Here is an 88782-nt window from a genome sequence, read left to right as displayed (position 1 = left end):
GCAATATCTATGCTTATGTTGGAGAGGACAGGACGGTTGCTGGACGCGATGCGGAATGGGCTTCCAAGTCGCCAAACTGGGTTAAGATCAACGGAATCAACGGGCTTGACGGCAAGAATGGAATTGCGGGAGGCAACGGAGTTCCTGGAGCGCCTGGCACAGCGGGAATCGACGGCACAATTGAAATGTATATTGACTACCAGACGGGAATCGTTTATGTGCGAGACCCTAAAGATCACGATAAATGGATCCGCCTAAGCGGCAATGACGGAATTCCGGGAGTTCCTGGGGCGCCTGGCACAGGGGGTTCAATCACAACCCTAGACGCTATCGTTAAAGATCCGCAGGGCAATATCTATGCCTATGTTGGAGATGACAAAACGGTTGCGGGACGCGATGCCGAATGGGCATCAAGATCCGTGAACTGGGTTAAGATCAATGGGCTGAACGGAGCAGACGGAATTCAGGGTGCTGCTGGAGCGCCTGGAACCCCGGGCTCAATCACAACTCTAGATGCGATTGTAAGAGATCCGCAGGGCAATATCTATGCCTATGTGGGAACGGATAAAACAGTTGCGGGACGCGATGCCGAGTGGGCTGCGAAGTCCGTGAACTGGGTTAAGATCAACGGGCTTAACGGAGCGGACGGGCTTCCTGGAACAAAAGGAGAAATAGGAACCCCAGGCTCAATCACGACGCTGGATGCGATTGTTAAAGATCCGCAGGGCAATATCTATGCTTATGTTGGAGAGGACAGGACGGTTGCTGGACGCGATGCGGAATGGGCTTCCAAGTCGCCAAACTGGGTTAAGATCAATGGAATCAACGGACTTGACGGCAAGAACGGAGTAGCGGGAGGCAACGGTCTTCCGGAAGCTCAGGTGCCCGCTCTTGATCCGAGCATCGAGATCTATGTTGACTATCAGACGGGAAAAGTATACGTTAAGGATCCTAAAAATCCAGGCAAGTGGAAATCGACAAACGGTATCGACGGAATACCTGGAGCAGACGGAACAAAAGGTGCTGATGGGGTAGTCACTACTCTTGATGCTATTATAAAAGATGCTAAAGGCGATATCTATGCTTATATAGGAACAGCAGACAACACTGCTGACCGTACAAGAGAATGGAATAACGGTTCAACGAACTGGGTTAAGATTAGCGGTAATGTAGGAGCAACAGGTGCATCAGCATATGAGATCTGGAAAGAGCAGTCTGGCAACGAAAACAAAACGGTTGAAGAATTCCTAGCTGGGCTTCAGGGGCATTCTGGAGCGACAGGACTTGCTGGAGCAAAAGGAGATACCGGAGCATCGGCATACGAGATCTGGAAAGGTCTTCCTGGAAATGACGGCAAGTCTATCACTGAATTCTTAGAAGGGCTTAAAGGTCATACGGGAGCAACAGGTGCTACAGGTGCTACAGGAGCAACGGGTGCTACAGGTGCTACTGGTAATTCAGGTGCAACGGGAGCTACAGGAGCTACAGGAGCAACAGGTGCTACTGGTAATTCAGGTGCAACAGGTGCAACGGGTGCTACAGGTGCTACTGGTAATTCAGGTGCAACGGGAGCTACAGGAGCAACAGGTGCTACTGGTAATTCAGGAGCTACAGGAGCAACGGGAGCTACAGGAGCAACAGGTGCTACTGGTAATTCAGGAGCTACAGGAGCTACAGGAGCAACAGGTGCTACTGGTAATTCAGGAGCTACAGGAGCAACGGGAGCTACAGGTGCTACAGGAGCAACGGGTGCTACGGGAGCTACAGGAGCTACAGGAGCAACAGGTGCTACTGGTAATTCAGGAGCAACGGGAGCTACAGGTGCTACGGGAGCAACAGGAGCAACGGGTGCTACTGGTAATTCAGGTGCAACGGGAGCTACAGGTGCAACGGGTGGTACAGGTGCTACGGGAGCAACAGGAGCAACGGGTGCTACAGGTGCAACGGGAGCAACGGGTGCAACGGGAGCTACAGGTGCAACGGGAGCTACAGGAGCAACGGGTGCTACAGGAGCAACAGGAGCAACGGGTGCTACTGGTAATTCAGGTGCAACAGGAGCAACAGGAGCAACGGGAGCTACAGGTGCTACAGGAGCAACGGGTGCTACAGGTGCTACGGGAGCTACAGGTGCTACAGGTGCTACTGGTAATTCAGGAGCTACAGGAGCTACGGGTGCTACAGGAGCCACAGGTGCTACGGGAGCTACAGGTGCAACGGGAGCTACGGGCGCAACAGGAGCAACGGGAGCTACAGGAATTGGTGGTAAAGTAGATACTGTAGCAGGTTCTAATATTACTATTACTGGTACTGGAACAGCAACAGATGCTTATATCATTAAGGCGACTGTGCCTCAGCAGGTAATTGTGGAGTTTACATATGCAGGGCAACCAAATTTTGCGCTGGGAAGTACGCCATCTACATTGTCTACAGTAAAAATGTACATTAATGGTGTGCGTATAGACAAAGATGCCTATACAGTAAGCGGAAGTACGCTAACGTATATTCCTGCAAACAATGGCTCTTTCATTTTACAAGCCGGAGATAATATAATTATTGATTATTCAAAATAGTAGGTAGGAAAAGGCTGCCACTGCTTTCATTAAAGTAAGCAGCCTTTTTTAATGCTATTAGATTTAAAAAGACATAATTTTTTAAAACAATTTAGAAATGAAAAAAATAATTTGCATGCTGTTATTGCTTCAAGGTGGGTTTATAATAGCGCAGACAGAAACAGTACCAACCATAAATGGTAAAAAAATACAAATTGCCCCAAATGCAGGTACAGCAGACAACGGTTTAACAGCCACAAATGGAAAAATACAATTAGGAGGCAGTTTAACCCAACCAACAACCATAACAACAACTTCTGTAAATACTTTAACTATTGCAAATTTGCAGACGGGTGCGCTAACCGACCAATATTTAACAACAGATGCGAGTGGTGTGGTGCGTAAAATTGCCAATACAAACTGGAATACAACTGGAAATACTGGAACAACGCCTGGAACAAATTTTATTGGAACAAAAGATGATCAAGATTTGGTTTTTAAGAGAAATAATACTGAGAGTGGAAAAATTGCTGTTAATAATACTTCTTTTGGAATAAATGCTTTGGCGAGTAATACTGGAAATTATAGCGTAGCTTTTGGATCTAGGGCTCTTTTTAGGAATACAATAGGTGCAGGATTAGTTGCAATTGGTTCCGATGCGCTTTTATATAATACAACAGGAAGTAATAGTATAGCTATAGGATATAATTGTTTGCAAAGTAATACTACGGGGTCGAATAATGTATCGATTGGAATGCAAAGTATGCTTTTAAATACTACGGGTAATAGTAATGTTTCAATAGGTGTATCTACAATGTCGCAAAATTCTTCTGGAAGTTATAATGTTGCTATTGGGGATGCTGCTATGGGTAAAAATATTAGTGGGAAATTTAACACTGCTTTAGGAAGTAGTAGTTTAGATCTTTTGAATTCTGGTGACAGCAATATTGCTTTTGGAAATAATGCTGGTTCTTATTTTGGTGTTAATTCAGGCCTTGGTGATATTAAGTTTCTTGCTGCAGCAAATAACTCTATCTTCATAGGTGCCAACACCAGAGCACTTGCTAATAATTCTGTTAACGAAATTGTAATAGGTAGCAACGTAATTGGAAAAGGTTCAAATACTGTAACTGTAGGAGATGCTAATATGATTAGTATTGGAGGTTATACTGCTTGGTCAAACTATTCAGATCAGCGTTTAAAAAAAGATATTGTAAGCAGTACTTATGGTTTAAATTTCATCAATAAACTACGCCCAGTAACCTACCACATGAAAACAGGAACTACAGACTTGCAGACTGGTTTTATTGCGCAAGAGGTTGAGGCAGCCGCAAATGGTATAGGCTATAAATTTAGCGGGGTAGTAAAACCAACTAATGAAAATGACTACTATAGCCTTCGCTACTCAGAGTTTGTAGTGCCATTGGTAAAAGCAGTACAAGAACAGCAAACTCAAATTGAGAGCCTTCAAAAAGAGCTTAACGATTTAAAAGCTGTTGTGCAACAACTGGTAAACAAAAACTAAAACGCAATTTACCAACAAAAACCGATTGCGCAGGCAGTCGGTTTTTTTTACCCAATCACTGTTTTATCTGCATTAGAAAGTTTTACGGTCTGTAAAACATGCTGAGAGAACAACTGTACGCTTCAAAAATATAAAAATAGCTTAATATGTAAGTTTAAAAACTTCTACGGCTACTCTATACAGCTGCAGAGTAGGAACTTTGTATGGTTAAAAGTAAACAGTTTTTCAGTTAAAAAAAACAATAAAATAATTTGACCCTATTCTAATACAACAATAACTTTTTCGGGGTAGCCAGCTGTAAAGCCTAAATTAATTTTGCACAAGATTAATTCATGAACCACCGAAATAAATACAGACAAGAAATGAACAATAATTACTTGGATAATAGAAAAAGAAACTCAGTTTCTGTTTGGGAAACAGGAAGAACTCGAGTTGGTCTGGCAGGTTTTGCACTTTGCTTATTTGCAGGTCATACAATAAATGCTCAAATGGTAAATACGGGCGATGTAAAAATAGAGCCCAACACTATAGTTGGGGTTTACATGGATTATGAAAACACTCCATCGGGTAATTTTATAAACGATGGTAATCTTTACATTTTTCAAAACTGGAAAAATGACGGTACAGTAACCTATACAGACACCCAAAACGGATCTACCTATTTTATAGGAACAGAAGACCAGTTTTTGGAGGGAGCACAGGTTTCCAACCTAAAAAATGCCATTTTTAGAAATACCTCTTCTTTAGTGCCATTTCATTTATCAGGTAAGATAGCCGTAGGAGGTAATTCAGAATTTGATAAGGGAGTTATCCAAGCAGGAGAATACGGCGGAAAAGTAATTTTTAGAGAAAATGCCGCACACACCAAAACAAGCGACCTGAGTTTTGTTGACGGTCAGGTAGAAAAAGACGGTGTTGCAACTTTTGAATTTCCGGTAGGAGCAGGAAATTATTTCAGGCCTTCTTACCACGCAGCAGGAACAAAAAACGGCGGTATTTATACCACGCAATATTTTAATAAAAACTCAAATACACTCTACTCTCACAATAAAAAAGTAGAAGAAATTCTAAATATTAACAATAATGAATATTGGGAAGTAACGCAGGATCAGGGTGCAGATAAAATTGTCTTAAGCTTAACAATGGACAGCCGCACCACGCCAGCAGAATTCTTTAACCCTGGTAATGATTATGATGTGGTTATTACACGCTGGGATGCCGCTTCCAATAAATGGGTAAACGAAAAAGGAGCAATAAGTGATCCTTTGGCTGGAAAACCTTACGAAAAGCTAATAACCGCACAAGTAAGCGGCTACGGGATTTTTACCATGGCTTTAGTTAAAAAAGCACAGCCAGAACCGGATGATGTTGTAATATACAATGCAATTTCACCAAATGATGACGGTCTAAATGACAGCTTTATGATTAAAGGAATTGATAGATTCCCAGACAATCAAGTTGAGATATTTAATAGATGGGGAGTTAAAGTTTATGATGCTCAGTCTTATAATGAAAGTGACAACATGTTCAGAGGATATTCTGATGGACGTGCTACAATTAAGAGAGGTGATAAACTTCCAACAGGAACGTATTTCTATATTCTGAAATACAATACTGGTAAAAAAGTAGTAGAGAGAACGGGTTATTTGTATATCAATAATCAATAATTAAAAGGAATTAGAACTAATGAAAAAGATTTCATATTTATTAATCTTATTACTGGCAGGGATTTTTGAAATCTCGGCACAACAGCAGTCACAGTATACGCAATATATGTACAATACGATGACTATAAACCCAGCATACACGGGAACCCGCGGGATACCAAGTATATTTGGGATGTACAGAACACAATGGGTAGGGCTGGACGGAGCTCCAAAAACAGCCAATTTTTCTATAGAATCGCCAATTACTGAAAACGGGCAAGGTTTAGGTCTGTCAGTTGTAAGTGATAAAATTGGGCCTTCGCAAGAAACGACTGTAACAGCAAATTATGCCTACCCAATTCAGCTTTCAGCAGATACATTTTTGTCGCTAGGGATCAGTGCATCAGGAAATTTTATGCAGGTCGATTATAATAAACTAAATGTACTAAATCCTGAAGATCCGTTTATGACTGGTGTCATGACAAAAAACTCTCCAAATTTTGGAGCAGGAGTTTATTTTCATTCTTCAAAATGGTATGCAGGTTTATCTGTGCCAATGATTTTGGAAACTAAGTTTTATGATGATGTTAAAGTTTCTGTCGCTTCTCAAAAAATGCACTTTTATGCAATGGGGGGCTATGTATTTGATCTTAATGATAACTTAAAGTTTAAACCGGCAGCTATGGTAAAAATGGTTAGCGGTGCACCTTTGGCAGTAGATTTATCGGCAAACTTCCTGTTTAATGAGAAATTAACTCTAGGAGCCGCCTACAGATGGGATGCCGCTGTAAGTGCAATGGCAGGTTTTCAGGTTACACCAGGTTTAAACATTGGTTATGCTTATGATTACGATACGCAGAAAATCGGAAATTACAATTCAGGATCACATGAGATTTTCCTTCGATTCGATTTGTTCTCTTCAACTAAGTATAGACTGGTTACTCCAAGATTTTTCTAATAACCACAAACAAGGATAAAAAATGATATCTAGAAAGTTAAAAACAATATTCGTTTTACTTTGTATTTGTTTATTACAGATAGGAGGTATACATGCACAGGATAAAAAAACAGAAAAAGCAAACAAAAAATATAATGAATTTGCTTTTGTGGAGGCAGGAAAGTTATACAAAAACCTCGCAGATAATGGAAATACTTCATTGGAAGTTTTAACTAAGTTGGGTAATTGCTATTACTTTAACGGCCAGTATCCTGAAGCAGAAGAAGCTTATGCTAAAGTTTTCAAATCAGGACAGTCTGCAGATCCAGAATTTTATTTCAGATATGCGCAAGCCCTAAACAATGTAAAAAAATATAGCGAAGCCAATACTGTAATTAAAAAATATTATACCATTACAGGTAAGAAAGACTTAAGCGATGACTGGAAAGAACAAAAGCTATTGGCTGATATTCAAAAACAGTCAGGACGTTATAATTTTAAAGCAGTCAATCTTAATACGCCTGTTTCAGATTATGGGACTGCATTTTACGACAAAGACAAAGTAATCTATGCTTCTGCTAAAGATACTGGAGTGATCATTAAAAGAAAACACAGCTGGAATGAAAAATCGTTCATGAAAATGTACGAAGCTAAAATTACGACAGATGGAGGTTTAGAAGATCCTGTGCTTTTAAAAGGTGATGTAAATACAAAATACCATCAGAGTAGTGCGGCAGTAACAAAAGATGGTAAATACATGTATTTTACCAGAAATAATATTAAAGACGGAAAATTAGGTGCGGATAAAAATGGTACGAATTATTTAAAAATTTATGTCGCAGAAAATGTCAAAGGAGAATGGAAAAACGTAAAAGAATTGCCTTATCCTATAAACAGCGACGGGTTTTCATCGGCGCATCCGGCACTTAGTCCAGACGAATCACAACTTTATTTTGCTTCAGATCGCAATAATAGTTTTGGAAATTCAGATCTATATGTGGTAAGTGTCAAAAAAGGTGTTCTGGTAGGTAATGACGTTACTAAATTGAGTGATGAGATTAATACTCCGGGCCGTGAAACGTACCCTTATGTAGACGGTAGAGGTATTTTGTACTTTGCATCAGACGGACATCCAGGTCTTGGAGGACTTGATGTGTTTGCTGCCATGAAAGATAACGACGGAAAATATCATGTTGTAAATTTGGGTGATGGTGTCAACACAGCTTCAGATGATTTTGCTTATGCAATAAATGCAGAAAGCAAAAAAGGCTATTTTTCATCTAACAGAAGCGGAAATGATGATATTTATAGCTTTACAGAAACAAGACCAGTAGCTTTTGATTTTGATATCAGATCTATGATTTTTGGAACGATTACAGAAAATGGCAAACCTGTTTCAAACTTCAAAGTGCAATTGTTTAATCCAAACAATGAAAGCATAGGTACGACAGAAACAGATAATGATGGTAAGTATAAATTATATTTAGATCCTTATCAAAATGATAAAGCTGTTTATACAAAGGCGTCTTATGCAGACAAAACCGTTGATGTAGACCAATTGAAACCTCTTGAGAAAAAAGAAATCAGTTTTGATGTAACAAGAGAAATGGAAGTAGTGGTTGACGGAGAAAAAGTTAAAATTAAAAATGGTGACGATTTAACAGATAAGTTAAAACTAAGTCCTATCTATTTTGACTTAAATGGTTACAATATTAGGCAATCTTCTAAGAAAGAGCTTGATAAAGTTGTTGTTCTCATGAAAGACCGTCCAAACATTACTATCAAAGTAAACTCATATACAGATAGTAGAGGAAGAGATGAGTTTAATATGAAACTTTCTCAAAACAGGGCAAAATCTACAGTAGATTATATAGTAAAAGCAGGTATTGCCAAAGAAAGAATTACCGGAGAAGGATTTGGTGAAACACATTTATTAAATCAATGTTCTAATGGAGTGATATGCTCTGAAAAGGAACATGAATTGAATAGACGTTCAGAGTTTATAATCAGTTTTGATAAATAGAAGTTCTTTTTTCTTTAAGAAGCTGTTGCGCAATAGATGTATATTGCCAGCAGCTTTTTTTACAGAAAATTTTAAATATCGGGCTCTTACTTTAAGAATAATATAGAATACAAACAAAAAAAGTGACTTTAAGTCACTTTTTTTATTGCATTTTTTTTGATAAAGTCATCAGTAGGTTTTCTTTTTAAAACCTCAAAATATTTTGTGCAGAAGTAGCTGAGTTTGGTATAATTCAGTTCATACATTACAGCGGTCAAAGTAGTGTATTCTCCGCTTTTTAAGAGTTTTTGAGCAAGTTTTATTTTTTCATCTATGAAAAAATTTTTAGGAGTATCGTTAAAATGTTTTTTGAATAAGCTTTTGTATTTAGATTCAGACATACCAGCCATTCCAGATAAAAAGGTTAAAGAAGGAAACGGGCCGTATAGATTATTGGCCAGATAATTTTTTGTTTTTTCTAGTGCTTGACCTTCTACATCTGTAAGTTTAAGGTTTTTATTTTTAGGCTCATAGAATTTATTGAAAAAATTGCCTAATATCTTTAATGAAATTCCTTTTAAAAACGAATCAAAAGATAGATCGTAAACCGATTTTGTTTTTATGGATTGAATCAATAAAATACTGTTACTGTCAATATTTCCATAATGGTAAAACGCTTTTTTGTTTGATTTGCTTTTTGCAAAATAATTTTCACTGGTACTAAATTTCAGGATGAAATCATGAAGAAGTTTTTTATCGATTAACAATCTTAAAGCAATGGTTCTTTCATTTACTGCGGGTTTAAAAGCGCTCTCTATTTGATTGTCTAAAATGGCCAAATCCAATTGGTTAAAAGAGCCTATTTCATAATCTACATTGTTAATTTTAATGAGATTAACATGCTCGCTTAAATCAAAGTGAAAAATGAATAACTCATTATCAGATTTTTGACGAATAATTTTCAATGGTTCCTTTGCAACTAAGTCTGCATAAACAACAGAAATACCTTCCATAATTTGAGAGAAATAGAAAAAACCATCTCCTACATGACTCGGTATTACAATTAGTTTGTTGTCTATTATTTTGGTATTTAACTGTTCTGCTACATTTAGTTGCCACTCTGGCGTTAAACTATAATAATGCGTAAGTTTTCTCATAGGCTTAAAGTATTTATTATAGATTTGTTACAATTGCTTATAGAATGCTTTTGGCGATAGCCCAAAATGTTCTTTAAATTTTGATGCGAAATAAGAATTATTTGTAAAATGCAGCTGATCTGAAACTTGAGAAACAGTAAGTTGTTTTTGTTCTAGAAGCTCTTTGGCAAGTTGCAGTTTGTTTTCCATAAAGAAAACATTGGCAGTATCGCCTGTTATTTTTTTAAATAGATTTTTAAATTTAGATTCAGACATATTAGCCATATTAGCCATAAAATGAATACTTGGAAAATGTTCTCCTAAATGCTCAATCAAATACATCTGAATGCTAATTATCTTTGCAAGATCACTTTCATTTACGGTTTGTATGATAATTCTTTTTGTAGCAATTTTTTTGAGATAGTTCGAAATGAGTAGATGAACTGTGCCTCTCAAATTCAAATCAAAAACAGCTCCACCAACTTCTAGTTTTTTTAAATCGCTTAGTACATGGAAACTTTCATTGCTCATCCTGTCAAAACGAACAATGGTGTTTACTTTTGAATCTATGAAAGTATCGATATTCTCAATAATAATATTGTTTCGTTTAAGAAAAGCTTTAATCATGCTTTTTTTGATAAAAATGCAAAGCGCAAAAGTTTTGCTTCCTTTTACAACTTCATATCTTGATTCTAAAGCTCCGTCTATTACAGATAAATTGTATTGCCATCGTCCCACATTGTACATAAAATGCCCGCTTCTAACTGTTGCTTCTCCTTCAGTAAGATTATAATAAAAACCAACAAAATCCTGATTGAGATTTTTTTGTATAAGATGGAAATTTCGATGGTATTCTACATTGAGATAATAAGCGATAATGCCATCACCGCAATCTAAAAAATACCTGGTTCCAGTTTGGAAATCTTCCTCTGTAGTGATAAAATTTCCTTCAATTTTTCCTCCAATTTGGGTTGCGTAATGCTCTACCCATTCTAAATCTGCACTATAACGATGCTCAATTATTTTCATGGAAATGTGGATTTTGTATTATAAAGTTAAGTTATTTTTGCTTAACTGATAATATTTTTATTTGTAAGTTATTGATTTTTAGTTTTGTGTAGGTTTTTTTGTGCTCTAGAATGGGGTAGGGAATAGTAAGTGCCGAACTTTCAACGGCTATAACGCAGGTTTAAGATGTGATATTTCCTTGGAAACGATACAAGGTCTGAGAAAACATATAGCTTCATTTTTTTTAAAAGACTGCTTGGATAAGCTTTTTTAAGAGTAGGAAGAGATTTCATTTATTAAATTTTGATTTATTTTAATACTTTTTTGTCTTTTACAGGCAAATTATGTGCCTTGATTTTTATTATATTGTAAATCAATTTATTATATTGAGGGTTACTTTTTTTGGTCAAAATTAGGTAGGTAATTTATGGTCGGGTGGGGAGAAAACGCTCTTTTTTTTAAAGAATTTTCTGATTTAGCGTCTTGCGGTCAATTTGTAGAATCTGGGAAGCTTTGGTTTTGTTATTGTTTACAGATGATAAAACTTTTAAGATTTGTTCTTTTTCATATTCTTTAAGTGATTTAAAAATATCTTGCGAAGTAGGAATATGATATTTTAGATGATCTGGAACGTGGCTTAATTCAACACAATCATCGCTCATAATAACCATTCTGTGAATAAGATTTTCTAGTTCCCGAATATTTCCTGGCCAATCGTAACGAAATAAAACTTCGGTTACTTTTTCGTTAATTTTTAAGTTTGATTTATTATATTCTTTGCAATATTTTTCAATAAAAGTTTTTATTAATAATGGCAAGTCTTCTTTGCGATTTCTCAATGGTGTCGTTTTTATATTGACAACATTAATTCGATAATACAGATCTTCCCTAAAAGTTCCTTTGGATACCATTTCTTCCAGATTGCTATTGGTGGCACAAATTATTCTAATGTCAATTTTTTCTGGTCTTGTTGATCCAACCCTTACGATTTCTTTTTCCTGTAATACTCTGAGTAGTCTTGTTTGAACTAGTAATGGAGCATTGCCAATTTCGTCCAGAAATATTGTACCGCCATCTGCAGCTTGAAATAATCCAGTTCGGGTTTCTGAGGCTCCAGTAAATGCCCCTTTTACATGGCCAAATAATTCTGACTCCATTAAATTTTCTGGAATTCCACCACAGTTTACCGTTATCATAGGTTTACCGCAGAACTTTCCTGTAAAGTGAATGGCTTTGGCAATAAGCTCTTTTCCTGTACCGCTTTCTCCTTCAATCAGTACATTCACTTTAGTATCTTTTACTCGTTTAATTATTTCTATCATTTCTTTAAATTGGCAGGAATGGCCAATTATTTCTCCATATTCGCTTTCGTTTTGAGAACTTTCAAAATTATAGGACAACATTAAACTTGTGTTTACCAAAGAATCTGTAATTGCTTTGTGTAATTCATCGCTTGTAAATGGTTTTGTTAAGTAATCTAAAGCTCCAGACTTCATTGCTTTTACAACATTATGTATAGAAGGAATACCTGAAATGACTAATTTGGGTAATGATGGATAATGTTCTTCGGCATATTTTAACAACTCCAAACCATTTATGTCTGGCATATTTATGTCGCTTATTAATAAATGGATAGTGGATTGTTTTAAGACTTCGATGGCTTCAGTTACAGAAGAGGCTTTGTAGGTTCGATAATTAAAAGACTTTAATTGCCTCTGCACTAAATCTAACATATCGTTATTGTCATCTACAACCAGTATGTTTTCTTTTTTAAAGTTCATTTTTACCTATTTTAGAGGGATTTTAATTATAAAAATTGTCCCATTTGGAAAATTGTCTTGCAGCATAATTTTACCATCATGATTTTTAATAATGCCATAAACAACACTCAATCCTAAACCGCATCCATAATTTACAGGTTTAGTCGAAAAGAAAGGATCAAATATTTTTTCTTTGATGTTTTCTGGAATGCCAGTTCCTTGATCCTCTATTTTTAAAAATAAATTATATTCATCATTATCAATAATTATTTTGATTGTGCTTTTTTCAGGAGAAGCATAGATGGCATTTATAATTAAATTAAACAAAACTTGAGTAATTTGCACTGAGTCAAATTTTGCAGTAATATTTTCATTTTTAAAAACAAGTTCATTCTTAATTTCTTTCTTTTGAAAGTTTGATTTTAAAAAGGATAATGCAAAGAGTATAACAGGTTTTATTTTCTGTACCTCCAATTTTTGTGGCATTTCACAAGAAAAAAACATCAATCTTTTTACAATTTCTCTTGAATAAATAACAGAGTTAATTACAATTGAAATATCAGAATCAATATCTGGATCAGTATTATGGTCTTTAATAAGTTCCGCAAAACCTAGAATATTACCCAATGGCGTATTTAGTTCATGTGCAATTCCAGCTGTCATTTCGCCCAAAAGAGTAAGACGTTCCATGCGTTCAAGTGTTCTTCGTAGAGCAGCTTTTTTTTCTAACGTCTGATATTTTTCTATATAATTGCCTATTTCTATAGCAATGGTGTCTAGAAGTTTTTGCTCATCTTCGTAAAAATCTTCTTGGAAATATTTCTTTGATGGATAATTTACTTTAATGTAACCACAATTATTATCAGTAATTTTTATTGAGCTAAGTTGAAAAATACTTGGTTCGTTTTGTTCAGAAGTGAATAAATGATAATCAAGTACATGAATTTCAACAATTGCATCTTCATTGTAACGCCAAGCATTTTTTGTACAAACTATAATTTCGTAAAGTGTCTGTATATGAATAGAATTCGATTTAGAAATAATCTTTGAAATTTCATATAGACAAGTAAGTTCTTTGATTTTTTCTTTCAGATTTTCCTCTGTTAATTTCAGATTCATTATAAGAAAATATTTATGGTTTTTTTGTTAAGCGGCTCAAAAGTAAATAAATATCTTTGACATAAATGTAAAAGAAAGTTAAAACTTAACTATTTGAAAATAAAATAAATAGGTGTTTAATTAACGTCGTATTGTGATGTTTTTTTGTCTTTTTAGGGTAGTTTTTAAAGATATATTTCTATAATAAAAAACGAACTTATTTGTAACTGTTTTTTTGCAAGCCTATTGTGAGGAATTTTTATTGAAATAATGATTAGCAGAATAGAAATTTGGTCTTATTCTGATATTTTAAAAACTTCTAAGTCCGAATAACATTTTCTTATTGACATACTTTTGTAAAGAATAGCAGATTTAAATAGAATAAAAATATGACAGCATCTAATTTTTCTTTAGAGTTACAGTTAAATATTTCTGAAATTAGAAAACTTAACAAAATGTACTTTGAACATTTGTTTAAGGAGTGGTTTGTATATGTTTTGTTTATAGTTGCGCTGGTTTTGGCAGCTTTTGAGTTTGTAAGAGAAGCTGATTTTTTCCAATGGCTGATAAGTTGCCTGCTTACCTTTGTTTTTTTAGTAGTTATTCAATTCTTTTTTGCCGATACTATATCCAGAGCAATTTTCTGCTTAGCAAAAAGATTTGTAAAGTACAAACAATTTTATAACAGATATAAACTCACTTTTAGTTATTCTGATATTTGCGTTAAATCTCCTTTGGGAGAATTAAAACATAAATGGACAAAGATTGAAAAAGTTATTTCTACTAAAAATTTCTTGTTCCTTTATGTGCAAGAAAAAAATGCCTATATAATTTCTATTTCAAAGAAAGATCATAATCGTCAAGAAATCGAAGAATTGCTTTCGTTTGTTGAAAATCATGTTATGCACATAATAAAGGTCTGATGTATTTTTACGAATGATCTAAAAATACCTTATAATGATTGTTTTATGACTTATTGGAGCTATTTTATAATTAAAGCAGGTCTAATTTTGCTCTATATTTAGTTATTAACCCTTGAACTATCAAGGTAAATTATAGTCATAAAGAAAAGAAATAATGCAAAAGGAGCGAGTTTTAGTACATGATGATAATGGTATTTTTCTGAAAATGTTTAAGAGAAAATTTAAAGATGAATTTGAGTTTTTAGAAAAATCCTTTGCAGATAGAAATGAAGAGTTGATAAATCAATGCGATCGTATAATTTATGTAGTCTACAACAGAGAAGAATTACTTCGTTTTTTGCAAGAAGATAAAAGAACAAATACTTTGGTTTGTTTATTTAACAAACAGCTTTATAGAAGTTTATCTTTTATAGATGCTATCCATAATTTGATTTTGTTTGATGAATCAAAAACCAGTCGTGAAATTTTTAAAGAAGTAAAGCTCTTTTTAAAAAAGAATTTAGATTTTAGAAATGAAAAAAAAACAGTTTCTCAATCAAATCTTTCGCAAACAAAGTTTAATGAATATTATAAAGCAATGTATTTTTTAATGTAGTTTACTTTATTTTTTATATTTTTTCGTTCATATTATTGACTAATAATATGTTTTAAAATGCAGGATGGTTATTGTTCATTGTCCTGCTTTTTTTTGCTCATTTTGTTTTTAAAAGTATTATTTTGGTTTTTAAGTGTTGTAATAACAATTAAAAGCATTACATTGTTCTTAAAAATATAAAAAACAGAAAGAATGAAAAAAAGAGCCATATTCTATCTTCCCATAGCTTTTATTATTGCATCTTTAAGTGGTTGTAAAGTTTCTCAGACCGCTTCAAAAAATACAATTGTATTAAAAAATAGTACTTCGTTAGTTTTATCTCAAAAAGCAATTTCTATAAAAAAGGAAAATCTTGGTAATAATAAAGGAAATTTTCCCATTTTACTTTTCAAAACAGACACAATTCCCGCGCAGATAAACGATCTTAATGGAGATGGAAAATGGGATGAACTTTTCTTTACAGCTGATTTTTCTTCAAATGAAGAAAAAATTATTCAGTTAAAATGGTCTGATACAGATCCTAAGTTTACTATAAAAACGAGCGTTCGTTTTGGAAAAAGAGAAGGCAAAAATCTTCCTGTTCATCCAGATACACAAGAAGTTTTGTTGGCAGATCAAGTTCATAAAAAATTGGGATATCAAAAATACCAGACAGACGGCCCAACTTGGGAAAACGATAAGGTTGGTTTTAGACATTATTTGGATGGAAGAAACTCTAAAGATGTTTTCGGTAAAAAACTCCCAGGAATAACTCCTGAAAATGTTGGGATAAATAGCAAAGGTGCAGTTGAAGATAATTACCATGTTATGTACGATTGGGGGAGGGATATTTTTCCTGTTGGAAATTCTGTCGGTTTAGGCGGTTACGCATTGTTAATTGATAACAAAATAAATAGACTAGGAATTTTAGGAAATGACACTATAAATAATGTTGAAAAGACGACTTTTAAAATTGTTACAGAAGGACCTGTAAATTCAGTTTTGAGTTATCACTATCAAAACTGGAATGCCTCTGGAAATCTTTATCAAGTACAGGAAACCACTTCTATCTGGCCAAGTATGTATGGTTACAAAAACACTGTTTCTATAAATGGCATAAAAGGAAAAGAAACCTTTCTGGCTGCAATTTCTAATTTGAACAATAAAAATCCGCTTCAGGTTATTGAAGCTGGAGATTGGGTATGTTTAATTCAGCACGATTATCTAACGTATGAGCGCCAGTGGATTTTAGGAACAGCTATTTTAGTTCCCGCAAGCATTTATCAAGGTTACATCGAAGCTCCAAAAACGGGGCAGCTCACAGATTCATATTTAGCAAAATTAAAAGTTGAAAACAATAAAGAAATCAGTTATTATGCAATTGCAGCTTGGGAACTCAGCGCAGATAAAGGCTTTAATGATTCTGCTTTTTTTACCAATTATGTAACAAATTTAGCCAAACAGCTTTCTGTAAAAGTAAAAGTTGAAATAAAGTAATTTTTCCAGTTTTGGTCAATGCTTATGAAAAATGTCTCTCTCAATGAGATTCTCATTGAGTAAAATTTCCCTTTTTTGAGTAATTTCTCCACTTAGTAATTCTCCACTAGAAGTGTTTCTAGAGATATTTTAGAAAAAAATAGTACTTTTTAAAATACTTTATTGAAAGCTCCAAAAAGTGGTTTTGAAATTATGTTTATTGATAAGATTCTGAATGTTAGTGTTTTGTGTTTGTTGAAGTTTTTAAAAAATCAGAAGTCAAATTATTGTAAAGAAAATGAATGAAAAACTGCATTAAATTTAACAGCAAAATTGTTGTAACTATCACACAAACTTTTATTTTTGTGGCTTAATTTAACAATATATAAGCATGAAAGATTTATTAGTAAAAATCAACGCCGAAATTGAAACATTCAAAGCTGAAGCTGAATCTTTGACTGAAAAAGGAATTAAAGCTGCTGGACCAAGAGCACGTAAATCGACTTTGGAAATTGAAAAACTTTTAAAAGAGTTTAGAAAAGTTTCTATCGAAGAATCAAAAAAATAATACAACTAAAACCTCGTTCAAAAGACGAGGTTTTTTTATAGAATAAATTATCAGCAAAAAGGGTAGACTTTTAGACAAAGAGAATAAACCTTTGTCCCTCAGAACCTCTGTGCCTTTGCGCCTTCTAAATAGAATTTCTATCAATAAAATTAAACGGAACTTTTACTTGACCTCTTTCTTTATTTAAAATCATACGAGCAGCTGTTTCTCCCATAACATTAAAATCGGTAGACATTACAGTAATTCCCAATAATTCTTTTAGTGGAGTATCATTATAAGATATAACACCAATTTCTTTTCCTAAAACAAATTCTTCATCGCGAATTTGCTTCATTAAATTTACCAGATCAGATTCTTCAATTGTGATAAATAAATCTCCCTTTTTAAGGATCATATCATCATAAACCTCACTCAAAATTTCAAAATTAATTTCGTGTTCTACGCAGAATTTTCTAAATCCGTGCAAAATTCGTCGCGGATAAGGGTAAACTGCTTTATCTGGATAAACCAGAATTAAACGTTTGTATTTTGTGATTTTAGAGAGACCTTCTTTCAGCGCATTATAAATATCATTTTCAAAATCCTGATAAATCTTAATGACATCATCGCCGGTTCCTAATTTGATATTATCTAAAACAACCAGTTTTTCTTGTGGGATCTTTTTAATGGCACTTACAACATCATCAGTAAAACTTAAATGCCTTAATTCGTCTGTTTTAAAGTGTGTTGTAATGACATAATAATCATAAGCGCCCTCAAATTTATCTAAGATGTTCAAGAATAAAGTTTCATCGCAGTGGTATATTTGCAGATCAACATGCGCATTTGCTCCTAATGTATCAATAAAAGAGCTGTATGTTTTCATTTTATACGAACTCAATTTATTAGTCAGAAATAAAACATTGACTTTAGATTCTAATTTTGTTCGAGTAATATAGTAGCCTTTTCCTCTAATTGACGAAATGATTTTTCTTTCTTTTAAAATATTGTAAGCTTTCTCAACAGTATCACGAGACATGTAAAATTCTTCGCTGAAACTATTTATAGAAGGAATTTTTTGATTGATTTTTAAATTTCCATTGGCAATGTTCTGAAGGATAGAGTCTACAATCTGTTTGTATTTCGGAACTCGAGAATCTTCGTCTATTTTAATAAATTTAATCATGTTCATTTGGAGGAAATCTGTCTTGCATTTCAACAAGACTCTTTTTAATTCTAAATAATTTAAAAAAATCTCTTCTTAAAAAAGGAATCCGTTAAGCAGAATCATTTCATAATGAAAAAGAGAAATCGATAAGGCTTGTAATCTTTTTTTTATGATTTCTGAATTTTGACCCAAATGCAGAATCAATAATTACGAAATCGATTGCTAAAATAGCCATTTTAAATTTATTTACCCAATAATTGCAGATCGTTATTTCTAATAATCTCTAGTTTTAACAAAAAATATGAAATCTGTAAAGGATAGTACAGGACAGTTTTCTTTTTGACATTCTCTTATTTTACAAAACCAAATTACTAACAAACCTAACCTAAACCAAAAACAATAATATGGAATCATTATTAGGAATCATTTTTCACTCTATCGGAGGATTTTCTTCAGGTAGTTTTTATATGCCTTTCAAAAAAGTGAAAGACTGGGCTTGGGAAAGCTATTGGCTTGTGGGAGGATTTTTCTCTTGGCTGATTGTTCCGCCAGTTGCTGCTTACTTAACGATTCCAAATTTTACTGAAATTATTGCAGCAGCTTCTCCGTCAATAAAAACGTTCACTTTTACAATGGGGTTAATTTGGGGAATTGGTGGTTTAACTTATGGTTTAGGCGTTCGCTATTTAGGAATGTCCTTAGGAAATTCAATCACTTTAGGTTTCTGCTCTGCATTTGGTGCTTTAGTTCCAGCAATTTATTATGATTTTGTTCCAACAGAAGGGAAAATTTCATTTTCTCACATGCTTACTAATACTGGCGGTCAGATTGTTTTATTGGGAGTTGTGGTTTATCTTATCGGAATAGCCATTTCTGGAAAAGCAGGAATGCTAAAAGAAAAAGATTTTGCAACTGGTCATGAAGATAAAGACAAAGACTTCAATCTAGTAAAAGGTTTAATTGTAGCCGTGATTTCTGGAATCTTAAGTTCATTCTTTAATTACGGAATTGAAGCTGGAAAATCTATGGCAGAACAAGCTGTTGTAAATGGAGCTAATCCGTTATTTCAAAATAATGTGACTTATGTTGTACTGCTTTGGGGAGGATTAACAACCAATTTTATCTGGTGCCTTTACTTGAATTTTAAAAATAAATCAATTAAAAACTATACTGATAAATCTACTCCAATAACCAAAAACGTTCTGTTTTCTGCTCTTGCCGGAACCATGTGGTTTTTACAGTTTTTCTTTTACGGAATGGGAGAAAGCAAACTTGGAAATGGTGCCAGTTCATGGATTCTGCACATGGCAACCATCATTTTAACAGCAAATTTTTGGGGATTTTATTTGAAAGAATGGAAAGGAGTTTCTAAGAAAACAATGAGAACTTTTTTTTGGGGAATTGGGCTTATTATGCTTGCAATCGTTTTGGTAGGAATTGGTAACTCATTATAAATACAAGAAATAATTTTAAACACTATATGTCGAATACAAACACAATTAATAATATGAATTTTAAGCATGTAAGCTACCTTTGGGATGAAGCTAAGGCAGCAGAACTAGCAGGTGATGAAGTAGCGCTTTTTATTTATCGTTCTAACTTGTTAGGAGCTGATTTAAGATTGACCAATTACGGAGGCGGAAACACTTCTGTGAAAATTACAGACAAAGATCCTCTTACTGGAGAATCTTCTGAAGTAATGTGGATTAAAGGTTCTGGCGGTGATATTGGAACGTTGACAAAATCAGGTTGTGCAGCTTTGTATTTGGACAGACTTCGTAATCTTGAAAACGTTTACAGAGGTATTGAGTTTGAAGATGAAATGGTAGAATTATTCAACCACTGTATTTTCGATTTAGCGTCAAAAGCGCCTTCTATCGATACGCCTTTACATGGTTTTCTTCCATTCAAACATATCGATCACTTACATCCAGACGCGGCAATTGCTATTGCGGCCGCAAAAGATGGAAAGAAAATCACAGAAGAATTATTCAACGGAGAAATCGGTTGGGTAGGCTGGCAGCGTCCAGGATTTGATCTTGGTCTTCAGTTGAGAGCTTGTTTAGAAGAAGCAGCAAAAAACGGTAAAAAACTACGCGGAATCATGTTAGGTTCTCATGGTTTGTTTACTTGGGGAGATACTGCGTTTGATAGTTATATCAATACGCTGGAAGTAATCGAGAAATGTGCTTCTTACTTAGAAGATAATTACGGAAAAAAACGTCCAGTTTTTGGAGGAAAGAAAATCGACAGCCTTCCAGAAGCAGATCGTAAATTGAAAGCAGCAAAAGTAGCTCCAATCTTAAGAGGTTTCTGTTCGTCAGAGCGTCAAATGATTGGTCATTATACAGACGATGCAAGAGTTTTAGAATTCATTAATTCTAATGATTTAGTAAAATTAGCTCCATTGGGAACTTCTTGTCCAGATCACTTCTTGAGAACTAAAATCAGTCCATTGGTTTTAGAATTAGATCCAAACGAAGATTTGTCAGATGTTGCGGCAGTTAAAGCAAAATTAACTCCTGCTTTTGAAGCATACCGTGCAATGTACAAAGACTATTACAATGCATGTAAAAAATCAAATTCACCAGCAATGCGTGATCCAAACCCAGTGGTAATCTTATATCCAGGAGTTGGTATGTTCACTTTTGCTAAAGATAAAACAATGGCTCGTTTAGCATCTGAATATTATATTAATGCTGTAAACGTAATGAAAGGTGCTGAAGCAGTTTCAGAATATACTTCATTGCCACACCAAGAAGCTTTTGATATTGAATATTGGTTGTTAGAAGAAGCAAAATTACAGCGTATGCCAAAACCAAAAGCATTATCTGGAAGAGTGGCTTTGATTACTGGTTCTGCGGGTGGAATTGGAAAAGCAATCGCTAAGAAATTTGCTCAAGAAGGTGCTTGTGTTGTAATTAACGATATCAACGAAGAGCGTTTGCAAAGTGCATCTGCAGAGTTTGTTAAAGCATTTGGAAAAGATGCAGTTTCTAGCACTTTATTGAATGTAACTGACGAAGCAAGCACAGAAAAAGCATTAGACGAAGCGTGTTTAGCTTTTGGAGGTGTTGACATTGTGGTAAATAATGCTGGAATCAGTATTTCAAAATCTATTGCAGAACATACTCTTGAAGAGTGGGATAGATTATACGATATCTTGGTTAAAGGACAATTTATTGTTTCTAAAGCAGGAATCGAAGTAATGCGTAAACAAGGTTTTGGAGGAGATATCGTAAATATCGTTTCTAAAAACGCTGTTGTGGCTGGTCCAAATAACCCTGGTTATGGTTCGGCAAAAGCGGCTCAAGCGCACTTAACACGTTTAATGGCTGCAGAACTTGGAGCGGATAAAATTCGTGTAAACACAGTAAATCCTGACGCTGTAATTTCGGACTCAAACATTTGGTCTGGAGGATGGGCAGAAGGTCGTGCAAAAGCATACGGAATTACAGTTGAAGAACTTCCGGCTTACTATGCAAAACGTACGTTATTAAATGAAATCATATTGCCAGATGATATTGCTAACGCTTGTTATGCTTTTGTTGGAGGTTTACTAGGTAAATCTACAGGAAACGCCTTAAACGTAGACGGTGGCGTAGGCATGGGCTTTTATAGATAAAGATTGTTTAGGTTTTTTATATAAGTTTGTTTAAGCAAAAGTGGTTTTTTGTGGTCTAGCGTTCGAATTCTTTCGAACGTTAGATTTTTTTAGCATATAACAATTCGCTTTTACAACGAAAACTTAACAAAAAAGTGAAGTACAACCAGAGTTTAGTTGCTATAAAATTTTTAAGTTGAAAAAATGTTAAACATATGGAAAATATAGAACGCGGATAAAACGGATTCGCTATCGCGAAGACGCGGAAAAAAAAACGGCTTTTTTGTTTCACGCAGATTTTGATAGATTCAAGCAGATCTAACAGATTTTAATTTTTAGATGATTAAAAAAAAGATTTGCGTTATCTGCTAAAATCCTTTTTAAATCTGCGTGAAACCAGAAAATAAAATCGGCATCAATCAGCGTCTTCGCGATAGCGAATCCGTAAAATCAGCGTCAAAAATTTCGGCATTATGTTGTTAAAAAAATATACTAGAAATATAAAAGTTATATCTTGTAAACTCTATTAAAATATCAATAACTATGTTAATCGGATCAAACCACATCGAATCTCATAACGAAGATTTATTAAAAAAACACCAAAATAAGTTAGTTTTTACAGCATCAGAAATAAATGAAACAGAAGCGATTATTCAGAAATTAATCGACTTTCAAATTGCAATTCCATCTTGGGCTTTAGGAACAGGAGGAACACGTTTCGGGCGTTTCGCTGGAGGAGGAGAACCTCGTTCATTAGAAGAAAAAATTGAAGATGTTGGTTTGCTTCATAAATTAAACAACGCTTCTGGAGCAATTTCACTTCATATTCCGTGGGATATCCCGACTGATTATAAAGCAATCAGAACACTTGCCAATCAGCATGGTTTGAAGTTTGATGCGATGAATTCAAATACATTCCAAGATCAAGCAAGCTCTGAGCACACTTACAAATACGGTTCTTTACAAAATGTAAACAAAGCGGTTCGCAAACAAGCAATTGCTCATAATATTGAAGTTATTAAACACGGAATCGAATTGGGTTCTGAGTCTTTAACTATTTGGTTAGCTGATGGTTCTAACTTTCCAGGACAGTTGAACTTCAGAAAAGCGTATCAAAATACTTTAGAAAGTTTAGAAGAAATTTATGATGCATTGCCTTCAGACTGGAAATTATTTTTAGAATACAAATGTGCTGAGCCTAACTTTTATTCTACGACTGTAGCAGATTGGGGGCAGTCTTATTCGTATGTTAAAAAGTTAGGTGACAAAGCACAGACTTTGGTTGATTTAGGTCACCACTTACCAAATGCTAATATCGAGCAGATTGTTTCTTTATTATTAATGGAAAACAAATTAGGAGGTTTCCACTTTAACGATTCAAAATACGGAGACGATGATTTGACTGCTGGTGCATTAAAACCATATCAATTATTCTTAATTTTTAATGAATTAGTAGAAGGAATGGATGCGAGAGGAATGAATCACGCTAAAGATTTAGGCTGGATGATTGACGCTTCGCACAATATCAAAGATCCGTTGGAAGATTTATTACAGTCAGTTGAAGCAATTATGATTGCTTATGCACAAGCGCTTTCTGTAGACAGAAAAGCATTAGAAAAAGCACAGGAAGAAAACGATGTGGTAAAAGCACAGGAAATTCTTCAGAATGCTTTCCGTACAGATGTTCGCGCTTTAGTTGCTGAAGCTCGTCTTCGTTCTGGTGCTGCATTAAATCCAGTAGCATTATATCGTTCGCTTCAAGTAAGACAAAATCTTATTGGAGAAAGAGGTTTAAAAACAATGGCAACGGGATTATAATTTGAGATATTAAGTTATTAGTTACTAGTTATTCGTTAGGAGTTTTAAGTACAGAATATTGAACTTTTTAGCATACCTAACGAATAACTCTTAACGAATAACCCATAACTCCTAACTTCTAATTAAAAAAATGAATGTAGTTGCGATTTTTGATATTGGTAAAACAAACAAAAAGGTTTTTTTATTTAACGAAAATTATAAAATTGTCTGGGAAAAATCGGTAAATCTGGATGAAACAACAGACGAAGATGGTTTTCCTTGCGAAGATATCGAAGTGCTGAAAAATTGGATTTTAGATCGATTATCTGAAATAAAAAAGCTGACTGACTATGTTTTAAAAGCCATCAATTTCAGCACTTACGGAGCCAGTTTTGTTTATATAGACGAAAACGGAAAAGTTTTAACTCCCCTGTATAATTATCTGAAAGATTATCCAGAGGAATTAAAATCTGACTTTTATAAAAAATACAAAGGAGAAGAAAAGTTTGCTGTAAAAACAGCTTCTCCGGTTTTAGGCAGTCTGAATTCGGGAATGCAGATTTACCGATTAAAAGAAGAAAGGCCTGAATTATTTGAGAAAGTAAAATACTGTCTGCATCTACCACAGTTTTTGAGTTTTCTTTTGACTAATGAAGCTTACGCTGATATTACAAGTATTGGCTGTCATACCAATTTGTGGAATTTCAAAAAAATGAAATATCATAAATGGTTGAAAAATGAGGGAATTGCATCTAAATTACCTCCAATTTATTACGGCAAAGACGTTATAAAAACAAAAGAAGGATTATCTATCGGAACAGGTCTTCACGACAGTTCTTCCGCAATAATTCCGTATACTATAAACTTTACAGAGCCTTTCGTTTTATTATCAACGGGAACTTGGAGCATTTCTCTAAATCCTTTCAATAACAAACCGTTGACTTTTGAAGAGTCACAGCACGATTGTTTGTGTTATATGCAATACACAAACAAGTCAGTTAAAGCGGCGCGTTTGTTTGCCGGAAACGAGCATGAAGTGCAAACCAAAAGATTGGCAGAGCACTTTAAAGTACCGGTTGATACTTATAAAGAAGTTTATTTTGATAAAAAAATCACAGCGAATTTGCGTTCGCTTAATTATCAGATCTTCTATCCAAAGAAATATGATTTTGATATTTTGAATGTATGCCCATTTCAAAAAAGAGATTTATCACAGTTTAAAGATTATGAAACAGCGTATCATCAATTAATGCTGGATTTGGTAGAACAACAGGTTTTTTCGACCAATTTGGTCATTCATAACAGTCCGGTAAAAAAGATTTTTGTGGATGGCGGATTCAGCAAGAATTCTATTTATATGAATTTATTGGCAGAAGCTTTTCCTGATGTAGAAGTTTACGCAGCTTCTATGGCACAGGCAAGTGCATTGGGTGCAGCATTGGCTATTCATGAAAACTGGAATCCAAAACCAATTCAGAACGATTTAATTGACTTGAAATTCTATAAACATTAGGTAAAAACGGTCTGTATGTTGTAAATTTGCTGAGAAACGTATTTTTTACATTTTTACCCTACACGCCAAATGAACAACACACTAAATACTACAATATGAAAATTGGACTTTTTATACCTTGTTATGTCGACCAATTTTACCCAAAAGTAGGAATAGCAACCTACGAATTACTTCAAAAATTAGGTTGTGACGTCGAGTTTCCTATGGGACAAACTTGCTGTGGACAACCAATGGCAAATAGCGGTTATGCGCACTTAACAAAAGGATGCGATGCTAATTTTATTGCCAATTTTTCTGGATTTGATTATATCGTTTGCCCTTCCGGAAGCTGTGTTTTGCATGTGAAAGACCATCTACATGACGAAAAACAAGAAGAGAAGGCAACAGCAATTCGAAATACGGTTTACGAACTTACTGAGTTTATAACAGACGTTTTAAAAATTGACCACATCGATGGAAGATTTCCGTATAAAGTGGGAATGCACGTAAGCTGTCACGGTCAGCGCGGATTGAAGCTTTCGCAGATGTCAGAATTAAACGCGCCTTTTTTCTCTAAACCAGAACAACTATTGCACAGTATAAAAGACCTTGATCTAGTTGCTTTAACTAGAAAAGACGAATGCTGTGGTTTTGGAGGTACGTTTTGTGTGACCGAAGAAGCAGTTTCTGTAAAAATGGGACAAGATCGTATCAAAGATCACGAAAGTCATAATGTGGATTATATTACAGGAGGAGATATGTCTTGCTTAATGCATTTAGACGGAATTCTAAAAAGGCAAAAAAGCAGAATCAAAACCATTCATATTGCTGAAATATTAAATTCACTCGAAAATTAATTTTTTCTACCATTAAGAAATTAAGTTCATAAAGCTTGGTTAAATATTTCTTAGTAAAAAAATAAGAGATTTAAGAGATTTTAAAAAACTTAATTTTCTTTTAATCATAAAGAAATTAAGTTCATAAAGTTTAGCTTAATTTACTTAATATCTTAATGGTAAAAACAACTTTTATAAGATGTCATCAGAAAAAACAATACCGCACAGCGAAGCCGCAACAAAATTCAATAAAGATGTAGAGCGTGTCAATTGGCATGATGAAACACTTTGGTTTGTGCGTGCCAAAAGAGACAAATCTGCTCACCAAATAGCAGATTGGGAATTGCTTCGTGAAACGGCTTCTCAAATCAAATTTAATGTGCTTTCTAATATTCACGATTATCTAGTTGAATTTGAAGCCAATGCTCAACGAAACGGAATAATTGTGCATTGGGCGGCCGATGCCAAAGAACATAACGAAATTGTACATTCGATCATGGCGAAACATGATGTAAAGCAAATGGTCAAATCCAAATCGATGCTTACAGAAGAATGCCATTTAAACGATTATTTAGCTGAAAAAGGTATAGAAGTAATCGATTCAGATTTAGGAGAATATATCGTGCAACTTCGTAAAGAACCGCCGAGTCATATTGTTCTTCCTGCAATTCACTTAAAGAAAGAAGATGTAAGTGAAACTTTCCACGAACATTTAGGTACAGAAAAAGGAAATTTCAATCCGCAGTATTTAACAGAATCGGCTCGTCAGAGTTTGAGAAATACTTTTTTGACTAGAAAAGTGGCGCTTACAGGAGTTAATTTTGCTGTTGCAGAAACTGGTGAATTTGTAGTTTGTACTAACGAAGGAAATGCCGACATGGGCGCGCATTTAGCAGATGTTCATATCGCCTGCATGGGATTTGAGAAACTGATTCCGAAAAGAGAACATTTAGGTGTTTTTCTGAGATTATTGGCGAGAAGTGCAACAGGACAACCAATCACAACTTTTTCAAGCCATTTTAAAAAACCAAGAGACGGAAAAGAAATGCATATCGTAATTGTAGACAACGGAAGAAGTACACAATTAGGAAGGGAAGATTTTAGAAATTCATTGAAATGTATTCGTTGTGGAGCGTGTATGAATACTTGTCCCGTTTATAGACGAAGCGGCGGACATAGTTATCATAATGCGGTTGCGGGACCAATTGGTTCTATTTTAGCGCCAAATTTAGATATGAGCAAAAATGCCGATTTGCCTTTTGCCAGTACGCTTTGTGGTTCTTGCACCAATGTTTGTCCTGTAAAAATTGATATTCACGATCAATTGTACAAATGGCGTCAGGTTTTGGTAAAAGAAGGACATACTCCGACTGCAAAAACTGTGGCTATGAAAACAATGGCAACTGTTTTAGCAAATCCGACAGTTTTTAATATTGCTGGAAAATCAGGGCGATTTGTAATGAAGAATATTCCAGGAATGGTCAATAATAAAATGAACAAATGGTACGATCAGCGCGAAATGCCAGACGTTCCAGAAGAATCATTTAGAGAATGGTACAAGAAAAACTCGAGAGAATCTAAAGAAAAAGGAAATGAGTAGTAAAGGCGAAATTTTAAAAAGAATAAAAGCAAATCAGCCTGATTTGGTTTCGGAACTGCCAGACTTGAAAGTTTTAGGTTCAGAACAATTTGATATTTTAGAAACCTACAAAACAGTTCTAAAAGGCATTGGAGGCGATCCTGTGGAAGTTGCTGATTATAATGAAATCATCAATTATATCAAATCCAATTATAATCTGGAGAAAAGATTAATTACAACCCTTCCAGAACTTTCAGAAATTGCTTCTTTAGACTGGAAAACAGTTGACCCGCATTCGCTTCAAGATGTTGAATTAACGGTTATAAAAGCTCATTTTGGAGTTGCAGAAAACAGCGGACTTTGGGTTACAGATGACATTTTAGGACAGCGTGTTGCACCTTTTATTGCGCAATTTTTAGCGATTGTAGTTCATAAAAAAGACATTCTGCCAACGATGCAGCAAGCTTACGACAGAATTGGAAACATGGAATATGGTTTTGGAACTTTCATCGCAGGTCCTTCAAAAACCGCTGATATTGAACAGTCTTTAGTTCTTGGAGCTCATGGAGCAAGAGGATTAATTGTGTTTTTATTAGATTAATAGAAAATAAAATAACGACATTAAAAAAGCGAGGATAAAACCTCGCTTTTTTTATATTTATAATAGTTGCAATTATGCCGTTTGATCATCTATAGTTGCATCTGAAGCATTCTTCTTTACAGATTCAATTCCATTTTCTCTAGCTGCTACGCTTTCGTACATTTCACTAGAGCCAATAATCTGACCATTTCCAGCTTTTAGATTAAAATATGGTTTTCCGTTACTAGATTCTTTTCTGTCATAGCGGTTATCATCTTCTGCGTTAGTCTTTACAGATTCAATACCATTATTGCAGGCTGCTTTTGTAGTATAGCCTTCACTCGTTAGAATGGTCTGACCATTACCAGCTTTTAAATTGAATTGGAACTCTCCGTTAGCTCTAGTAGTGATTACAAATTTTCCCATGTAGTTTACTTTTTAAGTTAGGTATATAAATTTTGCTATTGATAAAAATACAAAACTTAGTAATATAAATCATACGTCAATTTGAAAAAATGATTATCAAAATGAAGATGAATTATTAAGATATAAGTTAAAGTTTTTAAACAAGTAAGAATATTCTTTAGATTTGTGGTAAAAATAAATAAAATGAAAAAACTATTAATTCTTGCAATAGCTATTTTGATTCACCTCACTTCATGTAACTTTAAAAAACAACAAGATACTAATAAAGCAATTGAATCAGATTCTACAGAGATTTCGACAGAAAAAGATGAAGTCGATAGTACTATGGTTTATGAAGGAACATTGCCTTGTGCAGACTGTAGCGGTATCTTAACAGTTCTTAAAATTAATCAGATAGATAATAAATTTGAGTTGTCCAATATTTACCAAGGAAAATCACCTGAAAAGCAATTTAAAGAGAAAGGCAATTTTAATACTGAAAGAGGCTTAGAAAATGATATAAACGGTACTATTTTTATCCTAAATTGGGATAAGCCAGAAAAAGATCAGTGCTATTATGGTCATTACAGCAAAAATCCTGAAAAACTTTATCTACTTGATAGAAACAAAAAAATAATAAAATCTAAATTGAATTATTTTTTAGAATTAAATGAATAGCTAATTCATTTATACTAGTAGAATTAATTATAAATAAAAAAATATTATAAACTTAAAGAACCTTCTTGTATTTAAGTTTATAATATTTTTTTATTTTTAGGCTACTAAACAAAATCATCAATGCTTATTTCTATTGGTGAATAATTACCTATGAAAGAAATCAGCGAAATTCTTAAAGCTTATTCAGAAGCAAGAGAAATGGAGAAAAAGACAGCTTTGGCAACCGTAGTTAAAGTTGAAGGATCGTCTTATAGACAACCTGGCGCACGTATGCTGGTTACAGAAGACGGTATGCTTACTGGTGCAATAAGTGGAGGCTGTCTGGAAGGAGATGCTTTGCGAAAAGCGCTTCTGTCAATCAATCAGAAGCAAAATAAACTCGTAACATACAATACTAGTAACGAAGGCGATGCAGAAATAGGTTTGCAGCTTGGTTGCAACGGAATCGTTCATATTCTTTTTGAATACATAAATGATGAGGTAGAAAACAATCCGATTCAGCTATTGCGTCAGTTAGAATTAGAACGAAAAGAAGCAGTTATGGTTACAGTTTTTTCGTTAAAGAGAAATGCTTTTCAGATTGGAACAACTTTGTTTTTTAGAAAAGACAGTCCTGTTTTAAATCATAATAACGAAGCTTTAAATCTAATTTCTGATGTAAAAGAAGTACTGAAAAATAAAACTTCGGCAGTAAAAAAACTTCAAGAAGAAAACGACAGCGAGGCTTTGATTGAATATATAAAACCATCTATTTCATTGGTAATTGCAGGTGCAGGAAATGATATTCAACCTTTAGTAAAAATGGCAGCTGTTTTAGGATGGAGAACGACTATTGGAGAAGGTCGAGCGACACACGCTACAGCAAAACGTTTTCCTAAAGCCAACCAGATTTCTGTTATGAAACCCGAACAGTTTTTGGATCATGTAAACATCGACGATCAGACTTATTTTCTTTTAATGACTCATAATTACAAATACGATTTGGCGGTTTTAAAATCATTGCTTCAAACCAATTGTCATTATATTGGAATTCTTGGCCCAAAATCTAAATTCAGCCGAATGCTCGATGATCTTTCAATGGAAGGAATTACGTTAAACGAAGAACAGTTAAGCCGAATTCATAGCCCCGTTGGTCTAGACATTGGAGCTGAAACTTCAGAAGAAATTGCGCTTTCGATTATTTCTGAAATTAAAGCGGTTGCATCTGAACGTGCTGGAACATCCTTGAAATACAAATCAGGCAAAATTCATGATGAAATTCATTATGGAAAGTAACTATCGATATAAAACAGCTATTATTATTCTCGCTGCAGGAAATTCTTCCAGATTAGGCAGACCCAAACAATTATTGAAGTATAAAGAGTCGACACTTTTGAAAAATACTATTTCAGAAGCTTTAAAGGTTCAAAATTCTTTTTTAATAGTTGTAACAGGTGCCAATCATGATGCAATAGAAAAAGAGCTTAATTTGTCTGAAACCATTTTTACTTTCAATTCTGATTGGGAAAGCGGCATGTCTTCTTCAATTGTAAAAGGAATTTCAGAATTATTGCTTTTAAATCCCGATTGCGAACGATGCATTTTGGCAGTCTGCGATCAGCCTTTTGTGACCAATGCAGTTTTTGAGAATTTAATAAACGAATCATATAAAGCGGAAAAAGGAATTGCAGCTTCGGCTTATTCAGAAACTCTAGGAACACCAGTTTTATTTCATCAAAAATACTTCAAAGAACTTCTAGATTTAAAAGGACAGGAAGGAGCCAAAAAACTCATTAAAAAGTATTCTCAAGATGTAGTTTCAATTCCTTTTGAAAAGGGGAATGTTGATATTGATACAGAAGAGGATTATTCTCAGTTGATTTCTTAAGGAAAGGGACAAAGGTTCAAAGGGACAGAGGGACAAAGTTTTTTATGAATTGGCTCCAGTTTTAACTGGAGTATATGATGGATTATTAAGTAAATGGCTTTAGCCAAACCGCGAAAAGTTTGGCTAAAGCCATTTGCTTATTTTTATTATTTCATCCAGCTAAAGCTGGACGCAACTCAATAAAACATAAAAATCTTTGCGACTCTGCGACTTTGCGAGATTAAAAAATAAAAAACTTAGTCCCGATAACTATCGGGATAGCGCCTTAGTGGCAAGCTGAACAGATAAACTCAAAACCCGCTCAATAACAATATCAATTTCTTCTTCAGTAGTAAAACGCCCCAAACTAAAACGAATCGAACTCAAAGCTTCTTCATCAGACAATCCCATTGCTTTTAAAACATGAGAAGGTTCAGAAGTCACAGTCGAACAAGAAGCGCCGTTTGAAACGGAAATATTTCCCAAAGCTAAAATCAGCTGTTCTGAGTTTACGTTTGGGAAACAAATATTTGTAGTATTATAAATTCGGTTTGAAATGTTTCCGTTTACAAAAGAACTTTCAAACTGCAACAAGCCTTTTTCGAGTTTGTCTCGTAATAGAGTAACTCTATTTTGATCTTTTTCTAATTCATTTACAGCAATTTCCGATGCTTTTCCTAAACCAATAATTCCGGGAACATTTAAGGTGCCGCTGCGAAGTTTTCTTTGTTGTCCGCCGCCCAAAATCTGAGGAGACAATTTTAGTTTAGCTTTCGCCGAAACATATAAAGCACCAATTCCTTTTGGCCCATAAAATTTATGAGCTGATAGAGCTAAAAGGTCAATTCCCAAAGCTTTCACATCAATCGGAATTTTACCAATAGCCTGAGTTGCATCACATAAAAAAAGAACATTTTTACGTTTTAAAATCTTAGAAATTGCACTGATGTTTTGAATGACGCCAGTTTCGTTATTAGAAAACATTCCAATGAAAACCAGTGTTTTATCTGTTATTATTTCTTCTAAAAGTTGAAGGCTTAAAAGTCCGTCTGAATCAGTTGGTAAGTAAGTGACTTCAAAACCAATGCTTTGCATAAAGCGGCAAGTTTCAAGAACCGCTTTATGTTCGGTTTGAATGGTAACGATATGTTTTCGATCTTGATTGGCTAAACCTTTTATAGCTAGATTTATGGCTTCTGTAGCACCAGACGTAAAAATAATTTCATCTGCATAAGCATTTATCAAATCGGCAGTTTGCCAAGCTGCATTTTCAACGGCTTCTTTTACTGTTAATCCAGCCAAATGTGTGCCTGTTGAATTGGCGTAAAAATCAGTAAAATAGGGGAGCATAGCATCCAAAACACGTTCATCTACACGAGTTGTGGCGTTATTGTCGAGATAAATGATTTCTTGCTGTGGCATAATTTGGGATTGATTCAGTAAAAATACAATTTTGTATGAGTTATTTTAACCGCAAAGAGCGCAAAGTTTTTAATTATAGTTTTGCTAAATAAATATAAAGTTCGCAAAGTTGGAATTGATAAAGCTTTGCGTTCTTTGCGTTTTTATAAAGTTCTCCATGGTAAATTACTTGCGTTCTTTGCGGTTAAATTTCACTATAAAATTGTAATTATTCTAAATAAGAGTAATGTTTGAATTTCATAACTTTTTGTGATAGAAGATTGTTAAATTTGTTAGGATTACAAAAGTGAATTGGCTAATTTAACAAATAGACTGAATGGCTTCTAAGAAAATAAACTCAGATAAAGCAACGCCCGAAGACTCTAATTCTCGTCGTGACTTTATAAAGAAATCAGGACTTTTTACCGCTCTTGCTCTGACGCCACCTTCATTGGTAATGGCTTCAGATAAGAAATGGGATGAAAAAATAGCGGAATATCTAGAAACTGTACCGCTTTCTATTGAAGTAAATGGCACAAAGCACAATTTGAATATTGAACCCAGAACCACGCTGCTTGATTTACTTCGCGAACAGTTACAGCTTACAGGAACAAAAAAAGGATGCGACCACGGGCAATGCGGTGCGTGTACAGTTCATGTAAACGGAACGCGAATTTTGTCTTGCCTTTCTTTGGCAACAATGCAGCAAAATGCACAAGTAACTACAATTGAAGGACTTTCGAAAGGAAAAAAATTGCACCCAATGCAGGAAGCTTTCATTAAACATGATGGTTTTCAATGCGGATATTGCACGCCAGGACAAATCATGTCGGGAATTGCTTGTATCAAAGAAGGTCATGCCAACAGCAGAGAAGAAATTAGTGAATATATGAGCGGGAATATCTGCCGATGTGGTGCTTATCATAATATTGTTGATGCTATAACTGAAGTGAAGGAAGGAGGAAAGGAGCTATGAAAAATTTTCAGATAATAAAAGCTTTGTCGTCTTCTTCGGCAGTGACAGGAAAAGCCAAAGACAATTCGTCTATGTTTATTGCAGGCGGAACGAATCTTGTCGATTTAATGAAGAAGAATATTGTTGCTCCAGACAAATTAGTTGACATTAACGGATTAGACTTAAAGAAAATTGAGTTTTTAAAAGGAAAAGTTTCGATTGGCGCATTGGCAAAAAACAGTCAGGTTGCCGAAGATGCTTCGATAAAAGAAAAATATCCTTTATTAGCCTTAGCCTTAGCAGCTGGAGCTTCTCAGCAAATTAGACATATGGCGACAGTTGGAGGTAACATGCTACAGAAAACAAGATGCTCTTATTATTACAATACTGATATGCCTTGTAACAAACGTGTACCAAAAAGCGGATGCGGTGCTATCGGTGGTTCTAATAGAATGGCGGCTGTTTTTGGAACTTCTGATAGTTGTATTGCCGTTCATCCAAGTGATATGTGCGTGGCTTTGGCAGCGCTAGACGCAAAAGTTTTGGTAGAAGGTCCAAAAGGAAAACGAGAAATTAATTTTACTGATTTTCATCGACTTCCTGGAAATACACCAGAAAAAGACAATACACTAGACAGTAGAGAATTAATTACTTCGGTTGAAATTCCAGATAATAATTTTACTAAAAATGTTTATTATCTAAAAGTTCGTGACAGAACGAGTTATGCTTTTGCATTGGTATCGGTTGCTGTGGCTTTAGATATAAAAAATAATACCATAAACGATGTCAGATTGGCTATGGGAGGTGTGGCACATAAACCATGGAGATTGACTGAAACAGAAAAATTCCTGAAAGGAAAGGCAGTTTCTGAAGATCTATTTAAACAAGCAGGTCATTTGTCTATGAAAGGTGCAAAAGGATTTGGTGATAATAATTTTAAACTAACGCTTGGAGAGAATGCAGTAGTAGAAGCACTTACAATAGCAGCATCAAAATAATTAAATTATGAGCAAGACAAGTAATATTAATAGAGTTGACGGATTTGCTAAAGTAACTGGATCTGCAACGTATTCAGCTGAATATAAAACTTCTGGTGTAGTGTATGCATGCCTCGTGGGAAGCACAATTGCTAAAGGAAGAATCAAAACAATTGATACTAAAAAAGCAGAATGGGCTCCAGGAGTTCTGGCGGTAATTACGCATTTGAATGTGGATAAACCGTCAGGATATGAAAAAGCCAAAGACAAACATAATTTTGGCCAGCCGCTGCAGATCTTCAAAGATGATTCGATTTTGTATTACGATCAGCCGATTGCTTTAGTGATTGCTGATACTTTCGAACGTATGCGTTATGCAGCAAGTTTAATTAAAGCCGATTATCTTAAAGAAGAACATTCGACAGAACTTAAAAAAGCAGCTGAAAAAGAAAAGAAAGTTGAAACCGATAAAGGAAATGACTATCATCGAGGTGAACATGACGGTTATAAAAATGCTGAGGTTGTTTTAGAAACCGAATATACCATTCCGACGGAAGTTCATAATCCAATGGAATTGGCAAACATCATAGCGAAATGGGACGGAAATAAACCAATCTTATATACAAAAAGCCAAGGTGTCGAGGGAACGCGTAGAAGTGTTGCCGGAGTTTTTGGAGTACCTGTTGAAGATGTTGAGGTTCACGCAGAATATCTTGGAGGTGCTTTCGGAATGGGATTGCATACTTGGCCGTATGAAATCGCAGCTTTAATTGGAGCTAAAAAATTGAATCGTCCTGTGAAATTAGTACTGCATCGTGAGCAGATGTTTACCAATGTTGGTTTTAGACCTTACACAATTCAGAAAATGGGTCTTGGAGCAACAAAAGATGGAAAACTGACTGGATTAACGCATGAAGCGGTTGCAATGACTTCGAGCTATGAGGATTTCATGGAAGGAACCGTAAACATGTCCCGATTTATTTATGATTGTCCGAATGTTTCGACCCGTTATCGAATTGTGCCTTTGGATACTTGTACACCAATCTGGATGCGTGGACCAGGCGAAGCGACAGGTTCTTTTGCATTAGAATGTGCGATGGATGAAATGGCGTATAAATTAAACTTAGATCCGATTGAATTTCGTAAGCTGAACTATGCCGAAAAAGATCAGGAACAAAATAAACCGTGGAGCAGTAAATTTCTTTTAGAATGTTACGAAGGCGGAATGGAACGCATTGGCTGGAAAAACCGTAAAAACGAACCGGGTTCTGTGAAAGAAGGCAACTGGCTGGTGGGTTACGGAATGGGAACGGGAACTTTTGGCTGCTATAGAAGCCCAACTTCGGTAAAAGCAAAATTCTTGGCCAATGGAGATTTAGTGTTACAATGCAGTGTAAACGATATGGGACCGGGAACCGCGACTATGATGACTGCCATTGGAGCGGAAGTAATTGGTTTGCCAGCTGAAAACGTAATCATCGAAATGGGGAAAAGCGGATTGCCAAAAGGCCCAACGCAAGGTGGTTCGGCAACGACTTCGTCTGTTGGTTCTGCCGTTCATGATGCTTGTAATTTATTATTGAATAAAATAATTGAACTGGGAAGTAAAAATTCTGCTTTAAAAGGAATCGCTCTAACAGATTTAACTTTTGAAAATGGTGTGGTTTCTTCTAAAAAAGATAAATCTAAGTCGGTTACTTTGGCTGCACTTTTGAGCAGTAATAAATTAGAAGATTTTGAAGTAGAAAATCTTTCTAAAGCAGCGGAAGAAGCGAAGAAATATTCCATTTATTCGTTTTCGGTTCATTTTGTAAAAGTTTTAGTGAATCCGAATTTGGGTAAAATTCGATTGGCGCATGTGGTTTCTTGTGCTGATATTGGAACGGTAATCAATCAAAAAACTTCTGCGGGACAAATGTTCGGAGGAGCAGTTGGTGGAATCGGAATGGGATTAATGGAAGCACTTGAAATAGATCACCGTTTTGGTCGTCCGATCAATAATAATTTTGCTGATTATCATGTTCCTGTAAATGCAGATATCGAAAAACAAGAAGTTTTCTTCGTCAATAAAAAAGATCCAATCAGTAATCCAATGGGAACAAAAGGTCTTGGAGAAACAGCTTTAGTAGGAATGGCACCTGCGATTGCCAATGCTGTTTTTAACGCAACCGGAAAACGTGTTAGGGATTTACCAATTACGTTGGATAAGATTATAGAATCCGCTAAGGTTTAGGCATAAAAAATAATTACAAGAGTCCCTTTGAGAGTAAGATCTTAAAGGGATTTTTTTGTGTTATGAAAAATCTCGTGAAGTCACAGAGACGCAAAGTTTTTTAAAACATATAAGTGATATAAGTTCAATTAAGAGAAAACTTAGAATTTCTTATATGCCTTATGTAGTTGTTTTTCTGCATTAAACTTTGCGTCTCTGCGACTTTGCGAGATTAAAAAAAAGTCGCAAAGCTTAAAAAAACTTTGCGACTTTGTGCCTTCACGGCATATATTAGTAAAACTTATTTAACCGTAATTGGTAATTCAACCGTTGTTTTATCCCAACCAATAACAAGATTTGCTATGTTGCCTTGAGTTGTAAAAGCAATAGATAAAGCTTCGATAGTTTCACCCACAGATTTAACAGGAACTGAAACTCTAACCACATCTTTGCTTTCATCGTAAGCATAACCACCCCATAAATCTAATTCTTTATTGATGATGATTGTCCATTTATCTTTTTCAGGAATAGCAAATAAACTGTAGTATCCAGCAGGAACTTTTTTACCACCGATAGTTACGTCTTTGTAGAATTTAATCTCTGTATTTTCATTAGCACCAACTCTCCAGATTTCGCCAAATTTTACAACGTCACCAAAAATAGTTCTTCCTTTTGCAGAAGGTCTTGCGTAAGTAACTTTAATAACTGGGTTTGGGTTATCTGTTTTTTTGAATTTAACCGCTTTGTTTGGGAAATAAGAAATATCAACAGGACTATTGTCTAATGGAGCAAATTTTACCACATCTTGTGCCTGAACTGTAAAAGCAGCAAACAAAGTAACTGCTAGTAAATAGAATTTTTTCATAGGATTACAATTTTTAGAATAACTACAAAGTAAATTAATAATGAAGAAAAATCATATAAATTCAGTACGGTTTTTTGTTAATGAATTGATAATGCTCTTTATTCTTTACTCTTTTTCGCATACCAATCCTGCATAATGTAAAAAGCCTTTTTCTTTTCTCCATCATTTGAAATTAAACCTTTACGATTGTAACCATCTTGAATACCCGGAAGCAATCTTTTTGGAGATCTAAAATCAACCAGAATCCAAGGACTTAATCCGCTTAGATGTGGAATCTTTTCGATCATTTTTAAATTCTGGATATATAGATATTCTTGATATTCTTCTGTCCAACGTTCGTTTTTCTCACCGTGAAAACCAGCTTTTGCATCACCTCCAAATTCAGAAACAATAATTGGCTTATTGTACTTAGACTTCCAAGTTATTTTCTCAGCATCTTCTAGATTTCCACCATACCAGCCCAAATATTGATTGAAAGCCACAACATCTAAAACTTCACCGATTGGATCATCAATAGTTTCTTTTTTGGTTAATAAAGCAGCGCTAATTAATCTAGTATTGTCTAGTGATCTGGTGTGAGATGCTAAATTTTTGATGAAAGTATTTCGAGCTTCCGAAATTGGAGTTTCATTTGCCATAGACCAAATCACAATGCTAGCTCTGTTTTTATCTCTTGTGATAGCGGCAGTTAATTGATCTTCGGCATTTTTATAGGTGTTTTCATTTTTAAATTCTACTGTCCAGTAAACTGGGATTTCTTCCCAAACCATTAATCCTAATTTATCAGCTTCTCTAACCATGTTTTCGTTATGCGGATAATGTGCCAAACGGACATAATTACAGCCCATTTCTTTCGCCCAGTTTAATAAGCGCAAAGCATCTTCTACAGAATTAGCACGACCGCCTTTTCCATTTTCTTCGTGAATCGAAATTCCGCATAAAAAGACTGGTTTTCCGTTCAGCAAGATTTTATCTTCTTTGGTTTCGATTGTTCTAAAACCAATCTGATCGTTTAATTTTTTTCCGTTAAAGTCAACAGTAACATTATATAATTTCGGATTTTCTGGCGACCAGTATGAGATTTTTTTAGCTGGGATTTCAAAGTTTAAAATTCCATTGCTATCTGCTGCTTTTCCTTTGTAGTTGATTTTTAATTCAGGAATAGAAATTGAAATTTGGTTTTTTGATATATCTAAATTATTGATTTTAATAAAACCAGAAATAACGTTAGCATTATCTTTTTTCAGCTGAATATTGTAATCTTCCACAAAAGATGATTCTTCTTCAATTAAAGTCACATCGCGCGTGATTCCGCCGTAATTCCACCAATCGGTATTTACAGTTGGAACATCTTCTTTATGACGTGTATTATCAACTTTGATAACCAGATAATTCCCTGTTGGTTTTACGATTGAAGTTACTTCGTAATTAAACGGTGTGAAACCACCTTCGTGAGTTCCTAGTTTTTTTCCATTTAAATAAACATCAGCTTTGTAATTGATGGCTCCTAAATACAGAAACAGACGTTTATTAGCCGCTAAATTGTAATCGAAGGACTTTTTGAACCAAACATTTCCTTCATAATATTTCAGTTCTTTAACCTGCGAATTCCAATCGCCTGGAATATTGATTGTTGGCGATTTATCAAAATCATATTCTACCAATTCTTGTTTGTTTTGAGCATGATAATTGGTGAAAAAGGCTCCTTTTGCTGGTTTTTCACTTTTGTCGTATTGATCAAGGTGAAAGCTATAAAAACCTGTTTGATATGGATCTATAATATAATTCCAAACTCCGTTTAAGGAAGTGGTGTTTCGATTTGACACGTTAGAAATTAAACCTTGTGATTGTCCAATTGCGAACGATGTAAGGAATAATAATGTTAGAATTTTTTTCATTTTATAATCTTTGTTTGTGTAATATATGTCGTTCCTACGGAACTTAATTGGTGTGCGTAATTAATTTCACCGGATTTCATCCGGTGCTACCAATCTTTCGTTCCTAACGGAACTTTTTTAATCTTTTTAAATCCTTTAATCTGTGGCAAAAAATCTTAGAATCTTAGAATCTTTTTTACTCAACTTTAATCCTCAAATATTCCCCTTTGAAGCTCTGATTCAAAGCCGTCATTTCAATCGGATTCCCAGAACCATCTGGAATCACTTCAATAGAAGCTTTCCCGTTTGCCATTCTGATCGATTCGCTTCCAGTTGGTGTTCCTTGATTCTTTAGTGTTTTTCCTCCTTTTAAACATTGAAAATAAACGCTTGCTTCATAATCTAAACAGCGTAAATTGTTGTTGTCAACTGCAATTGCAGTTACTAGATAATTGCCGTTTTTTAGTTTTTCTGATGATAACTGTAATGAAACCGCCGTATCATTTTTATTGAAACGATAATTCACTTTCAACGTATCAGAAACCGTTTTACCATCTTTTGTTTTTCCAACGGCTAATAAAACATTTTCTCCTTTTTTGAAATTGACATCCCAAGTTAAGCCGTTTGCTGGATACAGAGCAAGATTTCGTTGTTTTTCTCCTAATGATTTCCCATTATGGAAAAAAGTCACTTTCTCGCAGTTACTGAAAACACTGATTGTTCTCGGTGTGTTTTCTGGGCCTTGGCGCTCTGTCCAAGTATGCGATTCAATATAAGCGAACGGTTCTTTTGCCCAATAGCTTTTAAAAACATAATAAGCGTCTTTCGGAATCCCGTTTCGGTCAGTCAATCCTTTTTGATTCATGTACGGAATATCATCTTCTGGACGTAACGGCGTTGCAAAATCCTTAAATGCCCATTGTATATTACCCACAAACGTTGGATCATTCTCGGATATATGCAAATGCCAGTCAAACAAATCAACGATATAGTTTTCGCTCCAATCACCAATTTGAGCAATGTTAGCTACTTTAGTCTGTACAATCGCTTCTTCCCAGCCTTCGGCTTTTATTACATTTTCACCTGTAATTGGATTTTCGCTATGACGCCCAACATGGCTGTCTCCGCCATATTCGGCATGAATAAAGTGTTTGTATTCTTTTTTATAAACATCAATCGCTTTTTGATAGCTTTTATAACTTCCAGAATACCAGCCAGACCAGATAGAAGGCGAGAACACATCTACAATATGTGAACCTTCATAATATTTTCTGATAGCCGTTTTTCTAGTCGGATCGAGTTTGTGCGCAATATCATTTAATTCATTTAAAAAGGCATTGGTTTTTTCTGCATTATCTCCGTCAGGAAAATCAGGTAGCCAGTTAATTTCATTTCCTAAAGACCAGATAATAATACTCGGATGATTGTAATTTTGATCGATGATTTCAGCCAGCATGTTTTTGGTGTTTGTTTTCCAAACGTCATTTCCAATTCCGCCACGACACCACGGCAATTCATCCCAAACTAAAAGTCCAAGTTCGTCACAAGCTTTATAAATCTCAGGATCTTGCGGATAATGCGCTAAACGAACAAAATTAGCACCCATTTCTTTAATAGACTTCATATCGGCCCAATGCTGTTCGTTGCTCATTGCAGCACCAACTCCAGCTTGTTCTTCATGACGATGTGTACCACGAATCAATAAACGTTTTCCATTCAAATAAAACGGACCATGATCTTTAAATTCAAACCATCTGAAACCTACTTTTTCTGAAACGCTGTCTTTGATTTGATTTTTCTCTGATAAAGAAGCAGTTAGTTTGTATAAATTAGGTTTTTCGGTATCCCAAAGTTCCGGGTTTTTGATATTTTCGAAAGTGATGGTTGACGTTTTATCTGAAACAAAAATCGTTTTGCTTGCCACTTTTTTCCCTTTCGGATTTTTTAAAGTAACAGTCAACGATAAGTCTTTTGAATTATCAGAATTCACAATCGAAGAAACAATCTGTACAGAAGCCTTTTTAGCAGAAACTTCAGGAGTTGTAATTTTTATATTTTCGATATGATTTTTGTATTTCGAAACCAGCCAGACATCGCGTGTGATTCCACCATAAATAAAGAAATCGCTTTTTTGAGACGGAATAATTTCAATATCATAACTGTTATCCACACGAACAAAAATGTCGTTGTTTCCTTCTTTAATTAAGTTCGTAATATCAATAGAAAAGCCAATGTAACCGCCAATATGCGATCCGGCTTCTTTACCGTTTACATATACTTTTGTGGTTACATTCGAACCTTCAAAGTATAAAGAATAAACGCGGTTTTTGTCGATTTGCGGAATATTTAATTTTTTTTGATACCAGCTTGCATCACGTCGGTACCCCGGATATAAATCGGTTGCATCTTCAGCATTCCAAGTATGAGGCAAATTTAGAGAAACCCAATTCGAAGCTTTTTGAGCATCCCTTAGGTTTGAAGTATGGTTTTCCAAATAAAGCCAATTGTCGTTAATGTTCATCTTTGTCTGAGCAAAACTGCTCAGACAAATTTGAAACAAAACAAAAAGCGCAAAAATTGAAAAAGTTTTATTCGTTTTATTCATAGTTACAAAGGTTCATAGTTACAAAGGTTCAAAGGCTTTTCTGGCTCAAAGGTTCAAAGATTCAAAACCTTTGTTACTTTGAACCTTTGAGCCTTTGCTCCTTTATTAATGCTTCTAGAAAATAATAATCGGCGTAAATTATTGGTTCATCAATTTCGTCGTGTTTTGGCCAGTTTCCTGTGCTGTGATCAAATAAGAAAGGCGCTTTAATTTTGGCATCCAAAATATAGTTGTCCGTCTGCACCGAAGCCATTAGCTTATCGGCGAAAGCCAAATAACTATTATTTTTTGTATAACCGTACAATTCGTATAAAGCAGAAGCCATTACCATTGCGGCAGAAACATCTCGCGCTGCATTTGGAATGCCAGGATCTTTAAAATCCCAATACGGAATTCCGTCTTCTGGCAGATTTTTATTCGTCATAAAAAACTTTGCAGTCGCTTCGGCTTGTTTTAAATAGGCTGAGTCTTTTGTGTAACGATAAGACATTGTAAAACCATAAACAGCCCATCCTTGACCGCGCGCCCAAACCGAATCGTCATTATATCCTTGAAGCGTTGTTTTCTTTCTAACTTCACCTGTATTCGGGTTATAATCGATAACGTGATAACAAGAGTTGTCTTCTCTAAACTGATTTTTTAAAGTCGTATTAGCATGCTTTATCGCAATATCACGATATTTTGGATTTCCAGATATTTTTGAGGCTTCAAATAGCAATTCCAGATTCATCATGTTATCAATGATTACAGGATAATCCCAGATTTCTTTGTTGAAATCCCAAGAACGAATGGAGCCCACTTTTGGATTAAATCTTGTGCATAAAGTTTCAGCACCTTTTACAATTACGGCTTCGTATTCTTTTTTGTTTTCCACTTTTAGGGCTTCTCCAAAACTGCAAAACACTTTAAAACCTACGTCATGCGAATTGCTGTTGACACTTTCCTTTTTGCTGAAAGGAGTCCATTTTTGAGCTTGTTCTTTATATTTTGAATCGCCTGTCAATCGGTACAATTGCCAAAGATTTCCAGCAAAAAAACCGCTTGTCCAGTCTCTTGAAGGCACTTTGCGAATCTCAAGAGTTTTAATATTCATGCTTCTTGGCATCGTCATAGAATCTACCGGATAATCGAGTAGCATTTTGTAACGCGTTTCGAGTAGATTATTGGTTTCTGCTGTACTTTTTGTTTGAGGATTAATCCCAGATTTGCATGCTGTTGCAAGCGATGCAAATCCCAGGATCAAAATGAAACTAATTTTATTCATATTACTAATTAATCTTTATTTTTAGTTTCTATACTAAAATGTTAGACGCGGATTCTACGGATTCATTATTGCGATCCCGATAGCTATCGGGAATTGATTTTGCACGGTTTTTTTTTATTTCACGCAGATTTAAAAAAGATTATGGCAGATAAAGCAGATTTTTTTAATCAATTTTAATTAGCTTAAATCTTTTTAAATCTGCGTGAAACCTAATTATACACGACTTGATTAAAAAATCCGTTTCAATCAGTGTTTTCGCGATAGCGAATCCGTTTCATTCGCGTTCAATTATTATTCTACTAAATTAATAACCAGGGTTATTTGGTTTTAGATTCGGATTAATAGCCAATTCTGTTCCTGGCAATGGCCATAAATAATCTCTGTTTGGATCAAAATTCGCATGTGGCTCTAAACCGTTTGGTCCAAATACTTCTGGTCCAATTTTAAGCCTTTTAATGTCGTACCATCTCACATATTCAAAAGCCAATTCTAATCTTCTTTCGTTAATAACCATTTTTCTGAAATCAGCCTGAGATAATCCTGGAGTTACGTTGGCAGGGAAAGAAACCAGTTTTCCTGCTTTGTTTCTCGCTCTTGCACGAACACGATTTACATAACCATCAGCCTCAGTTGTTCCCGGATTAATTTCGTTTAAAGCTTCAGCTGCAGTCAATAAAACTTCTGCAAAACGCATCGTGATGTAATTGTGCTGAGAAGTTCTTCCGTTTGCACCAGCTTTTCCCGGAAAACGGAAATATTTTGCAATATGCGGACGTGGCGCTTTTTCATTATCGCTTGATGGATAAACTTGCAGCGATCCGCCTGGACCCGTTTTCTTTCTGATAATGGTATCAAAACTTACTGCTCTTCTGTAATCTCTCTGATCCCATGTATTGAATACTTTTAATGACGGAACAGCAACTGAGAAACCTTGTCCATAACTGTAACTGTCATCTTTTAGTGATCCTGTAAAAAATGCGGTATAATCTTGACCATAATTTCCTGAAGTCAAGTTGTTAAAGTCGATTGTAAATAATGGCTCTTTTAACGAAGATGCTTTCGTAGCGTTGAATAAATCCTGAAAATCAGCATCAAGACCTAAACCAAATTTTGCTTCGTTTGTAATAACAAATTTTGCTTCATCATACGCTTTTTGAAAATTTCCTAAAGTCAAGTAAACAGAAGCTAAATAACCTGCCGCAGTCCCTTTTCCTGGAACAGCTTTTACTTTTGGTTTGTCATCCAGCCATTGTTTAGCAAATTCCAAATCGGCAATAATTTTTGGGTAAACGTCAGCTTCTTTTGTTTTGCTTAAAGAATTTACTTGTGATACATCATTGACAACAAAATCTACGTATGGAATATCGCCAAAAAGACGCACTAAATGATAATAGGCAAATGCTCTTGCAAAATAAGCCTGTGCAACAATGGCGTTAACTTTTGCCGGATCTCCAGGTGTTTTCTTAGCACCTTCAATCGCTTGATTTGCCGCCGTTATAATAACATACGACTGAGGCCAAAAATTAGCTACAAGCGCATTGGTATCGTTCATAGACATGTCGTTTACGTCAATACGTGCGGCCTGAGTTGTTCTATCGCCGATATCAGACATGTCGTCACGAAGCATCAAGGCAATTGTGAATTCTCTTCCCCAATAATTATTGTGGCCAATGTTGGCAAAAGCTCCGTTTACAGCAGCCTGCAAATCGTCTGTATTATTGAAAAAGTTCTCTGGACGAATAATCCCTACTGGTTTTTCTTCCAGATCAGAACAGCTAAAAAACGCCATTGTTCCGAGACAAAGAAAAGCTATATATTTTTTCATAGTATTTTTATTAGAGCTAATTGGATGTAATTAATTTTAACACATAGCAACATAGATTTCAAACTCGTAAAAAGGCGTTTCACTTATTTAAAATACACATAGAAAGCTATGTGTTAGAAACAATGTTTCTTTTTGTATTCTTTCTTCGCACATAAAATCTATGTTTCTATGTGTTTAATTAATAGACCCAAAGAGGTTATTAGATTAAAATTTTAAATTGAATCCTGCTGTAAACGTTCTTACGTTTGGATATCCTCCGTAATCCAATCCTAAATTGGTATTACTTCTTGAGTTCGTGTCGTTTAAGTAGTTCGTTTCAGGATCTGTACCCGGATAATCTGTGATAGTCCAAAGGTTTTGCGCACTGATGTAAAAACGAACTTTACTTAAGCCCATTTTAGAAACAATTTTTTCATCTAAACTGTATCCGATAGAGACGTTTTTTAAACGGATATAACTTCCATCATAAACAAATCTTGACGTGATTCTTTTAGTTCTTGCCGCATTTGCAGGAACATTTGTATCGGTATTAGTTGGAGTCCATGCGTCTAAAACTTCAGTTGTGGCATTGTTGTTTCCAGAAGCCAGTTCCATCAAAGTATAGTTTAAGATTTGACCTCCTTGTGAACCTTGGAAGAAAATATTCAAATCAAGATTTTTATAAGTGAAATCATTGTTGAATCCGAAGATGAAATCTGGATTCGGATTTCCGATAATCGTTTTATCCTGAGAATCTAGTTTTCCGTCACCGTTATAATCTCTGAATTTCTCTCCTCCTGGAGCAGTTTCAAAGTTTCCTGGCAATACAGTTTCTCCCTGCTGAATAACGCCATCATAAATGAACCCGAAGAAAGATCCAACTGGCTGTCCAACTCTTAAAATTTGAGATTCAGTTGCTAAGAAATGCCCAGGAGCAGAGTTGATTAAAAGATCTTTATTATCGGCTAGTTTTAATACTTTGTTTTTGTTTGAAGAAATATTAAAGTTTGTTGACCAAGTGAAATCTGCACCAATAAAGTTTCTAGAGTTAATACCTAATTCCCAGCCTTTATTTTCCAATTCACCTACGTTTTGAAGCTGTGAAGCAATTCCAGAAATTCCAGGAAGCGGTCTATTGAACAATAAATCTTTAGTGATTGTTTTATAATAATCTGCTGTAATACTGATTCTGTTATCAAACAAACCTAAATCAATACCATAATCCTGCTGATAAGACGTTTCCCATTTTAAGTTCGGATTGTCTAATGAAGTCAGCTGAACCGCATTGGTAATTACGTCACCGCTTACATAATAGATTTCAGAAAATCTAGAAAGGGTAGAGTAGGCACCAATTGAAGGATTTCCTGTTGCTCCGTAACTTGCTCTTAATTTTAAGTTCGAAATCGTTTTGTTGTCTTTTAAGAAATTCTCTTTACTAATGTTCCATCCAATTGCTCCAGAAGGGAAAGTTCCATATTTATAATTTTTACTAAAACTTGAAGAACCATCTCGTCTTGCTGTAAACGTTAGTAAATATTTATCGGCATAATCAAAATTTAACCTTCCGAAAGCAGAGATTAATTCCGTTTCAGATAAACCAGAATCTGGTTTTAAGAACACCGTTCCAGCGCCTAAATTTCTATACGAATTGGTATTCGTCAAAAATCCTCTTGAAGCCGCATACGAATTTTCATTTTTGTTTTTTTGGTATGAATATCCTCCTAAAACCGTTAGAATTCCTCTATCGATAATTTCACGTTTAAAAGTCAAATAATTCTCTGTTAAGAAAGAAGAGAATCTAGTATTGTTTACAGAAGCTTCTCCTTTAATATTTTTTCCTGCAATTAATGTTGAAGGAATAAATCTTCCTGTTTGCGAATTACTATCAGTTAAACCTAAAGTAGTTTTAAAATCAAGATCTTTTGTGATTTGATATTGAGCAAAGAAATTGTTTCTGCTTGTAACAGAAACGGTTTCCAAAATGTTTTCCATTGCTGTAGCATACGGATTGTCAATATCATCTCCGATTGGAGCAGTCGTTGTATAAGTTCCGTCAGCATTGTAAATTCCTTTATCTGGCATAAAACGATAAGCCGATGCAATTACACCTGCAGCACCCGTTCCTCCAGCGCTGGTCTGGCTCACAATTCCTTCTTTGTTTTGTTTGCTTGTAAAAGTGTTTAAACCTACTTTAAATTTTGGAGATAAATCGGCTTCAAGGTTTCCTACGATCGTATATTTGTCAATACCTGAATTGATTACAACTCCGTTTTGGTTGAAGTATGTTCCAGAAACATAATATCTCACATTTTCAGCTCCGCCAGAGAAAGACAATTGTGTATTCGAAATCATTCCGTCGCGATAAATTACATCTTGCCAATCTGTATTTGCTGGACCTTGAGTGTGTGTTGTAAAGCTTTTTCTGTAAGCCGCAAACTGATCTGCATTTAATAAATGCAATTTGTTGTTTATCGATTGAACAGAAGTCGAATTGCTAAACTCAATTACAGGTTTTCCAGGTTTTCCTTTTTTGGTTGTTACCATAATAACCCCGTTAGAACCTCTAGATCCGTAAATGGCAGTTGCAGAAGCATCTTTTAATACCTCGATAGAAGCAATGTCTTGCGGTGCTGGCATAGAAGCGCCTGCAAATCCATCCACAACAACCAGAGCATCTCCACTTGCATTGATAGATGTTCCTCCACGAACCCTGATTTTTACAGGAGCTCCAGGTTCACCACCGTTATTGGTCATAACCGAAACACCCGCGGCACGACCTTGCAAAGCTTGTTCTGCACTTAAAACTGGGTATGCAGTAAGCTCTTTTGCTGTAACAGAAGATACAGATCCTGTAATATCGCTCTTTTTACGAGTTCCGTAACCTACTACAATAACTTCGTCTAGTGCTTTTGTATCTGGTTTTAAACTTACATTGATAACATTTTTTGTTCCAACTGGAACTTCAACAGTCTGAAATCCGACGAAATTGAAAACTAAAATAGCATTTTTCTCTCCTACAATTACAGTATAATTTCCGTCCATATCGGCAGAAGCGCCTACAGAAGAATTTTTAATATAAACATTGGCACCAGGAAGTCCAAGTAAATCTTCACTGGAGGTTATTTTTCCAGTCACTTTTCGTTCTTGTGCGTGCATCACGATATTTACCAGTAAAAAAGATACCAGCAAACACCATTTAAACGATTTGTTTTTGTGGTTTGTACACATTCATTTTTTGGTTTTAGGGTTAATAAGTTAGATAAAGTAGAAAAGCAATAAACTCATTCCGATGATTAGAATGACAAATAAAATCTGCAGCAATAAGAAGCCGGTTTTTTTGATTTTCATATCGCAAATGTATATGCCAAAAACGATATAGAAATACAAAAAAGGGTGTCTAAAAATACAGATCCCCTTTTTAATCCCTTTAAAATGCTAGGTTTTTAAAATTTATGATAGTTAATCCTGCAAGGTTTTCAAAACCTTGTAGGTCTAAATAGTGGCAGTGTTAGTGATTGGCAAGTATTGAATAATACCTACAAGGTTTTGAAAACCTTGCAGGAATACATCAGAAGCTTTTTTCGTAAAATTTGTCGGCGTATTGTGACGGAGTCTCTCCGTACTTTTTCTGGAAACATTTGCTAAAGTATTTCGGATTGTTGAAGCCGACTTTATAACTGATTTCAGAAACAGTCAATTTATTTTGTTCTAATAGTTGAGCCGCACGCTTTAATCTAATTTCATGAATAAATTCGTTTGGTGTACAATTTGTCCACGCCTTGATTTTTAGAAACAACATAGTTCGGCTTACGCCTAATTCTGAACAGAAGAACGGAATATCAAATTGTTCGTTAGAAATATTTTCTTCTACAATTTTGAATGCTTTTTTCAATAATTCTTCATCCAATGAAGAAACTGTGATTTCTGACGGAATAAAACTGTCTTCGCTTGAAAACTTGATTTTTAAGCGTTCCGTTGTGTTAAGAAGGTTTTTAACGCGAAGCCTGAATTCCATTAAATTGAATGGTTTGCTAATGTAATCATCGGCACCGCTTTCTAATCCTTCAAATTTGTAAACCAATGAAGATCTAGAAGTCAGTAAAATAACTGGAATATGGCTCGTTTTGATGTTTTCTTTTATTTTCGAACACAATTCAGTTCCCACCATTTCTGGCATAATAACGTCACTAATAATCAAATTAGGCACAAATTTCAACGCTTTTTCTAAAGCAATTTTACCATTTTCGGCTTCAATAATGTTGTAGTCTTTTTTAAGAAGGTTTTTCATGAACTTTCTCAAGACTTTATGATCTTCAACAATCAAAATTGTCTGCTTTTCTTCGTTTACAATTAAGTCTTCGATATCTTCATTTTCGATAACTTCTGAAGGTTCCAATTGCGCTTGATATTGCTCAATGTCATCACTGATTTTAAAATCAGGAATAATTTCGCTGTCCAAAAGATGTTCGCGGCCAAGCGGTAAAGTAACTTTAAAAATTACCCCTCCAGTTGGTTTATTGGTAACATCGATTTTTCCTTTATGAAGCTCAACAATGTTTTTTACAATCGAAAGCCCGATTCCAGTTCCTTTGTTATAGTTTTTCTGAACCTGATTGTGTGTTGGAACTTCAAAAAACAAATCAAAGATTTTATCGATATGTTCTTCTGAGATTCCTACTCCCGAATCTTCAACTGCAATAAACAGATTCTGCTGATCGTGATTAATTTTAACCTTAATCAAACCGCCTTTTGGAGTATATCTGAAAGCATTCGAAATCAGATTATAAAAGACACGTTCTAGTTTATATCGGTCAAAGTAAACCAGAATTTCTTCGTTCTCAGTTTCAAACTCATAATCGTAACCGCCGTCTTTGGCATATTCAATAAAAGACAAAAAGATTTCTTTGGTAAACTTGACAATGTTTCCATTAGCAGATTCTAACTCCACTTGATGATTTTCCAATTTTCTGAAATCCATTAAACGGTTAATTAGGCTCAACAAATGATTGGCGCTACTTTCAATCACCAAAAGCTTTTTATACATTTCGTTAGTTCCGTTATAATCAGCTAAAATTTGCTGTAACGGGCCTAAAATTAAAGTTAAAGGCGTTCTAAACTCATGTGAAATATTGGTAAAGAAATCCAATTTTAATTTGTTGTTTTCTTCAATTCGTTGTGTTTCCAGATATTCCAGTTCAAGTTTTTGTTTCAGTCTGGCTTTCGATTTCATAATCCAGATTAAACCGTAAAGACCTAAACCAATTACAATTCCGTACAACATAAACGCCCAAATGCTTCGCCACGGAGCAGGATTCACGATAACAGTCAGCGTGGTTGGATTCTGATTCCAAACGCCGTCATTATTGGCGCCGCGCACTTCAAATGTATAAGTTCCAGGATTCTGGATTGCAAAATTGGCTTCACTGTTTTTAGTTGTTGTCCAGTTGTTTTCTAAGCCTGTTAAACGATAACTGTATTGATTATTTTTTGATCGAATATAATTTGGAATCGCAAAACTTATAGAGAAATTGGCCTTATCATAATCCAAAGTAATCGTTTTGGTAAAACCAATGCTTTGTTCTAAAATTCCGTCTTTATCGTGCGCATTTACCGTTTCGTTTTTAATTTTCAAATCGGTAATTAAGACTTGCGGAGCATATTTATTTAAGGAAATCTTTGTAGCATCAAAAAATGTTGCTCCAGAAGGGCTTCCGAAATAAAACTGATTTGAATTTAATCTTAAAGCCGAATTATCATTGAATTCATTGCTTGCCAAACCATCTTTCTGATCATAAATAGCAACCGATTTTTTAATTGTATTGTATTTTATAATTCCCTGATTGGTGCTGATCCAAAGATTTTTATCATCATCTTCTAAAATGGAATGAATAGAAGTAATAACGGTGTTTCCGATTCTAAGATTGATTGGATTGAATTTTTTTCCATCAAAATAATGCAATCCTTTTGCTTTTGTTCCTACCCAAATTTTGTTTTGCGAATCTTGAAACAAAGTCAGAATATCATCTCCAGACAAATTCGAATGATCGTAAAAGAAATGCTGAATGGAGTATTTCTGCGGATTGAAATTTCGAAGCGGAATGCGATTGAGTCCGTTTTGAGTTCCAACCCAAAGAAAATTTTGTTTATCGACCAAAATGGCGCGAAGTATATTGTTGGTAAGGAAAACAGGTTTAGTGTTATCATTTCCAATTACATCAAAAGTTTTGCTAATTGTGTTGTAACGAATTAAGCCTTTTCCAAAAGTTCCAATCCATAAAATTGAACCTTCAGTTTTGAGCGTATAAACACCGCTATCTTTTAGTAAGTCACTCAAATCAGAAGCAATTCTGTTGTCTTCAATTCTTTTTGACGCAGTATTATAAGCTGATAATCCTTTCGAAAAAGTTCCAATCCATAAAATATGATCATCAGAAAGGCACATGGCTTTGATGTCATTTTTATTGGTTTGCCCAGTTTTACTGTTAATGTAACTTACAGATTCATTATTTCTGTTGTAAATTGTAATTCCGCCACCTTCAGTTCCAAAATATACGTTTTGGTTTTTATCGGCAATTATAGAACTCACGACATCAAAACTCATCGGAATCTTTTTCGAATTCTGATTGTAATTAGAGAAATTGACATTCGAAATATCCCAAAGATTCACACCTTTATAATAACAGCCAATCCAGACAGAACCCTTTTTATCCATAAAAACCGACTTTACTTTGTCGATTCCGTTAGCGTTATTGCTATTATTGATTTTCTGCAGACTTTTGTCTTTTCCTAAAATATAAATTCCGTCGTAAGCGCCAATCCACAAAGAACCTTGACCGTCAATTACTAAAGATCGAATATCAGTATTGATTTCGTGGTATTTTTCGGCTGATAAAAAAGAAACAAAAGCTTTCTCTTTCGGATTGAATTTCAGAAGCCCTTTGTTTTTTGTTCCAACCCATAAACTGCCGTCTTTTTCTTCAACTACAGATTGAACGTTTAATAAATCGGTAGCATTTAATGGATAATTTTTGAAGAATAGTTTTCCATTCATTCGATTGGTCAGCTTGCATAAACCTTTTGTGGTTCCAATCCAGATTTCGCCTTCTTTGGTTTTTAGAATGCTGAGAATATTGTTACTTGGAAGGCTAGAAGGATCATCATCTGAATGAAAGACAGATGTAAACAGTCCTGATTTTTTGTTGTAAATGGTTAATCCTTTTGATGTTCCAAACCACATTTCGCCCCCAATTTCCCTAATGCTCCAAACCGCATTATTGCCAATTGTATGATTGGCTTTGGTGTGAAGATATCTCGTAAAACGGTTTGAAACGGGATCATAACAGTTTAGACCATTATAAGTTCCTACCCAGATTTTTCCTGAATTGTCTTCGTCAATCACTAAGATATCATTGTTGCTAATCGAAAATTTATCTGCGGGATCGTTCCTAAAAATAGTAAAACGGCTTCCATCATATTTATTCAGACCATCGCGTGTGCCAAACCACATCTGCCCAAACTTATCCTGATGAATGGCAATGACAGAACTCTGCGAAAGTCCGTCGGTTGTTGAAATATTTTTAAGACGATATTTATTTTGGGAAAACAAATTCCCGAAAACAAAGACAATTGCAAGAAAAGCTATTTTAAGTTTCATAGCGGTTAATTTTTTAGGTTCAAAGTTGCAAAGGAGCAGAGGTTCAAAGGTCAAGCAAAGAAAAACTTTGCACCTTTGTACCTTTGAGCCTTTGTACCTATTTCAAGCGTTTTTGTAATTGATAATCATACAAAGAAGGAATCTTCTCAATTGGCGTATTCAAAAATTCAATATAAGGATCGACGTCGTATTTAATTTCAAATTTTGCATTTCCGTGAACACCAATGATTCTGGCAAAAGCGCCATCTTTCATTCCGTACAATAAAACGGGTTTTGAGGCATCTGGATTTTCTACTAGAACATTAAGATTCCAAAAAGTACTGAAAGGTCCATGAGAAGGTTTCCAGTAATCGGCGCCCCCACCTCCAAAAATGGCATAACTATTATTTTTATCGGCTTTTAAATGAACCGTGATATTATCAAATAAATTCTGATGATTAGCTCCGGAATGCTGGTCTAAAACAGGATCTGTAAATATTTCGCAGTCCTGATATATATTTTTAGTTGCAAAAGTGTTGAAACTAAGCGGATGAACAGCCGAATTATAAATTTTCAGATTCTTAACCAAAACATTATGCACACCGCCTAAAGTAACAGTGTAATGTGCTAAATGTGGTCCGTCTGTCGTAATATTCTGAATGGTTATATTGGATACTTCTTCGGCTAAAATTCCGCTGTCAGCATTAGTGATTTTTACATCTTTAACCCAGCTATTGAACAATCGAGTTAAGAAAATACCATTATTTCCAGGCTCAACATGGTGCGCCACTCTAGGAATATCAGGAAAAGTAAAGCGAAGATGCTCAATTCCGACTTCGTTTAAATGTTTCCATTCTACCAATTGCGCCTGATAGCTCGGTTTTATAGCAATGGTTAAAGGCGTTTTTAAAGTGATTTTGGAACCCGAAATTTTAGTGATTTCTACCTGTTGTCTCACAATTGGAAGTTTTGGAAATTTCCAATGATGCGAACCCGGTTTTACTTTAGCTCCCTGATATAAATCTTTTATGATTTCGCCATTTTCACCATCTTTATTAAACAATTGCAATTCGACAACATCGCCAACTTTCAATCCTTTTACATCAGAAACCGTAATAACATGTTCGCCCATTTTGCCGGAACTTACTTTCGCCAACGGATTAGATTCTGGTTCGTATTTATCCAAATATGATTTTACGCGTTCACCCGGAACCTGAGTCCAAATAAAACCGCCTGACCATGCATATTGTGAAAAAGGCAAGTCGATATTATTTTCTGGTTCACGCTGTCTTTTGTCGAAAGTAGTTAGGTATTCACGAAGCTCAGCCAAAACATCCGAATCTTTAAGGTACATCATGGGTCTTGGGCAATAGATTTCGGTTCCGTTTTCAGCAGAACCAGCGCCTCGTAGTACAAAATTGCTTCTTTCGATATAAATAATTTCACTTAAAATAATGCGTCCCTCAGGCAATTGCAGAATTACATTTCCTTCTACAGCATTGGCAGCTTTAAAAGCTTTTAAAAGTGCTTTTGAATCGTCTAAATTGTCATTTGCTTTTACGCCAAAATCAACTGCATTTATAATTTTTCCGTTAGCTTCAGGAATCTGACTTTCGCCAAAGCGATATCCTGCATAACTAAAATCAGGCAGATAATCGGTTTTTGAAGTTAAAATTTTGGGTATTTCCTGCGCCAGTATTGAGTTTATAAAAAAGCCACAGGATATAAGAATGGCTTGGCGAATCATGGTTTTGTGGTTTTTGTGGTTAGTTAGTTTGTTTTTGTTTTTGCCACGAAGGCACTAAGGCTCGAAGATTTTTTAAGCTTTTTGTTTTAGTCTCGTAAAGTCGCGAAGTCGCAAAGTTTTTTTTGTTTCACGCAGATTTTTAAAAGATTTAAGCAGATATGCGCAGATATTTATCATAATAAAATCTTCTATAATCTGCCAAATCTGCGTAAAAAATCCTTTTAATCTGTGGCTTAAAAAAACTTCGAGCCTTAGTGCCTTTGTGGCAAAACAAATTATAAAGATCGTTTGATCCCTATTTCAAGTCCGCGTAGTTCTGCCAAGCCTCTTAAACGGCCAATTGCAGAATAACCCGGATTTGTTTTTTTCTTTAAATCATCGAGCATTTGATGTCCGTGATCAGGACGCATTGGCAAAGTGTTGTTGTTTCTTTTTTCAACTTCTAAAATTGCTTTTACAACTTCGTACATATCAACATCGCCTTCTAAATGGTTTGCTTCGTAAAAGCTTCCTTCTTCATCGCGTTGCGTGCTTCTCAAATGGATAAAATTCATTTTATCGCCATGACGTCTCACAATTCCAGGCAAATCATTATCAGCTCTAACACCGTATGAACCTGTACACATTGTAAATCCGTTTGATTTTGACGGAGCAGCGTTCATTAATTCAATCAAATCCTCTTCTGTACTAACCACTCTAGGCAAACCTAAAATCGGGTAGGGTGGATCGTCTGGATGAATCGCCATCAATACGCCCTTACTTTCAGCAACAGGAATAATTTCTTTTAAAAAGTGAAAAAGATTATTCTTTAAAGTCTGTCTGTCAATATGATTGTAAGCGCTTAAAGTCACAAGAAAATCTTCAACCGTGTAAGCTTCTTCTGCACCCGGAAGTCCAGCCAAAATATTTTGCTGTAATTTGATTTTATCTTCTGGAGTCATGGCTTCAAAATAGCTTTTTGCTTTTTGCTTCTGCTCTTCAGAATATTCGTTTTCTGCGCCTGGTCTTTTCAAAATAAACAATTCAAAAGCAGCAAAAGCATTGATGTCAAAACGTAAGGCTTTAGAACCGTCTTCAACTGTATAAGATAAATCGGTTCTTGACCAATCTAAAACAGGCATAAAGTTATAGCAAACGCATTTAATGCCGCACAAAGCCAGATTTCTGATGCTTTCTTTGTAATTTTCAATGTATTGCAAATAATTTCCAGTCTGCTTTTTAATGTCTTCGTGAACCGGAATACTTTCTACAACCGACCAAGTTAATCCTGAAGCACCTTTTTTTGGATCGCCATCTTCATGCTCGATTTCAACTTTTCGTTTAATGATTTCGTCAATGCTCCAAACCTCTCCGTTTGGAATGTGGTGTAAAGCTGTTACAATTCCGGTTGCTCCAGTTTGTTTAATATCTTGTAAAGAAACAGGGTCATTTGGTCCGAACCATCTTAATGTTTGTTCCATTTTGTATTATGTTGTTTTGTGAGTTAGTTTTTAAATGCTTGTTGCCGCAAATCCGCCGTCAACTTTTAAGATTGTTCCTGTTACGAATTTTGACATGTCGCTGCATAAAAATAAAAGCGCACCATCAATATCTTCTGGAGTTCCGAATCTTCCCATTGGCGTGTGATCTATAATTTTTTCGCCTCTCGGAGTTAGTTTTCCTTCTGGGGTTAACAGTAAAGCACGGTTTTGTTCGCCAATAAAAAATCCAGGAGAAATAGCGTTTACGCGAAGTCCTTCGCCATATTTTTGAGCCAATTCAACCGCCATCCATTGCGTGAAATTATCAATAGCAGCTTTAGAAGCAGAATACCCCACAACTCTCGTTAAAGGTCTTTGTGCCGATGCCGATGAAATGTTGATGATATTTCCTGATTTCTGTTTTGCAAAAAGTTCAGCAAAAACTTGAGTTGGAAGCATCGTTCCGATAATATTCAAATCGATAACTTTTTGCAGATCATCGCTTTTCATATCATAAATGGCTTGATCTGGCTGAATGGTTGCGCCTGGCATATTTCCGCCTGCAGCATTGATCAAAATATCAAGACGCCCGTATTTTTCAACGATAAAATCTCTTGCTTTTTCTACTTCTTCTTTATTTAAAACATTGGCTTGAACAGCAAAACTTTTTCCGCCATTTGCTTCAATGTCTTTTACTGTATTTTCGGCTTTTTCTAAAGATTGAGAAACGATTCCGACAATAACGCCTTGCTGTGCCAAAACATTTGCAAATCGGCTTCCCAGAACACCAGCACCGCCTGTTATTAATGCAATTTTTCCTTTTAAATTAAATATTGAATCCATTTTAATTTTTAATTTTTAATTTTCAATACTTTAAATTCCAAATTCCAATTTGGAAATAAAGCACATTTTTGTATAATTAATTTTTACTTTTTAATTAGTCTAATCAGTTCAAACTGAGTTTTTGGAATTTGGGTTTTAAAATTTGGAATTTATTTTCTGATAGTTTCAATCAGTTCCAAAACCCTCTTAGTTTCTTTTTCGATTGTTTCGTAAGCATTAAATTGCATTACTTCTTTACTGATTAATTTGCTTCCCATTCCAACAGCAGAAACTCCCGCTTTAAACCAAGTCTCAATACTTTGACGAGTCGTGTCAACACCTCCAGTTGGCATAAAAATTAAATCTGGAAAAACATCTCTGATACCGCTCATAAAGTCAGGCCCTAAAATATTTCCTGGGAAAAGCTTGATGAATTTTACACCAGCATTTTCAGCCGCAATAATTTCTGTCGGAGTCATACAGCCTGGAGCATATAAAACTTCTTTAGCAATTAGAAACGAAGCTATTTCAGGAACAAATCCTGGGCTTATAAAAAAGTCAGCTCCTTCTAAATAATAAGTTTCTGCTTGCGCTAAATTTTTGATGGTTCCAATTCCTAAAAGCATTTCAGGCATTTCAGCATTTCTTATTTCAACTAATTTTTTGAAGTTTGAAAGTGCTTCAGGGCCACGGCTTGTATATTCTACAGCTCTGATTCCGGTGTTGTAAAGCGTTTTTAAAATAGCAACACTTTTATCTTCGTCGGCATTAAAATAGAGGGGAAGCATTCCTTGTTTTAAAATAACCTCTATGGAATTCTGAATGGTACTCATAATTCTATTTTTACTTTAATAACAATTTTTTTCAAAGGTCCGCTTCCAATCATTGCAGAATGAACATCTTCTGGAAACAGAATTGTAAATTGATTTTCTTTGATTTCAAAAAACATATCGGGTTTATCATGAAAGAAACGAACATCTCTTTCGTCGCTGTAATCACCATTTGGACTGATGCATTTTTCTCTAGGTTTCCATGCAAATGTTTCTGGACCAATTATAGAAATTTGGATATCGATGTTTTTGTCGTGGCACTCAAAACCTTTAATGCTTTCTTCTCTAGTGCTTCCTTCGCCAACAATTACAATTAGTTTTAGACCTTCACCAATTTCATAAGCTCCTTCTTCAAGATTGGCAATATCATTTTGGTTTACATAATCAAACGCTTTTTTGAAATTTGGATGCAGACCGTAATATTTTGCTGCATTATGTAATGAGTCTATTATCATTTTGTACGGTTTTTATTTTTGTTTTTTGATGTTATGTGTATATTTGCGTGTGCGTACACGGTAATTCTACAAATGTATGCAAAATGTGATGCAAAACAATTTATTTGTGACAAAATAAATTAATTTTACCGCACTGCTTTTATATTTTTAACTTAAAAAGAATCAATATCATAACAATAAAAAAAATTGCCGAATTAGCGAATGTCTCTGCTGGAACAGTAGACAGAATCATACACAAACGTGGACAAGTGGCGCAGGAAACCGTTGATAAGGTGAATGCCATTATTGAAGAGTTTGGTTATACGAGAAATATTCTGGCAAGCAATCTGGCGCTAAACAAGAAATTTCATTTTGCTGTTTTTCTTCCAAAATCTGAAACTTTAGAGTATTGGAAAAGTCAGGCAGATGGTATTGAAAAAGCGGCTTTGGAGTTCAGCAAATTCGGAATCGTGTTAGATTATTTTTTCTACGATTATAATGTGGTGTCTTTTAAAGAAACGGTGCAACAAGTAATGCATTTTGAATGCGACGGTTTGCTATTTGCTCCAATCTTTTATGATGATTCGGTTCGGTTTTTAAAAGAATACGAAAAGAAAAATATTCCGGTTGTGATGATCGATTCGAATATTTCTGAAGAAAACCAGCATGCTTATGTTGGGCAAGACGCTTTTCAGAGCGGTTATTTAGCGGGAAGGTTAATCAGTTTTGCTGTGAAAAATGAAAGACAGGTTCTAATTTTTAAAATAACGCGTGAAATTGAAAGTACTTCTGTCTACCAACAACGCATTAAAGGATTTTATTCCTATTTTGAAGATCATAACGAATTGACCAACTTCAAGTTCTCAGAATTTACTTTAAAAGATTCTGGAATTGATCAATTGAGTTTGGAAATGTTTTCGGGAATAAACAGTGTTTTTGTACCCAATTCCAGAGCTTATATTGTGGCTGAGTTTTTAAATAAAAACAATATAAAAGGCGTTCGAATAATTGGTTTTGATTTGCTGAAAGAAAATATAGAATATCTAAACAAAGGCGTAATCGATTTTTTAATTAATCAAAGACCAGAAGAGCAGGGATATTTGGGAATCAATTATTTGTATAAAAAACTGGTGCTTCAAGAAGAAACGGAAAAGACGCATTATATTCCGTTAGAGATTATTTTGAAGGAGAATTATTTTCCTACTAGAAGATAAATATATTTCAAACATAGCCCGTGGTTTCAACCACGGGAACACAATGCATAATATCAATTCGTTTCCCGTGGTTGAAACCACGGGCTATATTTAAAAAAAATTTGCATCTTAGCGTCTTAGCGGCAAAAATATCACTTCTTAACCTTCACAACCAAAGGATTATTAATCTTCTCAGCAAAAGCACTCAAATATTTTTCCCATTCCTGTTTGGTTTGAAACGGACTTCCTTTTTTCCATCCAAAACCAACGTAATAAATGGCTTTATTGTTTTTTACTGAAATAGTTCCGTACAGATTACTTAAATCTTTTTCGTCTGTTACGTGATTATCAAAGCTAATTAATGAACCTTTTGGAGCCACTAAACCAATTCCGATTTCAGAATCATCGATAGGTTCCCAGTAGCTCAACCAGCCTTCTTTTACATTGGTTCCAATAGTTCCTTTTTTATCATGAAGCGTTAATCCAGCAGCAATTTCTTTAGTTCCGGTAATATGAATTTCAAAACGAGAAAGCTGAGAACCATAATCCAAACTGATTAATTTCGATTCTGTGATTTTATTGCCTTTAGCATCCCAATCTGCATAAGTCAAAATAAAACTCGTTCTTATTGGACCCGTTGTAATAGTTTTCCAGCTGATGAAATTTTTGGAGAAATAATATTTTCCGTCAACATTTACTGCAATTCCACCCACACCGCGACTGTCACCTACATGAAAATTGTCCAAACCTTCTCCCGTGTCTTTATGATACGTTCCAGTTCCGTTGGTAGCTTTTTCATACCATTTATTAATGATCGGATAATCGACTCTTTTTAACCATGCGTCAATTCCGCTGGTTAAAGTTCCACCTGGAATTTTATCTTCCACCATTTTTTGAGCTACAGGACCGTAAGTCCTAAATGCGACTTTGTTGTTTTCCCAAGCATAATCGTCTGTTCGTTCTGGAACAAAACGAGAATAGCAACTAACAACTTTTGAGGCAGAAGGATTTGTTCCAACTAAAATTTCAAAATCTTGTTTTGATGAAGCTTTTATTTTTGGCTGAAATAAAAGTAAATCTGCATTTCCATCACCGTCATTATCTACAGTTTGAGTTTCTAAAAATGCATTTCCATTTTTTACAACATAATCTTCGAGTTTAGCATTGGCAGCTAATCCAAGAGATTTTTTAGTTAATTCTATGGTTTCAAATTCTCTGTCAACTTTTAAATGGTTGGTAATAGTGATGGTTTTATTCTGAGAAAAAGCAGCAAAATTGGCTGTCAGAATGGTTATGATAAAAAGATGTTTTTTCAAAATTCTGTGGGTTTTAATATTTTAAAAATAGGTTTGATAGGATTATAAAAGTACAAATCAAAACGGAATCGAAAATACAGAATAGGAGTAATTCTGTACAGAAGTTTGAAAATGAACAGAAAAGCTTTGAAAATGAAATGGATTATTTTTTGTAATTTACATTTCCTGATTTTGATTTCGGGAGATTATATAAATAAATGAAAATCAACAGAAATGGTTAAATGTATTATTTTCGATTGTGACGGAGTTTTGGTCGATACAGAAAAAATAGGTAACGGAATATTGCTATCTATGGCACAGGAACATGGATTTGAAATGGAATTGGAAGATGCTTATCGACATTTTAACGGTCGAAACCTAAAAGATTGTTTCAGGCATATCGAAGAAGCAATTGATCAAAAACTTCCAGAAAACTTTGAAATAGAATATCGCGAAAAGAGTTTTGAGGCTTTTAAAACTCAGGTAAAACCAATGGAAGGCATTGTAGATTTTATCGAAAATATTAAAAAATTGAAGATTCCGTATTGCGTTGCGTCGAGCGGACCCGTAGATAAAATTCGTTTAAATCTTGAAGTTGCGGGATTGTTGGATAGATTCGAAAATAAAATATTCAGTTCATATCAAATTGGCAGCTGGAAACCAGAACCTGGAATATTTCTTCATGCGGCAGCAACAATGGGTTTTGAGGTAAAAGACTGTGTCGTGGTTGAAGATAGTAAAGCTGGCGTGAAGGCAGGAGTAAGCGGCGGATTTAAAGTTTATGGTTTTGCAAATGGTTTTAATAATGAAGATTTAGAAGAAGAAGGAGCGGAGCTTTTTAGTTCGTATGAAGAATTAAGCGAGAAACTTGGATTTTAAGATGTACTTATTTTGTTTCAAGTTTCAAGTTTCAAGTTTCAGGTTTTAAGTTTTAGGTTTTAGGTTTCATGTTTTAAATTAAACCCGACAGATTTTAAAAACCTGTCGGGTTTGTTTTTACGATTAAATTATTCCGTTAGGAATATTTGGTCGGTAGAAAAATAAAAACGCATTTGCATAGTGTCCTATAGGGACACCTGTTTTTGCGTAATGAATGTTATACGTATGTTCAAACGTTCCTACGGAACGTGTAACTCTGAATCTAATTCGAAAATCTACCAACCAGACATTCCTACGGAATGAAGAACATCTTTTTGCACTTTGACAAAGTTTAATTTTCTAATCGTCACATTTTCTAATTATCAAATTCTCTTATTAAAATGTAATTTGTTGCATTAAAATAAAATTTTATATATTTGAGTTTAAGTATTCTCTTTTTTATTTTAATAATAATGAATAATTGTTATTGATACATTTAAAAGCGAAGAATGTTTTTGTCTAGAAAATGACTTTTCCCAAAGAAGCATTTTTCCAAATTGTGATTTCAAAATAAATCACAAAACTAACCTACAGACTGCTACAGAATGATGAAATTTAAAACTAGAATTTTACTTCTATTCCTATTATTTTCTCTGGTTATCAATTCTCAAATCAAAAAGATTGGAGTTCCTTTTATAGCCAATTATAATCCGAAAACTTATAAAGCAGCATCAGAGAATTGGGATGTTTTACAAGATTCTAAAGGCATGATGTTTTTTGCCAATCATTTCGGAATCATGCAATTCGATGGTGTGCGTTGGGCGATTGTGACACAGCCAGAAAACCGCAGTATGGTTCGTTCTATGGCAATTGATCAAAATGATAAAATATATGTTGGCGCTCAAGGCGATTTTGGCTTTGTAATTCAGCTTCCAAATGGGCAATATCAATATACTTCCTTGGTAAAACTGCTTCCTAAATCGGCTCGGAATTTTGGAGATGTGCTTCATACCGTTATTCGAAATAATGAAGTTGTTTTTTTCTCCTATGAAAGACTTTTTATTTTTAAGAACAATAGAATCAGGGTCATAAATGCAAAAATAGCTTTTGATGATTTCTTCGAAGTTGGAAAAGATATTTATGTTTCGGATAACGAAAAAGGATTATTAAAACTAAAAAATAATGCTTTAGTTCCGGTAGAAAATGGTCAGAAATTTATAGGGATGCAGGTTAGAAAGATCTTTCGAACGGAAAGTGGTTTTTTACTATTTACTCAAAAAAATGGTCTTTTTACTTTTAATGAAAATCAAATAAAACCATTTGTAACTGAAGTTGATCTTTTATTAAAACAGAATCAGATTTCGGCAGGAATTCAGCTTTCTGATGGATATTTCGGAATTGGGACTCGCCAATCGGGGTTAATAATTATAGATGGTGAAGGACATTTGATTCAGCATATTGATAAACAAATGGGACTTCAGAATGAATATGTGACGAATTTTAAAATTGATAAAGAAGGAAATTTGTGGGTGACACTTAAAGGTGGAATTTCGTTAATTCAGATTTCTTCTCCTTTGTCAAAAATTATTGATGGCACTAATTCTGAGACCAAAATCTATTGCAGTCAGATTTATCAAAATAAATTGTATATCGGTACAGACAACGGCTTATTTTGGCTAAATTGGGAAGCTTATAAAAGTGGAAAAAGAGAAAACGTAACCTTTCAGCATATTTCTGGAATGTCTGAAATGGTTTGGAATGTGGGCGTTTTTGGAAATTCGTTGTTGGCTTTTGAAAAAAACGGAATATTCGAAATCAGTGGAAATTCCGCGAAAGCGTTAGCCAAAATTGATGGCGCTTGGCAGGGAATTCTAATTCCGAATCATCCTAATTTATTGCTTGTTGGCGGTTATACGGGATTATATCTCTTGAAGAAAATAAATGGTTCTTGGGTTTTTCAGCATCGTATAAAAGGTTTTGCAGAAAGCAGCAGAATTATGGAAACCGATAAACAGGGAAATATCTGGATCGCGCACGGATACAAAGGGATTTACAAACTAAAATTCAATGCCGCTTTTGATTCCGTTATTGATATTCAGTTTTATAATGACAAAAATGGATTTCCTTCGAGTTTATTTTTGAATGCATTCAAAATTGAAAATCAGATTTTGTTTGGAACGACAAAAGGCGTTTACAGGCAGGATTTATCTTCAAAAAAAATGATTCCAGATCAAGTGTTTAAAAAGTATCTCGGATTGGATAGCCATATTCGATTATTAAAACAGGATCATCAGGATAATATCTGGTACATTTCTGGTGAAAATACGGGGAAAATGAATAAGCTGAAAAATGGAAGTTTTAAGATTGAAGAACTTCCTTTTCGAAAACTTGGGTATTTGTATGTTCCTGGTTTTGAAAATATTCAGACTACAGAAAGTGGCGACGTTTTCTTTGGAACACAAGAAGGATTAATTCATTACAGCGCAATTAAAAACAAGAAATATCAAACGAAGTATAAAGCCGTTATTTCTGAAGTAAAATGTATTTTCCCGAAAGACAGTCTACTGTATTCCAGCCGTTACGATGTGCTCCCAAACAAAACAGGATCGGTAAATGATAAACTTTCGACTGTACTTTCGTATTCTAATAATGCGCTTCATTTTTCTTTTGCATCGCTTTGTTTTGAGGATGCAGATGCAACAAAATACGAATATTGGCTGGAAGGATTTGAACCAACTTGGTCAGATTATAGTCTTCAGACAGAAAAAGAATATACCAATTTGCCCGAAAACGAATATGTTTTTCATGTAAGGGCAAAAAACATGTATGATGTAGTGAGCGAAGAAGCCGTTTTTCACTTTAAAGTTTTACCGCCTTGGTATAGAACTTTTTGGGCTTATTTATTTTATTTCGCGATTTATAGTATTGTAATTTATTTAATTGTTAGATATCAGAAATCGGTTGCTGGGCGTCAGCGTCGTCAATTAATAGAGAATCAGGAAAAAGAATTGCTTCGAAGCCGTGCAGAACTTAATGAACAGAAACTGACATTTGAACAGCAAAATATGGCAATTGTGCGCGAGAATCTTCAAACAACTATAAATCTGAAAAATGCTAAAGTGGCTTCAAATACAGTCAATTTGATTCATTTAAATGAAATTTTACTTTCGATAAAAGAATTAATCGGACAGATTGATAAGAAGAATGATCCGAATGTAAATTTCAGTCTGCTGACAAAAATCAATAAATTGATTGATCACGAATTGCAGGGCGACAAACATTGGAATGAGTTTGAAGAAATCTTTAATCAATTGCACGATAATTTTATGCAGCGGTTAAAATCGACTTATCCAGAACTGACTCCTCGTGATATGCGTTTGTGTGCTTATCTGAGAATGAACTTTAATACAAAAGAAATTGCACCGCTTTTAGGAATTTCGGTTAGAGGAGTTGAAGATACCCGTTATCGCATTCGCAAAAAATTACAGCTTCCGTCAGATACTAATATCACCGAATTCATTCTTAATTTTTAATTTTTCTCGTAAAAGTGAAATCTGATGTGATTTTATGCATTTCATCGATGATTTGTTACATTTCTTCGATAGTACCGTAGTCAAACCGTACTCCAAAATGTAAGTCTAGCCTGATTTTTTAGTTAATATTGCCCTGTTGTTGTCGGAAAATAAATCTGTTTTTTAATAAAGCAGTATTTGTTGAAGAAATAATATTTTACTAACTAAAACCTATTTAAAAATGAAGGAAAATGACTTTTTTTTCGGCCGACCACCGAAAAGCAATTCTTATTTATTTAAACAATTTTGTATTGCAGTTTTATTCTTAATGCTGCCATTTCTTAAAACTCATGCCCAATGTAATACGCTCGTTTGGTCTGATGAATTTAATGGCACAACGGTAGATTTAACCAAATGGCAGAGCATTTCAGGAAACGGTTGTCCGTCACTTTGCGGATTTGGAAATGCTGAGGCACAGCGCTACGACCCGAATCAGGCGACAATTGTAAAAGAAGGAACAAACAGCTATTTGAACATTCAGGCGAAGTATGAGCCGAATGCTTCATTTCCAGATCAGCCGTATGCTTCTTCAAAACTGACTACAGAGGGAAAGTATTCTTTAAAATACGGTAGAGTAGAAGCCCGTATGAAGTTATCTAACGGACAAGGAGCATGGCCAGCTTTTTGGATGCTTCCTGTAAATGGAAACTGGCCGTATACTGGTGAAATTGATATTATGGAAGCCAAACACAGAAATCCGCAATCTGTGGACGGAACGATTCATTATGATGGAAACGGATATCATTTTACGGGCAGAAGCTATAGTTCTCCAACAGATTTATCATCAGATTTTCATGTCTACGCAGTAGAATGGGGACCAAATTATATTAAATGGTTTGTTGATGATGTTTTGTTTCATACAGCAACGCCAAATACGACAGTTAATGGCGGATGGCCTTTTAACGATAGTCAGTTTTATATTATTTTAAACCTTGCTGTTGGTAGTGCAGGAACGCCTTACACTAGTGTAAATGGAGCTGGAGTAGCGCCAGTTCCGAGTGATTTCCCAGCTAAATTACAAGTCGATTATGTTCGTGTTTACGATGGGAGTTTTAAATATGCGGTAACAGGCGATAACAAAGTGTACCAAAATGAAACTAGTAAAACCTATTCTGTAAATGCAATTGCGGGGGCGACCTACAACTGGACTGTTCCAGCGGGAGCAACAATTGCATCAGGGCAGGGAACAAATTCGATTACCGTAAATTGGGGAACTTCTGGAGGAGATGTTTCTGTAGCTGCAACAGTTTCAGGTTGTAATGTTAATACTTATAAATTGACGGTTGCAACTGAACCCGCATTGCCAGTGGAAAAAATACATGAAGATTTTCAAAGTAATCGAAATGTATTGTATCCAGTAAAAACGGGAGTTTTGACAGAAGCTGTTGCGAATCCTTCTGCCACAGGAATTAACACATCGGCTTTGGTTGGAAAATATGTTCGAAATTCAAGCGAATTATACGATGTTTTGAATATCAGAAACGTAACCATCACGAATGCGAATGATTATGTTTACGGAAGAAAAAGATTGTCGTTTGATATTTATACTTCGGCTCCGGTTGGAACAAAAATTTCGATGCAGTTGGAAAATAGCAATGTAACAACTGCAACCAATTATCCGTCAGGAAGACATAGTGGTTTTAAAGCGACAACAACGGTTCAGAATAAATGGGAAACAATTGAATTTGAGTTCGAAAAAGTAATCGATCCGAATACAAGTGCATTAGCAATTAATAATGTTGTAATTCTTTTTGAATCAAATTCAAATTCTGGAGCAACGTATTATTTTGACAATCTACTGACAAAAGCAGCACCAGAAAAACCAATTATTGCAACAGATGTTCTGCAAAACTATGATGGAGCCAACAAAATCATAAAAGGAACTACAACTGGAACATATTCTGTTGTGGCAAATCCGGGTTCAAATTCGGTTAACTCTTCCGCAAATGTGGCAAAATATGTTCGTAATGTTTCAGAACAGTACGATGTGCTTTTCTTTAATACACAAACTTCTATTGAAGATGCTGGTTTATTTAAAAATCAGACTAATAAAATCATGATTGATGTGTATACAACGGCGCCAATTGGAACGGTTGTAAGCATGAATTTTGAAAACAGCGCGACTTCGCTTCCAGCAAATTATCCGACAGGAAGAAATAGTAATTACGTAGCCATTACAACCAAACAAAATCAATGGGAAACATTAACTTTTTACTATAATTCCAGTCCGGATGCTGGAACTTCAAACTTAGCAGTGAACCAAATGGTTTTATTGTTTAATTCTGGATCGTTTACAAATGATACGTACTATTTTGATAACATCAGAATTGGCTCAACCAAACTTCCAGATACTTTTACGGCAGGTGTAGTGTATGAAGATTATCAAACAATTCACAATATTACATTTAGAGATGCAATTGGAACTTATACAGCAAACACAGCAAATCCAAATGCAAGCGGAATCAATACTTCTTCGAATGTTGGAAAATACGTTCGTAAGTCAACAGAATTGTATGATAACTTCTCATTCAATACGACTTTAAATAACATTGGAGATTTTAAAGCGGGAACAAAAAAATTCGCGATGGATGTGTATACTTCTGCACCAGTTGGATCAATCATTTCATGGCAGGCAGAAAGCAGCGCTTCGGTTCCGTCCAATTATCCTGTTGGAAGACACAGTATTTATCAAGGAGTTGTAAAACAAAGCAATGCTTGGCATACCATTACTTTTACGTATGTAAGCACGCCTGATGCGTCTACTGCAGATACTGATGTAAACCGTTTTGTTTTCTTGTTTGAGCCAGGAACTAACTCTGGAAACACTTATTATTTTGACAATTTAAGAGCTTTAAATTTAGTCTCTACAGAAACTCCAGCAGGATTGCCTTCACCTTGGATTAGTACAGATTTAGGTGCTGTTACGCCAGCGGGAGAAGCGACACACTCAAGCGGAACTTATACTATCAAAGGAGCAGGAAACGATATTTGGGACACAAGCGATCAGTTTCAGTTTGTAAATCAGTCTATAACTGGAGATGCCGAAATTATTGCTAAAGTAAATTCATTAACCAACACTAACACGTATGCAAAGGCAGGTGTAATGTTTCGTGAAACGCTTACAGCGACTTCAAAACATGCTATGACAGATGCAAGTGCTGCGGCAGGAATTGAATTTTTAACTCGTGATACTATTTCGGGAGTTACAACTGCTACGGTTACAACAGGAGCTGCTCCAAAATGGGTTCGTTTGGTAAGATCTGGAAATGTATTTACTTCTTATGCTTCTGATAACGGAACTACATGGACACAAGTTGGAACGCCAAAAACAATTGCAATGGCGAATACAATTTATGTGGGAATGGCAGTTACATCTCACGCTAACGGAACATTAGCAACAGGAGTTTTCAGCGATGTAACGGTTAGAAATATTACTGCAAACCCGAATGTGAATTTAGCTTTAGGAAAAACTGCAACGGCATCTACAGAAGAAAATGTAACGCTTTCTGCTAGTAAAGCAACTGACGGAGACGCAACAGCATCAAGATGGGCAAGCTCTTTTGCCAATGCTACGGAATGGATTTATGTAGATTTAGGAAGCAATTATACGCTTAATCGTGTCGTATTAAAATGGGAAGCCGCTTATGCGACTCAATACAAAGTACAGCTGTCGACAGATAATGTTTTCACAGAAAATGAAACTATCAATACACAAACAGCAAGCGATGGCGGAACTGATGATTTAGCGGTAAGTGGAACAGGAAGATATCTGCGTATTTTATGTACAGCAAAAGCTTTGGCTCCTTACGGATATTCATTGTATGAAATTGAAGCTTACGGATCTTCGTCAACGGCTAGAATGGCTTTGAATGTTGAAGAAGAACCTCAAACGGAAGAAACTGTTTTTGCAGTATATCCGAATCCGACGAATAATTATGTTCAAGTTTCATCTCCTGAGAACTTAGACAATAAAGTCATTACCATTTATGATAACACAGGAACTTTGATTTTACAAAACAAACCTCAAGGAAATGAAAGCGTAATTGACGTAAGTAAACTTCGCAGAGGAATTTATATTCTAAACTTCAAATCAGATCAAAAAAGCTGGACTAAGAAGCTGATTAAGAAGTAATTTTTTAAATCCGTTGGGTGCAATTTAATGAAATGCCAATTGCACCTAACGGATTATTTAGTCATTAATTTGAAAATGGCTTTGGTTTAAAATCTATTTATTAATCCCAAATTATTTAAATATGAAAAAAATTAGACTTCAAAGATTTTCTTTACTGACAGCACTTTTTTTAGTGTTTTCAAGCCTGACGCATGCTCAAGGGCCTGTGCCATTTACAATTAGTAATAATTCCACTTTCGCAGATAGCGATCTTTATGTGGCGATTGTCGGAATCGACTATACCACAGGAAACCATGTTTGGGTAAATGCCAAAACAAGTCAGGTTTTGCCAATGAGTGCTTCTTACAATACCGTTACAGGACCAACTTATGGTGGAAATACAGGTCCGGGACAAAACTCAAAATATGCAGCCTGTTTTACCAAACTGAGTGAGATTCCAAACAAAACCTTCACTTTACCTTTAATTGCGGGGTGCCGAGTTTTTATTTCTAAAGGCTCACAATTGTATTTTTACTTTTTCGGTGCCAGCGGAGCGCCTTCAGGATATGCATCGCCAAATCCGCAGAATGCTACAGATCCAAATCAGGAAATTTTGTATGAAATGATCGAATTGACTAATAATCAATACGGTTTCTTCGGAAATCCGACAAGAGTAGATTCATACAAATATCCAATGGGATTGGAATTATTTGGCGCTAACGGCTATCAAAAGAAAGTAGGCGATTTGAAAAAACACGCTGATATTGTTGCCGCTTTTAAAGCGAATGTTCCAGCAGAATTTCAAGGTTGTGTAAACGATGCAACGGGAGAAATTACTGCGCCATCAAAAACTCCAGCTTATGCACAAGGAGGACCGTATGAAAACTATTTAAAATCTTACATTGATGCCATTTGGAATAAATACAAAAATGAAGATTTAATATTTTATGCAGGAGATGCAGGAGTTTTTAAAGGAAGAGTTATTGGTGAGCAATTAGAAATGGTGGGACAGTCTGGAGCTTTTGTTGGAAGAACTGGACGCGTTCAAAACCGACCAACAACACAAGAAGCTCTTGAAGGAAAAGGTGTTTTGGATAGAAGATTGGTTGACGGAGATTTGGATCTAGTTATTCAGGCACAATTGACAGCCGCAATTAATCGACATGTTGTGAATACTACAACGGCAAATCCGGGTCAGCAGAATTGGTACGATGCATCAAAATATTATCAGACAAACCCAACTAATCATTATTCTAAATTTTGGCATTTGCCAGGAATTAATATTGATAATCTAGCTTACGGATTTGCTTATGATGATGTTGCAGATCAGTCGCCGTCGCTTCATTCGCCACAGCCAACCAAAGTTATTGCAACGTTTGGAGGTTATTACGGACTTACAACGCCTTCGGTTCCAGCTACAACAGATGTTATTACAGTTTACAAAGATTGCAACTACACAGGATTCTCAGGCGGATTAACGATTGGAGATTACAATTTGGCTCGTTTGAATTCTTTAGGAGTTTTAAACGATGATATTTCTTCACTTAAAATTACTCAAGGTTATCAAGCGATTTTATATCAAGATGATAATTTTGGAGGCGCTTCAACCGTAATCAATTCTGATAATTCTTGTTTGAATACGACTTGGAATGATAAAGTGAGTTCGATTAGAATTATTGCAAACGGAACGGCAACTTTAGGAAACCAAACTTTCTTTCTTCAAAACAGAAATAGCGGTTTATACATGGACGTTTGGAATTCAAGCATGTCAAATGGAGCAGGAATCAATCAGGGCGCTTTGAATTCTGGAAACAATCAGAAATTTACTTTTACGCATTTAGGCGACGGAATGTATAAAATCATTGCCAATCATAGTGGCATGTCAATGGATATCAATAATTTCAATAAAGCCAATGGCGCAAGAGTAGAGCAATATCCATACAATGCAACAACAAATCAGCAGTTTATTTTGGTTTCTACAGGAGATGGCTATTATAAAATTGTTGCCCGTCACAGCGGAAGAATTGTTGAGGTAGCAGGAGCAAGTACTGCTTCTGGAGCGATTGTTCAGCAGTGGGATAATAACAATCAGACTTGCGGACAATGGAAATTAGTTCCCGCAACAAGCTCACAAACTTCAGTATTGATTCAAGCAGAAGATTATTCGGCCATGAGCGGAATTCAAGTAGAAGCAACTACAGATACAGGTGGCGGATCAAATGTTGGTTATGCAGAAACGGGAGATTGGCTGGCGTATAACAGCATTAATTTTCCAACAACAGGTTCTTATTTAATTGAATACCGAGTAGCAAGCGCTGTTACTGGCGGAAGATTATCTGCAGATTTAAATGCTGGAGCGATTGTTTTAGGAAATGTTGATATTCCGAATACAGGAGGATGGCAGAACTGGCAAACGGTTTCGCAAACCGTAAATGTAAATGCAGGAACATATAATTTCGGAATCTATATTCAGAATACAGGAATGAACATTAACTGGATTAAAATCACAAAAGTGGCAGGAACAGCAAGAATGGCTGCAACTGAAACAGTAGAAGAATCAGAAGAAACGGTTTTAAATGTGTATCCAAGTCCGGTCGAAAATACATTGTATGTTACCACAGATTTATCTGGAGGAACAGCAAAAATTGTAGACTCTCAAACAGGAGCTACTGTAGTTTCTCAAAAAATAAGTAACAATAGTTTTGATGTTTCGCACCTCAGAAAAGGAATTTATTTTATAGTTCTTGAAAAAGATGGCAAACAAACAATCAAGCGATTCATAAAGAAATAGTTTTAAAAAGTGATCTCAGGCTTTAGAGTTTAGATGCTAATTTAGGTAGTGTTAGTTCTGCGAAAATTAGATTACAAATCAAATCTAAAATATAAAGTCTGAAATCTAAAATCAGAATATAGAACTCAAGTAACCGTCCCAACATTTACGAGTTTATTAATCTATTAAAACAATTATTATGAAAAACAATTACCGAAGAATGCTGCAGAAATGCATGATTATTTTAATGCTGGGTGTTTTTAATTTTTTGACAGCCCAAAAGAAAGTTATTGCTTATGTCCCAAATTGGATCGATTTAAATTCTTTTTCAAGTACAATTCAGTACAGTAAATTGACGCATATTAATATTGCGTTCGAAAATCCTGATGCCAATGGTTACTTAAGTTTTAATTCAGGAAGTAATGCCATTATCAATGCGGCGCACGCGCAAAACGTAAAAGTTTTTGTATCGCTTGGAGGAGGTTCTGTTTCAGAAGGCGGATCAATTCGCGATAATTATTTCAATTTAATTACTCCAGCCAACAGAACGGCTTTTATTCAGAAAATCTACGATTATGTGGTGGCACACAATTTTGATGGAGTAGACGTTGATTTGGAAGGTCCAGCAATTAATGGCGATTACGGCGGATTTGTAATTGCTTTGGCTAATAAATTGCATGCCAATGGTAAACTGATTTCAGCAGCGCTTTCAGAAGGATATGGTGGTGCCAATGTACCTTCATCTACTTTTGCAGCTTATGATTGGATCAATATCATGGCTTATGACGCAACTGGGCCTTGGGCACCAAACAATCCGGGTCAGCATTCTCCTTACAGCATGGCGGTAAATCAGTTTAATTACTGGACAGGAAGAGGATTGCCAGCAAGCAAAGCGATTATCGGAGTTCCTTTTTATGGCTACGGTTTTGGCGCTTCTGCCAATCAGGGAATTTCTTATGCAAATATTGTAGCACAATATCCAGGAGCTGAAAACTTAGATCAGGTTGGAAATACGATTTATTATAACGGAATTCCAACGATCAAACAAAAAACAACTTTTGCGATTCAAAATGCGGGAGGAGTTATGATTTGGGAGCTATCTCAAGATGCAACAGGAACTAAATCATTGTTGAATGCCATTAATCAAGTCATTACAGGAAGTAATCCTCCAGCAACTGGAACTACAATTCAGGCTGAAAACTACAATACCATGAGCGGTGTTCAGACAGAACCGACAACTGATACTGGCGGTGGATTAAATGTTGGATATTGCGATACAGGTGACTGGATGGCGTATTATAACATCAATTTTCCAACGTCTGGATCTTATGTAATTGAATACCGAGTGGCAAGTGCTGTCAACGGAGCTAGAATTTCTTCTGATTTAAATGCAGGATCGATTCAGCTTGGAGCTGTTAATGTGCCTAATACGGGAGGATGGCAGAATTGGCAGACGATTTCGCAAACTGTAAATGTAAATGCAGGAACGTACAATTTCGGAATTTATATTCAGGCTTCGGGAGCTAATATAAACTGGTTTAAGATTACTAAATCGGGTTCTACGGCAAAAGTTGCTCCTACAAGTACAGAACAGTCAATTGCGAGTTTGGAAGTTTACCCGAATCCAACCGAAAGTCAGCTTTTCTTTAGTACAGAGGTTTCTGGCGGAAATGTAAATGTCATCAACACAGAAGGCGGTGCAACTGTTTTCTCTCAAACCGTAAATAATAATAATAGTATTGATGTTTCGACTTTAAAAACAGGAATTTATTTGATTTCAGTTGAGAAAAACGGAATTAAAACGGTAAGACGTTTTATTAAAAAATAATCATAACCCATTTGCCATAATGGTTTTAGATACATTAAATTTTAGGTTTTAATGTGATGAAAAGGTTGTCATTTTTTTGACGACCTTTTTTTGTAGCGCGGAGTTCACAAAGGTTTTACGCAAAGTTCGCGAAGGTTTTTTTAAGCTAAATTTTATAAAATAAAAAATTCGCAAAGCTAAAAACATAAAGCTTTGCGAACTTTGATTTGTAAAATCTTACTCAAAATACTCAGCGAACTTTGCGAAAAACCTTTGCGCTCTTTGCGTTAAAAAATGCATCCTGTACAGAAAAAAATCATTTCACGCTCTTAATCGTACCATTTTTCAAATTAACTGTAAAATGATCTGCGGGAACTTCATGCATGAATTTATTGAAGATGATAAGAAATAATTTCATCTGTTTTTGCAGCGCAGTGTCTTTTAAAAGATCAGCTTTTGTACCTTCTAAAAATAAATGAGACAAGACTTTATATTCTTTTGCTCTTTGAATTCCAACATCGGCTAAAGCCAATTCATCTGCACTTCTAAAACGATAAAAATCTACCAAAAGATCATAACCAGACCAATTGAAATTTTCTTTTTTGAGATTGTTATGAGTTAAAACTTTTTCTGATTTAGCTTCAGCTTCATTCCATTCTTTCAGAAATTGATCTTTGTTTTTAAGAATAAAATCAAAATCTTTATCCGATTGCATATTGGCTAAAACCAATAAATCTTTCGCAGAAATATTCAATATAAAATCTTTGAAAGCAGTAGGCCAATCGTCTTTTAAGAATCTAAGTCGAACCAACTCTTTCAAATGAAAATCGGTAAAATCATGATAGTTTTTCGTTTTTAAAATATCAATATTCCAAATGTCTTGAGCATGCTGACTTTCTAGAAACTGATATTCCATTTTATACAAATCAAAAAGTTCGTTGTATCTCGGAACATCATCGATAGTAATGGTTTGAATATCTACAAGGTTATCTTTTTTGAGAGTCAATAATTTATAAGCAGGAATATAAGCCGCAAGCGATGGAGTTTGAATATTAACCAAAGTGTTTCCTTTTGCAGAAGTTTTAACTCCTGTATCGTTAATGTGCATATGTCCGCCAAAATGAATTTTAAGGCCTGCATCTGCAAAAACTTGTGCGACTTCTTCAACAGGAACACGATTTAACTGCCATTTGTTTGGACCGAGCAATTCTTTTATTTCCGCAGAGGCATCATCATTAAAATCAATCATTGGAAAATGACTGAAAGCGATTAAAGTTTTTCCTTGCTTTTTGGCTTCCGCCGAAATAGTTTCAACCCATTTTATAAGATGTTTTTTGTTCGAAAGCACATTGTTATAACCTGTACTGGCTTCGTTATAATTCTTAGAATCTTTTTCAGCAGAAGCATTTTTCTTTGGTATATAAACATTTCCGTCTATTGCCATCAGCCAAAGTCCATCTATAGGTTCTACAACATAACTAACATCTGGGACTTCATAATCTTGCGCTACTTCATACACACGATTTTCCAATTTTGCACTTTCTAGAGCCTTTTCGAATGTATAGTTTTCACTTGTATAAGAAGAAAACGGAGTTGCCCAGAATTTGTATTTGTTATTGGGATGAAAACCAAAATCATGAAGCTGATTTGTAATTCCTAAATAACCCATTTTAGCAATATCGGCCGTAACAACTACCGGCTGTTCGATGTTTAAATTTGGCTTATAAAGGCCGTCTTTGCTAAAAATGGGCTGACTTTTGCCATCTTTTCCTAAGAAATCTTCTTTGCCTGATTCTTGTGCAAAAGGTCCAACTGGATCATGGTTTCCGGTAGTGATGAAGAATTCTATTCCGTATTTTTTGGTGTACTGTTCTAATATGGTTGCTAATCCGCGAACGTGAATGGGTTGTCCGTCATCGGTATAATCTCCAGGAAGTGCTACGTATTTTATTTTTCGTTTTGCGATATCTTCTAAAGCGGCTATAAAAGCAAAATAGTTTTCATTGAAAATTCGGGTAGAATGTAGCTGTGATGACATGGTTCGAACCAAAACATATTCTCCAGTCTTCGGATTTAGAACGCCTTTATAATCAGAGTCAGAAAAACTGCCGAATAAATCCTGTAGATGTACATCTGAAAGAAATGCGATTTGTGTTCCGTTGAGGTTTTTTACTTTTTGTGCTGATACTGTATTATTGAAGAAAATTTGGAGCAATATTATGTATACTATTGTAAATCTTGAATTCATAGTTTTATACTTTGAATAAATTAGGAATCATTTTTTGATCGCGGAGATCGCGGAGTTTTTTCGCAAAGGGCGCAAAGATTTTGAGTATGATTTATAAAATAAATAAGTCCACAAAGCTTTGTAGATTTTATTTTATTTTTTAAATATCAAATTCAATTTTTAACATAGCCCGCGGTTTCAACCGCGGGAACATGACGTATATTCCTCTCTGTGCGTTCCTGCGGTTGAAACCGCAGGCTATATCTGAAAAACTATATGGATAAAGCTTTGCGGACTTTGTTTTTGCTGTGCAGAATCTTAAGAAAAAAAACTTTGCGAACTTTGCGTAACTCTTTGTGTTCTTTGCGTTAAAAAAACGGCTAAAAATTAAGGCACATTCACAGGATTATTTCTAACATAACTTCCATCATCATATTTAATTTGATAAGGGGAATTGAAGAAAATACTTGGCAGATAATAATCGGTTGTGATGATTTGTGCACCTGATTTTTTAGCAGCCTCAAAATGAGAATAATCATTGGCACGTGCTTCTTTCGTATCAGAATCGGCTCTTGTTCTTATTAAATAGCCTTTTTTTACCAAATTTTCTATTTGTGGATCTTCGGAGTTATTTCTAAATAAAGTCGCAGCTTCCGGTTTTCCGGGTTCGGCATTAATAAAAACGGCGCGTCCCTTAAGGGACGGATGATTCAATGCGTACAAATCTCTTTTTGCGCCGTTGTTATCTAATAAGAATAAAAACTTTCCTTTGGCTTCTTTTAAAGTTGGCCAATTGTTATGCAAAACCGCTTCTTCGAGTGTTTTATATTTTCCTCGAACCATATCTGGCGTAATCAGTTTATCTTTTCCTAATTCCTTACGGATAACTTTATCCATTTCATCAAAAACTGTCGCTGTAAAATCTTCTGGTTTTGTTCCGAAGAAATTGGCATCGCCATCTTTTGGTTCTAAAGTGATGAAAACAGGAACATGATTCGGATTGGCATCTGACCATTTTTTTAATTCTTGAAGACAGATTTCGAACGTATAAGCAGAAGTTCTAAAGTCGATATCTGGCATGTGAAAAACCTTAAATCCAGGTTTTTTCATTAGTCCGTTTGGGTCGTAAGCTTCTTCAGATTTTGCAATGTCCAAACCTTTCGGATGCGCATATTTTCCGCCTTTCGCGTCAGCAAAAATGTCAATTTCCAGATTGCGCAAACCTTTATTCAATTGATCGGTAATGCTAATATGAGTGTATTGTAAACCTTTAAGCGAACGAGAAGTATCTCTAGCTTGAATAAGATTGTATAAGTCAGTTTCGATCGCGTGACGATAACTGTTATGAGATCCGATAACCTGAATTTGGTTAATCTTCAGATTGTCGTTTTGCATTTGAGCACTTAAATTTAAAGTACTGGCAAATAATAAAGTGAACAAGAATGGTTTCATAATTCTAAAATGTAATTAATGTTTGACTGGGACGCATCAAAAGAAAATTCCATTTTTTGAAAGTGACTAAATTAAATGTCATGCTCGATTTTGATGTTAGTTTAACAAAAAGAAATCGCAAAGGCATTTCTATTTTTGCTCGAAAAAAGTAGTATTTCTACATCAAATGTGTTTGTTTTTTAATTTAAAGATAACATTGACGCAAAAAACTTTGGCTTTTCATTTTATTATTTTACGACAGTATAAAGCCTGTAATTACCGTATGAATAATCCTGAAATTTTTGAACAGACGTATAACCAATATTGGAAAAAGCTCAATGCCTTTTCTTATACGATGACTCAGGACAAAGACTTGGCACAGAACATTGTTCAGGATGTTTTTGTGGATTTATGGGAAAGAAAAGAAGAACTGAATATTAATGCAATCGAACCCTTTCTGTTTCGTGCAGTAAAAAATCAGGTTTTCAAACATTACCAGAACAATCGTTTTGATAAGACGATTTTAGAAGAAAAATTCGAAGACTACATTATCGACAATTTTTCGACAATAGATCCAGAAGTTATGGATCTGCTTTATTCCTTATTAGACAAACTTCCAGAGAAAAGAAAAGAAGTTTTATTGATGTATAAATTTCAAGATATGACAATCGATCAGATTGCAGACGAACTTGGGATTTCTAAACAAACTGTAAAAAATCAGATTTCATCGGCTGTAAAACAACTTCGCGAAGGCTTAAAAGACTTGGCTTGGCTAGCTCTATTCATTATTTTCAATCAAAAATTTTAAAATAACTTTCGCTTGATGTTTTCATAATATTTGGCGATAGTACGATTTCAAGTTTCTAGTACTTATCTATAACAATAAGTATTATGATAAAAAGAATCAAACATAGTTTAGAATATCTGCTGGATAAAAGTTCGCGAGAAAAAACTTCATTGGCAGAAGAAAATTTATTAAATGATTTTGCTTTCAGCGAATATCAAAAATCAAAATGGGATAATGATTTTATGGGAAACCCAGAAATCGAATCTCAGAATATGTACGATGAAATTCAGTTAAGAATCGGAAGAAAGAGGTCTTTCCGTCCTTATTTAAAATATATAGCTGCTGCCAGCATTCTTTTTCTGCTTGGTTTAGGATTTTTCTTGAGACCAAATGTTTTAGACCAAAAACAAATCACATTTAAAACTTCATCGATTCCCAAATCTATCCAATTAAGTGACGGTTCGAAAATTTATCTGGCAGCAAACTCATCATTTCAGTATCCTGAAAAATTTGAAGGCGATCAAAGAAGGGTTTCTTTAGTAAAAGGAAATGCGTTTTTTGAAGTCGCTAAAGACAAAAAACACCCTTTTATTATTCATTCTGGCGAAATACAGACGAGAGTTGTAGGAACTTCATTTCACATTCAATTATCAAAATTAAACTGTAAGGTAATTGTGGTAACCGGAAAAGTAAATGTTTCTGGAAAAGGGCAGAGCGTTGATTTGGTGCCGAATCAAGAAGCTTTGTTTGAAGCCCAAAAACTAACGAAACAGAATGCCGATAAAGCTTTTTTTGTTAATTGGTATAATGAAGATGTTACGCTAGAGCAAACTACTTTAAAACAGGTAATTACAATTTTACAATATAAATACGGAGTTTCATTTGAATATAATAATAAACACGTATTAGCAACGCCGTTAACGGTATTCATCAAGAAGGACGCGACATTAGAAAATGTTTTGGAACAAATAAATTATATCACAAACCTAAAATTCAAAGTTTATGGCGAAATAGTAAAAGTGGATTAAAAACAAAAAAAGCAGTTGCGGGAACAACTGCCATTAATAATTAAGCATCGTAAAAACAATTACTTAAATCATGTATTTTAAACCTTCTTATTTAAATCTAAAGAGTTTTGTCTTTTTAGTTCTAGCTTTACTTGCCTTTCAGAGCGGTTATAGTAAAACTTCATTAAAGGATTCAAAAGTAGCAAATAAAATAGAAAAAGCTACTCTTGTTTCTATTTTTTCAAAATTAACACAGCAGACCGATTACAAATTCAGTTACGGACAAGCCATAATTGCTGATAATACAGCTTATACAGTAAATTTTAATACTGAGTCTATTACGGCGATTTTGAATGATCTTTCTAAAAAAGCCAATTTCAATTATAACATTAACGGAAAATTAGTTTTAATTCAAAAATCAGCTACGCCAAAAGTAGTAAACACTAAAGCGCCTGAAAGAATTAAAATAAAAGGAAAAGTGGTTGACGAAAACAAATTGCCAATTCCTGGAGCATCTGTAATAGAAACTAGCACTTCAAACTCAACAGTAACTGATTTTGACGGGGTTTTTGAAATTACTGTTGGAGAAGGAAAAACAATCGATGTTTCGTATGTAGGATATAAATCTAAAACGGTTGCTGCACAGAATGGTTTTATGACGATTCAGTTAGAACCAGCTACTGCAGAATTAAATGAAGTTTTGGTTGTTGGTTACGGAAAACAATCTAAAAAAGACGTTACGGGAGCAGTTACGCAATTGGAAGCTGCAAACTTTAAACAAGGAGTAAGCATTTCGCCAGATAATTTAATTCAGGGAAAAGTTGCTGGTGTTCGTGTAGTTAGTACGAGCGGTGAGCCAGGAGCAGGAGTAAACGTAACCATTAGAGGTGTTGGGTCTATTAGAAGTGGAAGCACGCCTTTGTTTGTTGTTGACGGAATTCCATTGTCTAATGACGATGTGAGCCCATCGGGAACGAATGTTGGTTTTGGTAGTTCTCAAGCTAAAAATCCTTTAAACTTTTTGAATAATAATGATATTGAATCTATTACAGTTTTGAAAGATGCATCTGCATCTGCAATTTATGGAGCAAGAGGTTCTAATGGAGTTGTTTTGGTAACAACTAAAAAAGGAGCAAAAGGAGATGGAACTCTAACTTTTGATTCGTCTTTAGGAATTTCTACTGTAGCAAACAAATTGGATGTTTTGAGTGCAGATCAATATAGAAATGCTATTAAAGATAAAGCTTTTGATCATGGCGGTAATACAGATTGGCAAGATGTTATTTTTAGAGAAGCTATTACAAAAAGCAATTCGCTAGCATTTTCTAAACAGACAGAATCAGGAAATTACTATGCTTCTGTATCACAGTTAGATCAAGAAGGTATTATTAGAAATAGCGATTTTAAGCGTTTGACAGGAAGAATCAATGCTGCTGAGTCATTTCTAGATAATAAACGTTTAAAATTAAAACTTAATCTTACTGCTAGTGAAACCAAAGACGACGGCGTTCCTACAAGTGATGATGGAGGCTCTAATGGGCAATTGTTGGTACACACCTTAATGGCAAATCCAACGAGATCGGTTTTTGATGCAAATGGGAATTATACCAATTTTAATATGAATGCGCATTACAATCCAGCGTACTTATTAAGTATTTATACAGATCAGACTCGTACTTTAAGAGTTTTAGGAAATTTTGAAGCTTCTTTAAGAATCGTTAACGGATTAGAGTATAAATTAAATCTTGGCATTGATCGTTCGATGTCGGAAAGAAATACGACTATTTTTCCAAACTTAACAGATTTGAATCCGAAAGGGAAATACGTTCAGAACAATTTAGATTCTAAAAACTCTTTGGTAGAGCATTATCTGACTTACAATTTAAATTTAGATAAACATAAAATCGAAGCTTTAGGAGGTTTTTCATACCAAAAATTTGAAAGATCAGGAACGGCTTTCAGTATTGACGGAATTTCGAATCAAGGTGAAGGTATTCCACCATCAATAAATCCGGGTTTTAAAGGAACACAATCTGGAACAACAGGTTATGCGCAGGAAAATGAGTTGCAGTCTTATTTCGGAAGATTAAATTATGGTTTTGATAACAGATATCTTTTAACAGCTTCTATGAGAGGTGATGGATCGACTCGTTTTGGTAAAAACAACAAATACGGTTATTTCCCTTCTTTTGCTTTGGGATGGAATATTGCTAACGAAAGTTTATTAAAAGATTCTTCTACATTGAACAATTTAAAACTAAGAGCGAGCTGGGGACGGACAGGAAACCAAGAAGTTGAAAATAAAATTACGCAGGCAAGTTATTCATTGTCTGGAGCTGATGGATATTATTTGTATGATGATTTAAATCTTGTTAACGGAGTTTCGGTAAACAGAACACCAAATCCTGATTTGAAATGGGAGGTTGTGACGCAATTTAACGTAGGTTTAGATTTCAATTTATGGAACGACAAATTGTACGGAACATTAGATTATTTCAATAAAACCACGACAGATGCTATTTTGAATGTTCCTTCTCAAGCTTTGAGCCCAACCACAACAATTTGGACCAATATTGATGGTAAAATTATCAATAAAGGTATCGAGTTTATGCTAGGTTCAAAAATAGTGGATACTAAAGATTTTTCTTGGAATATTGATATGAACGGAGCGACTTTGAATAATAAAATTGAAGATCTGCCTGTTTCAGAAATCTTAACAGGAACAATTTCAGGCCCTGGACAATCGGGTGTAAATGCTAATATCTATAAAAGCGGATATGCAGCGGGATCATTCTATTTATTGGAGCACATTGGTTTTGATTCAAACGGAGCAAACATCTTTAAAGATCAAAACGGAGATGGTGTAATTGATAACAGTGATAGAATTATTATTGAAGGCGCGCTTCCAACTTTCTACTACGGATTTAATAGTGATATGAGGTATAAAAACTTTGCATTCTCATTTTCTATCATTGGACAAACAGGTGGTTATTTATTGAATAATACTGGTTTGAATGCATTAAATATTAACAACTTAGCATCAGATCGTAACGTGGCTACAGGTTATTATGAGTCTGGAGCAAATCCTGCGAACTCACCAATCTTGTCAACTCTTTTCTTAGAAAAATCAGATTTTATCCGATTGAATACGGCTCGTATTGGTTACAATTTTGACTTAAAAGGATTAAACTGGATCAATGGATTGACTCTTTATGTAACAGGCCAAAACTTAATTACAATTACCAATTATACAGGTTATGATCCGTTAATCAACAGTCCGAAATCAAACGGCGGAAACCAATCTATCGGTATCGATTATGCAAGTTATCCAACTTCTAGAACATTCAGTTTTGGAGCAACTTTAAAACTATAATTATTATGAAGACAAATACTATTTTTAATATTAAAACATTAGCGATATTTTCTTTTATATGGCTTTTTGCAAGCTGTACCAACCTTGACGAAGTTGTTCTGGATGAGGTTTTAGGAGAAGATGCTTCAAATCCGGCAGGAGCTCTTGCGGCTGCTTACGACCGTTTAGGAGACGGAACTTTTGTAGATCACGGTGGTATTTTTTCTTTACAAGAATACACAACAGATGAAGCTATTTTACCAACTCGAGGCAGTGATTGGGGTGACGGCGGAAAATGGAGAGACATGCATGAGTTTACATGGAAATCTGATAATGCTGTTGTGGTGGATAACTGGAATAAATTGACAAACGGAATTACACGTTCATTAACAGCAATTCAATCAATAGAAGAAAGTTCAATTCCAGAGAAGAAATTGTTTTTAGCGGAAGCGAAAGGACTTTTAGCGTATTATTTATACACCACTTTAGATTTGTACGGACAAGCGCCTTACAGAGATCCGATGAATCCAAATGCGCCTTTACAGATTTTAAAAGCGGATACTCAAATCGATCAATTGATAAAAGATGTCGAAGCTTTATTGCCAGATTTAGCAGAAATGGGAACGCAACAGACGCATCACGGAAGATTTACAAAAGAAGCAGCTTATGGATTCTTAGCAACCATGTATTTAAACCGTGCTGTTTTTAAAGATCGTTTTAATGCCTCTTCAAGCTTTAATTTTACTGAAGCCGCTGCAACGGGTACAGGAACAGATATGGATCGTGTAATTTATTATACTTCTTTGCTGATTGATTCTGGAAAATATACTTTAGAAAGCGATTATTTCAAAAACTTCGCAAGAGACAATGACAAAGGAAAAGAATTAATTTTCGCGATTTCTCAGAAAATTGATTACATCAGAAACGGATCAAACAGTTTTGCTTATGTATGTATGGAGCGTAACCAAAGAACATCTGCAGCAAATAGAGGAACAAATGCGGCGTGTACAACTCCTGAGTTTTTTGCAACATGGGATGGGAATCATGATGACCCAAGATTTCAGCAGAAATACCAATATTCTGACGGAACTTGGTTTAAAAATGACGGTACAGATGTAAGCGTTCCTGCAACAGATATTGTTCCAAAAAGTGCTAATTTACCTTGGTTTCACTTTAATAGAGGAATTGAATTTGGACCTCAATACGGACCAATCTTATTGTCTTCAGGTTCATTAGAAATGGTTAACGGACGTATTAAAGTTTCTCCGTTATACATGGAAAAAAGTACAACAACAAGAATGGATTTTACGCCTTCTCTAACTTTCAAAAATCCGGCTCAGGCAGTTTTTGCTCAGAACGAAATCAATCAGGGAGCACGTATTTTCAAATACGAATTTGATCCAGAAGGAGGAAATGGAAACAGTAATGTTGATATTCCGTTATTTCGTTTAGGTGGAATGTATACAATGAGAGCCGAAGCTTATTTTAGAAAAGGAAATACTGGTGCAGCAATGGATGACTTGAACAAATTGCGTACAAGCAGAAAAAGAGAATCTCTATTCGGAAGCACGCCAGGAAAAGCTCTAACTGCAATTGATCAGACAGTTTTATATAATGAAATTGGTTTCGAATTATATTGGGAATTATACAGAAGACCGCAAATGATCCGTTTCGGAAAATTTGATCTTCCAGGAACAGCAAAAGCGGCTTCACAACCATTCAGAAGAGTTTTCCCAATTCCGCAATCGACAATTGATGTGACTAAGGAATTCAAACAAAATCAAGGGTACAATTGAGTTTGTTTTTTAGAGTAACAGAGTGGCAAAGGTGCAAAGGTGCAAAGTAAAGCTAGCAATTAAAAAACTTTGTCACTTAAAATCTTTAAAGTTTGTGTGTTAGTTTTTTTTTTTATTTTTTTTTCAAAAAGCCTGTTTTAAAAAAAAGCAGGCTTTTTTTCTTTAAGGTTCAGAGTTGCAAAGTGACAAAGGTTCAAAGGTTTTTTGGAATGACATTCTATATAGAATTGTAGAGATGCGCTGCAGTGCATCTAACACAAAGAATTTTCCGCAATCAAAGAAACCTTTGTCTCTTTGGAACTTTGTCCCTTTGAGCCTTAAAAAAATATAATAAACGAATAGTTAAATGTAAGTGTTATCTGATTGATATTGAGTATATTTGAGTGTGTATTGAACATTGATAAAATGTTTAAAATAAAACTTCATTAAATAACTCAAAAAGTATAAAAATCATGATACATCAAATAGACACTACAGATAATATTGTTGCCTTTAGAGCATTGGCAGAAGTGACAAAAGAAGATTTTTTGACAACAGTAACTCCAGCCGTTGAGCACTTAGTTAAACAAATCAATGAAATTAATTTTTTATTGGTGCTAGATACAGACATTAAAAATTTTACACCTGGTGCTTGGTTGGAAGATGGACTTTTGGGACTTAAGCATTTAGGAAAATGGAATAGAGCAGCAATTGTTACCGATACAGAAGAAATTATCTCTTTCACAAACGGATTTAGCTATATTGTTCCAGGCGAGTTTCGTGGTTATAAAAAAATAGATTTTAATAAAGCATTAAATTGGGTAGAGGGGAATATCTCTTAACTGGCTTTATAAAAATAGAAAGAGCGCTTATTTTTCAATAAGCGCTCTTTTTTTATGATAGTTTATAAACGATTAGTGGTTGTATTCTATACCGCTACTTGCTTCGGCATCAATTTTTTCTTTAGTTACTTGACTGTATTTTTTATAGCAAGCAGAAGCTAGAATAGGTAAGGCTACACTTCCTACAACAGCACTTGCTTTTGGATGTCCTGTTTTCTTTAAAACCGCTGATGCTAAAAGAGCACCAACGCCAACACATACCATTTGTTTTACTGACAGATTTAATGGTTTACTTTCAGGTTTAATTCCGTGTAATAATGGGTCTATAAAATTCAAATTCTCCATAATGCCAATTAATTTTAATTATACTTATTTGTTATTTTTTTAATTTTTACTGTTTTCAGTGTCAGTTTCACTTTCAATTTTCTCAATTTCGACCTTTTCCTTTTTTATAGCTTGGCGCAATAGAGCAAAAAGACTCATATAAACATTTGCCATAAAAACCAGAGAAAACCCTGCCAAAATATAGCCTCTCCAATCATTTAACAAAAGTTTATAATCGCAGATAATCAGAAAGGCAATTGTAACGTAATGACTAAAGCAATATTCACAGGTGAGAAGATAAAAGAACTTTCTCGACAGTATGTATCTGTCATTTTTAGAATGTCTGACACACCATTCATGCGGCTCTCTAAAAATCTCTTCGTGTGTGACCGTCCAGCTGATACAGGCAATCGGAATTGCTAGTACAAAAAGCCAGACAATTTGAGTTGCTAATGTCATATTACCTAATGCTTTACAATTTACGATAAATTTTGCTATTCCCTGGGATGATTTTCAGGATAATGTTCTGCGTCAAAATCATCCAACTCCTCATCTTTGTCATGATCTTCATTTCTTTTTCGATCATTTTCATACTCTAAATCAGGATCATATTCATCATTTAGATCATCTTCATTGTCATCGTTTGTTATAGCATCATCTTCATTGATGATTCTCTCTTGATTCGGAATGTTTTCTGAACGGATAGTGGTAGTGTCTTCAAAATCTCCTTTTGGATGCGAAGGATCTTCAATAAACTCTTCCTGATATTGATACGGATCTTCATCACGCGCATAATTGTCATTGTCAATCAGCGTATTTTGTTCATAATAATCAGGATCGCTTTCGCCAAATTCTCGATTGTCATGTTTTTTTAAAACTTGTTTAAACTCGTCTTCATTAGAGTAAGTTCCGTCAGCGAGGGTATTTTGTTCGATATAATCAGGATCAAATTGACCATAATCATGGTTGTGTTGCTTTTCCATAATACTATTTTTTAGATTATTATTTTTTCAAGATTGAATCTTCATAAAAGAAGACCTATAAATTCTTTACAGTTTACTGTAATTGTTATCCTAGCTTTAAAAGTCATGGTTTTTGGCTTTTATATTTTTTCGGATTATACTAAATGACTTTAAAAAGCTGTATTTACAAATTTACTGCGTTAAGAGAAGGAAGTTCTTATAAAAATATAAAGGATAGTTGTATAATTAACAGTTACTTATAATGTAAATAATGTAAGAAATTATGTAAGTTTACTATATAAGAACAATCTACATTTGAGATTGAAATTAATGTGCAATTAAATTTGAAATCAATATGGCGTCAGATAAAGTAACCGCATGCTGTCAGACTTTAATAGAAAAGAACTTAACAATCTCATTTGCAGAAAGTGCTTCTGCTGGAAAAATGTGTTATGAGTTTTCGACAGTTCTTAATTCTGGAAGAATTCTCATAGGGGGAATCGTCTGTTATCATTCTTCAATGAAAGAAGATTTACTTCATATTCCGTGGGGAACTATAGAACAATACAGCGCCGAATCTGCCGAGGTTACCAAGTTGATGGCACAAAATTTTTACAGGTATATTAATTCAGACATTTGTGTCGGCTTAACAGGACTGACTACGCCAGGCGGCAGTGAAAGCGAGTCAAAACCAGTTGGGACCATTTTTATCCATATCATTTTTGGAGAAAAACAAATTGCCAAACGTTATGAGTTTAAAGGATCTCCAGAAGGGATTATCAATCAAGCAATAGATGTTGTGGCTGATTTGATTTTGAGGGAAATCTAATAAACCAATCAAACGTCCCTACGGGACGAAACTCAACAAAACATTTTTTTTGTCTACCGATGAGATGTTCCTAGCGGAACATTTTTTTGTTTTAAAAAGAGATTTTTTATAAGATATGAAGATATCTTAAATGATTATAATTTTATAATTTTTTGAATAATAGAGGAATGTTTCGACAAGAACATTTTTGCCTTAAATTAACATTCTTATGTCTTCTAGAAGGCATGTAAAACACTTGTATTTTTAAAATTTGCAAAAACCAGAAGAAAATGTTCCGTTAGGAACATCTCATCGGTAGAACTTTTAATTAGAATCATTTTTTCGTTCCGTAGGAACGGTTGGTTGGTAATGGCAAATACATACACACAATTGCATATACAATTTGTATTTGCGGTGAAATATAGAAAAGCATTCATTGCAAAGGAGTGGAAAGACAAATTGCATCAATATATTACGGGGATAATTCAAGCCAATAATCATAAAATGTTATGTATTAATAGTATGCCAGATCATATACATATTTTTATAGGGATGCGTCCAACACAATCTATTTCTATGTTAGTGCAGAATGTAAAAACAGAAACCAGCAAATGGATTAAAGAGCAAAAATTGTCAACTGATTTCTCATGGCAAGAAGGTTACGGAGCATTTTCATATTCAAGAAGCCATGTTCCAAATGTCATTAGATATATTCAAAATCAAGAAGAACATCATAAAAAAGAAACATTTTTAGAGGAGTATCAAAAATTATTGAAAGCATTTGAAATAGAATTCGATTATCAATATATTTTTAAAGAACCAATTTTATAACGTCAAACGTCCCTACGGGACGAAATTAATATGTACATATTTTTTTGCTACCGACGAAATGTTCCGATGGAACAATATTATGCAATTTTTAAAAAATGTTTCATCGGTAGAAATTAAATCATTATTTAGTTTTACGTTCCGTAAGAACGTTTGATTAATATTGTTTAGGCTATTAATGTAAAAAAATATTAAAATGAAATTAAGAAAAGAAATAGAGCCTCAATTTGATATTGCTGAAAAACTATATTCACAAGTTCTAAAACTAATTTTAGATTATACTGAATTTTGTGATGAAAATGGAGATGAAGAAAATATAGAATATAAAAATCTGGAAGAAAAATTGCATCTATTAACTGGAAAGGATATGACGCAATTCAATCTTTGGGAATGGTGGGAAGAAGATGGAGCAGAAAATCTTGCATTTAATATTTCTTTGCCCGAACCTCAAAAATTAGAACATATCGATAAGAGCGAATTAATTGAAATTGTTAAGCGTATAAAAACTTTTGATGAACCGAAAAACATTTCAGATTTTGCTTCAACTTTTTATGAGTATGTTATTTATGGAAATGGTTATTTCGAGAAATTTCTAGAAAAGAATTTTAAGAATTATAAGCATAATTTATTTAATAGAAACAAAGATAAAAAAGGCAACTATTTTGAATATTCTATTGATGAAATTGTAGATATTCTTTGGTAAAATCATGTTCCATTGGAACATTTCATCGGTAGAAAATCAACAATCATTCATTTTTTACGTTCCGTAGGAACGTTTGAT

Annotated in this window: 61 protein-coding genes; 36 read left to right on the top strand and 25 right to left on the bottom strand. The window is 34.8% G+C overall.

Annotated features, from left to right (window positions below):
• The 5 genes from ABXT06_RS10305 to ABXT06_RS10285 form a co-directional block, all read left to right on the top strand.
• Positions 1-2570: collagen-like domain-containing protein (locus ABXT06_RS10305; RefSeq protein ID WP_354590690.1), on the top strand; the 2570-nt coding region annotated here is incomplete at its 5' end.
• Positions 2571-2667: 97 nt separating this feature from the next.
• Positions 2668-4074 carry a tail fiber domain-containing protein gene (locus ABXT06_RS10300; protein WP_354590689.1) on the top strand — a complete coding sequence of 469 codons (1407 nt, stop codon included), beginning with the start codon at positions 2668-2670 and terminating at the stop codon, positions 4072-4074.
• Between the two features lie 332 nt (positions 4075-4406).
• Positions 4407-5741, top strand: coding sequence for a T9SS type B sorting domain-containing protein (locus ABXT06_RS10295; RefSeq protein WP_354590688.1), 1335 nt, complete (start codon positions 4407-4409; stop codon positions 5739-5741).
• Between the two features lie 19 nt (positions 5742-5760).
• Positions 5761-6678, top strand: a complete 918-nt coding sequence (locus ABXT06_RS10290; RefSeq protein ID WP_354590687.1) for a PorP/SprF family type IX secretion system membrane protein — start codon at positions 5761-5763, stop codon at positions 6676-6678.
• Between the two features lie 22 nt (positions 6679-6700).
• Entirely contained in the window at positions 6701-8680 is a 1980-nt protein-coding gene (locus ABXT06_RS10285; protein WP_354590686.1) for an OmpA family protein, read from the top strand.
• 128 nt (positions 8681-8808) lie between these two features.
• Here the strand turns inward: ABXT06_RS10285 and ABXT06_RS10280 are convergent, their stop codons facing one another.
• The 4 genes from ABXT06_RS10280 to ABXT06_RS10265 all read right to left on the bottom strand — a co-directional run bounded on the left by ABXT06_RS10280 (position 8809) and on the right by ABXT06_RS10265 (position 13682).
• Entirely contained in the window at positions 8809-9816 is a 1008-nt protein-coding gene (locus ABXT06_RS10280; RefSeq protein WP_354590685.1) for a helix-turn-helix domain-containing protein, read from the bottom strand.
• Between the two features lie 27 nt (positions 9817-9843).
• Positions 9844-10824 carry a helix-turn-helix domain-containing protein gene (locus tag ABXT06_RS10275; RefSeq protein WP_354590684.1) on the bottom strand — a complete coding sequence of 327 codons (981 nt, stop codon included), beginning with the start codon at positions 10822-10824 and terminating at the stop codon, positions 9844-9846.
• 437 nt (positions 10825-11261) lie between these two features.
• Entirely contained in the window at positions 11262-12584 is a 1323-nt protein-coding gene (locus ABXT06_RS10270) for a sigma-54-dependent transcriptional regulator (RefSeq protein WP_354590683.1), read from the bottom strand.
• A gap of 6 nt (positions 12585-12590) precedes the next feature.
• Positions 12591-13682, bottom strand: coding sequence for a sensor histidine kinase (locus ABXT06_RS10265; RefSeq protein WP_354590682.1), 1092 nt, complete (start codon positions 13680-13682; stop codon positions 12591-12593).
• Between the two features lie 368 nt (positions 13683-14050).
• On the opposite strand from ABXT06_RS10265, the gene ABXT06_RS10260 reads away from it, so the two are divergent.
• The 4 genes from ABXT06_RS10260 to ABXT06_RS10245 all read left to right on the top strand — a co-directional run bounded on the left by ABXT06_RS10260 (position 14051) and on the right by ABXT06_RS10245 (position 17202).
• A complete protein-coding gene (locus ABXT06_RS10260; RefSeq protein ID WP_354590681.1) occupies positions 14051-14584 on the top strand; it encodes a YcxB family protein in 534 nt (177 codons plus the stop codon).
• Between the two features lie 154 nt (positions 14585-14738).
• A complete protein-coding gene (locus ABXT06_RS10255; protein WP_354590680.1) occupies positions 14739-15179 on the top strand; it encodes a hypothetical protein in 441 nt (146 codons plus the stop codon).
• Between the two features lie 192 nt (positions 15180-15371).
• Complete coding sequence (locus ABXT06_RS10250; RefSeq protein ID WP_354590679.1) at positions 15372-16655, top strand: DUF4861 family protein; 1284 nt, start codon at positions 15372-15374, stop codon at positions 16653-16655.
• 370 nt (positions 16656-17025) lie between these two features.
• On the top strand, positions 17026-17202 hold the full coding sequence (locus ABXT06_RS10245; RefSeq protein ID WP_008467640.1) for a BF3379 family histone-like protein: 177 nt from the start codon (positions 17026-17028) through the stop codon (positions 17200-17202).
• A gap of 124 nt (positions 17203-17326) precedes the next feature.
• Here the strand turns inward: ABXT06_RS10245 and ABXT06_RS10240 are convergent, their stop codons facing one another.
• On the bottom strand, positions 17327-18367 hold the full coding sequence (locus ABXT06_RS10240; protein ID WP_354590678.1) for a GntR family transcriptional regulator: 1041 nt from the start codon (positions 18365-18367) through the stop codon (positions 17327-17329).
• A 386-nt stretch (positions 18368-18753) separates the two neighbouring features.
• Between ABXT06_RS10240 and rhaT the strand changes: the two genes are divergently transcribed.
• From rhaT to ABXT06_RS10205, 7 genes are all read left to right on the top strand, one after another.
• Positions 18754-19803: an L-rhamnose/proton symporter RhaT gene (rhaT, locus tag ABXT06_RS10235; RefSeq protein ID WP_354590677.1), complete on the top strand. Its 1050-nt coding sequence runs from the start codon at positions 18754-18756 to the stop codon at positions 19801-19803.
• Positions 19804-19829: 26 nt separating this feature from the next.
• Complete coding sequence (locus ABXT06_RS10230) at positions 19830-21974, top strand: bifunctional aldolase/short-chain dehydrogenase (protein WP_354590676.1); 2145 nt, start codon at positions 19830-19832, stop codon at positions 21972-21974.
• Positions 21975-22496: 522 nt separating this feature from the next.
• Positions 22497-23771: a sugar isomerase gene (locus tag ABXT06_RS10225; protein WP_354590675.1), complete on the top strand. Its 1275-nt coding sequence runs from the start codon at positions 22497-22499 to the stop codon at positions 23769-23771.
• 130 nt (positions 23772-23901) lie between these two features.
• Positions 23902-25263, top strand: coding sequence for an FGGY-family carbohydrate kinase (locus ABXT06_RS10220; protein WP_354590674.1), 1362 nt, complete (start codon positions 23902-23904; stop codon positions 25261-25263).
• Positions 25264-25358: 95 nt separating this feature from the next.
• The gene (locus tag ABXT06_RS10215; RefSeq protein WP_354590673.1) at positions 25359-26099 is read left to right on the top strand and encodes a (Fe-S)-binding protein; all 741 of its coding nucleotides are present in this window, start codon (positions 25359-25361) and stop codon (positions 26097-26099) included.
• Positions 26100-26277: 178 nt separating this feature from the next.
• A complete protein-coding gene (locus ABXT06_RS10210) occupies positions 26278-27678 on the top strand; it encodes a lactate utilization protein B (RefSeq protein ID WP_354590672.1) in 1401 nt (466 codons plus the stop codon).
• Positions 27671-28258 carry a LutC/YkgG family protein gene (locus ABXT06_RS10205; protein ID WP_354590671.1) on the top strand — a complete coding sequence of 196 codons (588 nt, stop codon included), beginning with the start codon at positions 27671-27673 and terminating at the stop codon, positions 28256-28258. Before ABXT06_RS10210 ends, ABXT06_RS10205 begins: the two co-directional genes overlap by 8 nt.
• Before the next feature lie 72 nt (positions 28259-28330).
• Here ABXT06_RS10205 and ABXT06_RS10200 read toward each other — a convergent pair whose 3' ends face one another.
• A complete protein-coding gene (locus ABXT06_RS10200; protein ID WP_354590670.1) occupies positions 28331-28663 on the bottom strand; it encodes a YegP family protein in 333 nt (110 codons plus the stop codon).
• A gap of 183 nt (positions 28664-28846) precedes the next feature.
• On the opposite strand from ABXT06_RS10200, the gene ABXT06_RS10195 reads away from it, so the two are divergent.
• The 3 genes from ABXT06_RS10195 to ABXT06_RS10185 all read left to right on the top strand — a co-directional run bounded on the left by ABXT06_RS10195 (position 28847) and on the right by ABXT06_RS10185 (position 31187).
• A complete protein-coding gene (locus tag ABXT06_RS10195) occupies positions 28847-29320 on the top strand; it encodes a copper resistance protein NlpE N-terminal domain-containing protein (protein WP_354590669.1) in 474 nt (157 codons plus the stop codon).
• Between the two features lie 150 nt (positions 29321-29470).
• Positions 29471-30595 carry an XdhC family protein gene (locus tag ABXT06_RS10190; RefSeq protein ID WP_354590668.1) on the top strand — a complete coding sequence of 375 codons (1125 nt, stop codon included), beginning with the start codon at positions 29471-29473 and terminating at the stop codon, positions 30593-30595.
• The gene (locus ABXT06_RS10185; RefSeq protein ID WP_354590667.1) at positions 30570-31187 is read left to right on the top strand and encodes a nucleotidyltransferase family protein; all 618 of its coding nucleotides are present in this window, start codon (positions 30570-30572) and stop codon (positions 31185-31187) included. Before ABXT06_RS10190 ends, ABXT06_RS10185 begins: the two co-directional genes overlap by 26 nt.
• Positions 31188-31436: 249 nt before the next feature.
• Here ABXT06_RS10185 and ABXT06_RS10180 read toward each other — a convergent pair whose 3' ends face one another.
• Positions 31437-32588 carry a cysteine desulfurase family protein gene (locus ABXT06_RS10180; RefSeq protein WP_354590666.1) on the bottom strand — a complete coding sequence of 384 codons (1152 nt, stop codon included), beginning with the start codon at positions 32586-32588 and terminating at the stop codon, positions 31437-31439.
• A 316-nt stretch (positions 32589-32904) separates the two neighbouring features.
• On the opposite strand from ABXT06_RS10180, the gene ABXT06_RS10175 reads away from it, so the two are divergent.
• From ABXT06_RS10175 to ABXT06_RS10165, 3 genes are read left to right on the top strand one after another with little or no spacing between them, the layout of a single operon-like run.
• Positions 32905-33543, top strand: a complete 639-nt coding sequence (locus ABXT06_RS10175; protein WP_354590665.1) for a 2Fe-2S iron-sulfur cluster-binding protein — start codon at positions 32905-32907, stop codon at positions 33541-33543.
• A complete protein-coding gene (locus tag ABXT06_RS10170) occupies positions 33540-34520 on the top strand; it encodes an FAD binding domain-containing protein (protein WP_354590664.1) in 981 nt (326 codons plus the stop codon). Before ABXT06_RS10175 ends, ABXT06_RS10170 begins: the two co-directional genes overlap by 4 nt.
• Before the next feature lie 7 nt (positions 34521-34527).
• Positions 34528-36732, top strand: coding sequence for a xanthine dehydrogenase family protein molybdopterin-binding subunit (locus tag ABXT06_RS10165; RefSeq protein ID WP_354590663.1), 2205 nt, complete (start codon positions 34528-34530; stop codon positions 36730-36732).
• 280 nt (positions 36733-37012) lie between these two features.
• On the opposite strand, the gene ABXT06_RS10160 is transcribed toward ABXT06_RS10165, so the two are convergent.
• The 12 genes from ABXT06_RS10160 to ABXT06_RS10105 all read right to left on the bottom strand — a co-directional run bounded on the left by ABXT06_RS10160 (position 37013) and on the right by ABXT06_RS10105 (position 58073).
• Positions 37013-37576 carry a DUF2911 domain-containing protein gene (locus ABXT06_RS10160; RefSeq protein WP_202004671.1) on the bottom strand — a complete coding sequence of 188 codons (564 nt, stop codon included), beginning with the start codon at positions 37574-37576 and terminating at the stop codon, positions 37013-37015.
• Positions 37577-37674: 98 nt separating this feature from the next.
• A complete protein-coding gene (locus ABXT06_RS10155) occupies positions 37675-39474 on the bottom strand; it encodes a glycoside hydrolase family 2 protein (RefSeq protein ID WP_354590662.1) in 1800 nt (599 codons plus the stop codon).
• 175 nt (positions 39475-39649) lie between these two features.
• On the bottom strand, positions 39650-41974 hold the full coding sequence (locus ABXT06_RS10150) for a glycoside hydrolase family 2 protein (RefSeq protein WP_354590661.1): 2325 nt from the start codon (positions 41972-41974) through the stop codon (positions 39650-39652).
• Between the two features lie 157 nt (positions 41975-42131).
• Positions 42132-43322, bottom strand: coding sequence for a glycoside hydrolase family 88 protein (locus tag ABXT06_RS10145; RefSeq protein WP_354590660.1), 1191 nt, complete (start codon positions 43320-43322; stop codon positions 42132-42134).
• 304 nt (positions 43323-43626) lie between these two features.
• Positions 43627-45147, bottom strand: coding sequence for a RagB/SusD family nutrient uptake outer membrane protein (locus tag ABXT06_RS10140; protein WP_354590659.1), 1521 nt, complete (start codon positions 45145-45147; stop codon positions 43627-43629).
• A gap of 204 nt (positions 45148-45351) precedes the next feature.
• Positions 45352-48354: a SusC/RagA family TonB-linked outer membrane protein gene (locus tag ABXT06_RS10135; RefSeq protein ID WP_354590658.1), complete on the bottom strand. Its 3003-nt coding sequence runs from the start codon at positions 48352-48354 to the stop codon at positions 45352-45354.
• Positions 48355-48694: 340 nt separating this feature from the next.
• Positions 48695-52780, bottom strand: coding sequence for a two-component regulator propeller domain-containing protein (locus tag ABXT06_RS10130; protein ID WP_354590657.1), 4086 nt, complete (start codon positions 52778-52780; stop codon positions 48695-48697).
• A gap of 97 nt (positions 52781-52877) precedes the next feature.
• Entirely contained in the window at positions 52878-54506 is a 1629-nt protein-coding gene (locus tag ABXT06_RS10125; RefSeq protein ID WP_354590656.1) for a hypothetical protein, read from the bottom strand.
• A 275-nt stretch (positions 54507-54781) separates the two neighbouring features.
• Entirely contained in the window at positions 54782-55966 is a 1185-nt protein-coding gene (gene uxuA, locus ABXT06_RS10120; protein WP_354590655.1) for a mannonate dehydratase, read from the bottom strand.
• Between the two features lie 30 nt (positions 55967-55996).
• Positions 55997-56809: an SDR family oxidoreductase gene (locus ABXT06_RS10115; protein ID WP_354590654.1), complete on the bottom strand. Its 813-nt coding sequence runs from the start codon at positions 56807-56809 to the stop codon at positions 55997-55999.
• 149 nt (positions 56810-56958) lie between these two features.
• Positions 56959-57621, bottom strand: coding sequence for a bifunctional 4-hydroxy-2-oxoglutarate aldolase/2-dehydro-3-deoxy-phosphogluconate aldolase (locus ABXT06_RS10110; RefSeq protein ID WP_354590653.1), 663 nt, complete (start codon positions 57619-57621; stop codon positions 56959-56961).
• The gene (locus ABXT06_RS10105) at positions 57618-58073 is read right to left on the bottom strand and encodes a NanQ anomerase/TabA/YiaL family protein (protein WP_354590652.1); all 456 of its coding nucleotides are present in this window, start codon (positions 58071-58073) and stop codon (positions 57618-57620) included. Before ABXT06_RS10105 ends, ABXT06_RS10110 begins: the two co-directional genes overlap by 4 nt.
• Positions 58074-58195: 122 nt before the next feature.
• Here ABXT06_RS10105 and ABXT06_RS10100 point away from each other — a divergent pair, with 122 nt between their 5' ends.
• Positions 58196-59266 carry a LacI family DNA-binding transcriptional regulator gene (locus ABXT06_RS10100; protein ID WP_354590691.1) on the top strand — a complete coding sequence of 357 codons (1071 nt, stop codon included), beginning with the start codon at positions 58196-58198 and terminating at the stop codon, positions 59264-59266.
• A gap of 131 nt (positions 59267-59397) precedes the next feature.
• Here ABXT06_RS10100 and ABXT06_RS10095 read toward each other — a convergent pair whose 3' ends face one another.
• Positions 59398-60561 (bottom strand): BT3233 family polysaccharide utilization protein, encoded by a 1164-nt coding sequence (locus ABXT06_RS10095; RefSeq protein WP_354590651.1) that lies wholly within the window; start codon positions 60559-60561, stop codon positions 59398-59400.
• A gap of 213 nt (positions 60562-60774) precedes the next feature.
• Between ABXT06_RS10095 and ABXT06_RS10090 the strand changes: the two genes are divergently transcribed.
• The 5 genes from ABXT06_RS10090 to ABXT06_RS10070 all read left to right on the top strand — a co-directional run bounded on the left by ABXT06_RS10090 (position 60775) and on the right by ABXT06_RS10070 (position 73679).
• Positions 60775-61419 carry an HAD family hydrolase gene (locus ABXT06_RS10090; RefSeq protein ID WP_354590650.1) on the top strand — a complete coding sequence of 215 codons (645 nt, stop codon included), beginning with the start codon at positions 60775-60777 and terminating at the stop codon, positions 61417-61419.
• 584 nt (positions 61420-62003) lie between these two features.
• Positions 62004-64931 carry a triple tyrosine motif-containing protein gene (locus tag ABXT06_RS10085; protein WP_354590649.1) on the top strand — a complete coding sequence of 976 codons (2928 nt, stop codon included), beginning with the start codon at positions 62004-62006 and terminating at the stop codon, positions 64929-64931.
• 220 nt (positions 64932-65151) lie between these two features.
• The gene (locus tag ABXT06_RS10080; protein ID WP_354590648.1) at positions 65152-69102 is read left to right on the top strand and encodes a family 16 glycosylhydrolase; all 3951 of its coding nucleotides are present in this window, start codon (positions 65152-65154) and stop codon (positions 69100-69102) included.
• Between the two features lie 121 nt (positions 69103-69223).
• On the top strand, positions 69224-71872 hold the full coding sequence (locus tag ABXT06_RS10075) for a beta-1,3-glucanase family protein (protein WP_354590647.1): 2649 nt from the start codon (positions 69224-69226) through the stop codon (positions 71870-71872).
• A 178-nt stretch (positions 71873-72050) separates the two neighbouring features.
• Entirely contained in the window at positions 72051-73679 is a 1629-nt protein-coding gene (locus ABXT06_RS10070) for a glycosyl hydrolase family 18 protein (protein WP_354590646.1), read from the top strand.
• Between the two features lie 295 nt (positions 73680-73974).
• Here ABXT06_RS10070 and ABXT06_RS10065 read toward each other — a convergent pair whose 3' ends face one another.
• Together ABXT06_RS10065 and ABXT06_RS10060 are read right to left on the bottom strand one after the other, a co-directional pair.
• Positions 73975-75906 (bottom strand): metallophosphoesterase, encoded by a 1932-nt coding sequence (locus ABXT06_RS10065; protein WP_354590645.1) that lies wholly within the window; start codon positions 75904-75906, stop codon positions 73975-73977.
• Between the two features lie 366 nt (positions 75907-76272).
• Positions 76273-77337: a phosphatidylinositol-specific phospholipase C1-like protein gene (locus ABXT06_RS10060; RefSeq protein WP_354590644.1), complete on the bottom strand. Its 1065-nt coding sequence runs from the start codon at positions 77335-77337 to the stop codon at positions 76273-76275.
• Positions 77338-77599: 262 nt separating this feature from the next.
• Between ABXT06_RS10060 and ABXT06_RS10055 the strand changes: the two genes are divergently transcribed.
• The 5 genes from ABXT06_RS10055 (at position 77600) to ABXT06_RS10035 (ending at position 85079) form a co-directional block, all read left to right on the top strand.
• On the top strand, positions 77600-78124 hold the full coding sequence (locus ABXT06_RS10055; RefSeq protein WP_354590643.1) for an RNA polymerase sigma-70 factor: 525 nt from the start codon (positions 77600-77602) through the stop codon (positions 78122-78124).
• 83 nt (positions 78125-78207) lie between these two features.
• On the top strand, positions 78208-79131 hold the full coding sequence (locus ABXT06_RS10050) for a FecR family protein (protein ID WP_354590642.1): 924 nt from the start codon (positions 78208-78210) through the stop codon (positions 79129-79131).
• A gap of 70 nt (positions 79132-79201) precedes the next feature.
• Complete coding sequence (locus ABXT06_RS10045; protein WP_354590641.1) at positions 79202-82483, top strand: SusC/RagA family TonB-linked outer membrane protein; 3282 nt, start codon at positions 79202-79204, stop codon at positions 82481-82483.
• 5 nt (positions 82484-82488) lie between these two features.
• Positions 82489-84258, top strand: a complete 1770-nt coding sequence (locus ABXT06_RS10040; protein ID WP_354590640.1) for a RagB/SusD family nutrient uptake outer membrane protein — start codon at positions 82489-82491, stop codon at positions 84256-84258.
• 452 nt (positions 84259-84710) lie between these two features.
• Positions 84711-85079, top strand: a complete 369-nt coding sequence (locus ABXT06_RS10035) for a SpoIIAA family protein (RefSeq protein WP_202004743.1) — start codon at positions 84711-84713, stop codon at positions 85077-85079.
• A 72-nt stretch (positions 85080-85151) separates the two neighbouring features.
• On the opposite strand, the gene ABXT06_RS10030 is transcribed toward ABXT06_RS10035, so the two are convergent.
• The 3 genes from ABXT06_RS10030 to ABXT06_RS10020 are packed head-to-tail and all read right to left on the bottom strand — an operon-like array spanning position 85152 to position 86386.
• A complete protein-coding gene (locus tag ABXT06_RS10030) occupies positions 85152-85424 on the bottom strand; it encodes a PrgI family protein (protein ID WP_354590639.1) in 273 nt (90 codons plus the stop codon).
• A 39-nt stretch (positions 85425-85463) separates the two neighbouring features.
• Entirely contained in the window at positions 85464-85862 is a 399-nt protein-coding gene (locus ABXT06_RS10025; RefSeq protein WP_202004749.1) for a hypothetical protein, read from the bottom strand.
• Between the two features lie 35 nt (positions 85863-85897).
• Entirely contained in the window at positions 85898-86386 is a 489-nt protein-coding gene (locus ABXT06_RS10020; RefSeq protein ID WP_354590638.1) for a hypothetical protein, read from the bottom strand.
• Between the two features lie 334 nt (positions 86387-86720).
• Between ABXT06_RS10020 and ABXT06_RS10015 the strand changes: the two genes are divergently transcribed.
• From ABXT06_RS10015 to ABXT06_RS10005, 3 genes are all read left to right on the top strand, one after another.
• Positions 86721-87194, top strand: a complete 474-nt coding sequence (locus tag ABXT06_RS10015; RefSeq protein ID WP_354590637.1) for a CinA family protein — start codon at positions 86721-86723, stop codon at positions 87192-87194.
• A 348-nt stretch (positions 87195-87542) separates the two neighbouring features.
• Positions 87543-88004: an IS200/IS605 family transposase gene (gene tnpA / locus ABXT06_RS10010; RefSeq protein ID WP_354590636.1), complete on the top strand. Its 462-nt coding sequence runs from the start codon at positions 87543-87545 to the stop codon at positions 88002-88004.
• 193 nt (positions 88005-88197) lie between these two features.
• A complete protein-coding gene (locus tag ABXT06_RS10005) occupies positions 88198-88704 on the top strand; it encodes a hypothetical protein (RefSeq protein ID WP_354590635.1) in 507 nt (168 codons plus the stop codon).
• The last annotated feature ends 78 nt before the right edge of the window (positions 88705-88782 follow it).

Source organism: Flavobacterium sp. UW10123, assembly GCF_040538975.1.
Lineage (GTDB): Bacteria > Bacteroidota > Bacteroidia > Flavobacteriales > Flavobacteriaceae > Flavobacterium.
The sequence above is the reverse complement of the archived record's forward strand: the minus strand, read 5'-3'. Positions and strand labels throughout refer to the sequence as shown.

Excerpts from the sequence above, each read along its gene's own strand:
- ABXT06_RS10300 (WP_354590689.1), top strand. The coding sequence starts at position 2,668 with ATGAAAAAAATAATTTGCATGCTGTTATTGCTTCAAGGTGGGTTTATA.
- ABXT06_RS10295 (WP_354590688.1), top strand. The coding sequence starts at position 4,407 with ATGAACCACCGAAATAAATACAGACAAGAAATGAACAATAATTACTTG.
- ABXT06_RS10290 (WP_354590687.1), top strand. The coding sequence starts at position 5,761 with ATGAAAAAGATTTCATATTTATTAATCTTATTACTGGCAGGGATTTTT.
- ABXT06_RS10285 (WP_354590686.1), top strand. The coding sequence starts at position 6,701 with ATGATATCTAGAAAGTTAAAAACAATATTCGTTTTACTTTGTATTTGT.
- ABXT06_RS10280 (WP_354590685.1), bottom strand. The coding sequence starts at position 9,816 with ATGAGAAAACTTACGCATTATTATAGTTTAACGCCAGAGTGGCAACTA.
- ABXT06_RS10275 (WP_354590684.1), bottom strand. The coding sequence starts at position 10,824 with ATGAAAATAATTGAGCATCGTTATAGTGCAGATTTAGAATGGGTAGAG.
- ABXT06_RS10270 (WP_354590683.1), bottom strand. The coding sequence starts at position 12,584 with ATGAACTTTAAAAAAGAAAACATACTGGTTGTAGATGACAATAACGAT.
- ABXT06_RS10265 (WP_354590682.1), bottom strand. The coding sequence starts at position 13,682 with ATGAATCTGAAATTAACAGAGGAAAATCTGAAAGAAAAAATCAAAGAA.
- ABXT06_RS10260 (WP_354590681.1), top strand. The coding sequence starts at position 14,051 with ATGACAGCATCTAATTTTTCTTTAGAGTTACAGTTAAATATTTCTGAA.
- ABXT06_RS10255 (WP_354590680.1), top strand. The coding sequence starts at position 14,739 with ATGCAAAAGGAGCGAGTTTTAGTACATGATGATAATGGTATTTTTCTG.
- ABXT06_RS10250 (WP_354590679.1), top strand. The coding sequence starts at position 15,372 with ATGAAAAAAAGAGCCATATTCTATCTTCCCATAGCTTTTATTATTGCA.
- ABXT06_RS10245 (WP_008467640.1), top strand. The coding sequence starts at position 17,026 with ATGAAAGATTTATTAGTAAAAATCAACGCCGAAATTGAAACATTCAAA.
- ABXT06_RS10240 (WP_354590678.1), bottom strand. The coding sequence starts at position 18,367 with ATGATTAAATTTATTAAAATAGACGAAGATTCTCGAGTTCCGAAATAC.
- rhaT (WP_354590677.1), top strand. The coding sequence starts at position 18,754 with ATGGAATCATTATTAGGAATCATTTTTCACTCTATCGGAGGATTTTCT.
- ABXT06_RS10230 (WP_354590676.1), top strand. The coding sequence starts at position 19,830 with ATGTCGAATACAAACACAATTAATAATATGAATTTTAAGCATGTAAGC.
- ABXT06_RS10225 (WP_354590675.1), top strand. The coding sequence starts at position 22,497 with ATGTTAATCGGATCAAACCACATCGAATCTCATAACGAAGATTTATTA.
- ABXT06_RS10220 (WP_354590674.1), top strand. The coding sequence starts at position 23,902 with ATGAATGTAGTTGCGATTTTTGATATTGGTAAAACAAACAAAAAGGTT.
- ABXT06_RS10215 (WP_354590673.1), top strand. The coding sequence starts at position 25,359 with ATGAAAATTGGACTTTTTATACCTTGTTATGTCGACCAATTTTACCCA.
- ABXT06_RS10210 (WP_354590672.1), top strand. The coding sequence starts at position 26,278 with ATGTCATCAGAAAAAACAATACCGCACAGCGAAGCCGCAACAAAATTC.
- ABXT06_RS10205 (WP_354590671.1), top strand. The coding sequence starts at position 27,671 with ATGAGTAGTAAAGGCGAAATTTTAAAAAGAATAAAAGCAAATCAGCCT.
- ABXT06_RS10200 (WP_354590670.1), bottom strand. The coding sequence starts at position 28,663 with ATGGGAAAATTTGTAATCACTACTAGAGCTAACGGAGAGTTCCAATTC.
- ABXT06_RS10195 (WP_354590669.1), top strand. The coding sequence starts at position 28,847 with ATGAAAAAACTATTAATTCTTGCAATAGCTATTTTGATTCACCTCACT.
- ABXT06_RS10190 (WP_354590668.1), top strand. The coding sequence starts at position 29,471 with ATGAAAGAAATCAGCGAAATTCTTAAAGCTTATTCAGAAGCAAGAGAA.
- ABXT06_RS10185 (WP_354590667.1), top strand. The coding sequence starts at position 30,570 with ATGATGAAATTCATTATGGAAAGTAACTATCGATATAAAACAGCTATT.
- ABXT06_RS10180 (WP_354590666.1), bottom strand. The coding sequence starts at position 32,588 with ATGCCACAGCAAGAAATCATTTATCTCGACAATAACGCCACAACTCGT.
- ABXT06_RS10175 (WP_354590665.1), top strand. The coding sequence starts at position 32,905 with ATGGCTTCTAAGAAAATAAACTCAGATAAAGCAACGCCCGAAGACTCT.
- ABXT06_RS10170 (WP_354590664.1), top strand. The coding sequence starts at position 33,540 with ATGAAAAATTTTCAGATAATAAAAGCTTTGTCGTCTTCTTCGGCAGTG.
- ABXT06_RS10165 (WP_354590663.1), top strand. The coding sequence starts at position 34,528 with ATGAGCAAGACAAGTAATATTAATAGAGTTGACGGATTTGCTAAAGTA.
- ABXT06_RS10160 (WP_202004671.1), bottom strand. The coding sequence starts at position 37,576 with ATGAAAAAATTCTATTTACTAGCAGTTACTTTGTTTGCTGCTTTTACA.
- ABXT06_RS10155 (WP_354590662.1), bottom strand. The coding sequence starts at position 39,474 with ATGAAAAAAATTCTAACATTATTATTCCTTACATCGTTCGCAATTGGA.
- ABXT06_RS10150 (WP_354590661.1), bottom strand. The coding sequence starts at position 41,974 with ATGAACATTAACGACAATTGGCTTTATTTGGAAAACCATACTTCAAAC.
- ABXT06_RS10145 (WP_354590660.1), bottom strand. The coding sequence starts at position 43,322 with ATGAATAAAATTAGTTTCATTTTGATCCTGGGATTTGCATCGCTTGCA.
- ABXT06_RS10140 (WP_354590659.1), bottom strand. The coding sequence starts at position 45,147 with ATGAAAAAATATATAGCTTTTCTTTGTCTCGGAACAATGGCGTTTTTT.
- ABXT06_RS10135 (WP_354590658.1), bottom strand. The coding sequence starts at position 48,354 with ATGTGTACAAACCACAAAAACAAATCGTTTAAATGGTGTTTGCTGGTA.
- ABXT06_RS10130 (WP_354590657.1), bottom strand. The coding sequence starts at position 52,780 with ATGAAACTTAAAATAGCTTTTCTTGCAATTGTCTTTGTTTTCGGGAAT.
- ABXT06_RS10125 (WP_354590656.1), bottom strand. The coding sequence starts at position 54,506 with ATGATTCGCCAAGCCATTCTTATATCCTGTGGCTTTTTTATAAACTCA.
- uxuA (WP_354590655.1), bottom strand. The coding sequence starts at position 55,966 with ATGGAACAAACATTAAGATGGTTCGGACCAAATGACCCTGTTTCTTTA.
- ABXT06_RS10115 (WP_354590654.1), bottom strand. The coding sequence starts at position 56,809 with ATGGATTCAATATTTAATTTAAAAGGAAAAATTGCATTAATAACAGGC.
- ABXT06_RS10110 (WP_354590653.1), bottom strand. The coding sequence starts at position 57,621 with ATGAGTACCATTCAGAATTCCATAGAGGTTATTTTAAAACAAGGAATG.
- ABXT06_RS10105 (WP_354590652.1), bottom strand. The coding sequence starts at position 58,073 with ATGATAATAGACTCATTACATAATGCAGCAAAATATTACGGTCTGCAT.
- ABXT06_RS10090 (WP_354590650.1), top strand. The coding sequence starts at position 60,775 with ATGGTTAAATGTATTATTTTCGATTGTGACGGAGTTTTGGTCGATACA.
- ABXT06_RS10085 (WP_354590649.1), top strand. The coding sequence starts at position 62,004 with ATGATGAAATTTAAAACTAGAATTTTACTTCTATTCCTATTATTTTCT.
- ABXT06_RS10080 (WP_354590648.1), top strand. The coding sequence starts at position 65,152 with ATGAAGGAAAATGACTTTTTTTTCGGCCGACCACCGAAAAGCAATTCT.
- ABXT06_RS10075 (WP_354590647.1), top strand. The coding sequence starts at position 69,224 with ATGAAAAAAATTAGACTTCAAAGATTTTCTTTACTGACAGCACTTTTT.
- ABXT06_RS10070 (WP_354590646.1), top strand. The coding sequence starts at position 72,051 with ATGAAAAACAATTACCGAAGAATGCTGCAGAAATGCATGATTATTTTA.
- ABXT06_RS10065 (WP_354590645.1), bottom strand. The coding sequence starts at position 75,906 with ATGAATTCAAGATTTACAATAGTATACATAATATTGCTCCAAATTTTC.
- ABXT06_RS10060 (WP_354590644.1), bottom strand. The coding sequence starts at position 77,337 with ATGAAACCATTCTTGTTCACTTTATTATTTGCCAGTACTTTAAATTTA.
- ABXT06_RS10055 (WP_354590643.1), top strand. The coding sequence starts at position 77,600 with ATGAATAATCCTGAAATTTTTGAACAGACGTATAACCAATATTGGAAA.
- ABXT06_RS10050 (WP_354590642.1), top strand. The coding sequence starts at position 78,208 with ATGATAAAAAGAATCAAACATAGTTTAGAATATCTGCTGGATAAAAGT.
- ABXT06_RS10045 (WP_354590641.1), top strand. The coding sequence starts at position 79,202 with ATGTATTTTAAACCTTCTTATTTAAATCTAAAGAGTTTTGTCTTTTTA.
- ABXT06_RS10040 (WP_354590640.1), top strand. The coding sequence starts at position 82,489 with ATGAAGACAAATACTATTTTTAATATTAAAACATTAGCGATATTTTCT.
- ABXT06_RS10035 (WP_202004743.1), top strand. The coding sequence starts at position 84,711 with ATGATACATCAAATAGACACTACAGATAATATTGTTGCCTTTAGAGCA.
- ABXT06_RS10030 (WP_354590639.1), bottom strand. The coding sequence starts at position 85,424 with ATGGAGAATTTGAATTTTATAGACCCATTATTACACGGAATTAAACCT.
- ABXT06_RS10025 (WP_202004749.1), bottom strand. The coding sequence starts at position 85,862 with ATGACATTAGCAACTCAAATTGTCTGGCTTTTTGTACTAGCAATTCCG.
- ABXT06_RS10020 (WP_354590638.1), bottom strand. The coding sequence starts at position 86,386 with ATGGAAAAGCAACACAACCATGATTATGGTCAATTTGATCCTGATTAT.
- ABXT06_RS10015 (WP_354590637.1), top strand. The coding sequence starts at position 86,721 with ATGGCGTCAGATAAAGTAACCGCATGCTGTCAGACTTTAATAGAAAAG.
- tnpA (WP_354590636.1), top strand. The coding sequence starts at position 87,543 with ATGGCAAATACATACACACAATTGCATATACAATTTGTATTTGCGGTG.
- ABXT06_RS10005 (WP_354590635.1), top strand. The coding sequence starts at position 88,198 with ATGAAATTAAGAAAAGAAATAGAGCCTCAATTTGATATTGCTGAAAAA.